Below are 115,343 nucleotides of genomic sequence, written 5' to 3' on the forward strand. Positions count from 1 at the left end.
TCACGTGGTCCGCCGCCGACGATGCGGAATGCGGCAGGGCCAGGCCCCGCACTTCTTCCAGGATGCGCATGGCCACGACTTCGGCGCCATCGGCGCCGACCGCCGGCAGCAGGATGATGAATTCCTCGCCGCCATAGCGCGCCAGCAAATCCGGCGGGCGGCCCGCGCAGTGCTTCATGGTGGACGCCACCTGTTGCAGGCAATGGTCGCCGGCTTGGTGGCCATAGGCGTCGTTGTAATTCTTGAAGTGGTCGATGTCGATCATGATCACGGCCAGCTGCTGTTCCGCACGGGCGCAGCGGCGCCATTCATTGTCCATCGCTTCATTGAAGCTGCGCCGGTTGGCCACGCCGGTCAGCACATCCGTCAGGGTCAGTTCGCGCATGGCGTCGGCCTGGCGCTTGATGGTCAGCTGGGTCCGGACCCGGGCCCGCACCACGGCGGAATTGAACGGCTTGCTGATGAAGTCCACCGCGCCCGCTTCCAGTGCGCGCGTTTCATCTTCCGGATGCGTCAGCGCCGTCACGAAAATCACCGGGATATCGCGCACGGCGGCCGATTCGCGCAGGGCGGCGCAGACTTCATAGCCATCCATGCCCGGCATCACGGCGTCGAGCAAAATCAGATCGGGTAACTGGTTGTGGGCAATCTGCAGCGCTTTTTCGCCATTCAAGGCGAATAACACATCATGTTCGTCGCGCAGCGCGTGATGCAGGATCTGGATGTTTTCCATGGCATCGTCGACGATCAGGATGCGGCCATTCATGGCCAGGTCGGACCAGCTCATTATGCGTTTTCCTTTCGCTTTAACAGGTCGCGCACCAGCGCTTCAGCGGCGGCGAAATCCAGCGTTTCGATCGCATTGGCCAGCGCCAGCACCGTGCCGTGCCCGTTCGAATCGAGCAGGGGGCGGACGGACTGGAAATGTGTCAAGGCTTTCATATTGTTAGTCTGTAACAAGGATACCAGTTCTTGCAACGCTTGCGTCAGGTCCCGTTCCATCCCTTGTTCGGTCTCGGGCGCGCCGGTCGGCAGCGGCAGCGGCAGGGTGCGGGCCGCCGTGGTCACGATGCCGATCGACTGGTCCAGCGCGGTCAACAGGAAGGCCATCTCGGCATCATTGTCCTGATGCAGCGCCACCTCGGCCTGGGCGCTGATGCGGGCAATGTCGCCCGCGCCCAGGTTGGCGGCCACGCCGCGCAAGCGGTGCAGCAGTTTCGCGGCTTCTTCCCGTTTGTTGTTTGCTAACAACATTCGGACATCGGTCACGGTCCCGCCCTGGGAGTTTTCAAAGCGTTTCAGCAAGCCGACAAACGCCGGGTAGTTGCCGGCCAAGCGTTTGAGCGCCGCCTCGAGGTCGATGCCGGGCACCTCGGCCGGGCGGTCATTTTGTTCGATCGCCCAGCCGCCGGCGCTGGCCGCGCCCGGGTCGCTGCGCACGGCGGTAAAGCGCAGCAGGGTTTCAATCATTTCTTCCACGTCGATCGGTTTCGGCACGTGCGCATCGACCCCGGCTTCGATCGCCAGCCGGCGGTCTTCTTCCATCGCGTTGGCGGTCATGGCGATGATCGGTAAATCCTTGAAGCCCATCTTGCGCAGGGTGGAGGTCGCTTCATAGCCATTCATGACCGGCATTTGCAAGTCCATCAGCACGGCGTCGCAGCGGGTCTTGTCGGCCGCCAGCATGTCGACGGCAATCTTGCCATTGGCGGCGATTTCCACCCGCGCGCCCGCGTGCAGCAGAATGTACTGGGCCATTTCCTGGTTGATTTCATTGTCTTCCACCAGCAGCACGCGCACGCCGGCCAGGCGTCCCGTCAGCGGCACCGAGGCGGGCAGGGCGGAGGGTTGCGCGGTGCCGGTGCGCACGGCGGTAATCGTCGCCATCATGCGGCTCGGGGTCGAGGGTTTGGCCAGCACGGACGCGATGTGCAAGGTGTCCGCCAGGCCCTGCATTTCCTCGGTCAGGTGGTCGGGCGCCATCATGATGGCGGGCGGCAACTGCAAGCCGTGATCGGTATGGGCCTGGGTCAGCAGGCCGATCCCGTCCATGTCCGGCAGGCGCGCGTCGAGCAGCAGCAAGTCGAGCTGGCGCGGGCCGACCGAACGGGCCAGCTTGTGCAGCATGCCCAGCGCGGCCGCGCCACTGTCGGCGGTCCATACGCTCCAGCCCAGCGCCAGGCAGTGGCGCGCCAGCATGTCGCGCACCGTGGCGTTGTCATCCACGATCAGCAGCGACAAGCCCTGCAGCGCCGCGTGCAGCGGCGCCGGCGCGGGAATGCCGGGGACGGCCCGTTCCAGCGACAGCGTGAAGCGGAACACCGACCCCCGTCCCGGCTCGCTTTGGACCGTGATGGAAGAACCCATCAGGTCGACCAGGCGGCGGCAGATGGCCAGCCCCAGTCCGGTCCCGCCATACTGCCGGCTGGTGCTGGAGTCGGCCTGCGAAAACGCGTCAAACATGTGTTCCTGCTGGCCATGGGGAATGCCGATTCCGGTGTCGCGCACGGCAAACTCCAGGTTGACGTGGGTGGCGGTGCCGCCCACCTGGCGCACGCTCAGCACCACTTCGCCCTCGCGCGTGAATTTCACGGCGTTGCTGGCCAGGTTCAGCAGCACTTGCTGCAGCCGCATGGCGTCGCCCACCAGTTCCATCGGCACGTCCGAACCGACCGCGAAGATCGGTTCCACGCCCTTGTCCCACGCGGCCTGGCTGATGACGACGCCGATACTGGTCAGGATATGGTCGAGGTTGAAGCGGCTGATATCGAGTTTCAGCTGGCCCGCCTCGATCTTGGAAAAATCCAGCACGTCGTTGACCACGGCCAGCAGCGATTGCGTGGCCAGCTGGATCTTGCCGACATAGCTGCGTTCGCGCCGTTCCAGCGGCGCTTCTTCCAGCAGCCGGGCCAACCCGAGGATGGCGTTCATCGGGGTGCGGATTTCATGGCTCATATTGGCCACGAATTCACTCTTGGCGCGGCTGGCCGCTTCAGCGCGGTCGCGCGCCTTGACCAGCTGGTCGTTCAAGTCATGCAGCCGCAATTCGCTGCGTTTCAAGTCGGTCACGTCCGACACCATGACAAAGAAGCCGCGCGCCTTGCCCTGCTCGTCGATGTCCGGGAAGTAGCTGGCCCACACGAAGCGCATTTCGCCATCGGCGCGCAGGCGGTCCTGGTAAAAACTTTGCGCCTGGCCCGCCATGACGCGGTCGATGTGGGGCCGGTTTTCCTGGTACAGCCGTTCGCCCAGCACTTCCTGGATGGTCGCGCCCAGCAACTCATCGCGCGGGCGGCCCATGAATTCCGCGAAATACCGGTTGGCGAAGCGGCAGCGCATCTGCTCGTCCCAGTACGCCACCATGCCCGGCACGTTGTCGGCAATGGCGCGGATGAAGGCGTTGCTGCGTTCCAGGCTGGCCGATGTGGCGCGCAGCGTTTCATGAGCCTGCTTGCGCTCGGTGATATCGATGGCGATGCCCAGCAAGTGGGTGGGGTTGCCGTTGTCGTCGCGCAGCGCCACCTTGCGCGTGGTCAGGTAACGCAGCTGGCCGTCCGCACTGGTCACGGGTTCCTCTGGAATTTCCGTCACGTCGCCGGACGCCAGCACCAGGCGGTCGGCCGCATTAAAGGCATCGGCTTGCTCCCCAGGGAACAGGTCATGGTCGTTCTTGCCGATGAAGACGTCGCGCGGCATGCCAAAGGTCAGTTCGCCCTGGCGGTTCAGCATTTCAAAGCGCAGGTCGCTGGCGTTTTTGACGAACAGGGTCACCGGCATGTGTTCGACCACGGATTTGAACAATTGCTTGGACTGGCGCAGTTCTTGTTCAGTGCGTTTTTGCTGCGTGATGTCGAGCAGCAAGCCGGTAATGCCAATCAGCTTGCCTTCGGCCGACCAGACCGGGAAATAGCCGGTCAGCCAGTGCCGCACTTCGTCCGGCTGGCCGGGCGCCGTGCCGGCCAGTTCGATGCCGGAAATCGCCCTGCCGGTCGCCAGCACCTGGCGGTAATCGCGTTCCACATCGAGGATCACTTGCTGGTCGCGGATCACGTCGCCAAAATGGCGGCCAATGTGTTCGCTGACCGGCTTGTCATTGATCTTGGCCAGGTATTCATTGATCATCACGATCCGCAGGTCGAGGTCGACAAACGACAGCCCGACCGGCGCGCTGGCATACACGTTTTCCAGCAGCGCCTTCGATGCCGCCAGTTCCGCCGTGCGCTCGGCCACCAGCAATTCGAGCTGGTGGCGGTGGCGCTGGATATCCCCTTCGACCTGGCGCAGCGCTTTCGCGACGTCTTCCGCTTCCTGGAAATTCGACTGGTCCAGCACCATCGGCTCACCGGTGGCCAGCGCGCGCGCCGGCTGTGTCAGCGCGCTGACTGAACGGCCGATCTGGCCTCCCATCAGCCACGACATGGCAAAACCCGCCAGCACCAGCAAGGTGACGGCGCCACTGACCAGCGGCACCGAAGGCATCATGCCGTCCAGCGCATGTTCTTCCGGCATGGCCACGGCGATGCGCCAGTTGTGCCGGGGCAGTTTGGCAAACGCCGCGTAGACCTTGATGCCTTCCATCGACAAGGTGCGGATGGTTCCCTCGTCGCCATCGCGCAATGCGTCGAGCATGTCCGGCGGCACCGGCTTGCCGACGAAGCGTTGCGGGTCTTTGGTGCGGGCCAGGATGATGCCGTCGCTATCGATCAGGCTGGCGATGACGTGGGGGGGCAGGCGCTGTTCGGCCAACAGGCCGGTCAGGCGGTCGTGGCGCAAGATCGTCGTCAAGGCGTACACAACTTTGCCGTCGATATCGACGGGCACCTCAACGGCCAGCCGGCTCTGGCCGTCCGGCGTGATGGCGGGCAGGTTGGCGGCGACGGTGGCGCCCTGTTCGAACAGGGGCCGCAGCCGCGCTGGCGGACCCGCGGCAGCGGCCGTCTGTTCCGGCGCCGGAGCGGGCGGGGCTGGCGGCGCAAGGATGGGCGCTGGCGTGTCCGCGGCGATGGACAGTATCTGGCGGCCGGCCGCATCGGTCAGGATGAATTGCGCGCCGGGGAAGCTGGGCCGCAATTGTTTGCGGGCCCGCACCGAGAACGCGGCAAAGTCGCCCTTAGCCAGGCTGACCGAGCCGGCCAGCGCATGCGCCGTGCTTTCCGCTTCGCTGACATCGTGTTCGATGGCGGCCGCCACGGCGCGGGCGGTTTCCAGCGCGTCGCGCGACACTTGCACGGTTTCGCGCTGGTAAAAGTGCTGCACCATGACACCCAGGCCCACCACGGACGGCAAGGCGCAAACCAGCACCAGCAGTGCGATTTGGGAGCGTATGGTCGGCAGCTTTCCGTTTTCCGTGGTCACTGCGGCGTCTCCAGTTGGTCCGGTGGCCATTGGATGATACCTGTGCGCGGGAATTCAGCAAAATGCTTTTGTGCTGGACAGCAACAGTAGCATCTTGCTTGCAGGCGGATAGCAAGGGTTTCCCTCACACGGCCGGCGTGGCGCCGGCCGTGTGCGCGGATGTCTCCGCGCTGCTTCAGCCGCGGGTGACGGGCAGTGCCAGGTCTTCTTTCAGCGCCACATGCTTGGCCAGTTCCAGCTTGGCGATGGCATTGCGGTGCACTTCATCGGGCCCATCGGCGAGGCGCAGGGTGCGGTTGCCGGCCCACTGGTAGGCCAGCGGGAAGTCGCCCGACACGCCGCCCGCGCCATGGGCCTGGATCGCCCAGTCCAGCACTTGCTGCGTCACATTGGGCGCCAGCACCTTGATCATGGCGATTTCCGCCTGTGCACCCTTGTTGCCGACGGTATCCATCATGTACGCCGCTTTCAGGGTCAGCAGGCGCGCGGTGTCGATCTGGATGCGGGCTTCGGCGATGCGTTCGCGCCACACGCCCTGGTCGGCGATCTTTTTGCCGAACGCGACGCGGCTGTTCAACCTTTTGCACATCAATTCCAGCGCGCGTTCGGCCACGCCGATGGCGCGCATGCAATGGTGGATGCGGCCCGGGCCCAGGCGCCCCTGGGCGATTTCAAAGCCCCGGCCCTCGCCCAACAAGATGCTGGAGGCCGGCACCCGCACGTTGTCATACACGATTTCACAGTGGCCGTGCGGCGCGTCGTCGTAGCCGAACACCGGCAACGGACGCGTGATGGTGATGCCCGGCGTATCGGACGGCACCAGGACCATCGATTGCTGCTGGTGGCGCGGTGCGTTGAAATCGGTCTTGCCCATGGTGATGAACAGCTTGCAGCGCGGGTCGCCGGCGCCGGAAATCCACCATTTGCGGCCATTGATGACGTAGTCGTCGCCGTCGCGGTCAATTTTCATCTCGACATTGGTGGCGTCCGACGACGCCACCGCTGGCTCCGTCATGGCGAAGGCCGAACGGATTTCGCCGCGCAGCAGCGGTTCCAGCCATTGTTGCTTGTGCTGCTCCGTGCCATAGCGTTCCAGGGTTTCCATGTTGCCGGTATCCGGCGCGGAACAGTTGAACACCTCCGGCGCCCAGGGCACGCGGCCCATGATTTCGCACAGTGGCGCGTAATCGAGGTTCGACAAGCCTTCCGGCGCGCGCGGCGATTTGGGCAGGAACAAATTCCACAAGCCTTGTTCACGGGCCAGCGGCTTCAATTGTTCCACGATGTCCGTGGGAATCCAGCGGTTGTTTTTTTCGCGCCCGTTGCGGTCGACTTCTTCATAAAACACGTTTTCCACCGGATACACATGGCGGTCCATGAAGTCCAGCAATTTGCCTTGCAATTCTTTGCAGCGGTCGGAGTATTCGAAGTCCATGCTGGTCCCTTATTTAAATGGATTTGCCGTTGGCGTAAGCCCACGCCAGTTCCGCCATGGGGCGCGCCATCTTGCCCGATTCCAGCGCCTGGGCGCTGGCGGCGGTGCCGTCGACATAACGCTTCATGATGCCTTGCATGATGGAGGCCAGGCGGAACATATTAAAAGCGAGGTAGAAATTAAAATCTTCCAGGCGCAGGGTGCGGCCGGTCCGCTCGGCATAGGCGGCGATGTATTCCTGTTGCGACGGGATGCCCAGCGCTTTCAGGTCCAGCCCGGCGATGCCCCGGAACTGGCCCGGATCGATATTCCAGCCCATCGCGTGGTAGGAAAAATCGGCAAACGGGTGGCCCAGGGTCGACAGTTCCCAGTCCAGCACGGCCAGCACGCGCGGCTCGGTCGGATGGAAGATCATGTTATCGAGGCGGAAGTCGCCGTGGACGATGGACGTTTCATCGCCAGGCGGGATGTTGGCGGGCAGCCACGCGATCAACTGGTCCATCGCATCGATCGGTTCGGTCTGCGAGGCCACGTATTGTTTCGACCAGCGCTCGATCTGGCGCTGGAAATAATTGCCTGGCTTGCCATAGTCTTGCAATCCGATGGCGTTGTAATCGATGGTGTGCAGCAGCGAGATGACGCGGTTCTGTTCCGCGTAAATGGCTTGCCGTTCGGCCGGGGTCATGCCGGGCAGGGCCTGGTCCCACAGGACCCGGCCTTCGACAAATTCCATCACATAGAAGGCGCGGCCGATAATGGCTTCGTCCAGGCACAGCGTGTACTGGCGCGCGGCCGGGAAGCCGGCCTTGTTCAGCGCATCCATGACGCGGTATTCGCGGTCGATCGCATGGGCCGACGGCAGCAGCTTGGCGGCTGGCGCCGGCTTGGTGCGCAGCACGTAGTGCTGGTTCCCCTTGGACAGCTTGAAGGTGGGATTCGATTGCCCGCCCTTGAACTGCACCACGGTCAAGTCACCGGCCGGGTAACCGTCGATATGCCGCGCCAGGTACGCGTCCAGCGCCGCCGTGTCGAACTGGTGGCGCTCGGACACCGCCTTGGTGCCCATGAATTCTTCAAACATCGTGCATCTCCCGGGTAGAAGTCTTGTGGTGTTTTTTATTCTAGCCCAAAAAATAGAACGTGCGTGCGTTTTTTGAGAAATCGTCAGAAAAAGATGGCGGTGCGGGTCACAATCGCGCCGGAGTTGGTATAGGCCCCGGCGGCGCCGGTGTTGGCCCGCACCGTGCCGGTGCCGGGTTTGCCGTCATCGAGCTTGGCGTCGATCTGTTCCGCGAAGGTGTCGGGCAAGTTGTCGAAGCGGATGCCGTTGCCGCCGCGCCCCCCCACCACGTCGTTATACAGGTAGACGGCGCCGCCCTGGGCGCTGCTCATGAAGTCGGTGGTGCCGTTATACGAGCCCGTGATAAACCCGCCCAGCGCCAGGTGCTGCGGCGCCAGGTGGTATTCGGCAATCTGGCCGTCGCCATTGCCGTTGCCGGTGGCGCCCGGCACGTGGGAGGTCGCCAGCGGGTCGTCGCCCGGCAGCGCGCGGAACTTGTCCTGGTATGCGTTGACGGCCGCCGTCAGCGAATTCGATTGCTGGATGATGTTTTTCACCTTGGCGCTGTCGATCAGGCCCTGGCCTTTCAGTACGCCGCCCAGCAACAGGCCGATGATGACCAGCACGATGGCGATTTCCACCAGGGTGAAGCCGTGTCTGTGCCGGGGATCTTGCAGTGGTTTGATGGGTTTCATGGAATCGTCTCCGAAGTGGATGAAATGGGTTGTTCGGTTCTGCGCAGCCGGCGCTCCAGCCAGTGCAATTGCGCGGCATCGCGCACCTGGCCCGTGGCCAGCAGGCCGCCGGCAACCATGCGGGTGGCGTCGCGTTCCGATGCCTGCGCCAGCACGGGTTCGAGTTCGCGCACCCACGGCGGCACGTGCGGGCCGGTGGCGTGCCGGCGCAGCGCCTGCGCATAGCGCAGCGCCAGGGCGGTGTCGTGCAAGCGGTGGCGCGCCAGCAGCGCCGCGTGGGCCAGCCATGGCCAGCGCCGGTCCGGGTCTTCGCTGAAGCGGTGCTCGATCCAGTCCAGCATGACGCGCACGCGGGCCGGGTCGTGGACCGCGCCATATACGTCGGCCGCCGCCAGCAGCGGCGCTTGTCCGCGCGGATCGAGGTCCAGCGCCCGGTCAAGCCATGCCGCCAGCGCTGTGTAATCGAGCTCGCGCCAGCCGCCGCCTTCGTCAAAAGTTTGCACGTGCAGCATCAGCATCCGTGACAAGACTTCCGGTTCGCCCAGGCTGGCCGCTCGTAGCCAGGCGGTGGCGGGGGCTGTGGGCACCGGTTCCGCGTGCATGACCGGAGGCGGCAGCAAGGCGCCATACAACAAATGCGCCGCGATAGCCGCTGTTACCAGCCAATGCGGCGCATGCGCGGACCACGTCCTGCGCAACGCTGGCGGCGGTTGCTGTTGACTGCCGCAGGCGGCGGAGCGCGGCGCAGCATGGCGGTCCATCACAATTCCTTGCGCCGCAAGTCGAACCAGGCCACCGCGCCCAGCAGCGCGACATAGACGGCGGTTTGCCCGGTGATGGCGGCCAGCGCGGCCCAGCCGCCATCGCTGTAAATCAGCCAGCTGGCGCGGGTGTACAGGTCGAGCCGGGGCAGCAGCGCGGCAATCGCATCAAACGTCCATGCCGTCCAGTGGCGCAGCGCATCGTCCGGTTGCAAGTGATGTTGCGCCGCCAGTTGCAGCGCCGCGGCCGAGCGGGACAGCACATAAAAGCCCAGCGCCGCCGCCAGCGCGGGCAGCGGATGCGCCAGCGCCAGTGCGCACAGCAGTCCGAGTCCGGCCGCCAGCCACAGTTCGCACAGCAGGGATAAGGTCCACAGCACAATTTGGCCGGGCGCCGCGCACAGGGCCAGCAACGCCCCGCTGGCCAATGCCATCGGCGCCGCCAGCAGCGCCAGCCCGGCGAACCGGGCTGCGAGCCAGGCGCCGCGTGGCAGGGGCATGGCCATCAATAATTGCATGCCGCGTCCCTCGGCTTCCCGCATCACCGACAGGACGGCAAAGGCGGCAATGCCGCCGGCGCAGGCCAGCCGCAGCAGGGCGCCCAGCAGCGCGGTGTGCAGCAAGCCACCTTCGGTCAGCGCCAGCTGGCCGGCGAATCCTGCGATACCAACCGCGGCGGCGGCCAGCGCCGCCATCACCCATGGCAAGCGTCCGCGCCAGGCTTCCAACACGGTGCAGCGGGCGATCGCGGTCATCGCGGTCATGGCGTTCATGGCAGCACCTGCGCCGCCACCATGCGGTTGAACAGGATATTGGGCGAGACCCACACCACAATGTCATCGAATCCGCCGCCTTGCTGCGCGCGGTTGTCGCTGTGCTGGCGGACGACAAAATTCACATCGGATTGCGCGTTGGCGCGTTCATCGTCATTGCCGCCGGCCGAACCGGCGGGGCTGGCCACGGCCACGCCCAGTTCACTGTATGCGCCGGCGCCATTGGCCCCGTGCGATACGATCACCGCCGGCACATCCTGCGCCGGCGCGGCATAGGCCAGTGCGCCGGAGGCGTCGCGGGTATGCACGGTGATGTCGCGCGGGGTGATCAGCTTGAAGCGCTGGCCACTGTCGGCAAAGGCCGGCGTGACGCTGTAGCGGTACAGGTGGTTCCACGCATCGAGTTTCGGCAAGCCCAGGGTGGCCCAGGGCAGGAAGCCGTCGCGCCGCTCGTCCGTGCAGCGGTAGCCGCTGCGGTCTTCTTCGCCATTGGCGGCGGAAATCGCGGGGCAGGGCAGATGGCCGTGACGCACCGCGTAGCCGACCAGCGCTTCCCTGGCGTCATCGAGCATGCGGCGGGTTTCGGCCACGCGGCGCTGTTCCATTTGTACCGAGAGCGGCGTCAGCAGGCCGCCGATCATCAGGCCGACAATCACCAGCACGATGGCAATTTCCACCAGGCTGAATCCGCGTTGCTGTGCATGGCGCATGGTGTCTTCTCTTAGTTTGGCAGCGTGCGCGCGGCGCGCATGCGCTGGTACAGCAAGTCCAGGGGCAGCCAGGCCACCAGGTCGTCGAATTGCCCGCCGGGCCGGCGCGGGTCCGTGGTGGCGGAGCGGGTGATGAAGTGCAGCGCTTGTTCCGCATTGGCCAGTTCATCGTCATTGCCGGTGTCGCCGCCGGCACGTCCGATCCCCGCCTCGCTGACCCCAAAGCGATCGCGCCCGTGCGACAGCACGACAAAGGGCGCGCACTGGGCCTGCACGGAACAGGCCGGGCTGCCCGCCACATAATGCAGTTCGCCCTCGCTGTCGCGGGTTTGCACGGTACGGTTGGCTATCGCGGTCGATGCGGCATAGGCGTACGTGGTCAGCGCCGGGGTCACGCTGTAGCGCAACCGCTGGCCCCAGGCATCGGTCCCTTCGATGCCCAGCGCCGCCCAGGGCAGGAAGCCGGTGCAATCGGCATCGCTGGCGCAGGGCGCCCTGCGTTCCAGTCCGTCGAACGCGGAGGCGGCAGGCAGGGGCAGGCGGCCATTGACGGCCGCAAAACCGGCCAGCGCATCCTTGGCTTGCGCCAGCAGCAGCAGGGTCTGCTGTTCCCGACGCGCCTGCGGGTGGGCGCTGCCGAATACGGACATCAGCAGCGACGAACCCGCCAGGGCCAGGATCGCCAGCAGGATCAGCAGCACGGCGCCGGATTGTTTTTTGGCGGCGCGGCGCATTTTATTGGCCCGTATCGTGGCGGACATCACGTACCTCCCCGGTGGTTTCATCGTAGCGCTGGCCCGGTTTCAAGGTGACGCGCCGGCCTGACGGCAGGATCAGCGTGACCTTGCCATTGCGCCCGACAATGCTTTGCCCGTCCGGCACGGCTTCCTGGTTCAGCCAGACCGTGGCCTTACCCTGCGCGGGACGCACCACGCCGTTCAACACCAGGGGTGGCGGGGGCGGCGCCGGTGCGGGCGGCGCGGCGTCCGCACCGGCGGCTGGCTGCGCCGTGCCATAGCGCTGCGCATCGAGCTGGGCCCGCTGCTGCGGCGTATTGAACAGGCGGCCCAGCGGCGGCGGTTCGGCGGCATGGGCGGCGAAGGCGTGGACCAGCATGGCGCCTGCCAGCAACCTTGCGGGCGCGGACAACATCTTGTTCCCGGCGAGCGGCGGGCACGCCGGGGACGTCCTGTGCATCTTGCGGATCATGGCGCGACTCCCTGCGCCAGCACGGGCGTTGCCGGCGCCGCTTGCGGCGGCGCGCCGTGTCCGGCCATGCCGCCGTCAAACGCGGGCCGCGCCACGGCCGCCGAATGGCCAGGGGCCTGCGCGGCGTTCGCGGCCAGGGTCACCCAGTTCAGCGTGCAGGCCGCCGTCACGGTGGGCGCCAGCGGGGTGTTCGGCGCCGAGGCGGGGCGTTTCAGCGTGCATTCCTGCACCGTGCTGTGGCCCTGCGCGCGCAGTCCGGACAGCAGTGCGAACAGGTCGCCTTCATGCAGCAAGTCCATTTGCACCCGCATGCGGGTGGTGTACAGGCGGTAGCGGCCAAGGTCCATGGCGGGCGACACCACGACCGGCTGGCGCGGCGCGATGTCGTACGAGATGGGGGGCAAGTGGTACTGGTCTTGCATTTGGCGCAAGGCGTCCAGCCAGTCCAGCCGGTTTTCCGTCCCGACCAGCCGGCGCGCCAGCAATTGCCGGTAAATCGGCTGGAACAGGGCAATGTCGCGCTTTTCCTGTTCGACCTGGGCGAATTGCGTGCGCGCCAGGTCGCGCGCCTGTGCCGCCGCCAACTGGCGGTCGCGCGCTTCATGCCACAGCAGCCGGGTTGCGGCCACCGCCGTGATGGCGCCGCCCGCCACGACGGCAAACACCAGCGCGGCCAGCCGGATATGGCGGAAGTCGCGCAGCCACCAGGGCGGCGCGCGATGGGCGGTGACGGTATTCATGGCGCCAGCTCCAGCCGCAAGGTGAACTGCGACGGCGGCGGCGCGTCGCCGGTCGCGCGGCCGCTCAGTTTGACGTCCGGCCGCACATCGAGCACCGGCCGTTCGATGGCCACTGCCAGGCGCGGATGGCGCGCCAGGTGCTGGGCAAACGCATGCATGCTGTCGACCGCGTTCCGCGCATCGGCCCGCTCCAGCCGCACTTCGGCTTCCACCCGCAGCGACTGGCGCGGTTTCACGGGGATGCCGAGCAGGGCGGATGGGACCGGGTCCGCGTCAGGGAGCCCACCGGTTCCACCGGGTGCCGCGAGGCTTCCAGCACCTATAGCACCGGCAGCACCTGCAGCACCCGCAGCACCGCCGCCGCCATTCGCGGCATCGCCGCGCGGCCCGCCACCGGTCCCGCCGGCCGCACCGCCAGCGCCGGCAGGCGCTTCGACTTGCCAGGCCAGCGACACCAGCTGCACTTGCGGCGTGCGGTCCAGCGCGGCGCTGACCAATGACAGCATAGCGAGCGGCGCCGGGCCCTGGTCCGCCAGCAGGCGGTCCACCATCACGGCGGCGCGCATATCGGCGGTGGGCGCGGCGGTGGGGCCGAGCGGGGCCATGGCGCCGCGGTAGCGTGCCGTGAAATGGCGGCTTTCCTCGGCCAGGGTGCCTGCCGCCACATTCGCCTCGGCATACGCCCACAGATTGAAGCCGGTCCACACCAGCGCGCACGCCGCCACCGCCAGCGCCGAGGCATACAGCGCGGCCCGCGCCTGCCACAGACGGTAGTAGCGCACATCCGCACCGGTCGGGTAATGGCTGCGCGGAGGGTTGCGGGCCAGCAGGTGCAGCAGCAGGGTGTCGGCAAGCAATGGCGCGCCGTTATCGTCGGCGGCCATGCCGCAGCGCTCAAACGCGATTGCCAGCGGCGTGAAGTGAAACGTGTTTTCCGGTCCGCTGCCGCACCGTTCCGACAGCGGTGCGATGGCGTCGTCGTGCGTGACGATCACCGTGTGCAGCATTTCTCCCCGTTCCAGCAAGTGCGCGCTGACGAGGAACTGGCGGGTGCGCGCCGTTTCGGCCGCACAGTCGGCCTGCGCCGGCGCCAGGCGCGAAAACTTCAGCTGTCCGTTCTTGAAATAACTTTGCCGCATGCCGCAGCTTTGCCACGTCACCAGCAGCACATGCGCTTGCGTGAAACCGAGCAGGGGCGGCAAGGCGGCGCCCAGCAGCGCGCAAGACCAGATGCCGGCCAGCGGCGCTTCCACCAGGGTCAGCGCTTCGGTCCATTGCTGGACGGCGACGGGATTGGTCAGCGCCGACATCAGCACCATGTCGTCGCGGCGGCCGGCGGCGCCTTCCTGTTCCGGTTCCCGTCCCTGCAGCGCCGCGCGGCGGTAGGGCGTTTCACGGTAATGCTGCTGCAGGCGGCGCGCCAGCAGGTTGCGTCCGGCGCGCCCCCGTACGTGGGGCAGCAGCAAGCGGTGAAAGTCTTCTTCGACCAGGTCGGCCAGCAGGTGCACGGGCGGGCGGCCCTGGTCCACCATGTAATCGGCAAAAGCGTCGATGCCGCCATGGTCCGGCACGAACACCGGTCCCGCCGTCAGCACGCCGCGCCGCCAGCGCCAGGTTTCCAGCCTGCCGCTGCACAGGTAGGCCAGGTGCGTTGTGGGGGCGGTCCTCATGGCGTGCTCACAGACGGATGCTTCCTATCGTGTCGTACACCGGGCCCAGCACGGACAGCATGATCCACCCCAGCAGCAGCCCCAGGGTCACCGTCATGGCCGGTTCCATCATGGCTTGCGCACGGTCGGTCATTTCCCTGACTTCGCGGTCATAGAAATAGCTGACATTGCGCAGCGCACGGTCCAGCGCCCCGGTGGCTTCGCCGACCTTCAGCATGCGCACCACCAGCGGCGGGAAGATGCCGGTGTTCTGGAACGCCGCCGCCACGCTGGCGCCTTCGGCGATCTGTTGTTGTGCGCGCCGGAACCCTTCGGCTATGGCGCGGTTGCCGGCGATGCCTTCGGACAGCCGCAGGCATTCGAGCACGGGGATGCCGGCCGCATACATCAGCGCGAAATAAGTGGCGAAGCGCGCCAGGATGATCTTGTGCAGCACGGGGCCCAGCAGCCAAAGGCGCAGCAGCAAACCGTCCCAGCGCTTGCGCGCTGTGCCGCTGCGGCGCAGGCGCCAGCGCAGCAGCAGCCACGCCAGCACCGGCGCGGCCAGGATCACGTGCCACCAGCGGATGAAGATGCCGGAAACAAAAATCAGGGCGCGGGTATGCAGCGGCAGTTCATTGCCCATGTTGTGGATGAACGCGGTCAGTTGCGGCACCAGGTAAATCATCAGGAAAAACGTCACGGCCAGCACCACCACGCTGACGACGATGGGATAGGTGAGGATCTTGCGCGTGCGCGCCGCCAGTTCATCCTGCCACTTCAAGCTGTCGGCCAGGTTCTTGAAGACCTCGGTGATGCGGCCGCTTTGCTCGCCCGCATGCACCAGGCTGGTGAAGGTGCGGTCAAACACTTCCGGGTGCGCCTGCAGCGCCTCCGACAATTGGCGGCCCGCTTCGATCGATTCAATCAGCGACGTGATGATTTCCCGGAAGCGGGGATGCTGCTCCATGCTGTCGCGCAGGTCGCCCAGCCCTTCGAGGATCGGTACCCCGGCGCCGGTCATTTGCTCCATATGGAAGCAGAAATTGATCAGGTCGGCGCGGGTGACCTTGCGCCGTCCCAGCGCCAGCTTGCGGGTGCGGGTGACGGTGTAGTCGATCAGGTCCAGTCCCATGCGGCCCAGGCGCAGTTCGAGGTCCGGCACATTGGCCGCCTCCATATTGCCGGGCACCAGATCACCGGTGGCGTCCATGGCCTTATACAGGTAGTGCGGCATCACCGCAGCCTGTCAGTCAGGTCTGCCACGCGCGCGACTTCTTCCAGCGTGGTGACGCCGGCGAGGACGCGCCGCATGCCATCATCGACCAGCGAGCGGAAGCCGGCCTGCGCGGCGGCGGCGTGCATTTCCCGCGCGGACGCGCGGCGTCCCACCAGTTCATCGAGTTCGCTGTTCATTTTCAGCACTTCCATGATGGCCAGCCGTCCCTTGTAACCCTGGTGGGCGCAGCGCGGGCAGCCCACGGCACGGTAAATCATCGCGGGCGCGTCGCCCGGCGCCAGTCCCAGCAGGCGGCGTTCGATGTCGTCGGCGGCGCCGGGAGCGCGGCAGTGCGGGCACAGCTTGCGCACCAGGCGCTGGGCAATGATGCCGATGATGTTGCCGGCCATGACGTCCGGCACGATGCCGATATCGAGCAGCCGTGGCAGCGAACCGATGGCGGAATTGGTGTGCAGTGTGGAATACACCTGGTGCCCCGTCATGGCGGCGGCAAACGCCATTTCCGCGGTTTCACGGTCGCGGATTTCACCGACCAGGATGATGTCCGGGTCTTGCCGCATCATGGAACGGATGCCGTCGGCAAAGCCGATGCGCGCCGCATCGTTGACCGAGGTTTGGCGGATCATGTTCATCGGATACTCGACCGGATCTTCCAGGGTCATGATGTTGACGCTCTCGGTATTGATGTGGTTGAGGATCGAGTACAAGGTGGTGGTCTTGCCGCTGCCGGTCGGGCCGGTAACGAGGATCACGCCATGCGGCCGCGCGATCATCAGTTTCAACAAGGTCAGTTCGGCGTCATCGAGGCCCAGGCCGTCGAGCGGCACGATGCCCTGCTGCCGGTCCAGCACGCGCAGCACGATGTTTTCGCCGTGGGTGGTGGGCTGGCTCGATGCGCGGAAGTCGATCTGGCGGCCGGAAAAGCGGATCGATATGCGGCCATCCTGCGGCGCGCGGGTTTCCGCGATGTTCATGTCGCTGACGACTTTCAGGCGCACCGCCATTGCGGGCCAGTACGATTTATGCAGGCTGCGGATCTGGCGCAGGATACCGTCGATGCGGTAGCGGATCCGCAAAAAGCCCTGTTCCGGCTCGAAGTGGATATCGGACGCGCCGTTTTGCACGGCGTCCGCCAGCAGCGCATCGATCAGCCGTACCATCGGATGGCTGTATTCATCGGTATCCGCCTTCATGCTGGCGTAATTGACTTCACCGGTTTCAATTTCATGCAGGATGCCATCGATCGACAGTTCAAAACCATAATACTGGTCGATGGCGCGGCTGATATCGGATTCATTGACCAGCATCGGCGTGATGCGGATGCCGTGCACCAGCATGGCCTGGATCTGGTCCAGCGCCACGATATTGCTGGTGTCGGCCATGGCCAGCACCAGGTTGTCCTGGTCGCGCTGATACACGATCGGGAATACCCGGTAGCGCTTGGCGACGTCTTTGGGTATCAGTTTCAGCGCCACCGCATCGACCACGAGGCTGGTCAGGTCGGCGGCCGGGGTTTGCAGTTTTTCACTGAGCGCTTCGCGCATCGTGGCTTCCGTCACGAAGCCCAGTGCAATCAGCATGCGCCCGAGCGGTTCGCCGCCGCGTTTTTGCTCGATCAACGCAATGCGCAACTGGTCTTCGCTGATGACGCCCTGGCGCACCAGTAATTTTCCCAGCGGGATGGCGGGCGCGCCGCCCGGTTGATGCAAGGCGTTCATGGCTGGCGTCCGCCGCCGTTGCCATTGGCGCTGCCGCTGTCGGGTGGCGGGGGCGGCGTGAATGCCGCGGCGGGGCTTGGCGGTATGCCGGCAGCCGGCAGCGCGGGTGAGGCCGCCGCCGGGGTGGCGGTCGATCCCGGCGCGGGCTGTGTGCCGGTGTGGGTCCCGCTTTGCGTACCGGCATGCGTACCGGTTAGCGCCGCATTTTGCGCGCCTGGCGGCGTGCCGGTCGGCGTCCCCGGCGGCGCCGCCAGCTGGTCGGCGCGGCGGCGCGCGGCGGTGCGGTCAAAGGCGGCGGGGCTGGTGCGCGACAAATCCAGCGCGCGCTGGTAATAGGTCAGCGCCAGCTTGCGCTGGCTGAGGCGGTCCAGGCCCACGGCCAGGTTGAACGCATAGTCGGCGTTGTCGGGAACGGAGGAATAAGCGCGGAAATACGCTTGTTGCGCATCGGGCCAGCGGCCCTGCTGGGCATACAGGTTGCCCAGCGCGAATTCCAGCGGACCGGCGCCCGGGTCGCGCCGCAACAAGTCTTTCAGGCGCAGTTCACTTTGACCCGGGTCGCCCGGACGCAACGCCAGCAAGCCAGCCTGTGCATCGGCGTCATTCGGGTTCAGTTCCAGCAGGCGCTGGTAGCCCGAGGTCGCCGCGGCGACATCGTTGCGGCGGGCGGCAATGGCGGAGTTGCCCAGCAGCGCGTCGCGGTTGTTCGGGTCCTGGCGCAGCGCGCTGGCGTAGTGCTGGGCCGCGGCCGTGTAATTGCCGGCCATGAATGCCTGGTAGCCGTCTTGCAGCGCGGCGTTGATGCGCTGGGGCGCGACGCCGCGCGCCACGTGGATGTCGCTGGCGGACGCGGCGCCGCCGGGCGGGGTGATGGTGTAGGCCGGGTTGGACGTATTGGTCGTATTGGTCGTATTGGACGGATTGGCCGAATTCGCAGCATGGGCCGGGTTGGACGGACTGCCCGCCGCCGATTGGCGGGAGCCGGCGGGCGGCTCACCGGACGCAGCGGCTTGCGGCGCGGTTTGGGACTGCTGTTGCAGCGCGCGCTGCAAGTCGTCGTCGGACGGCATGCGGCTGCCGCCGTGCGGACGGGCGGTGGCCGTGGCGCGCGCGGAGGGCAAGCCGGTATTGCCGGCTACCGGCTGCAACGTCTCCGGTGCGGCCGGCGGCAGCACCGATGCGCCGGACGCCATCGTCTCCGCATGGTCGGCGGCGTCCAGGGGCTGGCCGTCCGGCTGGACCGATGCCGGCGCCACCACGGCCACCGGCGCCGGACCGGCCGGTGCGCCGGGGGGCGGCATCGGCACCGGCGGCAGGCTGGCGCCGGGGCCGGGCGAGGTTAGCGCGTACCAGTACACCCCGGCCAATGTGCCGGCCACCAGCGCCAGTGCGCCGCCGAGCATCGCGAGCCGGACCCGCGCGGGATCGCGGCGCGGCTGGTCTTGCTGGGCCGCTGCCTGTGCCGCCGCGCGGGCGCGGGCGGCCGTGCCTTTGGCTCGGCTGGTGTCAGCGGGCTGTTGATTGGCGGCGCCGTGTGCCGGGTTGGCGGCGGCACCTGCACCAACGCCAGCACCGGCACCAACGCCAACACCAACACCAGTACCAGCACCAACGCCAGCACCAGCACCAGCACCTGCACCAGCGGCGCGGGCGCCAATTCCCGCGCCGCTGCCGCCGACAGCATCAGAGCTGGCGCCATCACCGGCATCCGCATCGGTCCGGCCGCCGGTGCCGGGATCAAGGCGGGAAAGGGGGGCCGCCGCGTGGCTTGCCCTGCCGTCATCCGGTATCCGGGCGCCGTGCTGCCGCGCCGCCGGACTATCCGGATGCGGTGAATACGCCACGGTGCCCGCGCTGGCATAGGCATCGAGCGCCTCCTGCGATTCCAGCGCGGGTCCGGCGCCATGCGCCGCCGCTTCCGCCGCCTCCGCTGTGGCCACGGTGGCCACGGTGGCCTCAAATTCCAGCATGGGGGCGATGGGCTCGGTGCTGAGCGCGGGCGCGATATCGTCCGCCAGCGACGCTTCGCTGACGAATGGCGGCTCCGGCAACAACGCCGGAGGCACATCCTGCAGTGTCAGTTCCTGCAACCCGGACTGCGCCCCCGGCGGCTGCGTGACGGGCGGGCGGGCGGCGACGTCGCCATGCCGGCGCGATTGCCGAGGCGTCGGATCATGCGGCGCCGGGATGGCCGGTTCCAGCGCGGGCGTCTGTTCATCGACGCTGCCAGCCGGTTCCGTGGCGCGCGCTTCCGCCGCTTCGAGCGGTTCCAGTGAAAATGCCGGTGCATCGGGTGCGGGCGGCACGCGGCCGGCAATGATGTCGTCCGGCGTCAGCGCCAGGATCCGGTCAAACGCTTCGGAAGGCAGGGCGGCTTCGTCCTCATCGGGCAGCGCATCCTGCTTGTTGCGTTCGGCCTTTTTCAGCGCCTGCATCAGCAAACTCATAGCCCCCTCCGCGCGGTATCCCCATAGGGCGCGTCGGGCCCCGCCGCGGTTTCCGGCAACAGGTAGCGGTAGTCGCGGAAGTCGCCCGTCATGCTGGCATCCTTGACCACCACCGGCCGCATGAAGATCACCAGTTCGGTTTTCACGGCATTTTCATTGCGATACGAAAACATATTGCCGACCACCGGCAGGGCACTCAGCAGTGGAACGCCATCCTTGTTGTTGTCGACGGAATCCTGCATCAGGCCGCCCATGACCGCCACCTGACCACTGTGGACCTTCATGACCGATTCCAGTTCGCGCGCCTGGATCACGGGCACCCGCGACACCACATTGCCGGCGGCCAGCGCGGGATTCGGGTCTTGCACATAGCCGACGATACGGGTGATGGTGGGGCGCACGTTGAGCGTGACTTCGTCGCTGTCGGCGATTTGCGGCGTGACGCTCATGACAAAGCCGACCGGCACCGTCTGCAGGCTGGATTCATAGGTGGCGGGCGCCGTCACCGTGCCGCTGGCATTGAGGACGGCCGGGGTCACCTTGATGGTGAAAAAAACGTTGTTATCGACGACTTTCAGCATGGCGGTCTGGTTGTTCAGGACGCTGATCTTCGGGCTCGACAGCACCTTTACCTTGCCGAACGATTCGAGCAACTGGATGGTGGTGGCGAAGTTGCCCGGATTGACGTAATTAAGGAGGAACATGCCGGGCGACGTATTGGGCAACACTCCCGTTGGCAACGGTTCGGTGCCGATCCTGCCCTGCGTGATATTCAGGCGGCTGCCCAGGCGCGACCAGTTGATGCCTTGCTGGTACTGGTCGCCCAGCCGCACTTCGATGATGGTGGCTTCGATCAGCACTTGCCGTTTCACGCTGGCCAGCACCAGGTCCAGGAATTCCTGGATTTTCTCGTGCTGGCGCGCGGTGGCGCGCACGGCAATCAGGCCGCCCTCGGCGTTGACGACGATCGACGGATCGTAGCGGTTGCGGTTGCGGCCGGTTGGCAGCGGTTGACTGGCCAGCGCCGTGTCCTGGTATGCCGGCGGCGGCGCCATCGGCAGGGCGGCGCCGCCCGGGAACGCGGTCTGTCCGGGCTGCTGCGGGGTGTTTTGAGGATACGATTGCGGATTTTGCGGCTGCGGTGGAACCGTTGCGGCCAGCGGGTCTTGTGGCGTGTCGGCCAGGGTGGAGGCGCGCAGCATGTCGCGGATGTTTTTTTCGATGCTGTACCAGAAGTTATTGTCCGAACGGTTGCTCACCGACGTGGTGGAATTGTTGTTGCCGGACCCCATGCCCTGGGACTGGCCTTGCGCGCCCGCCGGTTGCGCGGCGGCGGCCGCCACCGGGTTGCTGGTATTGGCATTGGCGCCGCCGCCGGTGGTGGAAATCTGGGTGGCGATGTTGACGCTGCTGCTGGTGCTGCGCGCGATATTGACGTAATCGATCTTGTAATTGCGCCACTCCGGCGAATCCGGCTGCACGAACAGCGTGCGGCCGGAAATTTCATAGCGCATATCCACCTGGCGCGCGATGCGGTGTAGCAGTTGGGGCAGGGTCTGGTCCAGCGCATTGAGCGTGACGCTGCCTTCGATGCCAGGGTGGATATCAATATTCAGGCCGGCGTCGCGCGCCAGCGCAAACAGCAACGATTGCACCCCGACTTTGTGCACGGTGACACTGTAGGTTTCCACCTTGGGCGTGGGACGCGGGGGCGGCAATTGCGCGCTCTGGCGAACGGGTTCCGGAATGGCGCCCGAGGCGGGCGCCTCGCCGCCGATATGCGCGGACGACAGCGGGAACTGTGGTGCGGCACACCCGGCCAGCAGCGCACATGCCACCGGGATCAAGGGTGCGGCAAATTGTTTCTTCATGGCGGCGCCCCAGCTGGCAAGCTCAAGAAATGTTGTGTTTATGAAATTATTCGCTCATCATCTATTAAAAATGGCAACAGTGGCGCACGATTACTTTTTAACATTGTTTTTGTGAAATATTCGTGCGCTGGCGCGGCACTCCGCCGGCCGGTGGCGGGGAGCTATGCCGGTCGTGGCGTTTTTTTGAGGGGATGGGTGAACAGCCGGGATGTCACCAGGCTGGCATAAAGTGCACGCAGCATGGGCGGACGATAGCGCTCGAACACGGTGCGCAAGGTGGCGACGTCGGCGTTGCACGACGCGTCGTCGCCGTCCGGCGCAATGCGGTAGCGCCCGTCGCGCTCCTGCGGTACCCAGACAATGTATGGCCGCGCATGGAATTGGAACACGATCCTGACATCCCCGGCGGGCCTGCGCTGGTAGATGTCGGAGACGCCGTCCGTGGCAGCCAGCAGGCGGGCCATGGCCTCGGCGGTGATATAAGGATGCTCGATTTCAAAGGCCCTGATTTGGGCGCTGTTCGCGGTCAGAACTGGAAATGTGTTCATCGGTGTGCCCCTTTCGTTGTAGACATGCGAAGGACATAGACTCGACAACGTATTGCGCAAACCATCGGGGTTTGCGAGTGGGGATAGCGTAGCGGATTCCGTTATTGCAGAGCGCGCGGCTGAGCTTGTCCCGCGCGCGCCACGGCGGCGCGGATGTCGCCGACTTTGCGGATTTTCGGCGCATAGGACCAGCGGCCTTTCAATGCCGCCATGGCTTTGCGGGCCTGCTGTTCAGAGGTGAAGCTGCCGTAAGCAATGCCGATGCGGTGTTCGCCTTTGTTCAGCGTGGGATAGGCGTGCACCTCGCCCAGTCCGATGGCGCCGCGTATCTCGGTGAGGAAGGCTTCGGCGCGTGCCGCTTCGCCGGCGGGGATGTCTTCGATCTTGATGCTGTAGTGGCTGTCGGCCTCGTCGCGCAGCCAGGTCTTGCTTGCCTTTAGGGTTTGTTGCAGCAGGGGCGCGGTGGCGGGCTGCTTATCGGTGACGGGCTTGATTGCTGCTGGTGCGGGTGTCGCGGCAAGTGATGCGGCGGCAGGGGCGGGATGGTTGGCGGACAGGCCGGCTGCATAGGCTGCGGTCACAGCGCTTGCAGGTGCTGCTTGTTGTGGACTTGTCGTTACCGTCGCTGCGGTACTTGCAGGTGCCGGCGCCGGTGCAACGCCAGCGGCAACAGCGGACGCATTGGCGGAGGGGCCATTTGATGGACTCGTGGTGACCGCCGCGGGCGCGGCCGATTTGATGACGCCCGTATGCATCGGTAACGATGCGGCGGTGGCGCGCGGCGGCGCCTGCTGCAACACGAAGGCCGCGCCAACGCCCAGCGCCGCCGCCACACCGATCGCGCCCAGCACCACCGGACGGACTTTGCCGCGTGGTTTCAACGCGGGCAAATGGCCCCGGATCGCGGCCTGCACGTGGCGCGTCGTCACCGAGACCGCGCCTTCGCTGGCCGCCGCCGCCAGGGCCTGGTCGGCGAGGTGGATCACGCGCCGCAAGTCGCCTTTGGCATGGGTCGCCAACTGGTGCGCCGCATCGGACGCGAATATGTCCAGGCCTTCATAGCCGGCGGCGCGCAGCCGATGCGCCAGCAGGGCCGGCACTTCGTCGCTTGCCAGGTGCGGCATGACAAAGCTCAGCGTGATGCGCTCGCGGAACTGGCGCATGGCGGCTTGCTTGAGACTGTTGTTCAGCGCGTGCTGGCCCAGCAGGACGATTTGCAGCAGCTTGCCGTTGGCGTCATCGAGGTTGGTCAGCAGGCGGATTTCTTCCAGCGCGTCGGCGGGCAGCAAGTCGGCGTGGTCGGCCATCAGCACGGCATGGCGGCCGCCGGCGCGCATGGCCGTCAAAAGGCTTTGCAACTCGCGCAAGACTTCATCGCTGCGCTTGCCGTCGGGGTTCAGTCCCAAGGCCAGCGCGGTGGCGTGGATGACGCCGAGCGGTCCGAGGCTGGCTGGCTCCATGTGGATGATGACCGCCTGGCCGGTCAACTGCCGCGCCAGTGCATGGCACAGCATGGTCATGCCGCTGCCCGCATCGCCGGTGATCTTGACGATGCCATCGCCATGTGTGACCGCGTAAGCCAGCGCCCCCAGCAATTCGGTGCGCGCGCCTTGCGTGTAAAACAGGGTGGCGTCCGGCGGGGCGTCAAACGGGGCGCTGTTCAGGCGGAAGTGGTCGAGGTAGTCGGGCGTTTCCATACTCAATGCACGCTGGCCATGAAGGCTTGTTCGAGGGTGGCGGCGCCATAGTGGCGGCGGCATTCGTCCGGCGTGCCGATGAATTGCAAGGCGCCGTCATGCAGGATGGCCAACCGGTCGCACAGCGCATCGACATCGGCCAGCGCATGCGAGGTCAGGAAAATCGTGCGGCCCTGCGCACGCAACTGTTGCAGCAGGCGCTTGAACAGCACGTGGGCCTTGGGATCGAGGCCGCTGCACGGCTCGTCCAAAATGATAAGTTGCTTATCGGAAATCAATACGGCGGCCAGCCCCAGCTTTTGCGTCATGCCTTTCGAATAATCGCGCACCCGCCGGGTCAGTGCGGCGGCATCGAGATCCAGTGCCGCCAGGGTCTCCGACGCGCGGCCGGCATGGTAGCGCTGGCCCTGCAACTGCAGCACATAGGTGAGAAATTCCGCGCCGGTCAGAAACGGCGGCGGTTCAAAGCGTTCAGGCAGGAAGGCCAGCGGGGCGCGGGCGCGGCTGTCACGGCTGTCGACGCCGAACAGGGTGATGTCGCCGTGGTCCGGTGCGCAGAAATCCAGCAGGCAGCGCAGCAGCGTGGTTTTCCCGGCGCCGTTGACACCCACCAGGCCAAACAGTTCGCCGGGCCGCACCTCCAGCGACACGCCGCGCAGCACCTCGCGCCCGCCGTTGCGCTTGGCGACGCGGGTAAAACAGAGGGCGGATGGGCGGTCGGTGGACAAGATCAATACACAAGGCGGCAACAATGGCCACCACTGTAGCAAATATCGGACTGCCTCGGCCAGTATGGGCAACTATATTCGGAGAAGTGATGCCTTCTGGCATACAATGGCCGCGTCGAAATGTGTAGTAATTGTGTGCGGTCAATACGGAGATATGGTTTATGGCTAGGCCGGAAAAAGTCCGATTAGGCGAAATCCTGGTGCAGCAAAAGCTGCTGACGGAGGAGCAGCTGGGGCTGGCGCTGGCCGAACAAAAGCGCAGCGGCCGCAAACTGGGCCGGGTCTTTATTGACAGCGGCTTCGTGACGGAAGAACAGATTTCCGGCGCGCTGGCGCGCCAGCTGAACATCCCGTACATCAACCTCAAGTTCTACAACATCAATCCGGAACTGGTGCGCCTGTTGCCGGAAACGCAGGCGCGCCGCTTCCGCGCGATCGTGCTGGAAGACCGGCGCGGCTCGCTGCTGGTCGGCATTTCGGACCCGACCGACCTGTTCGCTTACGATGAAATCGCCCGCCTGGTCAAGCAGAATATCGAGCTGGCGGTGGTCAATGAGACCGAAGTGCTGGGCGTTATCGACCGCACCTACCGCCGCACGGAAGACATTTCCGACCTGGCGCGCGAGCTGGAGCAAGACCTGGGCGACGTCTCGGTCGACTTCGGCGCGCTGGCCGCCAACCCGGGGCTGGAAGAAGCCCCGATCGTCAAGCTGCTGCAATCGGTGTTTGACGATGCGACCCAGGTGCGGGCCTCGGACATCCACATCGAGCCGCAGGAAACCCGGCTGCAAATCCGCTTCCGTATCGACGGCGTGCTGCACCTGCAAACCGAAGCCGATATCAAGATTGCGCCCGCGCTGGCGCTGCGTTTAAAACTGATGTCGGACCTCGATATTTCGGAAAAGCGCTTGCCGCAAGACGGCCGCTTCGTGGTGCGGGTGAAAAACCAGCGGATCGACGTCCGTATTTCCACCATGCCGACCCAGTATGGCGAATCGGTGGTCATGCGTTTGCTGAACCAGAGTAATACGAATTTGAAGCTGGACGCGATCGGCATGCCGCGCAGCCTGGTGGAGCGCTTCCGCGCCATCGTGCAGCGTCCGAACGGCCTGGTGCTGGTGACGGGGCCGACCGGTTCCGGCAAGACCACGACCTTATACAGCGCGCTGGCGGAGTTGAATTCCGTAGAAAAGAAACTTATTACCGTGGAAGACCCGGTCGAATACCGGCTGCCCGGCATCAACCAGGTGCAGGTCAACGACAAGATCGACCTGAATTTTGCACGCGTGCTGCGCGCCGCGCTGCGGCAAGACCCGGACATCGTGCTGGTGGGCGAGATGCGGGACCAGGAAACCGCGCAGATTGGCTTGCGCGCCGCCATGACCGGTCACTTGGTGCTGTCGACACTGCACACCAACGATGCGGCCAGCACGCCGCTGCGCTTGATGGACATGGGCGTGCCGCGCTACATGGTGGGCAGCGCGCTGCAGGCGGTGCTGGCGCAGCGCCTGGTGCGGGTGATTTGCGAGAGCTGCAACACGCCCTACACGCCGACGCCGACGGAAAGCGAATGGCTGAAGCTGGAGCTGAAAGATAAAGTCAACATGGCCCGCTACTTCCATGGCAAGGGCTGTTCGCATTGCAATGGCATGGGGTACCGGGGCCGTACCGGTGTCTATGAATTGCTGGAAGTGACGCAGGCGGTGGTCGATGCGTCGAACGATCCCGATCCGAACCATTTCCTGAAAGTCGCGAATGCCGCCATGCGCGGCGAAACCCTGCGCCGCCATGCGGTCCACCTGGTGATCCAGGGCCGCACCACGATTTCGGAAGCAATGCGCATCAGTAACCAGATCGAGGAATAAGCCGGTGCCGTTTTATGCCTACAAAGGCCGCAGCAGCGGCGGGGAATTGATGCAGGGCGTGCTGGAGGCGGCCGATGAAAACGCGGTCGCCACGCAGCTGATCGGTTCCGGGGTGACGCCGGTGTCGATCACGGCGACCAAGGCGGCCAAAGCCGCCGCCACGGGCGGCAGCGAAGACTGGGTGGCCAGGCTCACGGAAAAGAAACCCACGTCGATGGACGTGCAACTGTTCAGCCGCCAGTTGTATACGCTGCTGAAGTCCGGCGTGCCGATCATGAAGGGGCTGGCGGGCTTGCAGGAGTCGGCCATCAGCAAGTCGTTTGGCCGGGTGATCGCGGACTTGCGCGAATCGCTCGACGCGGGCCGTGAATTGTCCGCCGCGATGACCAAGCATCCAACCGTGTTCGACAATTTTTACTTGTCGATGGTGCGGGTGGGGGAAATGACGGGCCGCCTTGATGAAGTCATGCTGCGCCTGTTCGATCATTTGGAATTCGAACGGGAAATGAAGAACCGCGTGAAAAGCGCGACCCGGTATCCGACGTTTGTGATTATTGCCATGGTGCTGGCGATGGTCGTCGTCAATATGTTTGTGATTCCCCAATTCGTTAAAGTATTTGAAAGTTTTAAGGCGGAATTGCCGCTGATGACGCGCATCCTGATTGCCAGTTCGAAATTCACAACGGATTACTGGTACATGTTGCTCATGGGTTCAGTTGCCGGGTTTTTCAGTTTTAAATCGTGGACGAAAACCACGGCTGGCTTGCTGAAATGGGATCGCTACAAACTGAAATTTCCCATTGCCGGAAAGATCATTCATAAGGCTACGATGGCGCGCTTTGCCCGCAGCTTTGCGCTGTCCAGCAAGAGCGGCGTGCCGATCGTGCATGCGCTGACGGTGGTGTCGCAGACCGTCGACAACGCCCATTTGAGCAAGCAGATTGAAACCATGCGCGATAGCGTGGAGCGGGGCGACAGCATTTTGCGCACTTCCGTGGCGGCGGGCATCTTTACGCCGATCGTGCTGCAAATGATTGCCGTGGGCGAGGAGTCCGGTTCGCTCGATGACTTGATGGATGAGATCGCGGCGATGTACGAACGCGAAGTTGATTATGAATTGAAAACCCTGTCGGCGCAGATTGAACCGATCATGATCACTTTCCTGGGGGCGATGGTGCTGGTGCTGGCGCTGGGCATCTTCCTGCCGATCTGGAACCTGGGTAAAGCGGCCATGCACTGATGAAAAAATGTAAAACGCGTGTGGTTCGTACGCCACAAAGGCGGCAGGCTGGCATTACGCTGCTGGAAGTGATCATTGTGATCATTATTTTCAGTGTGCTGCTGGGAACCATACTTGAAAGCATTTATTACTATCAAGGCCAGGCGGAGCAGGCGGCGGTGCAGCGGCTGGTGGTCAATATGCGGACAGCCTTAAACGGCAAGCACTATCAGGCGATCGCGCAGGGACGCAAACTCGATACGCGCGCGCTGTTGCTGGAAAATCCCATGACTTGGTTGCAATCCCCGCCGGACAATTATCGAGGTGAAATTGCCAACTCGACAAAAGAAATACTTGCGCCCGGTTGCTGGTATTTTGACGTTTTGGAACATAAACTTGTATATATGTTCAGCAGTAAAAAAAGTTTTCTTGGGGACTCATTTGAACGCTGGAATTTCAAGGTAAAATTCAACCGCTTGCCCACGAACAACGCCAAGCAGGTTGAAACGTCCCAGGCTGAACCGGGCGTCACCTTGGTCCAAGTTGACTCAGGATAAATGTTTCACACATACTTGCATCCTGCTCGTCACACATACCCTTTCTGACACCTCGGAGATTTAACAAATGCAAATGAAACAAACGGGTTCGCTGCGTCGTACTGCTCAAGCCGGCTTTACCCTGATTGAACTGATCGTTGTGATCGTGATTTTGGGCATTCTGGCGGCGACGGCGTTGCCGAAGTTTGCGGATATGGGGGCAGATGCTCGTTTCGGCAAGCTTCAAGCCGCCAAGGGCGCGGCGATTAGCGCTTTGAATATGTATCATGGTCGTTGGCTGGCGGCAGGTTCGCCTACTGCTGGAGCAACCACTTTCGATAACGGCGTGATTGTCAACACTGCTGGATGGATCACTGCAGCGACCCTTGCAAACGCCATGGATTTGCCGGATTTTAGCGTAAGCGAGTCCAGCGGCACCACGACCATACAAGTCGATTCCACGCATACGAGTTGCAAATTCACCTATACGCCAAGCACCACATCTACGGTAATTTCGTCCAGTTTGATTGCAGGCTTCCCCGCTACCGGCGCGTCTTGCTAAGAACGATGATTAGCTGATTTGTGCGCCCGCTGGCAGTGGGTGCACTTCAGCTTGGTTAGTCCGTCTTCATTTAGGTGTCTTCAAAAATAGCGGTTTTACCATGTGCCGCTATTTCGCATCATTCTTCACCTCAGCAAGGCGTCTGCACTCCCGTTGTGCACAGTGTTACTACCCGTCGCCGTTCCACATACCCTGGTTTGACTGCAGCCGTATCGTCCGGGCAGCTAGCCGCATTGCACGCGGTGGCTGTGATTGTATAGATATTGATGATCCGGACGGTTGTGCCGTTTGACTGTAAGCCTTCGTTCAACTGCCTGACACTGCATTGAACCGTTACGGCAAAACCACCACTTGAAGTTCTCAGATCGTTGGTCGCTGTGCCTGTGCATGCGCCATTTTGCAGCGCCTGGAAAAGCCCCCATTCCGTGCCAGCCCGTGCGGCCTGCAAGGCATAGGCTTGCATGGCATCTTCTGCGGAGTTGATCTGCTGGGTATCGGACAATCGGGCGGCTGTAATGCCAATAGTGGCCAATACCACCAGCAATACCACGGCGGCAATATAGGCGAAACCGTTGGAATGTCTGCGGATGGATTTCATGGCGCGTTATCAGTATGCGTACCAACGACAATTTGCACCGATTGGTTGTCTTGCGTAAGCCTTAAGTTCAATTGCATATAGCCGGTATTCAAGCCACTGGATGAGGCATTCGGGTCATATGTGAAGGTGCACGATTGCAGCTTGGTCGCAACCACCGGTGTAGTGGCGATCGGAACTGGGCAGGCATTGGCGACACTGAAACCATAACCGCTGAACCGATACAGCGTGCCTTTTCCATCGCCGTTTGCATCGACATCACCATCCGCACCGGCGCAGACATAAAACACGGCTTGTTGTGCTGCGGGAACGATAACGAAACGTGCATTGTCATAGCCGGTCTCCACTTTTAACGCATTGACGCTCAGGCGATAAAGACCAATATTATTCGCGGCAGGCAAGGTGGCAACGCCGGTGATGGCGGTGCGCGACGGGCTATTATTCGTTTGGTACACATCTGTAGTCACTTGATTATTGATGACGACAAAATCACCTACTGCGGGGACGGCTCCGGTGGGCGATAGGGCAAGCACGTCAAATTGGTTCGTGGTGGTTAGGGTGTTGACCCATTGAGTAGGATTCCCGGCGTTGGCACTATCGAAGGCCGTATCCGGTGCTGTCCGGTAGCGGCCTCCAGCGGAAGTGGGCACCAGTTCGAAACAGGTGCTGGCCGGTGCGTTTATGGAGTTCGGGACGGCAGAGCGGATATCGCGAGTCATCGTGCGCACCGCAGTATCGGCCAAGTCTGTCAAGTTGGCTCGTCGATTAACATCCAGGTAACTCCTGATTGCAGGGACAAAGTAAATCGTCATGGTTCCCGCCAGGACGCCAATGATGACCATCACAACGATCAGCTCGACCAAGGTGAAACCCTGGGAGCGCTTCATATAGACACTCCCTTGGCGTAATTGGCGCGCCAGCCGGTTAGTTTGAACGAATTGTCGCCCCGTTTGGTCGTCACGGTGATGACGTAGGCATCGGCGGCGCCGATGCCCAGCGTGTTAGTGGTGTCGGTCGCGACGGTTACGGTAATGGTCATGCCTGCCAGGTCGGCAACCGCATCGCCGGTGACCAGGCAAATCATGCCTGGGTTGTATCCGTTGTAGTCGAGCACATCATTAAAGGTATTGCGAGCGCAACCAGCCGACGCATCGTTCGCGGACGGAGCAAACGGTTGGCGCTGGATTTCATCCATCATGCCTTCCGCCACTACCCGCAATTGTTTCTGCACAATAGGGTCGGCGCTGGCGATGGCCGTCACGTTAAATAACTGAAGTACCCCCGCCACGGCAATGCCGATGATGACCATGGCAATAATCAATTCCACCAGTGTGGTGCCAGTCTGATGTCTACTCCACATAGCCTGTCGCCCCCTGGATGGCAATCGTCGTCATTCCTGTAACGGCGATGGACGCGGACGTTGTCGTCGCGCCGGCGCCATCGCTGGTAATGGTGCCGGCCGGCTGGAAATACAGGGTGCTGGCCGTCGCAGTAACGGCGCTGTCCTTGCTGGCATAGCTGGTGCTGCCATCCGGCAATGTCAAAGCGGTATTGCACGCGCTGGAGTTGCTTGCCGATGCGATGAACAGACTGACGGAATTGGCCGTCACCGTGGCGCATACCAGCCGGCGGTGGCTGACGGAGGTCTTTTGCGCATAGCGCAGTGCACTGACCAATTCCGCCCGGAAGGCTGGCGCTGCCATTTCATTGCCTGTCAGTCGCGGCAATGCGACGGCGGAAATAACACCCAACACGATCATCACCGTGATCAGTTCCACCATCGTGAATCCACTGACGCGGCGAGTCAATTGAACACCTCCCGCACGTGAACGACACCCTTGGTTTCCTGCGACTGTGTGCCGAAGTTGGCCCGTGCAGCCGGGTCATAGGTATACACGCCTGTGCCACAACCCTGGTACGAGCGCAGGCCCAGCATGTCGGCGCCGGTGAGGCCGGTGGCAGTCGTGATGCACGAATTGTTGACCTTTTCGGTCGCGGCGGTATTGGCGTTATTCCCAAGGTGGACCGTCACATTGGCATACCCTTTTTTCTTGTTACTGCTTGCCACGGAAATGGTCCCTTTGCCCGCCACCAGCGTGACATCCGACGTGGACCCGGCGGATGCGGTGAAGTCGCCGCCACTCGGGAATCCAATCGACGCCGCCGTTATCTTCGTGGTCGAATCATCGCCATTCACCACCCAAACCGAGCCTGTCCAGTACTCCGCCTGCACCGGCATTTGCAGCGACGTCAGCGAGCTGCCGTAGACATTGAACAGCCGCAGGCGTCCATAGCGCGCCGTTATGTTGGCTTCGTACGGTGAACCGATGCCGATGGACGAGGCCGGGGATGTGCCGCTGTTTTCCACGGCGCGCAGGTAAAACGATTGCGGCCCCCGCTTGGTGCCATTGACGCCTCCCGTTACGGCCGGGAAGGTGTAGGTGGGCGTGGCGATCGCGTAGCCGCCGGCGCTGGTGCCGAAGCTGGCGGCTGGAACGATGGCGGAAGCAGGCACTGTGCTCCCGACCGTCAGGGTGCCAACCGAGTTCGCAATCGGAATGGCGGACAGCGCGATGTCGGTTGCGTATTCGGACGTGTAATTCTGTGTGACGTTGTTGCTGGAGTTTTTTGCCGTGACCCGGATTTGGAACGGCACGCCGGAATAGATGAACTTGGTTGTGGTGGGTTCCAGCGTGGTCACCAGGCGGGCAGGGCGGAAGGTGCCGAAACTGCCCGAACAGCCGGTGCCGGCAACCGTGTCGGTGGTGCCCGTGACGCCAAAGCCGGAGCCCAGGTCCATATAGGTGCTGGGCGTGGTGTAGTCGCTGCCGACCATGATGGCGGTGGCGTCCACTTTGCCCACTTCACTGTACTTCAAGCCGCTCACCGTACCGACACCGTTCGTGAATGGCTGCACGTAAATCAGGCCGTTGCTGTTGAGGTTGCCGCTGAAGGCGCCGGCAGCGGGGCCACCGCATTGCGTGAAGGTCAGGGACGCGATATGTGTGCTGGCAAAGTTCGGGGTCACGGCGCCCGACGCGTTGACGGCGGATACGGTCGCGCTGAAGGAGGTATCGGCTTTCAAGGTCGACGGGCTGGGGGTGGCGATGGCGAACCGGGTTGGGGCCGCGACAAAGAAATCATTGCCCAGGATGGTGCCGGTATTGGCGCCGGTATAGCTGGCATTGAGCTTGACCTTGCCGGCGTCCGGATAGTTGACATAGAGCGTGGACACGCCGCTGGTGAAGTGCAGGTTCAGTTTGCCGGTGCTGCCATCGCATTTGAATGTCTGGCTCAGCGGGGTGAGGGCCTTGCCGATGCTGGCGGCCAGGGTGCCCGTCGAAGGGGAGGAGTAATTGCATGTGAAGTCCACATCCACGTCGGAGTCCGGCAACGTGGCCTGGCACGCGGCGGTGCTGTTGGTGGCGTCTTTTTTAACGGCTTTAATGGAGACGGTTTGCGTATTGCCGGCCAGGTGGTCCGGGACGTCGAAAACAAAGCCGGAATCGGCAAACGCGTAATTGCAATTGCTCGCGGTGCCATTCCAGCAGGTATCGCCGTTCTGCGGCGCGCTCGGCCAGTCGGCGGTGCTGAAGGTGACCGTTTGAGCTGTGGTGATGGACACTTTCTTGGTGATGGAACTGGTGCCGGCCGGGATGGAGAACGGTACCGTCGCCACGACGGTACTACCGGCTTTCGCCAGCAGGTTGCCGCTGATGCCGTTGGTATTGGCCGTGCAGGTGCCGCTGGTGTCGGTGGTGCTGCAGGCGTTGATGGTGACGTCCGCGGGGACGCAGGTGACGCCGGTTCCGCCATGGTCCAGCCGTAAGTGGTGCACGCCGCAACTGGTCACGCTCATTGCGCACGTATTGCCGCCGCCACTGCTGTCCCAGCACGTGCCCTGGTTCGAGGTCACCCTGCTCAGGCCATTGAAGCTCAGATAGGCGGTTTGCGCGGACGTGATCGTGGGCAGCACTTCGGTAACGGTATGGTTGCCGGCGCTGATGGCGAACGTTTTGCTGGCCAGTGTGATGTCCGTCTCGGAATCGGCATCCAGTGTGCCGGAGATGCCGCCGGTATAGGGCGTACAGCTGCCATTGCTGTCGGCGCCGGCGCATGCCGTGATGGTGACGGACTTGCCGGCGCACGTGCTGGCGCTGCCGTTGTACGTGACCCGCACGTGGTGCAGCGACGCCGTACCGCCGGTGCAGGTAATGCTGGATTTGGTGCCGCCGACGATGCAGGAACCATTGATGACGACGTTCTTTGCGCCGGTTAGGTTGCCACTGACGATCAGGTTGCCGTTGACGGTCGTGTCCTTGGCGAAGGTGACGCTGCTGCTGGACGTGATGTTGCCATCGATGCGGGCATTCTTGGCAAACGAGACGGCGCCGCTGGCCGTGATGTTCATGTCGATGTCCGTGTCTTTTTGCATCGACACCGCATTATCCACCGACAAGGCAAACGTCTTGCCATTGTTGATGGTGGTGAGGTTTTTCTGGGACGTGAAACTGCCCCCTTTGACCCACATGGTGACATCGGCCGTCAGGTTGAGGTCGGTATCTTTATCGAGATTGATCGTGCCACATTCGTAGGTGCCGCTTTTCAGCGTGCAATTGAATGGTGCGGACGTCAGGGCGGACGGGATGTTGTAGAGGGTGCCGGCATAGCTGCCGGGCGTGGTCAGCAAGCCGCTCAGCGCGGTTAGCGACAACAGCAGCGCCCGCATGGTCGTCAACAGGCGGCCAGGGCCGGACTCGACCTGCAAGGATTGATTCATGGGCTGGACAAAACGGGCGAACGGTGGATGCATGCATCAGATCATGCTGGGGAGGAATATGTCAAGTTGGCATACTGAATCGTGCCTGCCCCGTGTGAAAAACCGTCGTTACCACAGGGGTTTGTATCGTCGTGGACAAAAAACGATGGCTTTTTCCTGTCTATTCGCGAATTTGCTCCTGAAAAACACTGATTCTTGAATATAATCAAGCGACTGCGCGTCTTTGCGCATCTTTTGTATGACGTGCAGTTATCAACGAGACATGGTGCATGGGTTTTTGGACAAAAACTAAAAAGAAAGATGGCTGGCTGGCTGTTGCGCTGTATGCGGACGGTGTGCTGGCTGCCGTGGTCCAGCGCCGCCGCGATGCGAAACCCGCCGTTCTGGCGGCCCTGTTTTATCCCGGTGAAAAACAGCTCGCGGGCCCGATCCTGGCGCGGGTGCACAAGGATATGCAGACCGACCAGTACCACTGTTCCAGCCTGCTCGGCTTGGGCGAATACCAGTTGCTGATGATCGAAGCGCCGAACGTGCCGGCGGACGAATTGAAGACCGCGGTGACGTGGCGCTTGAAGGATATGATCGATTTCCCGGTCGCGGAAGCCACCGTCGATGTGGTGCACATTCCGCCCGCGAAAAATGCGCCGGCCCACAACAAGCAAGTGTTTGCGGTGGCGGCGCGCAATTCCACCATCGAGCCTCACCAGAACTTGTTCTCCGCGGGGAAAGTACGCCTGTCCGCGATCGATATCCCGGAAATGGCCCAGCGCAATATCTCGGCCATGCTGGAGCCGGAAGGGCGGGGCGTCGCCGTGCTGTCGTTCGATCTCGACGGCGGTCTGCTGACGGTCTCGTTTGGCGGCGAACTGTATCTGGCGCGCCGGATGGACGTCACGCTGACCCAGTTGCTGGGTGATGACGACGATAAGAAGCAGCAGCACTATGACCGCATCACACTGGAATTGCAGCGGTCGCTGGACCACTTCGAGCGCCAGTTCCATTTTGTCGCGGTGTCCAAGCTGGTGCTGGCGCCGACCGGCGGCAGCAACCTGTTCAGCTATTTGAAGAGCAACCTGTACCTGCCGGTCGAGATGCTGGACCTCGACGCCGTGCTCGACCTCGAGAAAGTGCCGGAACTGAAAGATCCGGCGCAGCAAGCGCGCTATTTCATGACACTGGGCGCGGCATTGCGTGAGGAGGGCGCCGCGTGAGCCAGCAAATCAACCTGTTTAACCCGCGCTTCCGCAAGAAGGTCAACTATGTGACCCTGAATGCGCTGGCCGCGCTGGCCATCGTCACCCTGATGGGCGCGCTGGCGTTTGCCATGATGGTCAAACAGCGGGTGGCGTTTTTGCAGGCCGAGGCGGCCAAAGTGCAGCGCCAGATGGACCAGGTGGAGCGGCAGCAGAAAGAGTCGGGCAACAAGGCGCCGGCGCAAAAGAATCCGCAAGTGGCGGAATTGCTGGCGCAGGCGGAATACGATCAGCGCGCCCTGCAGGAAGTATCGGCCATCCTGGAAAAAGGCGAGCTGGGCAATACGCGCGGCTATTCCGCCTACTTCAGCGCTTTTGCCCGCTCGCGCGTCCAGGGACTGTGGCTGACCGGGGTGCAAATCGTTGGCGCGGGCAATGAAATCGGCTTGCAGGGCCGTACCTTGCAGGCGGGGCTGTTGCCCGGCTACCTGAACGGGCTGGCGCGCGAACCTGTCTTGAAAGGTAAAGCGTTCGGCCAGCTGGAAATGAACCAGGGCGGCCAGCCGGCGCCGGCAGTCGGCGCGGCGCCTGTCGCACCGGCCGCATCTGGCGGCGCACCGGCCGCGCCGGTCTTTGTGGAGTTCAGTTTGCAGGCGCATCAGACCCGTGGCGCACCCGGCACGGCGGAGGCGAAATGAAACAGCGCTGGAAACAATGGTCGGCGAAATTCGACGCGATCAGCATGCGCGAGCGCTTGATGGTGGGCGGCGCGGTGCTGGCCGGGATCGTGTTCGTCATTAATACGCTGATGATCGAGCCGGCGCTGGCGCGTGAAAAAGCATTGCAGCGCCAGATCATGGAGCAGCGCACCGCCATCGGCACGCTGAGCCTGGAAGTGGTGCAGCGCGAATTGGCGGCGGCGACCGACCCGGACAAGGATGCCAAGCAGCGCCTGGCGCAGCTGACGCAGGACAACCAGCGCATGCGCGAAACGCTGCGGACCATGCAAAAAGGCTTGGTGGCGCCGGAACGGATGGGCGCCTTGCTGCAGCAATTGCTGGGCAACAGCCGCTTGCGGCTGGTATCGCTGAAAACATTGCCGGCGCGTGGCATGAGCGATGGCAAATTTGCCGAACCGGAACCGGTGGCGGCCGCCGCGCCGGCGGCGCAAGGCATGTCGCTGGTGCAGCAAATGACGCCGCAGCCCGCCAATCCCGCGCCGCAGGCGGGCCAGCCTGCCGGACAGGCAACGGCCGCGGCCAAGCCGGTCGTCAAGGAAGAACTGTTGTACCGCCACGGCGTGCAAATCGTGGTGGAAGGCAGCTACCTGGATATGGTGGCGTACATGCAGGCGCTGGAAGCCATGCCGGAACAGCTGTTCTGGGGCAAGGCCACCTTGAACGCCCAGCAATACCCGAAAGCCACGTTGTCGCTGACTTTATATACGCTGAGCCTGGATCAGAAATGGATAGCTTTGTGATGCGAGTGCCACACTTGATGAGCCTTGTCCTGGCCGCCTCGCTGGCTGCCGGTGGCGCGTGGGCGCAATCGCTGGGCGATCCGACGCAACCGCCCGCCGTCTTGTCGGCCCCGGCCGGCGTTGTGGTCGCGGATCCGTCAGAGCCCGCGCCGCTGCAATTGCAATCGATCCTGGTCTCGCGCGAAGCGGGCGGGCGCCGGGTTGCCGTCATCAATGGCGAAGTGGTGCGCACCGGCGCTAAAATCGGCGATGCGGTGGTGGACAGTGTCGGCGAAAACACCGTGGTGCTGCGCCGTGGTAAACATAAAGAAACCCTGCGCCTGTTCCCCGCCAACGCCGGCAAGGCGGCGGGAAAATAAACAATGCGAAACGATACGAACATGCAAAAACTGACGATGGCCGCCTGCGCGCTGGGCACCCTGCTGGCGCTGGCCGGTTGCCAGGCGCCTTCCACGCGCGACACGTATGACGCGATCGGCAAGGAAATGCGCAACGCCACCGCCAAGGCGCCCGCCACCGCTGCGCCGGACGCGGTGGAAGCGGCGCTGCTGCCGCCGTTGCCCACGCTGGCGTCACAATTGCCGAAAGCGCGTCCGGTGCTCGACGAGCGCTTCAATGTCTCGTTCAACAATGTGCCGGTCCAGCAATTCTTCAATTCCATCGTGGCGGGCACCCGCTACAACATGCTGATCCACCCGGAAGTCACCGGCAACATCACGGCGCACCTGAAGGATGTGACGTTGCTGGAAGCGCTCGACGCGATCCGCGAATTGTATGGTTATGACTACAAGGTCGAAGGGACGCGCATTTACATCCGTCCGCTGACGATGCAGACCCGCATGTTCAAGGTCAATTACCTAACCGCGACCCGCAAGGGCTCGTCGAACGTGCGCGTGTCGTCCACGTCAGTGGGCTCGGTTGGCGCGCAAACGTCCGGTGGCGGCAGCACTGGTGGCGGCGGGGGGCAGAACCAGCCGCAGCAACAGAATAATCAACCCGGCCAGCAGGGTCAGCAAGGCCAGCAGGGAATGGACGCCAGCAATGTCACGACGTCGATGGAGTCGGACTTCTGGAAAGATTTGAAAGCCGCGCTGGAAGCGCTGGTGGGCGGGCAGGGCGAGGGGCGCAGTGTGGTGATCTCGCCGCAATCGGGCGTGATCGTGGTGCGCGCCATGCCGGACCAGTTGCGCTCGGTGGACCAGTACCTGAAAGCCACCCGCCTGGCGGTGGAGCGGCAAGTGATCCTGGAAGCGAAAATCCTCGAAGTGCAATTGAACACGGGCTTCCAGACCGGCATCAACTGGGCCTCGTTCGCGTCGTTCAAGACCGGTCATGACAACCGCGCGTCCGCCGGCTTCCTGGCGCCGGGCACGTCGCTGGCGCCACTGCCGTTCGCCGGCGGCCAGCCGCCCACCATGACCAGCGGCGGCGGGGCGGGTATTGCCGCCAGCACCGGCTTTAATATTGCCAATGCGGCGGCCAATGCCGGTTCGCTGTTTGGCCTGGCGTTCCAGACCAGTAATTTCGCCGCCATGATTTCGTTCCTGGAGTCGCAAGGCTCGGTGCACGTGCTGTCCAGCCCGCGCATTACCGCCATCAACAACCAGAAAGCCGTGCTGAAGATCGGCACCGACGAATTCTATGTGACGGGGGTGTCCACCACCACCAACAACTCGGCGTCCGGCAACACCACCAGCCCGAACGTGACCCTGCAACCATTCTTTTCCGGCGTGGTGCTGGACGTGACACCGCAAATCGATGATGAAGGCGGCATCATGCTGCACGTGCACCCGTCGGTCAGCCAGGTCACCACCGTCAACAAGACCGTCAACCTGGGCAGCGCCGGCTCGCTGAACCTGCCGCTGGCGGCGTCCAGCACGTCGGAAATGGACAGCATGGTGCGTGGCCAGGATGGCCAGATCGTGGCCATTGGCGGCCTGATGCGCCAATCCACCACGAATGACGCGTCGCAGGTGCCGGGAGCGGACCGGGTACCGGTGCTGGGCAACCTGTTCCGCAACACCGACCAGCAAACCCAAAAGCGCGAACTGGTGGTGCTGATCAAGCCGACCATCGTCGATGGCCCGGGCGCCTGGAGCCAGGATGCGGAAGATGCGGCGCGCCGCATCGAGCAGCTGGCGCCGGGGCGCACGCGCAATGGCGCCGGCAATGGCAACGGCGCCCGCAACTAACAGGCAATAGGCTGCACTCATGTACGAATCCCATTTTGGCTTGCGTGAAGTCCCGTTTTCCATTACGCCGGACACCAGCTATTTCTTCACCAGCCCGCACTCGCAGGAAGCGTTGAATACCCTGCTGGTGGCGGCGCGCACCGGCGAAGGCTTTATCAAGATTACCGGCGAAGTCGGCACCGGCAAGACCCTGCTGTGCCGTAAGTTCCTGTCCACCCTGGGCGAGGAATTCGTCACCGCGTATATCCCGAATCCTTACCTCGAACCGCGCACCCTGATGCTGGCGCTGGCCGATGAACTGGAACTGACCCTGGCGCGCGACGTCGACCAGCACCAGATGCTGAAGTCGATCACCTTCCGCCTGCTGGAGCTGGCGGCGCAGGGCAAGCAGGTGCTGCTGTGCCTGGATGAAGCGCAGGCGATCCCGATTGAAAGCCTGGAAGCGCTGCGCCTGCTGACCAACCTGGAAACGGAAAAGCGCAAGCTGCTGCAAATCGTCTTGTTTGGCCAGCCGGAATTGAACGCGCACCTGGAAAGCCCGGTGATCCGGCAACTGGCGCAACGCATCACGTTCCACTACCACCTGGGCGCCTTGTCGCGCGACGACCTTGATTACTACCTGGCGCACCGCCTGCGGGTGGCGGGTTATGGGGGCGGCCGCCTGTTTTCAGTGGCGGCGGTGCGCAAGCTGTTCGCGGCGACCGGCGGTATTCCGCGCTTGGTCAACATCATTGCGCACAAGTCGCTGATGCTGGCCTATGGCGAAGGACGCCAGCAAGTGGACAAGCAGCATGTGCAGGCCGCGGCGTCAGATACCGTGGGCGGACGGCGCGGCGCGCGCTGGCCGTGGATTGCGGCGCTTGCCGCTGGATTGCTGGCGGCGGGCGGCGGCCTGGCGTGGGCGCTTGTGAAGTGAACGGCGGTCTATGAGTCTGATTAACAAGATGCTGCAAGACCTCGATGCGCGGGGGGGCGCCGGGACCAAAGCCGGCGGCGAATCGGTGCGTTCGGTGACGGCGCCGGGTGCGCGCACGCCGGCCATGCTGGCGGTGCGTACCGGTGTGGCGCTGGTCGCGCTGGCGCTGGCTGGATGGTATGGCTGGACCGAGATGCGCAAGCCGGCCTTCAAGCCGCCCAAGGTGCTTGAACCCGCCAGCGTGGTGGCGACGCCGGCGGCGCTTGGCAATGGCGCTTCCGCTGCGGCTGCGGCACAGCGGGCTGGGTCGTCGCCGGCACCGGCGCTGGCAAACACGCCGGCCTCGGTATCGGCGGGAGCATCGGCGCCAGTGGACGCCGCGGCGGATTCCGTGAGCGCGGCGCAGCAGGCAAGCCGCGCTGCCCGGGCCGAACGGATCGAAGCGCGCCGCAGGCAGGAAACGGCGCCGGAACAGAAGCCGGGGCAGGCATTGACAGCTGGCCAGCAGGCCGACCTGGCCAAACAACTGGCTGAAGCCAAACGCAAGGCCAGCGAAGCGCGGGCCGATGCGAAGGCGCTGGCGGCAGCCCATGCGGGTACGGACAAGAGTGGCGGGAAAGGCGCAGGGAAGGCCGCTGACAGGGCCGTTGATAAGGGCGCCGATAACGGTGCGGAAAGCGGCGCTGCAACGTTGGCGGCGCCATCGGCTGCAACGGCGAAAGCCTCGACTACCGCGCGCAGCCAGCCGCGCGTGGCCGCCAAAGCCGCGCCGGCGCGAGAAGCCGAAGTTTCCGGCGTCACCGTGACATCGCAGCAGCAGGGCGAAAATGCCTACAAGCGCGCGCTGGCGGCCTTGCAGGAAGGGCGGGTGCAGGAAGCGTTGTCCAACCTGGAACAGGCGGTGTTCGCTTATCCGCGCCATGACGCGGCGCGCCAGGCGCTGGTGGGTTTGCTGCTCGAGGCGCGCCGCCATGATGAAGCGATGCGCCACCTGCAACTGGGGCTGGGACTTGATCCGAAGCAGCAGCAGATGGCCATGCTGCTGGCGCGCCTGCAAATCGAGCGGGGCGGACCGGCGGTGGAAACCCTGACGCGCACGCTGCCCTACGCGGGCAACAACCCGGATTACCTGGCGTTCCTGGCTGGCGCCTTGCAAAAAGGCCAGCGCCACAAGGAAGCCGTGGAACAGTACCAGGCTGCGCTGCGCCTGATGCCGCAAAACGGCGTGTGGTGGATGGGGATGGGGATTTCGCTGCAGGCCGACAAGCGCCATGCCGAAGCGGTGGACGCCTACCACCGCGCCAAGGCCAGTGGCAGCTTGTCGCCGGAGCTGGCGTCGTTTGTGGAGCGCAAGCTGGCGCAAATGCCGCGATAGCGGGCAAGGTGGTTTACCCCGGGATGCATTTGATGATGCGGCCCGGTCGTTACAAGCTTGCCTGCTCGCCCCAGATCTGTTTCATTGAAAAGCGCACGTCGGCCTGGTCTTCGCTCAGCGCTTCGCTGATCGCGCATTCCGGTTCATCGGACTTGCGCAACACCTGGATGATGCCCGACGCGTCGCGCAGCGGCTTGCCGGCCGCGTCGCGCAGGCATTGCACCTGCACTTCGCCATTGCCGTTGCGCAGCGTGACCACGCCGATTTCCGCATTTTGCAGCCGCACCAGCGTCCCGGGCGGGAACTTGCCCAGGCGGTTGGAAAATTGCGTGCACAGCGCCTTGTCGCCAAACTTGGTTTCATCATCGATCATGCTGGCCAGGGCTTTGTCCGGCAACACGGAGCAGCGGTAATTGCGGGCCGAGACCTGGGCGCAATAGCGGTCCGCCAGGCTGATCAGGCGGGCATTTTGCTGGATTTCCACACCGGAGCAACCCACCGGATAACCGCTGCCGTCATCGTTTTCGTGGTGCTGCAGCACGCATGCGATCCAGTCTTCATCACTGACGCCCGCGTCGCGCAGCAGATCCACGCTTTCCAGCGGGTGGCGGCGCACGATCGACATTTCTTCGCTGGTCAGCGCCGACGATTTATGGAAGGTGTTCTGGTAGCGCAGCATGCCGACATTCATCGTCAGCGACGCGGCGGTGATGGTCAGCATCTCGCCTTCGGTCTTGCGCAAGCCTTGCGCCACCACGATGGCGACAATCGCGGTCTCGATGCAGTGACGCACCGCGTACGTGCCGTTGATCTGGTTCAGGAAGATGCAGGCCAGTGCGATATCGGGATTGAGTTCGACGGCGCGGATCACGTCGCGCGCGATGGCGCGTAATTCGCTTTCCGCGTTGCGCTCACTGCGCAAATCCGCCAGCAGTTTTTCCAGCCGGCGGTTCGCCGCATTCAATTCATGCAGCACGGAAGGCGCCGCAGTGTGCGGCGCGGGGGCATCGCCCATGACAAGGTCTTTCAGGCTACTGACATACTGATTCATGATCATCCCCAACCACCGGGCGCCTCGTGGATCACGGGCGCTTTTTATATGCGCGCCAGCCGTTCGAGTGCGAGGGCCAGCGTGTCATCTTTTTTAGCAAAACAGAACCGGACGATGCCCGATTCCGTGCCTTGCCGGTAAAACGCGGACACGGGGATAGCGGCCACTTTGACTTCCGTAGTCAGCCATTCGGCGAATGTTGCTTCGCGCATGTCCGATATCCCATCATAACGCACGCACTGGAAATAAGTCCCGTCCGCCGGCAATAAGGTGAAGCGGCTGCCCTGTAAACCGTTGCGGAAAAGGTCACGCTTGCGCTGGTAAAACGCCGGCAGCTCCAGGTATGGCGCCGGATCGGCCATATAGGAGGCGATCCCGTGCTGCATCGGCGTATTCACGGAGAACACGTTGTACTGGTGCACCTTGCGGAACTCCACCATCAGCGCGGCGGGCGCGGCCACATAGCCGATTTTCCAGCCCGTCACGTGATACGTTTTGCCGAAGCTGGAGACCACGAAGGCGCGCGCGGCCAGTTCCGGGTGGCGGCTCACGGATTCATGGCGGGCGCCGTCGTACACCATGTGTTCATACACTTCATCCGACAAAATCAGCACGTTCGTGCCACGCACGATATCGGCCAGCGCCCGCATGTCCGGCTCGCGCAGCACGGCGCCGGTGGGATTGTGCGGCGTGTTAATCAGGATCATGCGGGTGTTTGCCGTCACGGCGGCCTGCACCTGGTCCCATGGCACGGCATACCCCTGTTCGCCCAGCGTCATCGAAACCCTGACCGGCACGCCGCCGGCCAGTTCGATGGCGGGCTGGTACGAATCGTACGCGGGTTCGATCACGATGACTTCGTCGCCCGGGTGGACCGCGCACAGGATGGCGGTGGTCAGGGCCTGGGTGGCGCCGCAGGTGACGGTGATTTCCGTGTCGGGGTGGTACTGGCAGCCATAGATGGCCGCGACCTTGCTGGCGATGGCGTGGCGCAGCACCGGCGCGCCGCTCATCATGGGGTATTGGTTGAAGCCGGCGCGCATGGCGTCCGACACCATGTCGGTCAGTTGCGGGGCGCACGCGAAGTCCGGGAAGCCCTGGCCCAGGTTGACCGCGCCATGTTCCTGCGCCAGCGCCGACATGCGGGTAAACACCGTGGTGCCGACGGCCGGCAGGCGGCTCGTCAGGGCAGGGGCGCCGGCGGCAATTTGCGCGGCGGCTTGGGCGGAAACCGGGGGAGTTTGGCGGCTGTTCATTGATCTGTGGTGAAAGATGCGTGAAGCTTATTTTAACGCACCAGACCCGCCGCCCCGCAAGGAAGTGTTGCTCTTATGCCTATTTTTCCAGAGCCTCGGCGTCAAGGCGCCAGGCGTCGGGCTGGATCACCTGGAACATGCCGGCTTTGACCAGTTTGCGCCCGAGTTTCAACAGGGCCTTGTCTTTGGTGATCAAGGTGTGGGCGCCGGCATCGCGCGCCAGTTCCAGGAATTTCTGGTCGTCGCGGTCGCTGCACACCGGCAGTCGGATGCCGGACACCGGCGGCGCCACGACTTTGATCAGGGCGTCGAAACGGGCCGCGCAAGCGGGGCGGGTGTCGTCGGTCAGCGGCAAATGGGGGTAATGCAGCACCACCAGGTATTCTTCGCGGCAATCGGCGCGGGTGATGGCTTCCACCGCGCCGGACTCCAGCGCGGCCAGCAATTCCGCCCGGCGCGGATCCTTGAACACGAATAAATCGAGGCAGACATTGGTATCGAGTACCAGGCGTTTGGGGGGCAGCGGTGTATCGGTTATCATGTCGCTTGTTTTTAAGTAAGTTTTTTGGATTGTATGCTGATAGTACTGTCGCCCGCAAAGAGCCTGGACCTGGACACCCCTCCGACCACCCGCCTGCGCACCGAACCCCAGTTCCTCGACCACTCTTCGCAATTGATTAGCCGCCTGCGCGAATTCGCGCCGGCCGAAATCGGCGAACTGATGGACATTTCCGACGCCTTGTCGGCCCTGAACGTGGCGCGCTATGCGTCATGGAGCACCGACACGTCGGAAGCCCGTCCCGCCGTCATGACCTTTAATGGCGACGTGTATGACGGCCTGGCCGCCCGCACCCTGACGCCGAAGCAGCTCGATTACACGCAGTCGCGCGTGCGCATCCTGTCCGGCCTGTACGGCATGCTGCGCCCGCTCGATGTGATCCACCCGCACCGCCTGGAAATGGGCACCCGCCTGTCCAATCCTCGCGGCAAGGATCTCTATGCGTTCTGGGGCGACACCATCACCGACGCGCTGAACCGCAGTGCGGATGAGCAGGGCGCCAGGGTGCTGGTCAACCTGGCGTCCGAGGAATACTTTAAATCGGTGCGCAAGGCGAAATTGAACGTGCCGGTGATCACGCCCGTGTTTGAAGACTGGAAAAACGGCAAATACAAGATCATTTCGTTTTATGCGAAACGTGCGCGCGGCTTGCTGGCCCGCTACGCCGCCGTCAACCACATCAACGATCCGCAGAAACTCAAGGCCTTCGATACCGATGGCTACGCCTTCGTGCCGGAAGCGTCCGATGACCGCAAATGGCTGTTCCGCCGTAAGCTGGCCGATGCCTGAACGACAAACGGACCGGTGAAAACCGGTCCGTTGCATGCATCAGGCAAGGCTGCAGGCGGCGATCAGCTCCAGAACTTCCACCAGGCTTTGTCCTTGGCCGCGTCGCCCTTGAGGAACTTGCTTTCAGGATAATTCTGCTTGAAGACCCGCATGGCGTCGTCGTGCAATTGCTTGTTGCCCATCTTGTCGTAGCCGCGGATCATGATGAACAGCGCTTCTTCGATCGAGGGCGAATCGCGGTAATCAGCCACCACGCCTTGGGCGCGGTTGATGGCGGCCAGGTAGGCGCCGCGGCGGTAGTAATAACGCGCCACGTGCACTTCGTACGACGCCATCGCATTGATCAGGTATTTCATGCGGTCCAGCGCGTCCGGCGTGTACTGGCTGTTCGGGTACTTTTCCACCAGCGCCTTGAACGCGGCAAACGCTTCGCGCGTGGCTTTCGGGTCGCGCTCGGTCGGATCCTGCTCGTAAATAAAGTTCAGGAAGCTGATCTGATCGTTGAAATTGATCAGGCCCCGCAGGTAATACATGTAGTCGACGTTGGCGTGGTTCGGGTGCAGCTTGATGAAACGTTCGACAGCGGCCAGTGCCTGAGCCTGGTCTTGTGCTTTATACTGCGCGTAGGCGATATTCATTTGCGCCTGCTGGGCGTAGGTACCGAACGGGTAGCTCGATTCCAGCCTTTCGAACAATTGGACAGCGCGCTCATAATGACCGCCGTTCAATTCCTCCATGGCCTCCGAGTATAATTTCGTCGCGGACCAGCCTTTGGTCTCATCTGCCTTTTCCGGCAGCAAACTACACGCGGATAAGCCAAGCAGTACTACCGTTGCTGCAATTACCGATAATTTTTTTTGCATGTTGTTTCGCAAGAACGTTTAACCAAATTTGATACAACTGGCTGATTATAGCCGATGGGAATGCTGTGACTTTAAACAATAACGAATTTGACGCCGACACCGATGACTTCCTGCCTGATGAAGAGGCCGGTGATCCGCTGGCGCCCATCGAGCTGCAGCTGGCGCCGGATGTCTGCGGCGAACGCCTGGACAAGGTGATCTCGAAACTGGTGCCGCAGTTTTCGCGCGGCCGCCTGCAAATGTGGATCGAGGAAGGCTTTGTCACGGTGGACGGCAAGAAAACCAAGACCCGCGCCACCGTGTACGGCGATGAAAAAGTCGTGATCCTGCCGCAACCCGACCAGGAATCGGAAGCCTTCAAGGCGGAAGCCATGGAGCTCAATATCGTGTTCGAAGACGACCATTTGATCGTCGTGAACAAGCCGGCCGGCCTGGTCGTGCACCCCGGTTCCGGCAACTGGTCCGGGACCTTGCTCAATGGCTTGCTGGAACATTGCCCGCAACTGCGCGGCGTGCCGCGCGCCGGCATCGTGCACCGCCTGGACAAGGATACCTCCGGCCTGATGGTGGTCGGCAAGACCCTGGCGGCGCAAACCGAGTTGGTGCGCCAGTTGCAGGCGCGCACCGTCAAGCGGGAATACTGGTGCCTGGTGTGGGGCACGCCGCAAACCACGTGCACCATCAACCTGTCGATGGGCCGCCATCCGCGCGACCGCGTGAAAATGGCGGTGTCGAACGCGATGGGCTCGAAACCGGCCATCACGCGCTACGAGCGGATCGAATCGGGCAAGCTGGAAGACCGTCCGGTCAGCCTGGTGCAGTGCCGTCTTGAAACCGGTCGCACCCACCAGATCCGCGTGCACATGGCGCACGTGGGCTTCCCGCTGATTGGCGACCAGGTCTATGGCAAGGCGCATTTGACGCACTTCTTCCCACGCCAGGCGCTGCAGGCGCGCCGCCTGGGCCTGATCCACCCGGCCACCGGCGAAGCCGTCGAATGGCGCGTGCCGCTGTCGGACGACTTCGCTGAATTGCTGGAAACCTGCGGCATTGAAAACCCGGGCCTGTCCGATGTGGGCGCGGAAGATGAGGAAGTTGCGTACGACTACGACTTCGGCGTGGACGATGACGACGATGAAGACGACGAACACGATGTTGAAATCATCCGCATGTGACGGCATGACCGGCCCTGGCTGGGCGCCGGCCGACTGGCCGGACCTGCCGGCCAGCGTCTGCGCGTTGATGACGATGCGCCGCGGCGGCGCCAGTCCCGCGCCGTATGACGACGGGCAGGGCGGTGGTGGCCTCAACCTGGGCACCCATGTCGGCGATGCACCACACCACGTGGCGGCCAACCGCAGCGCGCTGACGGCGGTGTTGCCGGAAGAGCCAGTCTGGATGAACCAGGTGCATGGCGTCGCGGTGGCCAAGGTCGACCGGGTCCGTCCCGGCGAAGTGCCGGAAGCCGATGCCGCCGTGGCGCGCCGCCCCGGCGCCGTGTGCACGGTCATGACCGCCGATTGCCTGCCGGTGCTGTTCTGCAATACGGCCGGCACCATGGTCGGCGCGGCGCACGCGGGCTGGCGCGGGCTGGCGAGCGGGGTGCTGGAGCAGACCGTGCAAACCATGCGCGATGATGGCGCCGGCGAAGTGATGGCGTGGCTGGGCGTGGCGATCGGGCCCGCGAAATTCGAAGTGGGGGAGGAGGTACTGCAAGCGTTTGTGGCGCGCGCAGCCGATGCCGACATGGAAAAAACCCTGCGCGGCGCGTTCCGTCCCATCGCCGCCAAACCGGGCAAATACTTGGCCAACATCTATCAACTGGCGCGTTGCCTGCTGAATGCGGCCGGCGTGACGAAAATTTCTGGCGGGGAATATTGCACCGTGTCAAATTCCGGGCGCTTTTACTCCTACCGCCGCGATGGCGTCACTGGGCGGCAGGCCAGTTTGATCTGGATCAAAGCTGCGCGTTAATCCTTGTCAGTCGCCGGCTCAGTCCGGCGATTTTCCCTGTTCTGTTGTATGTTGCGACGCAACATTTTCCTGTATCATGGCAGCCTTGCGGCGCCGTCTTCTTCCTCCGCCCGTTATATAAATAAGTATTCCTAATGGCAAGACACAGTACATTAAAAACGTCATAATGCCCGCAACGACAGTAGGTTCGGTCAGCGCCATCAGCGCGACCACGTAGATCCAAGCAACAGCAATCAGCAGCATAAGCAGTCCCGGTTAAAACTTATCAGATTGGACTTAAACATGAAATTGCCTGATCCTCAAGCCTTTGCCAACGCCTGGATGTCGCAGTTCAGCGACCCCAATCAGTGGCAATCCTGGTTCAACATGGTGCCCGAAGTGCAGTCGCACCCAGTGACGGCGGTCCTGCGCGACGCGGGCGCCGCCATCAAGCCTGAAGTGATCGAGCAACTGAAAAACGACTACATTGCCCAGTTTTCCACGCTGTGGCAGGACTTTATCGGAGGCAAATCTCCGGAAGTATCCGACCGCCGTTTTTCGTCGGCAGCCTGGCAAAGCAATCCGGTGACGGCATTCAATGCGGCATCATACCTGCTGAATGCGAAATTCCTCACCGCGATGGCGGAATCCATCGATGCCGCGCCGCAACAACAACAGCGGATCCGATTTGCGGTCCAGCAAGTTGTCGATGCCATGTCGCCGGCCAATTTCCTTGCCACGAATCCGGAAGCCCAGCAAAAGCTGGTGGAAACCAAGGGCGAAAGCCTGACCAAGGGCCTGGCCAATATGCTGGCCGACATGAACAAGGGCCACATTTCGCTGTCCGATGAATCGGCCTTTGAAGTGGGTAAAAACCTGGCCAATACGCCGGGCCAAGTGGTGTATGAAAATGACTTGTTCCAGCTGATCCAGTACACGCCGACCACGGAAACCGTGCGCGAGCGTCCGCTGCTGCTGGTGCCGCCCTGCATCAACAAGTTTTACATCCTCGACTTGCAGCCGGAAAATTCGGTGGTGCGCTATGCGGTCGAGCAGGGCAATACCGTGTTTCTGGTGTCCTGGCGTAATCCGGACCAGTCGATGGCGAAAACCACGTGGGACGATTATGTCGAGCGCGGCGTCATTAACGCCACGCAACTGGTGCGGGAAATCTCCGGCCAGGACAAGTTGAACATGCTGGGCTTCTGCGTCGGCGGCACCCTGCTGAGCACGTCGCTGGCCGTGATGGCGGCGCGCGGCGAGCATCCGGCTTCCAGCGTCACGTTGCTGACCACGTTCCTGGATTTCAGCGATACCGGCGTGCTGAGCGTGTTTGTCGACGAAACCCAGGTGGCGTTGCGTGAGCAGGCCCTGAAGGCCGGCGGACTGATGCCGGGCCGCGACCTGGCGACCACGTTCTCGAGCCTGCGTCCGAATGACCTGGTCTGGAATTACGTGCAGTCGAATTACTTGAAGGGCAATGAACCGCCACCGTTCGACTTGCTGTACTGGAATGCGGACGCCACGAATTTGCCGGGCCCGATGTTTTGCTGGTACCTGCGCAACACGTACCTGGAAAACAATTTGAAGCATCCCGGTAAATTGACGGTGGCGGGCGAGAAAGTCGACCTGTCGGCCATCGATGCGCCGGCCTTCATTTATGCGTCGCGTGAAGACCATATCGTGCCGTGGGCGGCCGCATATGGTTCGAATGACATCCTGAATCCGAACAAGCCGAAAAACAACCGCTTCATCCTGGGCGCGTCGGGCCATATCGCTGGGGTCATCAATCCGGCCTCGAAAAACAAGCGCAGCTACTGGACCAACGATGCCGCGCCAAAGAAAGGCGCCCAGCGCCCGGACGCGCAAGCGTGGTTTGACGGCGCCACCGAGCACAAAGGCAGCTGGTGGCCGCAGTGGGCCGCGTTCCTGGCGGAACACGGCGGCAAGGATGTGCCGGCGCCGAAAATGCATGGTAGTAAGAAATACTTGCCGATTGAAGCAGCGCCGGGCCGTTATGTGAAAGCCCGCGCCGACTGATCTTTCGATCTCAGCTGTTGCAATGCGATCCCTCTCGTATTGCTTCGCGAAAACCTATGCCCACTGTGTTTTTTTCACTCTATAATAGGCGCAAGAGGCAAACGTAAAAAAGCGGACCTTGGTCCGCTTTTTTTTTGAAAATAACCGTGCGCGCGCTGCGGCGCAAAAAATGGAACTTGTGATGAGTAGTGCTAAAAAAAACGCGGAACGCTTGATCAAGAAATACCCGAATCGCCGTTTATACGACACGCAAACCAGTTCCTACATCACGCTGACCGATGTGAAACAGCTTGTGCTCGACAATGAAGAATTCACGGTGGTCGACGCCAAATCCAACGAAGACCTGACCCGCAGCATCTTGCTGCAAATCATCCTCGAAGAAGAAGCCAGTGGCGTGCCGATGTTTTCCACCAGTGTGCTGGCGCAAATCATCCGTTATTATGGCCACGCCATGCAGGGGATGATGGGCTCCTACCTGGAAAAGAATGTCGAAGCGTTCACCGATATCCAGCGCAAATTCACCAGCGCCACGCTCGATGGCAAACCCTTCAGCCCGGAAATGTGGTCCCAGTTTATGAATGTGCAGGGGCCGATCATGCAAGGCATGATGAACAATTACATCGACCAGAGCAAATCCTTGTTCGTGCAAATGCAGGAGCAAATGCAAAACCAGAGCAAATCGCTGTTCGGCGCCTTCCCGTTCATGGCGCCGGTGGTGCCGCCAACCGACAAGAAATAAGCTGAAGCAGGATGTAAAAAAACCGGGTCGCCACCCGGTTTTTTTTATTGGAGCAGTGAAATCACCAGCGCCGGTGTCACATTACTCCTGCGCATCATCGCGGTACTCGATTGCAGCAGCATCAATTGCACGGTGGCATTCGCGGTTTCATCGGCGAAATCCGCATCCATATAGCGGCTTTCCGACACCATGCCATTTTCCACGGCGGTTTGCAGGTTATTGAAGGTGTGGTCGAGGCGGTTGATCAGCGCGCCGACTTCCGAGCGGGATTTCGCCACCAGGTTGATCGCCGTGTTAATGCGGCCCATCACGGCGTTCGCTCCACCCGAGCTGAGCAATTCAGCGCCGGTATCGGTCACGCGGGTTTCAATGATATTGCCCGGCAAAACCACCTGGTAGGGCACATTGATGCCGGACGTGTTGCGGGTCGCATCCAGCGCATTGTTGTACAGCGTTTCAAACTCGTATTCCGTGCTTTCCTCGGCCGTGGCGCCAAACTGGAAGCGGGTGATGAAGTCGTTGGCGGCTTTGCCGGCCAGCAGTCCATTATCACCGTACAGCAAGTCTTCCTTCACCAGGCGTTCGTTTTGCAGGCCCAGTTCATCGTATTCGAGTTGCATGGCGGCGCGGTCGGCGTCGGTATAGCTGCCATCGGCCGCCTGGGTGGCCAATTCCTGCATGCGGAACATGGAACGGTTTAAGCTTTCCAGCATGGAATCCATGGTCTGGAGCTTGGAAATACTGTTCTGGGTGTTGCGCATCGCAATTTTCATGCCGGTATTCTGGGCATGCAGGCGCGTGGCGATTTGCAGGCCGGCGGCATCGTCCTGGCCTGAATTGATCCGGTAACCGGTCGCGAGTCGCTCATTCGACACGCTCAGCGAACGCTGCGAGCGGCCGGCCGCGTTGATTGCGGCAAGCGAGGCGTGGTTTGTGTGCATGCTGAGCAAGGTACTTTTTCCCTTAGGAAAATCTTGACTTGGGATAATTGTACTACAGGCCACGCTTGCGCCCTGACGCATTTTCGCATCAGTCGCGGATTTTCAGGCGTTCCAAGCTATAGTCGAGCAAAAAGATGTGGCCGCTCTTTTCCTGCCATGACCTGTCTTACAACTGCATCGAACGCGGAATTCCGCATGTGTGACTTGTAGGAACATGCGCCAATGCTTCCGGTGGCTGCCGCACCGACAACCGACAATGGGATGACCAACACACGCCCTCCCTTCGTTACCGTCATCATGGCCCAAATTTCCCAAGTGCCCCGGCCAATCCAGGAGGAATTGCCTCGCCCTGAGGAATGAAGTGGGTCGTGGCACCCGGCATTTCGAAGCCTCCTTTTAAGGCAAATTTCGAAAAATAATACCCAGTGCCTGCTTGATACCGGTGTAGATGCTCCCACCCCTAACAATCCATCTCACAAGTCGGAATAGCGCGACGGCTAAGACTAAGATAGCCCCAATGACAAGCGTGAGGTCCCAAGTCACATTGATGAAATGCGTAGCTTTTACCATCGAAGGCTCCTAAAAAATTGTACCGACCTCCTTCAATATTTCCCACGAATGCTCAACCTTCTCGGCAGGTAGGTTTCATCGGATTGAACAGTCCCATCGGATCAATGGCATTGACTGGATTCCCCTCAACATAGGTGTAGGTGTTAATGCCACCCGCCAACCCAATCGGATCATTCTGCACATACCGCCCGTCTGCGGATCATAATCCCGGAAGTAGTTGTAATGAATATGGTAAGGCTCTTCATTGCAACTATCGGCTACTCAATCGGTACGAACAAACACCTCATCAACGACTAAAACTTTGTCGTCCTGCTTAAAACGTACATCTAAGATGTATAGGTTGCCAGAGCTAACTTTGAGGACATAAGTTACATAAAGTGCTTGACTATCGGTGAAAGATGGTGATCCCAAGGCATCAATGACTTCAGATTTGCTCATGCCATGGAGACGCTTCTGCTCAATCAAATCGCGAGCGAAAACGAATCTTTTTTCATCTGCTGTCGTAGTCCACTTCGCCTTGTCGAAAGGTACGCTCGGCCATGCCGCTGGATTTTCTCCACATCCCACCAACATCAAAAAAAGCAAGGATACGAAGGCAAAGTTGATCTTCATATAGTCCCTTTCATTTCCTGGGAGAGGGCGGAATCATTTGTGCGTCTCCTAGTCCCAATAAGCCGCCTGCACCATACCTTTCCATACAGCGCTGCGCGCTACTTTGGTTGTCATTCTGCTGCCCACATTCCCGCCTGACTGAGGTTCCTGTGCCGTAATCGTAGCGCTGGTCCAGTACTGCAGCGTTGGCGCCGCCTGTATGGGTTGCCGAAGTGATGCGGCTGACCTCGTCGTAATGTAAGGTGCGCACCACGCCGCCCTGTTGCGGATGTCCCAGAGGGAAGGTGGCCAGCCGTCCTTGTACGTCATAGCCGCGCTCATAAACATTCTGATTCGCGTCGGTACTGTTGCCCCATGTCCACCGATAAGCGGCACCAAACGGTTGATAGGCAATCTCCTTGAGCAGCGGTAAGGGGCCAGTCGTGCCCGGATAGGTCAACGTGACATCACCTGGCTGACCAGCGCTGTCGTAAGTTATGTCGATACGGGTTCCGCTCGGATACGTCATTGCCGTCATGTGGCCGGTGGCGGCACCGGAGTCGCCGTAGACGTAGGCATAGGTCAGATGGAAGCGCTTCTCCTGTGGTGCGCCGAGCCTTGTCATTCCGGTCTCCGATCAAAAAAATCGAAGTATCGGATAATCCACGGCGGAATCACAGATGGTGTGGCTGTACGCTTACGATGGGATCGTGGCCCGCTGCACCCAATTGGATCACTCTGCAATACGGTCTATGACTTTCCAAATTTTTCGGCGACAAACTTAAGAATCACAAGATAAATAATTGTAATCAGCAAAAAAAGCATCTCATCAGAGACTGCATTCTTTGCAGGGGCATACATCAAGCCTAGCAAGGTGATACCAATAATATAAATATGGATTCTCTGCATGTTATCGCTTGCATCCACATGAATCCGCTTCACCATTTGCAGCTTTACCGACCGCCTTGGCCGCTTGGAAAGCACCTTGTGCTGCCACAACACCTTTAATGCTGCTCTGGTGAGTAGCTATACGATTCGCAATCTTGGCGGCCAGATTAGCGGTATTTGTCGCCTGAGATGAAAGTTCTTTAATCGCATTGCCTGACTTCCAGGCTGTTTTTCCCACAGCCAACATTCCTGGTGCTAACGCACCCACCGCCGCAGATACACCTACATCCGCCCAATCATAGTTATGAATATCTAATACATCGCAATCATTACTATAGTTATTTAATGCCTGCATACCGATCTCGAACCCTGCACTGACCGGGCCGGATTTTCAGCACTGGCGCAATAACGAACTCGATTACGCGCGTGGTCGGAAGGAAGGCGATGAGAAGTGGTGATGGATGAAAAACCAGGATGGCGCTGGCTGCCCGGCCCGAATGCACGTGGCCGGGCAGCCATTGACCGTTACTCCTGATCGAGCAGCGTGTTGTAAATCACCGCGCCCAGCACCGCACCGACAATTGGCGCGACCCAGAACAGCCACAATTCACCCAGCGCGCCGGTCTGCGCGAACAGCGCGGGGCCGGTGCTGCGGGCCGGGTTGACGGAGGTGTTCGAGACCGGGATCGACACCAGGTGGATCAGGGTCAGGCACAAGCCGATCGCCATGCCGCCAAAGCCGCCGGCGGCACGCTTGGCGGTGGCGCCGAGGATCACGATCAGGAAGATGGCCGTCATGACGACTTCGCACACCAGTACCGACACCATGCTGAAGCCGCCGGGCGAATTGGCGCCATAGCCGTTCGAGGCGAAACCGCCGACGCCGGTGAAGCCGGCTTTGCCGGAGACGATCAGGAACAGCACGGCGGCCGCCGCGATTGCGCCCAGGACCTGGGAAATGATATAGCCAGGCAGTTCAGCGGCGGAAAAACGTTTACCGACCACCAGGCCGATCGAGACGGCGGGATTGAAGTGGCCGCCGGAAATCGGACCCAGCGCATAGGCGCCGGTCAGCACCGTCAGGCCGAACGCCAGCGACACCCCCAGCAGGCCGATGCCGACGTTGGGAAAACCCGCCGCCAGTACGGCACTGCCGCAGCCACCCAGCGTCAGCCAGAACGTGCCGAGGAATTCGGCTGACCATTTTTTGACATTGCTCATCATTGACTCTTTCGAAATAGTTACTTAACCAAAAATATACTGCTTTGGTTATATAACACATAAGTTTTACGAAATGCAATGATTGTCAGTTACATGGCTTAGTGTTCGAGTATCTCTGTACGCAGTAACTGCCCCTGCGCATCGAAGTAGATGTGTAGCATGTCGTAGTCAATGACGCTGTTGCACATGCCCAGCGTGTAACGATATTCGATTGCGCGCTCGCGAGTGTCCGGTTTGCCGAGGAGACGCTCCACCTCGGGAATGGACATGCCCCGGCGCAGCCAGCGCTTTTGAAGGTCTTCCGCCATGCCGCCTCGAAAACAGGTGTCAAAGCGGTCCCTGGAGACAGGTCGTGCCCATGCGGCTGCATCGAAGTCGTCGTTGAAGGGATTAATGAAAGTCAGGAAACCGTAAATCGCCAGTGCAAACGCGATGCATCGCAATGGTTTGATCGGGCCAAGACAAGCGAGGCGGTATTGAAGTCTCCGAGACCGGTCGCTCACGATTCGAAGCATTTCAACCGCGCCACGGATTCGCGCTCCATCGCTTCGACGGAAAACTCCCGGCAAATCGCAAGAATCGTCCCATGGCGCTGGTTCAACAGCCGGCGCGCCGCGCGTTGCGCCATTTCCTTGATCGGGGTATGGATGGTGGTCAGCGTCGGTGCCGTGAACGCGGTGGAATAGTCATCGTCGTAACCGGCGATCGATACCTGTTCCGGCACCCGCACGCCGGCCCGGTGCAGGCGCGGCAATCCTGCGCCTGCCAATTGCGTGACATCGTTCAGTGTTGCCACACGCACTCCTTTTCTTGACGAAACGTCATGGTAACACGGGGTAACCATGAAGCACGGAGGGGAATGCGCCTGAATACGCTATAATGGCCGATTCGCTCCAAATTTTCGATAGTGATTCCCCATGCACGAAATTTCCCGCATTACCAAGGACAAACAGGCTGCCGTCACCCCAACCGGCGCGGCGCCGAAAGTCGGATTCGTTTCGCTCGGTTGCCCGAAAGCGCTGGTCGATTCCGAACAGATCCTGACCCAGCTGCGCGCCGAGGGTTACGAGACCGCCAAATCCTATGACGGCGCCGACCTGGTGATCGTCAATACCTGCGGCTTCATCGACGCGGCCGTGCAGGAATCGCTGGACGCCATTGGCGAAGCCCTGGCGGAAAACGGTAAAGTCATTGTGACCGGTTGCCTGGGCGCGAAGAAAGATGGCGACGGCAATGACCTGATCAAATCGATCCACCCGAAAGTGCTGGCCGTGACCGGTCCACACGCGCTGGGCGAAGTGATGCAGGAAGTCCACCACCACTTGCCGAAACCGCACGAGCCGTTCATTGACTTGCTGCCGCCGCAGGGCGTCAAGCTGACGCCGAAACACTATGCGTACCTGAAGATTTCCGAAGGCTGCAACCATCGCTGCAGTTTCTGCATCATCCCGTCGATGCGCGGCGACCTGGTGTCGCGTCCGATCGCGGAACTGATGCTGGAAGCGGAAAACCTGTTCAAGTCGGGCGTCAAGGAATTGCTGGTGATTTCGCAGGATACGTCGGCTTACGGCGTGGACGTGAAATTCCGCTCCGGTTTCTGGAACGGCCGCCCGATCAAGACCCATATGACGCAACTGGCCGAAGCGCTGTCGCAACTGGCCAAGCAGTATGGCGCCTGGGTGCGCATGCACTATGTTTATCCTTACCCGCACGTGGACCAGGTGATCCCGTTCATGGGTGAAAACCTGTTGCCGTACCTGGATATCCCGCTGCAGCACGCGCACCCGGATGTCTTGAAACGCATGAAGCGTCCGGCCAGCGGCGAGAAAAACCTGGACCGCATCCAGGCCTGGCGCGCGATGAACCCGGACTTGACGATCCGTTCGACCTTCATCGCCGGCTTCCCGGGCGAGACCGAAGCGGAATTCGAATACCTGCTGGACTTCCTCAAGGAAGCGCAAATCGACCGCCTCGGCTGCTTCGCCTATTCGCCGGTGGAAGGCGCCACCGCCAATGAGCTGGCCAATCCGGTGCCGGAAGAAGTGCGCGAAGAGCGCCGTGGCCGCGTGATGCTGCTGCAGGAAGAGATTTCCCGCAAGCGCCTGCAGGCCAAGGTCGGCAAGACCGTGCGCGTGCTGATCGATGAATTGACGCCGAGCGGCGCCAAGGGCCGTTCCGCCGCGGACGCGCCGGAAATCGACGGCATTGTCTACGTGAAGAAACCGTTCGAGCCGCACAAGAAACTGGTGGTCGGCCAGTTCGTGGATGTGGAAATTACCCGCGCGGACGCACATGATCTGTGGGGCGAAGCATAAGCTTGCTTAAATCGCAGTAAAATCAAGGCGGAACCGCATCAGCGTTTCCGCCTTTTTTGATTCTGAGCCATGACCGACAAAAAATCCCTGCAAACGTCCCTGATCCACACCGACTATGAAGCCCCGTCGGGCTTCGATGCCTTCCCGACACCGATCCATCATGCGTCGACCGTGCTGTTCAAGAATGTGGCGGCGCTGCGTTCGGGCGAGTGGAAGGAAAAGAACGCGTACACCTACGGTTTGCACGGCACGCCGACCACGTTCACGCTGGAAGCGCGGCTGGCGGACCTGGAAGGGGGCTTGTATTGCCTGCTGGCGCCGAGTGGCCTGGCGGCGATCGCCATGGTTGATTTCGCGCTGCTGAAAAGCGGCGACGACGTGCTGTTGCCCGAGAACGTCTATAACCCGAACCGCGAACTCGGGCGGTGGCTGGCGGACTTCGGGGTCACGGCGCGCTATTACGATCCGCTGGTGGGGGCGGGTATTGCCGAACTGATCCAGCCGAACACCAAACTCATCTGGACTGAGGCGCCCGGTTCCGTGTCGATGGAAGTACCGGATTTGCCGGCGATTTGCGCGGCGGCCCATGCCAAAGGCGCGCTGGTGGCGCTCGATAACACCTGGTCGGCCGGGCTGGCGCTGCGCGCGTTCGACATGGGTGTCGACATCGTCATGCAGGCGCTGACCAAATACCAGTCGGGTGGTTCCGATGTGCTGATGGGGGCGGTGATTACCCGCGACCGGGCCATCCAGGACCGCATCGCCATGGCGCACATGCGGCTGGGGATGGGGGTGGGCGCTGACGATACTTACCTGGTGTTGCGCGGCTTGCCCACGATGAAGCTGCGCTTCGAAGCGCATGACCGGGGCGCGCGCAAAGTGGCTGCCTGGCTGAAAACACGGCCGGAAATCAACCGCGTACTGCATCCGGCATTCGAGGATTGCCCGGGCCACGCTACGTGGAAACGCGATTTCACCGGCGCCGGCGGCTTGTTTTCCGTGCTGTTCGATCCCCGCTATACGGAACAGCAGACCGACCGCTTTGTCGATGAGCTGAAACTGTTCGGCATCGGTTACAGCTGGGGCGGCGCCAACAGCCTGGCGGTGCCATACCGTATCCAGGCCATGCGCCGCCAGTGGCAGCATGGCGGCGTGCTGGTGCGGTTTAATATCGGGCTGGAAGAGCCTGACGACTTGATTGCCGATATCGCGCAGGCGCTCGGGAAGATGTGATTAATTGCAGGTGATGGTGGGCTGCAATTCCATCGGGTTGCTGTCCGTGCCTTTGCCTTGGCGTTCCACGGTTTCCCGTTTCACCACACATTGCGTCAGGCGTGGATCGAGCTTGCGCGCCAGCACCACGGTGGTGTTGCTGTAGGTGCATCCCACCCACGCTTCGCCGTTTTTACTGTCAGGCAGGCGCCAGCGCGGGTCGTCGCCGGCATGCTCTTCCGGTTGCAGGCGGCGGTCATCGGCCGGATTGCCCATGTAGAGTTGGGTTTGCGCCAGCCGGAATTCAGCGGCGCCGCCGACCGGTTCCCATCCCTCGGCCGTGGTGACGGCGGTCGAGGCCAGAATGGTGGCGGGGCAAATGATCTCATCCGCCCCGGCGGCGCTGGCAGGCTGGCTGAGCGCCAGGGTGGTCAATGCGGTCAATAAGGTGATGTTGAATGAGGTACCCATGGTGCCCTCCGTCCTTCAATAGAGTGCTGTTCCCGCCCGCCTGGCATCGCGGAATGCCTGCCAGTCCAGCTCCACTTGCACAGAGTAGCCGTAAGCAAAGGATACTAGTTCCTGCTGGAAACTGCTACTGCTTCCAAGTAATTCCGTAATGTGCTTGTCGATGCTGTACCGGCACACGTCATTGTCGAAATCCTGATCGGCCAGCGCATGGGCCGAAGCCAGTCCCATGCCAAGATAGCGCGCCGCGGTTTCCAGCTTGCCGGCCGTGGATAAATCCTGCGGATCGAAGTCGCGTTCGCTGCCGTGCTTTTCGTGCACGTAGCAATGCATGCCTTCGACCATGGTCCAGCCATTCATCGGGTCCGGATGCACCTGGTGCGCGCGCTGGGTACGGGCCTGGCGGCAGCCCTCGTGGCCGCCATAGGTTTCCGGCGGCATCATCGGTCCGCCCGCGCCACGGACAGCGCTGGGCATCGCCTGCTTGACTTCCAGCAGCACCTGGTCGTCATTGCCTTGCAACAGCAGGTACCAGCGCATTTTGCCAAGGCTGCCCATGCCGGCGCCCAGCCGCTGGCGCACATCGAGCACGTTGTAGAACGCGGGACCCTGGCGGACCGCGGGCGGGATCGATGCCGCGTAATTGTCCATTGCCGCCAGCAGGGCGCCGCGCGTGCCGCTGGCCACCGGCGCCAGGTCTTCGTGGGCGGCCACAAAGTGCCGCAAGCCCCCTTCGCTGCGTTCGGTATATTTATCCAGCAGGCGCGTACTGTCCGCCTGTGCGGCGCGGCGGATCGTGTCCTGGACGACGCCACTGGTGTTGTCCTCGGTCAGGCGGAAGCGCAGTTCACTGGAATTGCCCCGGAACGCCGCCATGCGGTCTTCATAAGCGCCGGCCAGCGCCTGGATCGCGCTGGTGATGCCGCCATCGGTCAGATGGTTTTGGCGGCCCAGCAACACCATGCTGGCGGCCAGGCGGCGCAAGTCCCACAGGTATTGGCCGAGATAGCCTTCATCGAAATCCGCGATGCCGAATACGGCGGTGCCGGTGCTGTCGCGGCGGGCGCCAAAGTTGCCGATGTGGGCGTCGCCGGTCAGCCAGGTATAGCCGGTTTGTTCCGTCGTGAATGCCGACGGGTGGGTTGCCATGTCCAGGTAAAACAAATGGGCCGTGGCGCGGAAAAATGGAAACGCCGACGAGGCGTTGGCCATTTTTTCCATGCGGACTTTCAGGTCGGCACGGTTATGCGCGGCAAATTGATGATGATGCGCATACAGTTGGCCAGCTACCCAGCTGGGACGCGACCTGGCCACAAAACTCGGGACGGGATTGACCATGTTCACTTCTCCTCCGGTGATGCACTGGTGCCAGCGTATGCAATTTCCAACTGGAAATATTATCTTCGATCAAGCTTCATGGCATCGGGCGGTTTTCATTCAAGTCCACCAGGCCTTTGATCAAGCGGTACGCCTTCCACAGCCAAGCGCCGCCCCAGACCAGGAAGGCCAGTGGAATGCCGATGATGGTCAGCCACAGCGCGCCGCCAATAAACATCCAGATCAGATACCACCAGAACGAGCGGATTTGCCAGCTGTGATGGCTGTGCACAAAGGTGCCCGCGGTTTCAGGGCGTTTCACATAATTGACGATCAACGGAATGAAGGAAAACAAGCCCAGTGAAAGCACAAAGCTCACCGCGTGGACGATATACAGCCACCATGCGGTGTTTTTCTCGGACGCCACCTGGCTGTCCAGGACTAGATTCGAAGCCATTTCCATCTCCCATAGTGCGAAGCAATTCGATATGTCAATTTTAGCAATATTTCCTTTAGTTTGCTTGTGTTTCCAATGAAGTTGTCCTGGGCATTGCAGTTGAGTCAGCCATAAAAACAACAAGCCAAGACCGTCCTATCGTGCGGGCCGGGATGTTGAAATGGCAATGTTATATTTGTCCAGAGCATGTCCGGCGTGGGGCCGGGCGGTACTTACGGGAGACCCTGAATGAAAAAGTTCGTGCTGAAGCTGTGCGCATTGCTGGCCCTGTCGTGGTTCTCCGTCACCGGTCATGCGGCCGGGTACACGCAAACCCAATATCCGATCGTGCTGGTGCACGGCTTGTTTGGCTATGACAGCATCGGTCCCTACGATTATTTCTACGGCGTGGCCAACGCGCTGCGCAGCGGCGGCGCCAGCGTTTACCTGGTGCAAGTGTCGGCCACGAATTCCACGGAAGTGCGGGGCGAGCAATTGCTGGCGCAGGTCCAGCAAATCCTGGCGGTGACGGGCGCCGCCAAGGTCAACCTGATTGGCCACAGCCATGGCAGTCCGACTTCGCGCTATGTCGCTTCGGTGCGGCCGGACCTGGTGGCGTCGGTGACGAGCGTTGGCGGGGTCAACAAAGGGTCCAAGGTGGCGGACGTGCTGATCGGCAATGCCCCTGAGCCCGTATACCCGGTGCTGGAAGGCTTTTCAGCATTGATGAGCGCATTGGGCGGCGACCCAACCCTGCCGCAGGATGCGCATGGCGCGGCGCGGTCGCTGAGCACGGCGGGTTCGCTGGCCTTCAATGCGCAGCATCCGCAAGGCATACCCGCCACCGCGTGCGGTGAAGGGGCATACCAGGTCAACGGTATTCATTATTTTTCGTGGAGTGGCGCCAAGATCATCACCAATCCGCTCGATGTGGTCGATCTGCATTTCCTGCTGACGACGCAAGCGTTCAATGGTGAACCGAATGACGGACTGGTGGCAACCTGTTCCACCCACCTCGGCAAGGTCATCCGCGACAATTACAAGTTGAACCACCTCGATGAAGTCAACCAGATGTTCGGCCTGACCAACCTGTTTGAAACCAATCCCTTGACCCTGTACCGCCAGCATGCGAACCGCTTGCAAGGGCTGGGGCTGTAAGGCATGGACGGCAAACTGATGGCTGGCGCCGCGCTGGCGCTGGCGGCCGCCGTGTGGCTGACGCAGCGTCCGGAGCCGGCGCCAGCACCGGCCGCCGCCGCGCCGGCCCCAGCCGCGCCGTTCGTGCGCTCGATGGAGGGCACCCGTCCCGATGGCAACGTACGCCAGGATGCGGCGCGGCAGCTGGTGGTCGATGCGGAACTGGGTTACCTGTTTGATTACTACCTGGCCGGCCTGGGCGAACGCGAACTCGATGCGATCCGCGCGGAAATTGAACGCGAGCTGGAGCGGCGGCTGGCGCCGGGCCCGGCGCGGCAGGCCAAGGTATTGCTGGGGAAATACCTTGACTACAAGCGGGCGCTGGCCACGCTGGAAGAGACGCTCAAGCCCGGCGGGGACATGCTGGCCGGGGCCCGCGCGCGGCGCGATGCGATGCTGAAACTGCGCAAGGCTTATTTTACGGAGCGGGAAATCGCCGGCATGTTTGGCGATGCCGACGCCTATGACGCCGATGCGCTGGCACGGTTCGAAGTCTCGCAAGACAAACAGTTATCCGCGGCGCAGCGGCAGGCGAAACTGGCCGGGCTCGATGCGGCCCTTAGCCCGCAACAGCGGGCGCAACGCGCGGCGCCGCTGGCGATCGTCAACGTGGAACAGTCGGTGGCGGCAATGCGGGCGCAGGGCGCGGGGGATAATGAAGTGTACCGTGCCCGCGCGGCGGCGTTTACGCCGGAAGCGGCGGCCCGCCTGGCGGAGCTGGACAAGGAGCAGGCGCAATGGCAGGCGCGTATCGCCGCTTACCAGCAGCAGCGCCGCCAACTGGCGCCGGACGATATGCCGGCGCTGCAGCGCTTGCGCGACGCCGGTTTCAGCGCGCAGGAACAGAAGCGGCTGGCGGCGTACGAATAACGGTCAACCCAGCAAATTCAGGATGCCGTCGAGGCCGACGAAATTCAGCGCCACGCTGGCCTGCTCGCGCACCACCGGCTTGGCGCGGAACGCCACCGACATGCCGGCCACGCTCATCATTTTGAGGTCGTTGGCGCCGTCGCCCATGACGATGGCTTGCTGGGGATCGATGCCCAGCGACGCGCACACGTGTTCGACGGTGCGCTTCTTGACGTCGGCATCGACGATTTCACCGAGCACTTCGCCGGTCAGCTTGCCATCGATGATTTCCAGTTCATTGGCCAGCGTAAAGTCCAGGCCCAGGCGTTCCTTGAGGCGTGCGGTAAAGAAGGTGAACCCACCCGAGACCAGCAGGGTTTTCAGGCCGGCGGCCTTGACGGCGGCCAGCATGTTTTCCGCGCCCAGTGACAGTTGCAGGCGCTCGTCATACACGCGTTCCAGCGCCGAGGCGTCCAGGCCCTTCAGCAGCGCGACACGCTTGCGCAGGCTGGCCGAGAAATCCAGTTCGCCGCGCATGGCCGCTTCAGTGATTTCCGACACTTGCGGCTTCAAGCCCTGCATGTCGGCGATTTCATCGATGCATTCGATAGTGATGAGCGTGGAATCCATGTCCATCGCCACCAGGCGGAATTCATTGAGCTTGTGCACGCCCATCATGTAGGTGGCGTCGAGCTGGGCGGCGTGGGCCGCCACTTCGATGGTGTGGCGCAGCGCGACGGAATACGTGATGCCTTCGCAGCGGATCGCGTTGTCGGCGATGCGCACGATGCGTTGTGGCGCGGTCAGGGCGGCAATCCGTTCCAGGGCTGGCATGCAGGAACCCAGGCCTTGCAGCACCAGGTTCATGGTGTAGTCGTTCGTGTTCATTTAGCTTGTGAGTTGTTTGATGGCGTTCTTGATTTGCGCGACGCGGGCCGGCAAGTCCGGCATGCTGGCGGCAATCTTGAGTTTGTCCTGCCCATTGAGTTTGATTTGCTTGTTCTTTTGGATCAGCGTAATGATGCGCATCGGGTCGATAGGCGGCTTGGGCATGAATTGCAAGCTGGCCGCTTCGCTATGGGCGTCGATCTTGACGATGCCGACCGTGGCGGCCAGGATGCGCAGGCGGTGCGTTTCAATCAGCGCCTTGGCGGGGTCGGGCAGCTTGCCGAAACGGTCGATCAATTCTTCCTGCAAGTCGTCGATCCGGTCCTGGCGCTCGCAGTTGGCCAAGCGTTTATAAATCGACAGGCGCTCGTGCACGTCGCCGCAAAAATCGTTGGGCAACAGGGCCGGCTCGTGCAGGTTGATTTCCGTGGTGGACGACAGCGGCGCGGCCAGGTCCGGCTCCTTGCCGGCTTTCAGTGCGCGCACGGCTTCGTTCAGCATGTCGGTATACAGCTGGAACCCGACTTCCAGCATTTCGCCGGACTGGTTTTCGCCCAGCACTTCGCCGGCGCCACGGATTTCCAGGTCATGCATGGCCAGGTAAAAGCCGCTGCCCAGTTCTTCCATGGCCTGGATCGCGTCGAGGCGGCGCTGGGCCTGCTTCGACAAGCCCTGCATGTCGTTCACCAGCAGGTAGGCATAAGCCTGGTGGTGCGAACGGCCGACGCGGCCGCGCAACTGGTGCAGCTGCGCCAGGCCGAACTTGTCGGCGCGGTGCATGATGATGGTGTTCGCGGTGGGCACGTCGATACCGGTTTCGATAATCGTCGTGCACAGCAGGATGTTGTAGCGCTGCGCCACGAAATCGCGCATGACTTTTTCCAGGTCGCGCTCGTGCATCTGGCCATGGGCCACGGCGATGCGCGCTTCCGGCAGCAATTCTTCCAGCTTGGCCAGGCGGTTCTGGATGGTTTCCACTTCATTGTGCAGGAAGTACACCTGGCCGCCGCGTTTCAACTCGCGCAGGCAGGCCTCGCGGATGATGGACTCGGCCTCGCCGCGCACGAAGGTTTTGATCGCCAGGCGCTTTTGCGGCGCCGTGGCAATCACGGAAAAGTCGCGCAAGCCTTCCAGCGCCATGCCCAGGGTGCGCGGGATCGGTGTCGCCGTCAGGGTCAGCACGTCCACTTCGGCCCGCAGCGATTTCAGCGCTTCTTTCTGGCGCACGCCGAAGCGGTGTTCCTCGTCGATGATGACCAGGCCCAGGCGGGTGAACTTGACGTCGTCCGACAGCAATTTATGGGTGCCGATGACGATATCGAGCGTGCCATCCTGCATGCCCTTGATGGCGTTGGCGATTTCCTTGCCGGTGCGGAAGCGCGACATTTCCGCAATCCGGACCGGCCAGTCGGCAAAGCGGTCGGCAAAGGTTTGCGCATGCTGTTCGGCCAGCAGCGTGGTGGGCGCCAGGATCGCGACTTGCTTGCCGCCCATGACGGCAATAAAGGCGGCGCGCAGCGCGACTTCGGTCTTGCCGAAGCCGACGTCGCCGCACACCAGCCGGTCCATCGGCTTGCCCGACGTCATATCCTTGATGACGTTCATGATGGCGGCGGCCTGGTCCGGCGTTTCATCGAAGCCGAAGCTCTCGGCGAAACGTTCGTAATCGTGCGATGAATACTCGAACGCGTGGCCCTGGCGCGCCGCGCGGCGCGCATACAGGTTCAATAGTTCGGCGGCGGTGTCGCGCACTTGCTCGGCGGCCTTGCGCTTGGCTTTTTCCCACTGGCCGGAACCGAGCGTGTGCAGCGGCGCATCGTCCGGCGACGCGCCGGAATAACGGGAAATCACGTGCAGCTGGGACACCGGCACGTACAGCTTGGATTCCTTCGCATATTCCAGGTGCAGGAATTCAGTCTCTCCCTCGCCCAGGTCCATGCTGACCAGGCCGAGGTAGCGGCCGATGCCGTGATTGATGTGCACCACCGGGTCGCCGATCTTCAATTCCGACAGGTCGCGCACCATCGATTCGACCTGGCTGACGGCCTCCTGTTTTTTCTTGCCGGCGCGGCGGCCGCTGCCGGCATACAGTTCGGTCTCGGTGATGAACAGCAGGTCGAGCTTGTCGGCCGTCAGCGCAAAGCCGGCCTGCAGCGGCGCCACGCCCAAGGTGACTTTCGCATCGGACGCGAGGAAGCCGTCAAAGCCTTCGGTCAGCGCCGGATGCAAGTCGAACTCGCTGAAATACTGCTGCAGCGTTTCGCGGCGGCCGTTCGACTCGGCGCAAATCATCACGCGGCGCTGCGTGTTCAGCAACAGGGCGCGCAAGTTGGCCAGCGGATCGTCGAGGTGGCGGTTGACCGCCACGTCCGGCACCGGCGCGGACAGTTCGGACGGCGCGCCGGCCTTGTCGGCCACGGTGCCGATCGCCAGGCGCGGATGCGGTTTGGCCAGGGTGAAGAATTGCTCGTCGCCGAGGAACAGCGCTTCCGGCGGCAGCAGCGGGCGTTCGCGGTCGGATTTCAGGAAGCGGTAGCGCGATTCCGTGTCGAGCCAGAAGCGCTTGATGGCGGCATCGATGTCGCCCACCAGCGCCAGGGTGCTGCCTTCGGGCAGGTAATCGAACAGGGTTGCGGTGTCTTCGAAGAACAGTGGCAGGTAATATTCGATACCGGCCGAGGCGATACCGCTGCCGACATCTTTATAGACCACGGCGCGCGACGGATCGCCTTCGAACTGTTCGCGCCAGCGCGAGCGGAACGTGGTGCGGGCCGCTTCATCCATCGGGAATTCGCGGCCCGGCAGCAGCCGCACTTCATGTACCGGATACAGCGAGCGCTGGGTGTCGGCATCGAAGGTGCGGATGGTTTCAATCGTGTCGCCAAACAGGTCCAGCCGGTAGGGCAGGGCGGACCCCATGGGGAACAGGTCGATCAGGCCGCCGCGCACCGAATATTCGCCGGGCGACATCACCTGGCTGACATGGGTATAGCCGGCCAGGGTCAGCTGTGCTTTCAGCTTCGCTTCATCGAGCGATTCGCCTTTTTTGAAGAAGAACGTGTACCCGGCCAGGAACGACGGCGGCGCCATGCGCACCAGCGCCGTGGTGGCCGGCACGATCATGACGTCGCACTGGCCGGTCTGGATTTCATGCAGGGTGGCCAGGCGCTCCGACACCAGGTCCTGGTGCGGCGAAAACGCGTCATACGGCAGGGTTTCCCAGTCCGGCAGCAAGTGGCAGCGCAGCTGGCCATTGGCAAACCAGGGAATTTCATCGAGCAGGCGCTGGCCATCGGACGCTTGCGCCACGATCACGGCCAGCATCTTGCCCTGCGCCTTGAGTTGCAACGCGGCCCGCGCCAGCGCATACGCATCGGCCGAGCCATACAAAGCAGGCAACACGAAGCGGTTGCCGGGTTTCGGTAAAACTTTATTTAATTCAAAGGACATCGATGACATCAGTGAACGGTTGAGCGCGGCAGCAGGGGCCGTGTGCATCGAGCATTATAGACGATGCGACACTATTCTGTTTCGCCGCGCCCCATGCACCGTGTCACCAATTCGAGTATGGCCTTGGAGCGAAACTCCCTGGTCAGTTCGGATAACTTGCTGGCGAATGGCCGGTAACGCGGGTCGAGTCCGGACAGGTGGTCGGCCCACCGCGCGATATCGCGCATGTTGCCCCGCAGGGCCAACTGGTGCAGGATGGCCATTTCCTCCGGCGGCGGCGCGACCAGCGGCAGGTCGGCCGGTTCCGCCGTGGGCGGTGTTTCCGGTGTGGCAATGATCCATTCGAGTTTCAACTGCGCACCGATCTCGTCCAGCAGGCGATCGAGATTGACCGGTTTCGGCAGGAAGGCATTGGCCCCCGCCGCGATGCTGCCGGCCGCGTGGTTGTCGCCCGCGCTGGCCGACACCGCGATGACTGTGACGGCGGCGAGATCCGGCGACTGGCGCAGCCGGCGCATGGCTTCCAGGCCATCCATGCCGGGCATCGCCAGGTCCATCAGGATCAGGTCCGGCCGTAAGGCCTGGGCTTGCGCCAGCCCTTCGGCGCCGTCGGCCGCCTCGGCAACCGTGAAGCCCAGGGGGCCGAGCATATCGTTCAGCACCATGCGGTTCTCGCGCACGTCATCGACCACCAGGATGGTCCGGCGTGCGCCACGATAGCCGCACGCGGCTCCTTTGGCGCGGGACGGGGCGGCGGGCGCCACCGGTTCCACCTCCAGTTCGAACCAGAAGGTACTGCCTTCGCCGGGGCGGCTATCGAGCAGGATGTCGCTGCCCATCAGGCGCAGGAACTGGCGGCTGATCGCCAGTCCCAGCCCGGTGCCGCCATGCCGGCGCTGGCGCTCGCCGACTTGTTCGAAGGGTTCGAAGATCAGCTCCCGTTCCAGCTCGCCGATGCCGACCCCGGTGTCGCGCACTTCGAAGCGCAAGCGCGCGGGAGCGGGACTGCGCACGCGCAGTGTCACGTGCCCGTGGTCGGTGAATTTGATGGCGTTCGACAGCAGGTTGAGCAGCACCTGGCGCAATCGCTTCTCGTCGGCCTGTATCGCCTCCGGCAAATCGGGCGCAATATCGCTGTGGTAGGCCAGGCCTTTCTGGGTTGCCTTGACGGCCACGATTTCGCTGACGATGTCGAGGAATTCAGCCAGCCGGATTGGTGTGCCGTGCAGTTCCAGCTTGCTGGCCTCGATTTTTGCGAAGTCCAGGATATCGTTGATCAGGTTCAGCAAATGCTCGCCGCTATGGTGGATGACATTGAGCGCCGTGCGCTGGTTGTCGGCGAGCCCGGGCACGCGCTGCAGGATTTGCGCATAGCCCAGGATGCCGTTCAGCGGCGTGCGCAATTCATGGCTCATGTTGGCCAGGAAAGCGCTCTTGGCGCGGTTCGCCGCGTCGGCCGCCAGGCGCGCGCTGCGTTCGGCCTCGGCTTGCTTGCGCTCGGAGAGGTCGAGTACGAAGCCGACCGCGTGGTCTTGCGACCCTTCCAGCAGGGCGCTGCCAATCAGGACCGGCACGCGCCGGCCATCCTTGCGGATGAATTCCTTCTCGTAAGAAAGCAATTTACCGGTGCGTAAGACTTCTTCCCTGGCTTGCGCGTCAGCCGCGGCGTACTCGGGTGGATTGAAATCCTTCCAGCGCACTTTGCCGGACGCCAGCTCGTCCCGGCGATAGGCAATCAAGTCCAGGAAGGCGTCGTTGGCGTCGCTGATATCGCCTTGCAAGTCCCAGAAGACGATGCCGATGATGTTCGATTCCATCAGCCGGCGGATGCGCGCTTCCCGTTCGCGCAAGGCGGCTTCGACCCGCTTGCGCTCGGCATTTTCCTGCTGGAGGTCGGCGTACAGCAGGGCATTCTCCAGCGAGATCGCCGCCTGCGAAGCCAGCAGTTCGAGCACCGTCACCCGTTCCGGCGTGAACGCGTGGGTGGTCAGGGTGTTTTCCAGATAGAGCACGCCGACCAGCCTGGCTTGCCGGATGATGGGAAGGCACAAGACCGATTTCGGCCGATGGCTGGCCAGGTCGGGGTCGGCTGCAAATGGATTCGGCTTGCTGGAGTCGGGCAGCAGCACCGCCGTGTGGCTGCGCCGGACATAGTTGAGGATGGTTTCGGGCGCGCGGCACGCGGGCTGCGCCTGGCCAGGGAGCGGGCCCGCTTGCGCGGCGGGCACCAGTTCATCGTTGCGCAGCAGCAGCAGGGCGCCCGTCTGCGCACCGGCGTTTTCCAGCACGATGCGCATCAGCGTGTCGGTCAGCTCGGCGAGCACGATCGTGCCCAGGATCGCTTGCGACGCCTTGGCCACCGACAGCGTGTCCAGCCGCGCCGCGCCGGTGTCGGGCGCGGCGGCGGCCGCCGGAATCGGCTGCGCGCACAGTTGCGGGTAGCGGGTGTCCAGTTGCCGGACTTTGCCGCCGGCGCCCCAGCGTGCAAAGCAGGCGCGCGCCTCGCCCAGGTGAACGCGGGCGGCGGTGGCGGCGCCGCGCGCCAGGTAAAAGCGGGCCGCCGCTTCGTGCGCGACGCCCTGGTAGTGGGCGAAGCCGTTATCGTGCGCCAATTCGATGGCGTGCTCATACAGGCGCATCGCGTCGCCGTCGCAGCCGTCGAGGCGCGCGGCCTCGGCCGCAACCAGCGCGTGCTTGTCGGCAAAGGTCGGCGCGCAATGTTCGGCCCATTCGCGCAACTGGTCCGCGTGCGTGGCCAATTGCGCGCGCCAGCCTGCGCGCTCGTCGGCCGGGCCGGCGGCGCCGGCGACTACGGTATCGTGCGCGGCGGCCAGCGTCAGCGCGGCGTAATAGTGGTACTCGAGCAACAGCAGTGGCAGGTTGCTCAACGCCCAGGCCTGGGCGTGCAGCGCGCTCATCGCCGTCATGGCTTCGGCGTAGTCGCCCGACAGGTAGCGCGCCTGCATTTTGAACAGCAAGTGGCGGCAGATGGGTTGAGCGGTCTGGTCTGTTTGCAGTTGCGCTTCGAAGGCGGTCTCGTCGAAGGCCTCGGCGCCACTGCCGCTGAAGGTGGAAAAGTGGGCGGTCCGTCCCTGCATGTTGGCGATGAAGCGCTGCTGGCTGGTGATGACGTTGATGTCGTCCTGGTATTTTGCCTTGCGCACATAGTCGAGGCCTTTTTCAGCCTCGCGCCACACGGTATCGAGCGGTGCGCCCTGCAACAGTTGCGCGCCGACCAGCAAGACCCAGTTGTTGCAGGCGCTGAAAACGTCTCCCGTTTCGCGGCCGACGTGGAAGTTCGCACGCAGGAAGTCGATGGCGGTCCCGACCGGTTGCGTCCACAGTGTGTTGACGCTCGCCAGCAGGTACATCTCCGCCTTGTTGGTGGTTTGATCATTCCGGTTGGCAAGCTCGCTGGCCAGCCTGGTGAAACGGTAACCATCGGCGTAGCGCTTGAACGTCGGACCGAGCAAAAAGCCGAACAAGGCGTAGGCATAGGGAGAGGCGTTGCTGGCGCCGTGCAGCAGGCTCAGGTTCACCATGCGGCAGACCGTCAGGCAAAACAAGGGAAAGTCGGTGAAGGCCGCCGGGGCGGTCAGCACCACCAATATCTCCATGCCGGCCAGGCGGTCCGGATCGGGCATGGGCGCGAGGCTGGCGATGTCGTCGAGGGTCCTTGCGCCGAGGTTGCGCCAGACCAGTTCGTACTCGTCTTCGACCTGTTTCCAGCCGGGATGCGCGGGCAGGCCGACGCCGTACAGGCCCAGGGCGGCTAGCGCGCTGTCGACCGCTTGTGCACATTCCGACCGCATCACGTGCAGCCGGGTTTTCTGGTGGTACACCGCAACATGCTCAGCCTTCGAGCGCGCATGGGACATCAGTTCGGCAATGAGTTGTCCGGCTACCGCCAGGCCGCCGCTGAGAAACTCGCAATCGGCGCGCTCAAGCATCAGGCTGAACATCAGTTCATGCCGGCTGTCCCAATCCGGTTCGCCGAACAGGCCCATGCCCGCCGCCAGGTAGACGCAGGCCGATGCATACGCCACCGAGGCCTTGGCCTTGCGGGCGGCGCGCAGGTTGAGCGTGGCCACCCGCTCTTTCTCGGCCGGCTCGGTCAGCAGCGCGGCGCCGTGGTTGAACAGGTTCGCCAGGTCGAACAGCTCGGTGTCGATCTGGCCGGCGCTCAGATGCGCGGCCAGCAGGCGGCCGATGCGCAAGTGTACCGCCGCATGCTGCTGCGCAGGAATCAGCGCATAGGCGGCCTGCTGGATCCGGTCGTGCAGGAATTTGCCGCTGCCGCCCGTGAGCACGATCAAGTCTTCGCCGGCCGCGGCCGCCAGGCGCCGCCGGGTTTCATCGATGGGCAGTCCGGCGGCCAGCGCGAGCTGGCCCAGGTCGAACTTGTTGCCCAGGCACGCGGCCAGCCGCAGCGCATCCCGCACGGGTTCGGGCAGGCGCCGCAACTTGCCGGACATCAGGCCGGCCACGTTGTCGGCGAAATCGCGGCTGCGGATCCGGGCCACATCCCAGCACCAGGCCCGGCGCGCCGGATCATGCCGTAGCACGCCATCCTTGTGCAAGGCGCCGAGGAATTGGGTAAAAAAGAAGGGGTTGCCTTCGGTGCGTTCAAAAATCAACCGCGTAAGCGGCAGGCAGGTGTCGGCCGCCGCATGCAAGGTATCGGCCACCAACTGGTTCAGGTGCGCGACCGACAGCGGCGTCAGCTCGATGCCGGTCACCGGCGTGCCGTTGGCGCGCACCGCTTCGCGCGCCGCCATCAGCGGATGCGTGGCGCTGACTTCGTTGTCGCGGTAGGCGGCGATCAGCAGCAGCCGGCCGGCGTCCGGGTGCGGCAGCAGATGCTCGAGAAATTGCAGGCTGGCCGCATCGGCCCACTGCATATCGTCGAGAAACAGCACCAGCGGCGTGCGGTGGCTGGTAAATACCGCCATGAAACGCTGGAACACCTGGTGGAAGCGATGCTGCGCCTGGGCCGCCGGCAGTGCCGGCACCGGCGCCTGCGCGCCGATGATCAGCCCGACTTGCGGCAACACATCGACGATCAACTGGCCGTGCGCGCCGACGGCGGCCTGGATCCGCTGGCGCCAGTCGGCGATGCGCTCTTCGCTCTCGGTCAGCAGTTGCTGGACCAGGTCGCGAAACGCCTGGGTCAGTGTGGCGTAGGGCACGTCGCGCATGAACTGGTCGAACTTGCCGGAGATGAAGTAGCCGCGTTCGCGCACGATGGGCTCTTGCAGCTCGTGCACCAGCGCGGATTTGCCGATGCCGGAATAGCCCGATACCGTCACCAGCGCCGCGTCGCCGCTGGCCGCCATGTCGGCAAAGGCGTCCAGCAGGGCGGCGCGCTCGCGCTCGCGTCCATACAACCGGTGCGGAATCTGGAAGCGCCCGGAGACATCGTCGGCGCCCGGCGGGAAGGGCGCGATGCGGCCCCCGGCCTGCCATTGCGCCAGGCAGCGCGCGAGATCGGTTTCCAGCCCGCGCGCGCTTTGATAGCGGTCTTCGGGCCGCTTGGCAAGCAGTTTCATCACGATGTCCGAAACCGCTTCGGGGATGTCCTTCACGCTATTGGGTGGCGGCGCGCTGCGGGCGATGTGGCAATGGGTCCACTCCAGCGGATCGCCGCCCTGGAATGGCAATTGCCCCGTCAGCATGCGGTACAGCGTGACGCCCAGCGAATAGAAGTCGCTGCGGTAGTCGACCGGGCGGTTCATGCGCCCGGTCTGCTCGGGCGAGACATAGGCCCAGTCGCCAGGCGCGGCGTTTTCCGCGGCCAGGGCCGGGCCCAGGTCCGCCAGTTGCATTGCGCCATGCTTGCGGGTGACGACGATCCTGGCGGGCCGGATATCACGGTGGATGAGCTGGGCGGCGTGGAGGCCGGCCAGGGCTTGGGCCACCTGGCTGGCGATGCGTAGGCAATCGGCCAGGTCCAAGCAAGCGCCATCCGGTTGGACCGCGTCCAGAGTCAGCATGCGGTGATCGGGAATGACCATGGCGTCTCCTTGCCCTGGTACAGAATATTACATAACTAGTGACACGCCAGGGTAAATTGCACGCCCTTGTCCGGCATAAAATTTTGCCGGATTGTCCAGTAGTTCAAAATTCCACCGTGGCGCCGATGCCGGCCTGGCGTGGCGGCGTATACGTCACTTGCCGGGCTGAACCGAGGTTGGTGCCGGTGATCAGCATGCTGGTGATGGCGGTGGTATTGGTGGCGTTGCGGACATAGCCGTAAAGTTTCCAGCCACCGGAGGCCGGCGCGATGGACGCGGCGAGATTCAGCAGGCTGTAGCTTTTCTGCATCGCGTCGGCGGTGTTGAATTCCGTGAAGTAGAGTTTGCCGCGCCGCATGGTGTCGCCGCGCAACGACAGCCTGAGGCCGTCCAGTTGGCGCGTGTACTCGGCACCCATGCCCAGCTGGCTCCTGGACACTTGCGCCAGCTGGTTGCCGCTGACATTGACGGCGCGGCCTGGAGCGTTGCGTGTATCGGTATTGGTGAAATCGCGGTAGGCCGGATCCATCAGCCCGAGCGTCGCGCTGAGCAGCCAGGCTGGCGCCGGGCGCAGCATCAGCTCGAATTCCGCGCCATGGATCCTGGCCCGGGAGGCATTGGCCAGGATGACGTTGGCGCTGCTGGTCTGGGCCACTTGCATGTCCTTGTAGGTGCTGCTGAACACCGCGGCATTGAAGGCGGCGCGCCGGTCCAGGAAGCGGGTCTTTAGGCCGAGTTCGAGCGCGCTGACCTTTTCCGGCCGGACCAGGCTGCCCTGCAGCGCCCCCAGGTTGACGGCGCCGGATTTAAAACCGTTCGACAGACGCGCATAGCCGAGCGCGCCCGCCGCCAGCGTGTATTCGGCCCCGGCGCTGCCGGTCAGGCTGGTCCAGCCATCGCGTGGCGTGCCGGTCTGCGTTCCGGCCAGGCCGAATGCCGGTATCGTGAGCGCCTGGTATTCGTCGGCGCGCTTGGTGTCGCGGTTCAGCCGTACCCCGCCCAGCAAGGCCAGCGACGGCGTCAGCGCATAGCGCAGGTCGGCGTAGGCCGCGGCCGAACGGGTGCGGACGGGGCCGCCCAGCTCGACCCGGAAGCCACCCGGCAGCGCCGCGGTCAGGGACTGGCCGGGCGCCACGAAGCCAAACGGTACCTGGGCCTGCAATGAAACGTCTTGCCGCTGGCTGAAATCAAGCACCGCCAGCCCCGCCAGCCATTGCAGCCTGGCCTGGTCCGGGGAAATGAAATGCAGGCCGATGCTGCGGTCGATACTGGCGGTGATGAAGCGCACCATGGCGCTGGGCGCCGCGGTCTCGTCGCCATCCCACGCACGGTGCACGGCGCTTTTGCGCCACGCCGCGGTCAGGCTCAGGGCGCCGCCGCCGAGCGGCTGTTCGTAGACGGCCTGCAGCGAGCGCACATCGATCCGGTTGGTGGCCCCCTGGCTCGCCTGGCGCCGTGGATCGGCCTCGGGATACAAGCCATACAGCAAGGATGAATTCATCAGTGGGTCCAGCAACAGCGGCAGGCTACGCCCATTGTCATTCTGGTGGTAATAGCCGGCGATCAGGCGCAAGCCGGCCTGGCCGGCAAAGCGTGTCGCGGTCTGCAGCCGCAACGCGGTGGAGTGCAGGTCGTCGAGCCCGCCGGGCGGCGCGAAGACCGGGCCGCCGGATACCATCGGGGCGGGCGGCAGGCCCGCCAGCGGGTTCCGGGTATAGCCGTCGGCGTCCTTGCGCTGGAACGACAGGCGGGCCGTGGTGGCGCTGGCGCCGAGTGGACCGGAAATGAAGCCCTCGGCCTGCCGGTTGCCGTAGGCGCCGGCCTCGATGCCGAGTCGGGACTGGAAGGTTGTTGTCGGCCGCGCCGAAATCAGGTTGATCGCGCCGCCGGTGGCGTTGCGTCCGTACAGCGCGCCCTGCGGGCCGCGCAGGATTTCCACGCGCTGCGTGTCGAACAGGGCAAGATTGGTGCTGGTCTGGTCGGACAGATAGACGCCGTCGGCATGCAGCGCCACACCGGGATCGCCGCCGGCCAGCAGGAACACGTCGCCGATGCCGCGAATGAAGATCTGGGTCGAGCCCTGGGAGGAAAATGCGGTGTTCGGCGCTAGGTTGAGCACGTCCGCAAGGCTGGTGGCGCCTTGCTCGGCGAGCCGCTCGCCGTTCAGGGCCGTGATAGCGGCCGGCGTGGTGTCGAGTGTGGTGGTGCGGCGTTCCGCGGTGACGACGACGCGGTCGATCTGGCCGCCGGCGCCGGACGGCTGGTCCGGCCCTGCCTGCGCCAGGGATTGCGCACTGAGCACCAGCGCGCCGGTGAACCAAACTGTGGGCCATGTGCTCAAAGTGGGCATCCTTGCAATCCTGCGGACAGTGGCGCCAATGAGCCGGCGGTACCCTTCGCCCCCGGCAAGGCGTCTGGCAACGGAGCCGGCATCCAAGCGCGGAAATTCCCGTTGCCAGACAGCCGATTAATTGTCGATCAATCGACGATCACGCGTCCATTCAGCGGCTGCACCGGACGGTTATTTGCATGATGCAGGATGCCTTCAAACGCTGCAACCTGTTCTTTCGAGACCGTGACCGGGTTTTTCATGACCAGCCAGCGCACGCCTTCCGAGCACGGCGGCGTGGTCAGCGAGCCGGAGAAACGGAAGTACGCATGCTTGGCCGGCAGCAGGCTGGCGGCCGACAGCGGGGCGGCCAGCGCATTCTTGCTGTTGGCTTCTTTCGGCAATTGCGGCCACAACGCCTTCAATGCCTTGTTTTCCGCGCCTTCCTTGAACATCACGCCGATCACGGCCAGGTTGCCATCCTTGTCCGCGTGCACCAGGTGCACTTCCAGCGGGTACGACTGGCCATTGACGAGGTTTTCGCTCGGGGCGTGGAAGTGGTATTGCTTCAGCTCGAACTGGGTGCCATCCAGCTGCAAAGTGCTGCCGGGGGCGAAGTTCACTTGCAGGGTGTGGCCATTGTTCAGTACTTCATTGCCGGCCGCCTTGTATTCCATTTTCAGCGGCTTCAGGCCCGCATGGACAGTGCCCTTGATGTCGATCGGCGACTGGTTCTTGCCGGTGCAGGCAAAGTTATCGGGCGTCAGCTTGGCCCACTGCTGCGGACCGGTCTCACCTTCATACGTCCATTTTGCGCCATCGGCGGCCATAACAGTGCCGGCGCAGGCCATCAATGCCGCGAATACGATTTTCTTCATTCCTGCTTGCTCCTATCTGATGATGCCCAAGACGGGCGGGGAGAGATTACACGGTAGTGCGCTTCCAGAGAGAAAAATTCACCAATTGTAACTATTACGCATAACGCAACAGTGCAGTGTGTCTATCTGTATCGGCATGTTGCATAGCGCCGGCCGGGCGCTTCACCAGTGGGCCGACGTCGCGGTCAGTGTTCCCGCCAGTATGGAATACCTGGACCAGCCGGGTTAGCGCCGCAGCCTGCCGTTGCATCGCGTCGGCGGCCGATGCCGCCTCCTCGACCAGCGCGGCATTTTGCTGGGTGGCGGTATCCATTTGCGTCAGCGCCTCATTGATTTGGCCGATGCCCGCGTTTTGCTCGCGGCTGGCGGTGCTGATCTCGCACACGGCCTGGCTGACTTCGCGCACCCGCTCGACCACCTGTGCGATCGCCGTGCCGGCCAGGTTCACCTGGCGTGAACCCTCGTCGACCTGTGCGCCGGAATCGGCAATCAGTGCCTTGATTTCGCGCGCCGCAGTGGCACAGCGTTGCGCCAGGGTGCGCACTTCCGATGCCACCACCGCAAAGCCGCGTCCCTGTTCGCCGGCCCGTGCCGCTTCCACTGCGGCGTTCAGGGCCAGGATGTTGGTCTGGAACGCTATGCCATCGATCACACTGGTAATGTCGGCGATCTTGCGCGACGCCGTGTCGATCGCGCCCATGGTGGCGATGACCTGCGTCACGACGTGGCCGCCATGCCGCGCATCGTCGGCCGCCCGCTCGGCCAGTTGTTGTGCCGATTGCGCATGATCCATGCTTTGCCGCACCGTGCTGGTGATCTGTTCCATCGATGCCGCGGTCTCCTCCAGCGCGCCGGCCTGCTGCTCGGTGCGCTCCGATAAGTCGAGATTGCCGGTGGCGATCTGCGCAGAGGCGGCCGCCACTGATTCGGCGCCGTTGCGCACCTGCTCAACGAGGGCGCGCAACTTGTCGCTCATGTCCGCCAGCGTACGCAGCAAATCGGCAGTTTCGTCGCGGCCGCTGCACGCGATAGCAGTGCTGAGGTCGCCTGCCGCCACCTGCCGTGCGATGGAAACGGCATCGCGCAATGGATGAACGATAGAGCGGCTGAGCAGCCACGCGAGCGCGGCGCCACCGCCCACCGCCAGTCCGAACGCCGCCAGCATCCATCGGCGCGCTTGCTGGTAAGCCTGTTCGGCGCTGACTTCGTCCTGCTCATTCCTGGTTCGTTGCAGCTTTTCGTACGTGTGCAATTCCTCTTGCCAGTGCGCCATCGCCGCAGCCGCGTCGGTGCGCAACAGCTGGATTGCGGCAGGGCGGTCGCTGCGCACCAGTTCCAGGAAGCGGTTATTGAGCGGGCGCGCACTGTCGCCGGCGTGCTTGATGCTGGACACGGCGGCAAGCCCCGCGCCGTCGAGTGGCATGGCTTGCAGTTTGGCCAGCGCCGCGTCGTAGTGGCTGCGCGCGGCCGTGATTTTGGAGAATTCCGCCTGCGCGTCAGCCGGGTTGTCGATCAGGGCCATGGTGCGGATCACGCGTGCAACGATGTGCACGGACTCCGACATTTCTTCGAGCAGCGCCAGCTTGGCGACGTTGACGCGGGTGATGTGGTGCAGCGCATCATTACTGCGCGACATGCCATTCATCCCTGTCAACGCGACCAGTGTCAACAGGGCGAGCATGACGGCGTTGCCGGCCGCCAGGCGGGCGCCGATTTTCCAGCGATTGACGTTCATAACGACGGGTCCTTCCGTGAATGGTCCTGATGTGCCTCAATGTAGGACACAATCCATCAACTCGTCATTATCCAACTTATCAACATTCATCAATTTCGATAAAAAAATCGGTGAATTTGGTTAATTTGTTGTGTTTTGTTGCGTTTTTGTGAGCGCTCCGGTTACGGTAAAGCGTATCTCGCCATGTTCGCCCAGCGACGTCGTGATGTGCAGTTCGGTGATGCCGTGCAGGCTTGCGGTCTGCACGATCTGGCCAACCGCATTGGCTACCAGTGCTTGCGCGACGTCGGGTTGCGCGGGAGGGGTGGCCGGGTGGCGCGGTGGCCATGGCGGTGCCGCGCTGGCGGCGGGGCCGACCTGGGTGGCGTCGAGGTCGGGGCCGGCGGCGGGGGGCGTCGTGGTTTCCTGCGGGACTTCCGGCGGTGCCGCGCCAAAGAACTGGTTGACCATCCAGCTGAATTCGCGCCGCGTGGTCACACAGTAAATCGGCGCCGCGTGCGGGAACACGCGCTGCACGGCGCCGGATGCTTTCAACTGGTCCGGGTCGACCGCCAGCACATACAGGCCGTTGCGGCTTTCCTCGATCGGCATCCACTGGTGCTGCACCACGTATTCGCGGTTGAAATTATCCAGCAAGCCCTGCGGGCGGCGGCGGTCCACCTGGAACATGAAATAGGGGGTGCCGAAGAAATCGGCCAGTGCGCGGCCCACCGTGGCGGGCGGGATGGCCAGTTCGTCGAGCAGCACATCTTCAATGTCGAGCCTGCGCGCCGCCGCGCTGCGCATGGCCTGGTCCAGTTGCGCGCGCGGCAGCACGGTTTCCGGCAGCATGGCGGCAAAGCGGCCGCGCTCGCGCGTGGGCGCTTTCTGGCTATTCAGCATGGCAATCGCCAGCGAATCGCAAATGTGCTGGATGCCTTCCTCCACCACACCATCGAACGGGCCGCCCTTGCGGTTGTTGATCAGCTGGAGGACCCCTTGCACTGCGCCGCGCTCGTCGACGATGGGCGCGACCAGCATTTGCTGCGTGCGGTAACCGGTGCGGCGGTCGACGCCTTGCTGGAAGCTCAGTTCCGGGTCGACGCGGTGCAATTCATGTTCATCATAGACGTCCAGCAAGTTCAGCATCCGGCCCGACAGCGCCGCGTAACCGGCAATGCTTTGCTTGGAAATCGGTAGTTTCAGTTGTTTGAACGATGCCAGTCCGGTCTTCACCTTGGATACCATGCTGGCTTTGTCGTCGGATAGCTGGTAGATCGTCAGCCGGTCGCCGCCAAACAAGTCGCACAGCTCGGCCGACATGTCCAGCATGATGTCGTCGATATCATGCGTGGCATGGATTTTATTGGTCAGTTGCTGCAGCCGCTTGAAAAAATACAGGCTGTCTTCAGCGGACGTCATTGGCGCGCCCCGCCGGGCGGCGTGGTGGCGCCGACGACTGTGGAATCGGCGTCAGCGGCGGTGGCCGATGCGGGGGACGCAGGCGCCGCCGGCATTGGCAGCGGCGTCACCGGCAGGCCGGTGCCTGACACGTGGGTGGCGTCCGGGTCGACATCGTCTGGCAGTGGCGCCGGCACGGGCCGCGCATTCGAGGGCATGATGAGGATCGATTGCATGTCGTCCGGGGCGCCGTGCGGCGCCGGCCAGCCGGGTGGCTGCTGCGCATGCCGCGGCGCCGGCGGCGCGGGAGGCTGCCACGCCGGCATGCCAGGCGACGTCGCATAGGACATGCCCGGTTGTGGCCCTGCCATAAACGGCGCCCGCACGGGCGGCGGCAACGTCTCCGCCGGATTGGCGCCATCGCCCGCCAGTGCGCGCTGCAATTCGTCGCGGAAGGCGCGGGCGCTCGGGTAGCGGTCGTCAGGGCGTTTGGCCAGCGCGCGCAATACCACGCGGTCGAAGGCTGAACTGATCAGCGGGCTCAGCGTGCTGGGTGGCGCCACTTGGCCATAGACGATCTGCTGCTGCAGCGCGAACAGGCCCTGGCCCTTGAAGGGGCGTTCGCCGGTCAGGAACTGGTACAGGATGATGCCGGCCGCGAAAATGTCGGCGCGCGGGCCGACCGGCTGGCCCATGATCTGCTCCGGCGACATGTAGCTTGGCGTGCCGACCATGGTGCCGGCCTGGGTATGGTTGGCTTCCACGTCTTGCATGCGGGCCACGCCAAAGTCCGTCAACTTGACCCGCAACTGGCCGGTCAGCATGACATTGGCGGGTTTGATGTCGCGGTGGATGATGCCTTGCTGGTGCGCGTAATCAAGCGCGTCCAGCAATTCGCACGTCATGCGTACCGAATCTTCCAGGGTGAAATCCAGTGAAAACACCTGGCTATCGTCGAAGTAGCTGCCCAGTTCTTCCCCGGCGATCAATTCCATCACCAGGTAGGCGACGCCGCTTTCTTCACCGAAGTCATACACCGTCACGATGTTGGGATGGTTCAGCCGCGCCACCGCCTGCGCTTCAATGATGAAGCGCGCGGCATATTCAGCGCGCAGCGCCGGATCGTCGATCCGGCTCATTTGAATCACCTTGATGGCGACCCGGCGGTTCAGCTTGGGGTCCACGCCTTCATAGACCAGGCCCATCGCGCCGCGTCCCAGCACGCGCAACAATTGGTATCGGCCCAGCTGCTTCAATTCATTCATGTGACGGTTATGTGGCGGTTAATAACTGGCTAGATCCGGCAAAGAGGGAAGTGTATAGCAGAAACATCTGAGCGTATGATAAGGCACTTCCGGCTTTTCGAGGTGCGGAACTCTGCACGTCATGGTCGTGATTCCTTAAATATGCAAACTTGTGGCGTTTATAAAGTGCAGTCGGCGCTCGATGCCGGCGCGTGGCTGGCGGTCGATGGCGCGGGACTGCCCGTGGTGCTTAAATGCGCGCCAGCTGGCGCCGGTGCGCCGTGGCTGGCCGGTGCGCAACTGGCCGCCGGCTTGCCGCCGCATCCCCATATCGTTCCCGTATCGGCCCACGGCCTGTGCGGCGAGGTCGCCTATGTCGCGACACCTTATATAGAAGGGACGACCCTGGCGGCCCGGCTGGGGACGGGCAGCGTGATGCCGGCGCAGGCGCTGGCGTGGATCCTGGAGTTGCTCGATGCGCTGGCCCATGTGCACGCGAACGGTATCGTGCATCGCGACGTCAAACCATCGAACCTGATGGTCGATCACCATGGGCGACTACTACTGGTTGACTTCGGCCTTGCATGCCGCCCCGGGGCGGCGCCAGCGCACGGTACCCCGGGTTACATGGCGCCGGAACAAATGCGTGGCAGTGTCACGGTGCGCAGTGATATTTATGCGGCGGGCGTGGTGTTGTACCGCATGCTGGCGGGGCGTCTGCCGTTCAGCGGCACCCCGTTTGAAACCATGCAGCAGGCGTTGCGCGGACAGGTGCCGCCGCTGCCGGGAACCTTGCCGTGGCTGGCGCCACCGATGCGCGCGGCATTCGACGCGGTGCTGGCGCGCGCGCTGTCGGCGGACTGCGGACAACGCTTTGCCAGCGCGGCGGCGATGCGGGCGGATCTCCATAATTCCTCCCTATTTTGATGCCATCATCCGCGCCGCCTTAACAAGCAAATAAACAAGCGGTTACATGCGCCTATACTGGTTCCAAAACACAGGCAACAGCCTATGGCAGAAATAGAATTATTTTCTGGAATTTAATGGAATTTCCCTTTATAGTCGTGATCGGCATTAACAAGCAGAAAAACAGCCCATGAGTATGGTGGACATCGACGCTTTGCTTCAGGAAGTCTCGCCGGACGAGCCGTGTGGCCCGAACCTCGAGTACGATCCTGAATTCCTGGAACTTGAACAAGCCTTGCAAGGCAAGCCGGAAGTCCAGTACGGCGACACGATCACTCCCGCAGTCCCTCCTGAATGGAAAGTAGTCAAGCGCCTGGCAACCGGCTTGCTCGAGCGTAGCCGCGACCTGCGTATCGTCATGGCATTGGCCCGTGCCGGCCTGGCGCTGCACGGCATGGACGGCCTGGCTGAAAGCATGACCCTGGCGCGCCGCCTGCTCGACGAGCGCTGGGACAGCGTGCATCCGCAACTCGATCCCGACGATGGCATGGATCCGATGTTGCGCATCAATTCGCTGGCCATGCTGACCGACGGCAGCTTCCTGCGCGAGGTCAAGGATGCGACCTTGCTGATGCTGCCGGGACTGGGTCCATTGTCGGTGCGCCTGCTGGAACTGGCCAGCGGTGAAATTCCCACGCCGGAAGGCGAAGCCAAGATTGAATTGCATTCGATCGAGGCGGCCGCGCTGGATGCCGATCCTGAAAAAATGGCGGCCGCGCTCGACGCCGCGACGCGCGCCTTCGATGCCGCCTCGGAAGCCGAACTCACGCTGGTGCGCCAGGTCGGCAGTTCGCAGGCGCTCAATATTGACGGCCTGACGCGCACCTTGCGCCGTGGCCGCGACTTCCTGTCGGAACAGCAAGCCAACGCCGCCGGCGAGGGCGGTAGCGCGGCCGGGCAGGGTGCCGATGAGGGCGACGCCGGCGGCGATGAGGCCGGCTATGAAGAGGACAGTGGCGATGGCCAGGCCGCGCCGGCGGGCCGCCGCGCCGCCCGCGCACCGGCCGCCATCAGTGGCGAAATCGCCAGCCGTGCGGACGTGATCCGCATGCTCGACAAGATCAACAAGTATTACCAGCAGTACGAGCCATCGAGCCCGGTGCCGTTGCTGCTGGACAGGGCCAAGCGCCTGGTGCCGAAGAACTTCTTTGAAATCATGGAAGACCTCGCGCCCGATGGCATGACGCAATTGCTGGCCGTTAGCGGCCCGCGCCCGGAAGATCAACAGCAGCAGGAATACTGACCCTGGCAGCATTTTTCATGGAGGAGTAAATCGTGGGCAAAGAAAGTAGCCAGAAATTCATCGCACGCAACCGTGCGCCGCGCGTACAGATCGAGTACGACGTCGAGGTCTATGGCGCCGAAAAGAGCGTCCAGCTGCCCTTCGTGATGGGAGTGCTGGCCGACCTGTCGGGCCAGCCCGCCGATCCGCTGGCGCCAGTGGCGGACCGCAAGTTCCTCGAAATCGACGTCGACAACTTCGACGAACGCCTGAAATCCATGAAGCCGCGCGTCGCCGTCCAGGTGCCGAACACGCTGACTGGCGAAGGCAACCTGTCGGTGGACATGACGTTTGAAAGCATGGACGACTTCACCCCGGCCGCCATCGCGCGCAAGGTCGAATCGCTGAACAAGCTGCTGGAAGCGCGCAGCCAGTTGTCGAACCTGCTGACCTATATGGATGGCAAGACCGGCGCGGAAGAATTGATCGGCAAGGTCTTGAACGATCCGGCGCTGATGCAAGCGCTGACGTCGGCGCCGAAACCACAAGAATAAACGGAGGAACAGATGGCTCAGACCCAAGAAGCGCAGCAAGGGGCAACCGGTACGCTCGAATTGAGCGACTTCGGCAGCCTGCTGCAAAAAGAATTCAAACCGCAGTCGGACAAGGCCAAGGAAGCGGTTGAAAACGCGGTGAAAACCCTGGCCGAGCAAGCGCTGGCCGGCACCAACCTGGTTTCCGGCGATGTGCTGGCGACGATCGAAGGCCTGATCGCCGGCCTCGATAAAAAACTGACGGAACAGATCAACCTGATCATGCACACCGAGGAATTCCAGAAAGTGGAATCGGCGTGGCGTGGCCTGCATTACCTGGTCAACAATACCGAGACCGATGAAACGCTGAAGATCCGCGTGATGAACATCTCGAAGAACGACTTGGCCAAGACCCTGAAGAAATACAAGGGCACCGCATGGGACCAGAGCCCGATCTTCAAGAAGATGTACGAGGAAGAATTCGGCCAGTTCGGCGGCGAACCTTTCGGTTCCATCGTGGCCGACTACTACTTCGACAACAGCGCCCCGGACGTGGAACTGCTGTCCGGCATGGCGAAAATCGCGTCCGCCGCGCACGCGCCGCTGATTTCCGCCGCCGCGCCATCGGTGATGCTGATGGAATCGTGGAGCGAACTGTCGAACCCGCGCGACCTGACCAAGATCTTCCAGACCCCGGAACACGCCGCATGGCGTTCGTTCCGCGAATCGGAAGATGCGCGCTATGTCGGCCTGGCCATGCCGCGCTTCCTGGCGCGCCAGCCGTATGGCGCCAAGACCGATCCGGTCGAAGCCTTCGACTTTGAAGAAGATACCTCGGCTCCGGGTTCGAAAAACTACACCTGGGCCAACGCGGCGTATGCCATGGCCGTCAACATCAACCGTTCGTTCAAGGAATACGGCTGGTGCTCGCGCATCCGCGGCATCGAATCCGGCGGCGCGGTGGAAGGCTTGCCGGTGCATAGCTTCCCGACCGACGACGGCGGCGTGGCGATGCAGTGCCCGACCGAAATCGCGATCAGCGACCGCCGCGAAGCGGAACTGGCCGCCAATGGCTTCATGCCGCTGATCCACAAGAAAAACACCGACTTCGCCGCCTTCATCGGCGCGCAGTCGCTGCACAAGCCGGCCGAGTACGACGATCCGGACGCGACCGCCAACGCCAACCTGGGCGCGCGCCTGCCATACCTGTTCGCCACCTGCCGTTTCGCGCATTACCTGAAGTGCATCGTGCGCGACAAGATTGGTTCGTTCAAGGGCCGCGATGAAATGGAACGCTGGCTCAGTAACTGGATCAACCGTTATGTTGACGGCGATCCCGCCAACTCGAGCGAAGGCACCAAGGCCCAGAAACCACTGGCCGCGGCTGAAGTTTTGCTGGAAGAAGTTGAAGGTAATCCAGGCTACTACACGTCCAAGTTCTTCCTGCGTCCGCATTACCAGCTGGAAGGCCTGACCGTGTCGCTGCGCCTGGTTTCGAAACTGCCGTCCGCCAAAGGCGGCTGATCCGACGTCACCCAACGTTAAATTTACTAGGAGATTAAAATGGCAGTAGACATGTTCCTGAATCTGGGCGCCACCATCAAAGGCGAAACCCAGGACAAAGCACAAAAAGCAGCAGGCGATATCGACATCCTGGCGTGGAGCTGGGGCGCCAGCAACTCCGGTTCGTTCCACGCCGGCGGCGGCGGTGGCGCCGGCAAGGCCAACTTCCAGGATATCTCGTTCACCAAATACCTGGACAAGGCTTCGCCAGCGATCCTGATCGCGCTGGCCAAAGGCTCGCACATCCCGACCGCCAAGCTGCTGGTGCGCAAAGCCGGCGAAGGCCAGCAAAAGTACCTGGAAATCACCATGACCAAGGTCCTGGTGACGTCGTGCTCGACCGGTGGTTCCGGCGGCGAAGACCGCCTGACGGAAAACGTCACCTTGAACTTCGCTGAAGTGAAGTTCGAGTACTTCCTGCAAAACGAGAAGGGCGTGACCGCGTCCGGTGGCGTGTTCAACTGGGACATCGCCGCCAACGCCAGCAAGTAATAGCACGCAAGCTTTACCCGGAGGCGGCAACGCCTCCCTCCCGCCGCCGCCGCCCTTATGTGGGCGCTGGCGGCGGTTCCCTCACAAGACTGAAAGAACCTCTCAGCCATGGACGCGCTACAGCTCATCAGCGAGGGACAACTGGCTCCCGCGCTCGCCGCATTGCAAGACCAGGTCCGCAAGGATCCCGCCAATTCCCGCCTCCGTACTTTCCTGTTCCAGCTGCTGTGCGTGCAAGGGCAATGGAACCGCGCGCTGAACCAGCTGAATGTGACGGCTGAAATGGATGCCGCCGCGCTGCCGATGGCGCAGGCTTACCGTGAAACGATCCAGTGCGAAGCGCTGCGCGAAGAAGTCATCGCGGGCAAGCGCGTGCCGGTGGTCTTCGGCGAACCGCAACCATGGGTTGCGCTGTTGTTCGAAGCATTGAAACTGGAAGCCGAAGGCGAACCGGACGCCGGCGCCGCCGCGCGCGAACGCGCCTTTGCCGATGCCCCCGCCATTGGCGGCGCCATCAACGGCACGCCGTTCGAATGGCTGGCCGACAGCGACACGCGTCTCGGACCCGTGCTGGAAACCATCCTCAATGGGCGCTACCTGTGGGTGCCGATGATGCATATTTCCAGGATCGAGATCGCGGCGCCGGTGGATTTGCGCGACAACGTGTGGATGCCGGCCACGTTCACCTGGACCAATGGCGCCACCACGGTCGGTTTCATCCCGACCCGCTACAGCGGCACCGTGCACGCCGGCGCCGGCGCCGACGATGCGCTGCTGCTGGCGCGCCGCACCGAATGGAATGACGAAGGCCACGCCCTTGGCCAGCGCATGTTTGCCACCGATGCGGGTGAATTCGCCCTGATGGACGTGCGCACGATTGAATTCGGCGAAGCCGGCGACTCCGGTGATGCAGGCGGCGAAGGCGGTAATGGCTGAACTGGCGCCACGTGAGCGGCTGCAACCGTCGCTGCTGGACCGCCTGACCGATGACGAGCCGGACAAGTCGGTCGAGTCGCGCGAACGAAGGGTGCTGTCGCTGCGCACCCTGCGCGAAAGCGTGCTGCGCGACCTGGGCTGGCTGCTGAATACTACGAATTTGCTGTCTGTCACGAATTTGCCGAAACTGCCCCATGTGTCAGGGTCGGTGGTCAATTACGGCATGCCGGACATTTCCGGCCTGTCGGTCGCCGGCATGAATTTAATGGACCTGGAACGCGGCATCCGCCAGGCGATCTGGGACTTCGAGCCGCGCCTGATCCGGGCGTCGGTGGCGGTGCGCGCCATCGCGGAAGAATCCTCAGGCAATACCATCATGTTTGAAATTGAAGGTGATATGTGGGCGCAGCCTTACCCTGAACGGCTGTACCTGAAAACCGAACTCGATATCGACCGCGCCTCGATCCGCCTGCAGGAAACCGGCGGCGCCGTGCCGACGCAGGCGCCCACCTTCGTTCCCACCATGGCGCCGTTCAGGATCGTCTCGTCATGAACCCGCGCCTGCTAAGTTATATCATCCAGGCATCTGGCAAGGTTGCGCACCCGCGGCGGTGTTTCGGTCGGGAGTCGTCATGAATCCGCGCCTGCTTCGCTACTACAGTCAGGAATTGCAGCACCTGCGTGAAGTCGGTGGGGAATTCGCGCGCGAATATCCCAAGATTGCCGGCCGGCTGGGCCTGGAAGGCTTTGAATGCGCGGACCCGTACGTCGAGCGCCTGCTGGAAGGCTTCAGCTTCCTGGCCGCCCGCGTGCAAATGAAACTGGATGCGGAATTCCCCCGTTTCACCCAGCATTTGTCGGAACTGGTGTACCCCCACTTCCTGGCGCCGACGCCGTCGATGGCGGTGGTGCAGTTGCAGCCGGACTTGTCGAATCCCGCGTTGAAGCAGGGCTTCCTGGTGCCACGCGGCACCGCCATGCGCAGCGTGCTGGGCAAGGGCGACAGCACGCCCTGCGAATACCGCACCGCGCACAACGTCACCATGTGGCCGGTCGAGCTGCAGGAAGCCCGCTTCTTCACGCAAGCGGGACTGGACCTGCAATTGCCGCCGGCCGTCAAGGCGGGGATCCGGCTCAAGCTGCGCACCACCGGCGGTGTGAATTTCAGCGCGCTGGCGCTGGACCAGCTGGACTTGCACGTGCGCGGCAGCGATGAATTGCCGGTGAAAATCGTTGAAAAAATCCTCGGCAATATCGAGGGGGTGCTGGTGACCAGTCCGGACGGCGCGCAAACCCTGTTGCCGAAGTCGGCCGTGTCGCAGCGCGGCTATGCGGAAGACGAAGCGCTGCTGCCGGGCGGGCGCCGCACGTTCCAAGGCTATCGCCTGCTGCAGGAATATTTTGCCTTCCCCGCGCGCTTCCTGTTCGTGCGCGTCGCCGGACTGCAGCAGGCGCTGGCCCGCTGTGCCGGTGGCGAAGCCGACATCGTGCTGTTGCTGAACAAGGGGGACAGCCAGCTGGAGCAGGTACTCGATGCGTCCAACTTCGCGTTGAATTGCACGCCCGCCATCAATTTGTTCCAGCGCCGCGCGGACCGCATCAATATCAGTGGCGACCAGTTTGAATACCACGTGCTGGTGGACCGCACGCGGCCCATGGATTTCGAAGTGTTCCAGGTCGAGGAAGTGACGGGCTATGGCTCCGGCGCCAGCGCGGAACAGGTGTTCAGGCCGTTCTATACCGCGCGCGACATCGGCAGCCTGCACCAGGAAAAAGCGTTTTACCACTTGCGCCGTGAACCGCGCGTGGTGTCGCAGCGGCAGCGCCGCGTGGGCCCGCGCTCCAGCTATATCGGCAGCGAAGCCTTCATTTCCATCGTCGACGCCAACGAGGCGCCATACAGCGAAGACTTGCGCCAGCTGGGATTGACGGTGTGGTGCACCAACCGCGATTTGCCGCTGTCGATGCCGCTTGGCGTCGGCAAGACCGATTTCATCCTCGATTCCGGCGCGCCGGTGACGTCGGTGCGCTGCGTGGCGGGACCGAGCCAGCCGCATGCGTCGTTCGCGGAAGGCTCGGTGGCCTGGCGCCTGCTGAACCATCTGTCCCTGAATTACCTGTCGCTGACCGACAGCGACGCCCGCCAGGGCGCCGTCGCGTTGCGTGAAATGCTGTCGCTGTATTGCCACCCGGCCGACATGAACGGCCAGCGCCAGGTTGAAGGGGTGCAATCGATCGCGACGTCGCCGGTCACGCGGCGTATGCCGTCGCCGGGACCGATCGCCTTTGCGCGCGGCCTGCAACTGACCCTGACGCTCGATGACGCGGCCTTTGAAGGCACCGGCGCCTTCCTGCTGGGCGGCGTGCTGGCGCACTTCTTTGCGCAATACGTGTCGATCAATTCATTCACGGAAACCGTGGTGCGCACCGTCAGCCGCGGCGACATCATGCGCTGGCCGGCCAGGGGAGGCGTATGCGCGATCCTGTAAGCGTCGAAACCACGCTGGAGCGCGACGCGGCGCGCATGGATTTCACGCAAGTGCTGCGCATGATCGAAAACGCGCACCCGCATTTGCCGCGTATTGGCGCCTCGCTGCGGCCGCGCGACGACGCGGTGCGCTTTGGCCAGGAAGCGTCGCTGACCTTCCACCCGACCATGCTGCACGGCTTCAAGCGCGCCAGCGGCGACGCGAAAGCGCGCCTGGCCGTGAATTTCTTTGGCCTGTTGGGCGCCAACGGCCCGATGCCGACCCACATCACGGAATACGTGCGCGACCGCTTGCGCAATGGCGGCGACGGCACCATGCTGGCCTTCCTCGACGTCTTCCACCACCGGCTGCTGTCGCTGTTTTACCGCGCGCGCGCGCAAAATGAACCGGCCATCAGCCTGGACCGCGCCGACGCGGACCGCTTTGGCGAATTTGTCGGTTCGCTGTTCGGCATCGGCTCGCCGGCGATGCGCCAGCGCGACGCCATCGGCGACTTCGCCAAACTGCATTTCGCCGGACTGCTGGCCAACAATGCGCGCCCCGCCAGCGGACTGGAAGTCATCCTGTCCGCCTATTTCCACTTGCCGGTGCGGGTCGAGCAATTCGTCGGCCACTGGATGCGCCTGCCCACGGAAATCCAGTCGCGGCTGGGCCGCCATGAAGAAGGCGCCAGGCTTGGCATGACCACGGTGCTGGGCAAGAGCGTCTGGGATTGCCAGAACAAATTCCGCCTCGTGATCGGCCCGATGGGCTTTGCGGACTATGAACGGCTGCTGCCCGGCGGCGACAGCATGCAGCGCCTGGTGGCTTGGGTGAAGAGCTATGCCGGGCTGGCGCTGGACTGGGACGTGAAACTGGTTTTGAAGAAGGAAGAAACACCGGCGTTGCGGCTGGGCGGCAGGGGCCGGCATGGCCCCCGTCTTGGCTGGACCACGTGGCCGGCCGGCAGGCCGCCGGAGCGCAATCCGGATCAATTGATTGTAAACCCCAACATCAACCCAAGCGCCCTCGCGGGCTAAGGAAAACATCATGGCAGAAATCAGCCGCGTCGCCCTGTTTGGCAAACTGAATTCCCTTTGCTACCGCGCCATTGAAAGCAGTACCGTGTTTTGCAAACTGCGCGGCAATCCCTACGTGGAACTGTCGCACTGGATGCACCAGATCCTGCAATTGCAGGATTCCGACCTGCTGCGCCTGATCAAGCATTATGAAATCGATGCGGCCGCGCTGGCGCGCGACCTGACGGCCGCGCTGGACCGCCTGCCGCGCGGCTCCACCGCGTCGATCGACCTGTCGTCGCAACTGGAAGAAACCGTGGAGCGCGCGTGGGTGTATGGCACCTTGATGTTCGGCGAATCGCAGGTGCGTTCCGGCCACCTGCTGGTCGGCATGCTGAAAACCTCCGGCTTGCGCAATGCGCTGTATGGCCTTTCGCAGCAATTCCAGAAGATCAAGGCCGATGACCTGAGCGAGAAATTCGCGGCGTTGCTGAAGGATTCGCCGGAGTCCAGCATGGCGGCCACCGATGGCTTCCAGGCCAGCGGCGGTGGCGCCGCGCCGGGCGAAGCATCCGGCGCCATTGCGCCGGCCGCGATGGGCAAGCAGGAAGCGCTGAAAAAATTCACGGTGGACCTGACCGAACAGGCCCGCAGCGGCAAGATGGACCCGATCGTGGGACGCGACGATGAAATCCGCCAGGTGGTCGACATCCTGATGCGACGCCGCCAGAACAACCCGATCCTGGTCGGTGAAGCCGGCGTCGGCAAGACCGCCGTTGTGGAGGGTTTCGCGCAGCGCATTGCGCGCGGCGACGTGCCGCCGACCCTGAAGGATGTGCAATTGCTGGTGCTGGACGTGGGCCTGCTGCAGGCCGGCGCCAGCATGAAAGGCGAATTCGAACAGCGCCTGCGCTCGGTCATCGATGAAGTGCAGGGCAGCGCCAAGCCGATCATCCTGTTCATCGATGAAACCCATACCCTCGTGGGCGCGGGCGGCGCGGCCGGCACCGGCGACGCGGCCAACTTGCTGAAACCTGCGCTGGCGCGCGGCCAGTTGCGCACCATCGGCGCCACCACGTTCGCGGAATACAAGAAGCACATTGAAAAAGATCCCGCGCTGACGCGCCGGTTCCAGACCGTGCAGGTGGATGAGCCGAGCGAAGAGCGCGCGATCCTGATGATGCGCGGCGTCGCCTCCACCATGGAAAAGCACCACAAGGTGCAAATTCTCGACGAGGCGCTGGAAGCGGCAGTGAAACTGTCGCACCGCTATATCCCGGCGCGCCAGTTGCCGGACAAATCCGTCAGCCTGCTCGATACCGCCTGCGCCCGCGTGGCGGTCAGCCTGCACGCGACGCCGGCCGAAGTGGACGACAGCCGCAAGCGCATCGAAGCGCTGAAAACCGAACTGGCGATTATCGCCCGTGAAAATGCGATCGGCGTCGATACCCTGAAACGGGAAGCCGATGCGTCAAGCCTGCTGGCGGCGGAGGAAGAACGCCTGGCGGGACTGGAATCGCGCTGGAATGCGGAGCGTGAACTGGTGGATCAATTGCTGGGCTTGCGCGCGACTTTGCGCGATGGCGCGCAGCCGGTCGAAGGCACCGGCAGCAGCCTGGAAGCGGCGGCGCAGCAGGAAGGCGCCGCGGCAGGGGCCGCCAACGCGGTGCAGGACCCGGCCCAGCGCGAAGCGCTGATGGCGCAATTGAAGGACGTGCAAACCCGGCTGGCGGAATTGCAGGGCGAATCGCCGCTGATCCTGCCGACCGTCGATTACCAGGCGGTGGCGTCGGTGGTGGGCGACTGGACCGGCATCCCGGTGGGCCGCATGGCGCGCAACGAGATGGAAACCATCATGAAGGTGGCGTCCATCCTGAGCCAGCGCGTGATTGGCCAGGACCATGCGATGGAAATGATCGCCAAGCGGATCCAGACCTCGCGCGCGGGCCTGGATAACCCGAGCAAGCCGATTGGCGTGTTCATGCTGGCCGGTACGTCCGGCGTCGGCAAGACGGAAACCGCGCTGGCGCTGGCCGAGGCCCTGTATGGCGGGGAACAGAACCTCATCACCATCAACATGAGCGAGTACCAGGAAGCGCATACGGTGTCGACCCTGAAAGGCGCGCCGCCCGGCTATGTCGGTTACGGCGAAGGCGGTGTGCTGACCGAAGCCGTGCGGCGCCGTCCCTATTCCGTGGTGCTGCTCGATGAAGTGGAAAAAGCCCACCCGGACGTGCACGAAATGTTCTTCCAGGTGTTCGACAAGGGCTTTATGGAAGATGGCGAAGGCCGCTTCATCGATTTTAAGAACACGCTGATCATCCTGACCACCAATGCGGGGACCGACCTGATTGCGGGCCTGTGCAAGGATCCGGACTTGATGCCGGATCCGGAGGGCATGGCCAAGGCGCTGCGCGCGCCGATGCTGAAAGTGTTCCCGCCGGCGCTGCTGGGCCGTATCGTGACGATCCCGTACTACCCGCTGTCGGACCAGATGCTGGGCCAGATCGTGCGCCTGCAACTGAACCGCATCAAGAAGCGCGTGGAAGCGCGCTACAAGATTCCATTCGACTACAGCGACGAGGTGGTCAAGCTGGTAGTGTCGCGCTGCACCGAAGGCGAGTCGGGTGGCCGCATGATCGACGCGATCCTCACCAATACCATGCTGCCCGATATCAGCCGCGAATTCCTGAACCGCATGATCGAGGGCCGGGAAATCAAGGGCGTCAATGTGACGGTGGAGGGCGGCGAGTTCGCGTACGGATTCGCCTGATTCCGGAGTCCGGGGCGGTATTCCGTAGGGCGGTTTCCGCGAAGCGGAAGCCGCCATGCGTGCGCCGCAGATGGCGCGGGCAATACAGGTCCGCGTGCATGGCGGCTTCCGCCAAGGCGGAAACCGCCCTACGGATTGTGCGTCGCCATTATTGTTTGCGCGCGCCCACCAGCAAGCCCGCCACCGGCTTGTTCGCCTCTTGCCGCAGCGTGATGTGTTGCAGGTCCCGCACTTCAAACCCCGCCTGTTGCAGCGCATTGCGCACGTAGTGTTCCGCGTGGCTGTAGCGTCCGTGCGGATGCAGCAGCGAGGTGGCGCCGGGCGCCGCGTCGGGCGTCTGTTCCACCGTGAACACCAGGTGCCCTCCGGCCCGCAATGCGCCCGATGCCGCGGCAAACACCGCTTCCAGCGCGCCAAAGTAGCACAGCGTATCGGCCGACACGATGGCGTCCCATGCGGCAGTTTGCTGTTGCAGCCAGGCCGTCAGTTCGCCTTCCTGTAAATCGTCGTAGCCGCCGCGCTCCCTGGCCTTGGCCAACATCCCGCCGGACAGGTCGACGCCGGCCAGCTTGCGGGCGAAGGGCCGCAGCAGCGGGCCGCACAGGCCGGTGCCGCAACCCGCGTCGAGGATATCAAGCGCGCCTTGCGGCGCCCCCAGCAAGGTTGCCGCCATCTCGCCGCACTGCGCGGGGGCGCGGTAGCCGAGCTTTTCCAGCACCCCGTCAAACGACCCGGCAAAGCGGTCAAACACGGTTTGCACATAGGCGTCGGACGCGCGTTCCGGCATAGCCGCACCCGATCCGGCGCCTTCACAGGCGATGATATGGTGGCGCACCACGGGATTGTCCGGTTCGAGTTTTTCCCACTGGCGGTAGATTTCCAGCGCTTCTTCGCGGCGCTGCTGGGACACCAGTGCGCGGGCCAGGTTGCGGTACGCTTCCGGGTTTTCCGGCGAGTGCAAAATCGCGTTGCGGTAAGCCGTCAATGCTTCCTTTTCGTCGCCGTTTTTCTTCAGGACGTGGCCGAGGTTGATCCAGCCTTGCGCAAACGTCGGCGCGATGGCCAGGGCGGCGCGGTAGCATTCGGCCGCTTCCGGCAAGCGGTCCTGGGCGCGCAGCACCACGCCGAGGTTGTTGTGGGCCAGCGCGAAATCGGGACGGGCCGCCAGTACCTGGCGGTACGAGTGTTCGGCATCCGCAAACAGGCCCATTTCCTTTTGCACGTTGCCCAGGTTGTTGCGGGCATCAACGTAATCCGGGGCGATTTCCAGCGCATTGCCGATCAGGCGCAGCGCCGCGTCGTGCTGGCCCAGCTGGTGCTGCGCCACGCCCATGTAGTGCAGCGCGTCCGGGTGGCGCGGCGCCACTTCCAGGATCGCCGCATAGTGCTGCGAAGCGAGACGCGGCTGGCCTTGCCGGTGGGTGTCGATGGCCAGTTGCAGCGCATCGTCCAGCGAAATTTTTTGGCGCTCCGCTTTGCGCGCCATCTTGGTGTTGGATTTTCTCATTCGGTGCTCTCAAATATCACGCATTCCACGGGCCGGCCAGTTCCTCGGCGGGGCTGGCGATCGACTGGCTGCGGGCCAGGCGCACGGCGGCGCGGTTTTTATGGCTGAGCAGTGGCATCAGGCCCAGCGCCAGCAGGGCGTCGCGGGCGGGCTCGGCCAGCAGCCTTTCGCCGCACGGTTGCAGATGCGCTTCGCCCTCCTTGCGGACCACATGGGCCGGCAAATCGTCCAGGTCCAGCACGTCGCTGGCCGTCATGTCCCAGCCGTTTTGCTGGAAGGCGCGGCCCAGCATGGCGGCGCAGGCCAGCGAACCGGCGCCCCACAGGTAATGCTCGTGTTCAAACGCCCCATCGGTTTCTTCGAAGGCAAACGCGGTGACCGGGTCCGTCCCTTTGCCATACGGCAGGCGCAGCAAGATGCGGGGCAGGGCGACGCCGATCCAGCGCGCCTGGGGGCTGGCCCGCAATTGCTGCCAGTGCGCCGCGGCATGCTGGTCTGCCGTGCCATCGCCAGCCGGCGGGGCCGGTTCGTCGCCAGCGGCCAGCGCCGGGTCTGCGCCGGCGAGCAGCGGCGCCTGGGCCTGCGCCGCGAGCGCGCCCAGCACCGACAGGGTACGGACGTCATCCTCTCCGGCGCCGAACGCGTGCAGGCAGCACAGCAGCGACCACGGTTCACTGTCCGCGCCGGATCGTTCGGCCAGCACCCGGTGCAATGCCTGCGGCTCCGCGCGCAGCTCGGCCGCGCTGACATCGAGTACGTGCAGTTGTAATTCGTCGCCCAGTTCCAGGCTGGTGGTGAGCAAATGCGCGCCGCGCCATGCCGCTTCCGCCTGCTGGAAGGCCGGATCGTGCAGCAGGGCGCGCATGCGCGATGCAATCACCGCATCGGCCGCCGCCACGTAATCGGCCTGGCGCGGATCGGGGCTGGACGGCAGTTGGCCCACCAGTTGCCGCACCAGCCGTTCCAGCGCGGATTGCGCGGCGGCCGGTTGCGCCGATGCCGCCGGGGCGTGGGACAGGCCGGTCAGTTCCTGGGCCGCCTGGGCAAACGTGGCGGGATTGCGCAGCCGGTCACGCTGGGCGCGCAGGCCGGTGAAGGCGTGGGATTTTAGATACAGCTGGTCGGGATGGAAATCGTCCAGTTCCCGGGGCGGCACCGTGATGGCCTCGCCATCGATGGCGGCGTGGATGGCAGGCGCAAGCCGTGCCATTTCCGCATCGAAGTTGTCGATATCGATGCGCCGCGCCGGGCGCTGCGCAAGCGGCTGCGGGTTGCTTCCTCCGCTGAAGCCGCCCAGCAGCAGGATGCGGAACGGCTGTCCCGGAGCGGCCGGCTCGGCGTCCGGTAAAGCAAAGCCCAATTCGAAAATCAGCGAAGTCGCCATGACAGTCTCCGTTGGATGGTTATGCTGCGGTGGATAGTGCTGTAGCGCGTGCGCGCAGCTTACTCTAAAACCTTACCTTTAAGACAGCTTTATCAGTCATAATAGGCTATTGGGCAAGCATGCCGTTGTAGTAATTTGGGGGAACTATGCCTAACCAGGTATCGATGGGCGCCATGATGACGTGCACGTTTGGCGCCGCACCGTCATCGCTGGTGGTGCTGCCAAAGAATAAGGTGCTGGCGGAAGGCCCGCCGGCGGCGAACATCATGGACAATGTACCGATGATGAACATCATGCCGTTTGGCATGTGCAATTCGCCGGCCAACCCGACCGTGGCCGCCGCCACCGCCGCCGCCCTGGGGGTGCTGACGCCGATGCCGTGCATCCCCATGACGTCCGCTCCGTGGGTGCCGGGCGCCCCGACGGTATTGATCGCCAATATGCCTGCGCTGGACAATGTGTCCAAGTGCATGTGCAATTGGGGCGGCGTGATCGGCTTCACCAATGCCGGCACCGTCAAGACCATGATTCCCTAAGCGCCAGCCTTACGCCATTTCATTCCATGCCAGTCACGCAAACCAACCGTCAAATTTCCGTCACCACCGGGGCCGGCGCCAATGTGCTGCTGTTCGACCGCCTGAGCGGCGGCGAAGAGCTGGGCCGCCTGTTTGAATTCCGCGTGCAATTGCTGTCCACCCGCCATGACGTCAAGATCGCCGACGTGCTGGGCAAGCCGCTGGGCGTGCACGTGGGCCTGGCGGACGGCGGCAAGCGCCACCTGCATGGCGTGGTCACGCGCTTTACCTGCCAGGGCTGGAGCGGCGGCTTTTCGCGCTATGAAGCCACGGTGCGTCCGTGGCTTTGGCTGCTGACCCGCGCATCGAATTGCCGCATCTTCCAGGAAAAGTCGGTGGTCGATATCGTCAAGGCGGTATGCCAGGACAGTTCGTATGGCGGTGTGGTGAACCTCGATGTCAACGCGCTCTCCGGCACCTATGCGGCGCTGCCGTATTGCGTGCAATACCGCGAAACCGACTTTAATTTCGTCTGCCGCCTGCTGGAAGAGGCGGGCATCTATTTCTACTTCAAGCACGACGAAGACAAGCACACCATGGTGCTGGCCGATTCGTATGGCGCCCATGCCACGATTCCCGGTTATGCCAAGGTCGAATTTTCAGGAGAAGAAGGGCGCCGCATTGTCGACCTGGAAGCCGTCTACCAGTGGGAAGCGAACGGTGAAATCCAGGCCAGCAGCTATGTGCTCAACGATTTCGACTTCGAGAAGGCCGCCTCCAGCACCAGCGGTGGCTTGCTTGTGAAGTCCGCGATCCCCGCGGCATTCAGCCAGTCGGCCTACGAACAATATGATTACCCCGGCAACTACACCGTGGCGGGCACCGGCACCAGCCTGGCGCGCGGCCGCATGGAAAGCTTGCACGGCCAGTGTGAAGAAATTGACGCCAGCGGCAATTTGCGCGGCCTGACGCCGGGCGGCCTGTTCAAGCTCGCCAACCATCCGCGCGATGACCAGAACCGCGAATTCCTCGTCACGGCGGCGCAATACGTGTTCCAGGGCGATGACTATGCGAGCGGCGGTGGCGCGCCGGAAGATTTCCAGTGCGCCTTCCGCGCGGTCGGCAAGGAACACAATTACCGGCCCCCGCGCATCCACGCCAAGCCGGTGGTGCAGGGGCCGCAGACCGCGATGGTGGTGGGCAAGTCCGGCGAGGAAATCTGGACCGACAAATATGGCCGCATCAAGGTGCAGTTCCACTGGGACCGCGACGGCAAGGATGATGAAAACAGTTCGTGCTGGGTGCGCGTGCAGCAGACCTGGGCCGGCAAGGGCTGGGGCAGCATGTTTATTCCCCGCATCGGCATGGAAGTGGTGGTCAGCTTCCTCGAGGGCGACCCGGACCGGCCGCTGGTGACGGGCTGTGTCTACAATGGCGACGCCATGCCGCCTTATGCGCTGCCGGGCGAGCAGACCAAGTCCACCATCAAGACCAACGTGTCCAAGGGCGGCGGCGGTTTCAATGAATTGCGCTTCGAGGACAAGAAGGACAGCGAGGAAATCTTCATCCAGGCGGAAAAAGACTTCAACCGCGTGGTGAAAAACAACGACACCTTGAAAGTGGGTTTCGAAAAGAAGGACAAGGGCGACCAGACCATCGCGATCAAGAATGACCGCAGCCTGGATGTCGGCAATGACCACAAGGAGCATGTGGTCAATGACCATACGGTGGCGGTGGACCATGACCAGAAAACCACCGTGAAAAACGACCAGACGGTCACGGTCAACAACAACCAGACGGTGGGAGTCGACAAGGACCGCAAGCTGACGGTGGGCGGCGACCAGACCACCACCATCACCGGGGCGCATACCGTCAAGGTCGATGGCGATGAAAAGATTACCGTGGCCGGCGCCCAGAAAACCGCCGTCACGGGCGATATCAAGACCACCGGCAGCAAGACCATCGTGATTGAAGCCACCACGTCGATCGAGCTGAAAGTCGGTGGCAGCAGCATCAAGATCGAACCGGCCAAGATCACGGTCAAGGCGCCGGAACTGATGCTGCAGGCGGACGCCAATGCCACCGTGAAGTCGGGCGCGATGATGAGCGTGAAGTCCGGCGCCATCATGACAATAGAAGGCGCACTGGTGAAGATTAACTGACGCGGATTGTGACGGTGGCGGCGGCCCCTTATAATTGCCCGGCGCTGTCGCAACTACCTACAGAATAGAACCAATGTCTTTAACCCTGCGAGTGCAGACGTACCGAAAACAGGCGCCCGCGCTGCCGGTTGAGCGCCGTTTCGACCAGTTGGGCGGCACCATCGGCCGCGCGGCCGGCAATGACCTGGAGTTGCCCGATCCGGGCAAATACATTTCCCGCAACCACAGCAAGATCGATTTCGCCGATGGCCGCTATACCCTGATGGACCTGGGGGCCAATCCCAGCTGGATCAACGACCGGCCGGTCGGCGCCGGCAAGGTGGCCGGACTGGAACACGGCGACCGCCTGATGATCGGCGATTACGTGCTGGAAGTGCTGTTGGAACAGCCGGCCGGCGCGGTGGTGCCGGTGTTCAGCACGGAAACGTCGGATGCGCTGCCGTTCCAGGCGCAGCCGATGACGGCGGCGGACGCGGCGCCGCCACAGTTTGAACCGGTGGCCGATACCCTGGCCGGCATGAAAGTGCTGGACGTGGCCGGCCACTTCGACGGCCTGGCCGCGCCATCGGCCAACGATCCGCTGGGATTGGGCCTGCAGGGTGAACCGCAAGTCCCGACCCAGCAGCAGATCGCCGCTTACCGTGGCTCCGAATCCGATCACGCCGCGCCGCAATTCATGCCGATGCATGGCGGCCTGTTGCCGGGCCAGCAGCCCGGCATCGCCACGCCGGAGGGCGCGCAGCAGCAACCGGCCATGCACCAGCCGCAGGCCGGAGCGCAACAGCCATGGCCTGCGCATTCCCATGCGGCCGGCGGTGCGCCCGCAGCGCCGGCGGCCTTCGCTTCACAAGGATGGCCCGAACAGCCGGCCGCGGGCACGCCCGCGGCGCAGGTGGCGCAAACCTGGCCAGCGCCATTCCCCACGGCAGGGACGCCAGGTGCCGGCGCATCCCAGGCGTGGCCGGCGCCCGGCGCCCAGGCGATGTCCTATCCGGCATCGGGTTCGCCGCTGCAGTCGCCGCTGGCGCCGTCGCCGTACGCGGCCGAACCGACCGTGCTGGTGATGCGCACGCCGACGGCCGCGCCGACCGCGCCGCCGCCACCGGCGGTATTTATTCCCGATGATTACGATCCGCTGGCGGACTTGATTCCATCCCGCGTGCAAGCCGCCGCGCCGGGCTGGCCCCAGCCAGCCACCGCCGTGGCGCCGCCGCTGGGTGGCTGGCCCGCGCCGCAAGGCATGGCGCCGCAAGCGCTGATGCAAACCATGTCGGGCATTCCGCCTGCAGCGGGATTGCCCGGCGCGATGTATCCGGGGCAGCCGCAACCCGGGCCGCAGGCGGGATCGCCGCCAGGCATGGGCTGGCCCGCGGCGCCGGGTGCGGCGCAGCACGGCGCCTGGGGCGAACCCGTTCCACAGCCGCCGCTGGCGCAACCCGGCTGGCCGCAGCCCGCGCAGGGCGTGGCGCCCGGCTATCCATACCCGCCGCCACCGGTGGCGCAAGCGGTGGCGCCAGGTATGGCCGCAGGGCAGGGCGACGCCGTGCTGCAGGCGCTGTTGCGCGGCATGGGCCTGTCGGCCTTGCAGCTCAACCGTGGTTCCGTGGAGACGGCGGAACTGGCCGGCGCCATGCTGCGCGAAGCAGTGTCCGGCACCATGGCGGTGCTGATGGCGCGCGCCATGACCAAGCGTGAAAGCCGCCTCGATATGACGGTATTGGGCGCGCAGGCCAACAACCCGCTGAAATTCTTCCCGGACGCTGAAAGCGCGCTGGCGCAGATGCTGACCAATGCCATGAGCGGTTACATGCCGCCGGTGAAAGCCATCGGCAGCGCGTATGACGATTTGAAGGCGCACGAAATGGCGGTGATCGCCGGCATGCGCGCCGCGCTGAAAGGCGTGATGGTGCGGTTCGACCCGGCCCAGATCGAAGCGCAGGAGCCGGAAGGCGTGATGGACAAGATGATGACGGCCGCGCGCAAGGCGCGCATGTGGGACAACATGAAGGCGCTGTATGACGACATCGTGCGCGAAGCCGATGACGATTTCCAGCACCTGTTCGGCGAAAAATTCTCGGCGGCCTATGAAGACCAGATCGGCCGCCTGCACCGAAACCAGTGACGGTGATGCCTGACACCGCTTGTATCAGGCGCCATCCTATAAAAATTGACGAGTGACTATGTCGTGGAACCGTAAAGTAATCTGGTCTGAAGGCATGCTGCTGCAGCCGCAGCACTTGCAGCAGCACGACCGCTACCTGCAAACCCAGCTGGAAAGCCGCGTCGGCCGGCTGCGCCCTTATGCCTGGGGCTTTTCGTCGCTGAAGATCGATGAACAGCAACTGGCGCTGGGGCGCCTGGCGATCCTGTCGTGCAGCGGTGTGCTGCCGGACGGTACGCCGTTCTCGCTGCCGCAGGACGATGATTTGCCGCTGCCCTTCGACATTCCCGACGATGCGCGCAATGCGCAAGTGGTGCTGGCGCTGCCGCTGCGCCGCCCCGGCGTGCCGGAGACCAATGACAGCCCGGCCCAGGACAATTACGCGCGCCACGGCGCGGTGGACCATGAAGCGTGGGACAGCAATGGCCTCGACAACAGTGCGCTGATGCAGGTCGGCCGCCTGCGCGTCAGGCTGGCGCTGGAAACCGATGTCGCCAATGCCTACGCCTGTATCGGCGTGGCCCGCGTCATTGAACGCCGCCCGGACAACCGCGTGGTGCTGGATGCGGAATACTGCCCGCCATGCCTGGATTACCGGGTGGCGCACCGCCTCGGCGGCTTTGCCGACGAAGTGGTGGGCTTGCTGCATCAGCGCGGCGATGCGCTGGGCAACCGGCTGTCGCAGCCCGGTTCCGCCGGCGCCGCGGAAATCGCCGATTTCCTGCTGCTGCAAGTGATCAACCGCGCCGAACCGCTGTTCGGCCACCTCGCCACCATGACCGGCCTGCATCCGGAAGAGTACTACCGGGCCGCCGTGCAACTGGCGGGTGAACTGGCGACCTTCTCGCCGGGCGCCAAGCGCGCGGTCCAGTATCCGGTGTACCGGCATGAACAGCTGCGTGAAACTTTCCTGCCCGTGATGGAAGACTTGCGCCAGGCTTTGTCGATGGTGATGGATACGCACGCCGTGCCGATCCCGCTGGAAGAGCGCCAGTTCGGCATCCGCGTGGCGGTCATGCGCGACCCGGAACTGGTGAAATCCGCCAGCTTTATTCTGATGGTCAATGCCCACATGCCGCCCGAGGCGGTGCGCACCAGTTTCCCGCGCCAGGTCAAGATCGGTTCCGTGGAAAAAATCCGCGACCTCGTCAACCTGCAATTGCCGGGTATCGCTCTGCGTCCGCTGCCGGTGGCGCCGCGCCAGTTGCCGTTCCACGCGGGCTTCGTGTACTTTGAACTGGACCGCAACAGCGAATACTGGCAGCAGCTGGTGAGTTCCGCCGGTTTCGCCATGCACGTGGCGGGGGAATTCCCCGGCCTGCAAATGGAGTTCTGGGCAATCCGGAAGTAAGCGATGAGCCAGGAAGACTTGCCGGCCCCCGCACCGCAGCCCGATGCGGACCGCACCATCCTCGTGCCCCGTCCGGGCGGCGGACGGCGTGCCGCGCCCGCCGCCGTTGCCGGCGCCGCCGGCGGTGCGCCTGCGCCGGCCTGGGGCGCCGCGCCGCAGCCGGCGCCGGAGGGCATGCCGCCGCCACATATTCCCGCCGCATGGAATGGCGGCGCCGATGCCGCGCCTGGCAACGGCGCGGCAGCGGTGCCACCGCCCGTCGCCCCCGCCAATTACGACGCCGTGCTGGCGCCGCTGGCGGCGGGCCCGCGCGCCCACATGAATGGCGTCAACCCGCTGGTCGGCGCGGCCAATCCGCTGCTCGACCTGGTGGTGCCGCTGCGCGTGATGGCGACGCATCCGAACATCGAAGGCTTGCGCAGCCAGCTGGTGGCCGCCATCAAGAAATTCGAAATCGACGCCAAGGCGGCCGGCTGCGCGCAGGAAGCGATTGCCGTGGCCCGCTATTCGCTGTGCACTTTCCTGGACGAGACTATTTCCAGTACGCCGTGGGGCGGCAGCGGCGCCTGGGCCAGCCGCTCGCTGCTGGTGGCGTTCCACAATGAAGCGTTCGGCGGCGAAAAATTCTTCGTCATCCTGCAGCGCCTGTGTCAGCAGCCATCGGTGAACCTGCATGTGCTGGAACTGATGTATATCTGCCTGGCGCTGGGACTGGAAGGACGCTACCGGGTGCTGGACGGCGGCCGTGGCCAGCTGGACCTGCTGCGCGAACGGCTGCAGCAACTGATCCAGAAAGAGCGCGGACCGACGGAACCGGCGCTGTCCCTGCGCTGGCGCGGCACCAATGAAAAACGCCCCGGCTTGCTGCGCCTGATTCCGCTGTGGGTGATCGCCGTGGTGGCGTGCATCGTGCTGCTGGCGATCCACCTGGGCTTTTCCTTCCTGCTGAACCGCCAGTCCGATCCAGTCTATGCGGCCTTGCAGCGCATCCGCCTGGTGGCGCCCGCGCCGCCTGCGCCGGTCATCAATCCACCGGTGCGCGTGGCGAAATTCCTGGCGCCGGAAATCGAGCGTGGCTTGGTCAGTGTCACGGAAACGCCGGACCGCTCCACCATCGTGCTGCACGGCGACGGTGTGTTCCGTTCCGGCAGCGCCGAAGTGGAAACCGCCTATGAACCGCTGTTGAAACGCATCGGCGAAGCCTTGCGCCCGGTGCCGGGCAAGGTGATCGTGATTGGCCACACCGACGACGTGCCGAGCACGTCGGCACGCTACCCGTCCAACTGGGCGCTATCGAAAGGCCGCGCCGCGCAAGTGGTGCGCATGCTGGAACCGCAGGCGGGGCCGCCGTCGCGCTACAGCGTGGAAGGGCGCGGCGAGACCGAACCGCTGGTGCCGAATGACAGCGCGGCCAACCGCGCGCGCAACCGGCGCGTCGTCATTATTGTATTGACCCCGGTGTCAACGTCCGCAATCACGCCGTCCCCGGCGCCGTCAATGGCGCCGGCAACAAGTCCGGTTTCAAAATGATCAAACGCTTTTTTAACTGGCTGGTCAAACCACCCGTGCTGGCCTTTATCGGCGTGCTGCTGCTGTCGCTGATCGTCTGGTTCGAAGCGCCGCTGGTGGCGTTCGACGGCGCCGAACCGTTCGCTTCCAGCGCGGTGCGCTGGTGGATGATCGGCTTGCTGTTTGCCGCCTGGGCCATCTGGTTTGGCTGGAAAATCGTCGCGCTGCGCCTGAAGGAGCGCCGCCTGGCCAAGAGCGTGGCGGGCCCGGACCAGCCGGCGCACGTGCCCGGCCAGCGGGAGTCGGCGGCCGAAGTCGCGCTGCTGGCCAAGCGCCTGCATGAAGCGCTGGCGGTGCTGCGCAAAGCCAACAAAGGCAGTCCGTGGGGCTCGGGCAACCTGTACCAGCTGCCGTGGTATATGTTCGTCGGCGCGCCCGGCAGCGGCAAGACCACGGCGCTGGTGCATTCCGGCCTCAAGTTCCCGTTGGCCGATACGCATGGCAAGGGCGCCATCGGCGGCGTCGGCGGCACCCGCAATTGCGACTGGTGGTTCACCGACGAAGCGGTACTGATCGACACGGCGGGCCGCTACACCACGCAAGACAGTTATTCCGAAGTGGACAAGGCCGCGTGGAGCGGCTTCCTGCAATTGCTGCGCAAGCACCGCTCGCGCCGGCCGGTCAACGGCATCATTGTCGCGCTGTCGGTGGCGGATTTGCTGCAGCAGGGCGAAGCCGCGCGCCGCGCCCAGGCGCTGGCGATCCGTGGCCGCATCCAGGAATTGCATGAACAGCTGGGTATCCGCTTCCCGGTCTACGTGATCGTCACCAAGTGCGACTTGCTGGCGGGCTTCGTGGAATTCTTCGACAACCTGGGCCGCGACGAACGCACGCAAGTGTGGGGCGTGACCTTCCCGCTGGGCGCGATGGAACAGCCGGACGCCGTCATCAAGGCCTTCCCGGCCGAATTCGACGCGCTGCACGCGCAGCTGGAGGCGCGCCTGTTCGACCGCATGCAGCAGGAACGCGACATCCAGCGCCGCGCGCTGATGTACAACTTCCCGCAGCAATTTGCCGCCATCGGCGACTTGCTGGAATCGTTCATCACCGACGTGTTCGAATCGACATCGTATGAACAGCCGGCGCTGGTGCGGGGCGTGTACTTCACCAGCGGAACCCAGGAAGGCAGCCCGATCGACCGCGTGATGGCCAGCCTGGCGGCCAGCTTTGGCCTGGACCGCCGTGTATTGCCGGCCAATGCGTTTGGCGGCCGCAGCTACTTCATTACGCGCCTGTTGCGCGACGTGATTTTCCAGGAAAAGGACCTGGCCGGCGCCAACCTGAAACTGGAACGCAACCGCCGCCTGCTGCAGTGGGGCGCCATGGCCGCCACCGCCGCGCTGGTGGTGGTCGTGACGGGCGGCCTGGTGGGCAGCTATGCCGGCAACCGGCTGTATGTGGACGACGTGGCGGCGCGCACCAGGGAAGCCGACAAACTGGCGCGCACCTTGCCGAAAGACCCGTCGCCACTGGCCGCGCTGCCTTTGCTCAATGCCTTGCGCGATGTGCCGGCAGGCTGGCGCGACCGTGCCGCCGAGGTGCCGTTCACGATGGGACTGGGCTTGTACCAGGGCGGCAAGCTGGGCGAGGGGGCGATCGGCGCCTACCAGCGGGTGCTGCGCGAAGCGCTGATGCCGCGCATCCTGGAACAGATGGAAACCCAGCTGCGGCGCGGCACCGCCAACAATGCCGAATACCTGTACGAATTGCTGCGCGTGTACCTGATGCTGGGCGACCGCAGCCACCTGGACCCGGAAGCGGTGCGGGCCTGGCTTGATTACGACTGGGCGCGCAACCTGCACGACGCCGATGAAACGCAGCGGCGCGATTTATCGGGCCACGTGGCGGCCATGCTCGATCCATCCTACGACGGCGGCCCGCCGCCGCAGCTCGATGCGGCGCTGGTGGCGAAAGTGCGGCTGGCGCTGGCGGCCATGCCGATGGGCGAGCGGGTCTACACGCGCCTGCGGCGCGACTTGATGCGCTCGGGCCTGGCCGACTTCGACATCGCCGCCACCGCCGGCCGCGACGCCGCCGTGGTGCTGGCGCGCCAGAGCGGCCAGCCATTGACGCGCGGTATCCCGGGCGCCTTCACGCTGGCGGGCTTCCAGGCCTTTAATGACCGCATCGACGCGGCCATCGCCGACATCGTCAAGGATAACTGGGTGCTCGACAAGCGCGAAGCTGTGACCGGGCCCGCGGACGCGGCGCAAGTGAAGGCCTCGGTGCAGCAAATGTATTACGACGAATACATCCGCCAGTGGGATGCGCTGCTGGCCGACGTGACCCTGGTGCCGTTCACCACCCTGGACCAGGCGGCGCGCATCTTGAACAGCGTGGCGAGCCAGGAATCGCCGTTGCGCAAATTCCTGCAGGCGGCCGTGCGCCAGACCCGCCTCGACAAGGCGAAAACCGGCATTTCCGCAGTCGATGCGGCGGCGGGCAAGGTCAAGCAACTGGGCGACGCGGCAAAAAAACGGCTGGAATCGGCGCTGGGCGGCGGCACCGAAGAAGTGCTGGCGGCCGAAGCGCCGCCATCGAATCCGGTGGACCTGCACTTCGCGCCGCTGCACCGCATGGTGGAAGCGGGCGGCGGCAGCCCCGGCGCGCCGGCCACCGGGCCGTCGGGACTCGACGCTCTGCTGCTGAAATTGAAGGACGTGGCGGTCTACATGGATGCCGCCAATGCCGCGCGGGCGGCGGGCCAGCCTGCGCCGCCGGCCGATGCGCTGGTGCGCCTGAAGCGCGAAGGGGACGGCTTGCCGGGCCCGTTGGCCAACCTGGTGCGCACGGTCGATACCGCCGGCGCGGGACTGACCCTGGGGACGGAACGCGACCGCCTCGATGCGCTGTGGAAGACCGGCCCGGCGCTGTTCTGCAAGGCCGCCATCGCGGGGCGCTACCCGCTGGTGCGCAAGGCCGCGCTGGAATCGACGCCGGATGATTTCGGCCGGTTCTTTGGCCCGGGCGGACTGGCCGATGAATTCTTCCAGAAGCACCTGGCCAATTACGTCGATACCAGCGGTGCGCAGTGGCGCTGGCGCGCGGTCAACAATGTATCGCTCGGCATGAGCCAGGAAACCCTGAATGAATTCCAGCGCGCCGCGCAGGTGCGCGATAAATTCTTTGGCAGCGGCGGCAAGCAAGCGTCGGTGCGCTTCGATTTGAAACCGGTGGCGGCCGACCCGGCCTTCACAAAAGTGGTGTTGGAAATCGAAGGCCAGCCGGTGGCCTACGCGCCCAAGGCGCAATTGCTGGCGGCGCCGGTGCAAGTCCCGGGCGGCAAGGGCGCCAGCGTGGTGCGCTTTGACGTCGCGCCCGCGGTCCCGGTGGAGTGGCGCACGGAAGGCCCGTGGGCCTGGTTCCGCATGCTCGACAAGGGCATGCTGGAAGGGACGGCGCAGGGGGAGCGCTACCGCCTGACGTTTGACCTCGATAGCCGCCGCATCGTCTATGAATTGACGGCGTCCAGCGTCAACAACCCGTTCCGCCGCGAAGGGCTGGACCAGTTCCGTTGCCTGGAAGCGCTGTAAGGGGGGATGATGCAGGAACCGGATCTCGCGCCAGGCTTCTTTGGCAAAGTCTCCAGCCACGGCGATTTCGTGTCGCGCCGCCTGCCGCAGGGCATGCTGGCGGTGTGGGACGGCTGGCTGCAGGCATCGCTGCAGGCCAGCCGTGGCGTGCTGGGGCCGCGCTGGCTCGATACCTATCTCACCAGCCCGATCTGGCGCTTTGCGCTGGCGCCCGGTGTGTGCGACAACCATGCGTGGGCGGGGGTGCTGATGCCCAGCGTGGACCGGGTCGGCCGCCACTTCCCGCTGACCCTGGCGGCGGGCGCGCCGGGCGGCGGCGCCGTGCTGGACTGGGTGGCCAATGGCGGCGCATGGTTTGGCCAGCTGGAGGCGCTGGCGCTGTCGTCGCTGGAACATCATTTTTCGCTGGAGCGGTTTGACGAGCAATTGCAGGGCATGGAACCGCTCACCGATGCGCCGCTGGCGGGGGTGTCCGGTCCGGCGGGAAGCCGGCTGGCGCTCGGCAATGTGGACGGCGCCGCCGCCATGGCGCCGCACATTGCCGCTTGCGCGCTGCGCGGCCAGAGCTTGTGGTGGACCGACGGCTCGGCGCAGGTGGCGCCGGGCATGCTGATGTGCCGGGGCTTGCCGGCGCCAGCCGCGTTTGCGGCCATGCTGGCGGGGAACTGGAAAGAGGCGGGGTGGGGCGGGGAGCCGGGCTGACCCGGCTTATTTGGCTTATTTAACCTGGCCGGAGCTGGCGCGCAGTTGCAGCGAGGCCGGCACCAGCAACGCGCCGGGTTTGACGGCGCCGGCCAGCAGCCGCTTGCTGGCAAGGTAGCCCAACTGTTCCCAGTCCGCCGACGCCGTGCTCAGGGCCGGACTGGCGGACTGGCTCGCGGCGATGTTGCCGTACCCGGTGACCGCGATGTCGCCCGGCACCGCGACACCATGCCGCCGGCATGCTTCCATCAGCCGGAGCGCCATGGCGTCGCTGTCGGCCACCACGGCGTCCGGGCGCGGCGCCAGCGCCAGCAGCGTGCGCAGGCACGCGGCGCCGCCCGGATCGTCGTCGGCCATGCGGATCTCGAGCGCCGCATCGTGCGCGACACCGGCCAGCGCCAGCGCGCGCCGGTAGCCGCGGATTCCGCTGCCGCCGGTTGCGGCATCCGTGTCCCCATCATCCGCACCCGCATCGCCGGTATCGCCGCCGGGCGCCGCCGCGCGGACATGTGCAATCCTGCGCCGTCCCTGCGCCAATAAATGCCGCGTGAGATCGTCCAGGCTCTGGTCGCGGCAGCCGGCCACGCACGCTTCGCCGGCCAGCGACCGGTCGATATACACCGTCGGCAGGCACAGCGCCCGCAAATGTTCCCGCAGTCCGGGCCAGGTGGCGCCCAGCACCAGCAGCATGTCGGGCGCGTGCCGGCGCAGCATGGCGGCGATATCGTCGCCGGGGCGGGGCAGGAGCAGCGACATCGCGGCGTGCTCTTCCCGGCAACCGTTTTCCGCACCCAGCAGCACCTGGCTGTAGTATGCGCCCGGCATGCAGGGCCGCTGGCCGCGGCCGATCACGAACAACACCCGGCGGATGCTGTTGCTGCGCAAGCGGCGCCGGTCGTAGCCCAGTTCCTGCGCCGCCAGCATGATGGCGCGCCGCAGCACGTCGGAGATGCCGCCCCGGTAGGTCAGCGCGCGCGAGACCGTGGCGGTCGAGACGCCGACCCGGGCGGCAATGCTGCGCAAGGTGGCGCGCGCCTGTTGCGGTAATCCTCGCTTGCTCATGCCGGCCGCAGCTCCGCAATGCGCGCGCGGGCGTCGCGCAGCAGGGCCAGCGCCTGCACCATGTCATAGGCGGCGATGGCGCGTTGCAGCGCCGGATAGGCCGGCCCCAGTGTGCCCGCCAGCACACCCGCCGACTGCTCGAACACGGTCAGTGCTTCGGCATCATCGTCGGCCAGCAATGCGTCGAGTTGCGCGGCCAGCGTGCGGGCCCGCGCCCAGTCGGCCGTCCCGGCCGTGGCGCCGGCAACCGGCGGCAGCGCCGCGCGCAGGTGCGCCAGCAGCGCATCGCAATCGTGCTCCAGCACGGGCGCCATGGCCAGCACTTCGTGCGTGGCCCGCTGTTCCTGCAACGCCAGTTCGATGGCGGCGGCCAGCGCGGCCAGTCCGTTGGCGCCAATGGTGCCGGCCGCGCCCTTCAAGGTATGCGCCAGGCGTTGCGCGTCGCTGAATTGCCCTTCCTGCAGCAAGGTGCGCAATTGCGGTACGGCCTGCCCCTGGCCGGCGATGAATTTGCGCAGCAATTGTTCATATTGCGCCTGCTTGCCCAGCACCCGCCGTAACCCCTGCGCCGCGTCCAGTCCGGGGATGGCTGCCAGGGCGGCCATCGTTGCATCGGACGCCGGTGTCGCCGGTGAGGGCGGGGACAGGGCGGCTGCCGGCGTGGCCGATGCGGTTGATGACGATGAGGCCTCCCGTGGCGCGTCCGATGCCGCAGGCACGTCCGCCAGCGACGCCATGGCCTCGTCCGCACCCACTGCCCGCGCATCGTGCGTGCCGGCATCCGGGGCGCGTGGCGGCACCCAGCGCAGCAGCATGGCAAACAATGCGCCGGGATCGACCGGCTTGGATAAATGGTCGTTCATGCCGGCCTGCAGGCAGCGCTCGCGGTCGCTGCTCATGGCGTTGGCGGTCATGGCCACCACCGGCAAGCTTGCCAGCGCCGGCTGGGCGCGCAGCAGGCGGGTGGCGGTCAATCCATCCATGGTTGGCATTTGCATGTCCATCAGCACGATGTCGTAAGCGCGTTCGGCCAGCATGTCGAGCGCCATCTGGCCATGGTCCGCGATGTCGACCACCAGTCCGGCGTCACCCAGCAGGTCGGCGCCAACTTGCTGATTGAGGTCGTTATCGTCGACCAGCAGTACGCGCGCCCCGCGCAGGGCGGCAAGGCTGCCCCCCCGGGGCATGCCGCCCGGGACGCCATGCGCGGCGGATGCGCCGGAACCGCCCGATATGCCAGGCAGGTCCGATACCGTATCGACCGCCAGCGCGGCCGTGAACCAGAATGTGCTGCCCTGTCCGGGGACGCTCTCGACACCGACCGCGCCGCCCATCAATTCGGCCAGGCGGCGCGAGATCGCCAGCCCCAGGCCGGTGCCGCCGTACTTGCGGGTGGTTGACGCGTCGGCTTGCTGGAACGACTGGAACAGCCGGCTTTGCTGGTCCGGCGTCAGGCCGATCCCGGTGTCTTCCACTTCGAAGCGCACCGTCAGCGTGGCGCCCTGCGCCGCCACCTTGCGCGCCCGCACCACCACCTGGCCGGCCTCGGTGAACTTGACGGCGTTGTTGGCGTAGTTGATCAGGATCTGGCCCAGCCGCAGCGGGTCGCCCACCAGGTGCGCGGGGATGGCGGGATCGGCATCGAACACCAGCGCCAGGTTTTTATGGGCGCATTTCCCGCCGATCAGGTTGGCGACGTTGTCGAGCACCCCGTGCAAATCGAACGGAATGGTTTCGATATCGAGCTTGCCCGCTTCGATCTTGGAAAAATCGAGGATGTCGTTGATCAGGCCCAGCAAATGCTGGCCGGAGCGCTGGATTTTCTGGACATAGTCGCGCTGCTTGGGGGCGAGGTCGCTGCCCAGCACCAGGTGCGACATGCCGATCACCGCGTTCATCGGGGTGCGGATTTCATGGCTCATGTTGGCCAGGAATTCGGATTTCATGCGCGATGCCTGTTCTGCTTGGCGCTGCGCTTCGTGCAGCGCCTGCTGTTGCTGCTGCATGCGCGCCTGGTCCAGCTTGCGCTGGGTGGCGTCGCGCACGAACGCGGTGGCGTGCAACTGCTTGTTCCAGTAATAGCCGGTGGTGGCCACCTCGATGGCGATCGTGCTGCCGTCGGCACGGCGCGCTTCGACGTCAACGAGTTGGCCATTCAATCCTTCGCCGGTGCGGAAGTAGTGCCGCAAGCCGACTTGCGCCCGGTCCATCATCGGCGATGGCGGCAGCGCGTCGAACACGCTGCGGCCCACCACCTGGCTGGCGGGCAGGCCGAAAATTTCCTCGGCCTTGGGGTTCCAGTACGTGATGCGGGTCTGGCCGTCGAGGCTGACGATGGCGTCGGGCGCGGTGGCCAGCAATACCTTGGTGCGGGCCTGTTCGTCGGCCAGCGCGTCGGCCGCCTGCTTGATGTCGGTGATATCGCGCAGGAATACCACGGTGTAGTGTGCGCCGCCCTGTTCGTAGGCGCCGGCGGTCAGGTCGAGCGGCACCACGCGATCGCCATGGCGGCCTTCGGTTTGCAGGGTGCGCGGACCGGCGGCGGCCAGCAGCTCGACCTGACGCGGCGAGACGCCGGGCAGGAATGCTTGCAAGGTGCGGCCCATCGCCTGCTGCGCGGCGCAGCCGAAGATGGTTTCAGCCATGCTGTTCCAGAACACGATGCGCCCGCCCTGGTCCAGGGTGACGATCCCTTCCGGCATGGCTTCCAGGATGCCTCGGATGCGGCGTTCATTGGCGACGCGCATTTGCTTGGCCACCAGCTTGGCGTTGCGCCGCAGCCCGAGGATCAGGCCGATGGTCAGCACCACGGCCACGGCGCCGCCTTGCACCAGCAGTTCACGCCACAGCGGGCGCCAATCCGCAGTATCTTGCAGGATCACCAGTTTCCACGCGCCGCCGTTGTCGATCCAGTCGATGGTGCGCTCGGCCCGCGCGTAATGGCGCGCGCCGATGTCGAGTTCCCGCCCGTGCAGGCGGTACGGCAATTGCGGCGCCGCTCCGGTGCGGAAGGTGTCGCCGAACTGGCCGCCGGCGTTCAACGCCGCCAGGCGCGCGGTGGTCGGCGGCTCGGCCAGGCGCAGGATGGCGTCGGCGCGGTTGGCGGAAAACACCACGCCGTCGGGCGAGATCAGGTAGGCGGGATCGCTGCGTAAGCCCAGGAATTGATCGATGCGTTCGGCATTGATCTTGATGACGAAGACGCCGGTCACCGCCGTCGTGGTGAGCGCGCCACGGTGCACCGGCGCCGCGTAATACAGGCCGCGTTTGCCGGACGTGCTGCCCAGCGCGGGATAGACGCTGGGCTGGCCATCCATCGCGCGTTGCCAGTAAGGCCTGCGCCGGATGTCCTTGCCGATGCCGGGTGATTTGCCTTGCTGGTTCAGGTAGGCGGCGATCACGCCGTCGGCCCCAGCCACGAAGCTTTCATCGGCCTTGTATTGTCCCAGCATGCCGGAAAAACTCTCCAGCAATTCCGGATGCGCCGGACCGATGCGGCCCTGCAGCAATTGCTTGACGCTCCCTTCGACCAGTCCCATCAGCGCGGCGCCGCCCATGATGGCGCCGGCGCTGGTTTCCTGTTGCAACAGCACGGCCATGCTTTCGACATCGGCTTGCAGGCGGTCGAATTGTTCTTCGCGCGTGAAATGCGCGTGCACGGCGCTGGCCAGTGCGGCGGCGGCCGCGGCAGCCAGCAGCCAGACCAGGATAAAGCGGCCATGGCGCGGCAAGGGCGAGTGGGACAGGGAAGGGCGCATGCGCAAGTCCGCTTCAGCGCAAGGCAAGGCGCGGCGCGTGGGCGGCCGGCGGCGCATCGTGCAGCGCGCCACCGAGCTTGAAGATGCTGACCACTTCCGCCAACTGGTCGGCCTGCTCCTGCAGCGAACCGGCCGCCGCCGCCGCCCGCTCCACCAGCGCGGCATTTTGCAACGTCACGTCTTCCATGTCCGTGATGGCCTGGTTGATCTGGCGGATGCCCGCGGTCTGTTCCTGGCTCGCGGCTGAAATCTCTCCCATGATGGCCGTCACGTGGTTGACGCTTTCGACGATGTCATCCATGGTGTGGCCGGCCTGGTCGACCAGCTGCGCGCCGGTATCGATGCGCTCCACCGAATCGACGATCAGCGCCTTGATTTCCCGGGCCGCGCCGGCCGAGCGTTGCGCCAGGTTGCGCACTTCGCTGGCCACCACGGCGAAGCCCCGGCCCTGTTCGCCGGCGCGCGCCGCCTCCACCGCCGCGTTCAGCGCCAGGATATTGGTCTGGAAAGCGATGCCGTCGATGACGCCGATGATATCGACGATCTTGCGCGAACTCTCCCGGATCGATCCCATGGTGGCAATCACTTCGGACACCACCTGGCCGCCCTTGACGGCCACCGACGAGGCGGAGATCACCAGCTGGTTGGCCTGGCTGGCGCTGTCCGCGTTTTGCTGCACGGTGGACGTCAGCTGTTCGACGGAGCGGGTGGTTTTTTCCAGCGAATCGCCCTGTGATTCGGTGCGCGCCGACAAATCGGAATTGCCGGCGGAAATGGCTTGCGACGCTTCGGCGATGGTGGCGCCGGAGCGCTGGATGCGGGCGATGGTGTGGGCCAGCGTGTCCTGCATGTCGCGCAAGGTGACCAGCAGGCTGCCCTGGTCGCCGGGAATGGTGTGGATGGCCGAGGAAAAATCGCCGGCCGCGATGGTGCGGGCGATGTCGATGGCGCGCGCCGGTTCGCCACCGAGCTGGCGCCAGACGATGCGGATAATCAGCCAGGACGCCAGCGCCAGCGCCGCCACCACGGCCAGCGCCACCAGGATCGTCAGGGTCATCAGGAATTTCACGTTGCGCGAACTGGTGTCCAGGGTTTGCGTCAGTGCCTGGCTTTCGGCGTCATAATCGCGCGCCAGCTCCTGATTCAATTCTTTCAGCCTGGCTTGCATGCGCAGGATTTCCGCCGGGGCGTCGCCCTGTTCCAGCCCCAGCATGAGGCGGCCCGCGCCTTGCGTGGCGCGGAAATAAGCGTCGAACGCTTGCGCGATGCGCGCCGCCGTGGCGTCTTGCCCGGCAATCCGGCCGTATCCTTCGAGCGTGGCGGCAAAGCGCTTGCGGCGTTCGGCCAGCGCCTGCAAGCCATCCTTGTCCCCCTCGGTGATGGCGTGCTGCATGTCTTCCGCGATGCCGCGCACTTCGCTTTGCAGGGCCTTGTTGGCTTCCAGCGCCGGGTAGTTGACGGCGCCGGCCAGGTTGATGTTGTCCAGCGCGGTGGCCGTGTGGCTCATCATGACGGCAATGCCGGCAATGAACAGCAGGGTGGCGATACCGGGAATGGCCCAGATGGATTGTTTGAAGGTCGGCTTCATGGCGATGGCGGTGGCGGGTATGTGGTTCGGAACGCGGCTCAGAACGTGGCGTCCAGCGACATGCTGAACAGTTTGGTGCTGCCGGTGAAATCAATGCGGCTGCGGTCGATCACATGGTCGTATTGCAGTTTCAAGTCCATGTTCTTGCGGAAGTCCCAGCGCAGCGCCACGAAGCGCGTGGTGTCGATCTGCAGCGCCTTATACAGGTCGGTTTCTTTTTCCTTGTACGAGGAATAGCCGGCCAGCGGCGTGAAGTCGCCGAATTTATAACCGGCGCTGGCGGTCCAGCTCTTCGAGCGGTACTGCTTGCGCGGGCGGCTGAACGTGTTGGCCTCGAAGCGCAGCAGCACGTTGTTGTAGTCGACGCTGCCCGACAGCCCGACGATCCACTGGCGGATGCCGCGTTCGGTGAGATTGGCCGAACCGGGCTGGAACACCAGGTCCATGGAGTTTTGCATGTACATGATGCGCGCGCCGACGTGCTCGCCCGAGACGTCCAGGTAACCGCCCAGGATGTGTTTCCAGGCGTCGTCGACCCGCTCGTTATAGAAAATCTTGCGCATTTCCAGGTTGTCGCGCGTGTTTTCCTCGCCGGCAAAGAGATTGCCTGTGACGGCCCAGTCGCCCAGCGCCATGCGGTGGGTCAGGTTGACGCCGTTGTAGGCGCCGATTTCCCAGCCATAGATATCTTGCGGCACACGCACCCACGGCAGCGTATAGCCGATGTAGACGCTGTCGGAATAGGCATAGATCGGCAGCCGGCGGCGGCCGGCCTGGATGGCGGTGTCGGGCGTGATGTCGTAGGTTAAATAGGCCCAGTCCACTTCAGGCTTGAAGTGTTCGGAGGCGCGCGCCACCACTTGCACGGTGCCGGTCAGGCGCTCGCTGAAGGCATACCGGGCTTGCAGGCCAAGCAGCGATTCGCGCGTGACGCTGAAGCTGCCGCGCTGGTACGTGCTGCCATGTTCGTAGTTGCCGATAAAGCAGGGGCAATCGAAGGCGTTGTACTGGTACGCCTCGCCGCTGGCGCCGAACGCCTTGCCCGCGGTGACGGTGGCAAAGCCGGACAGGTCGATGTCGCCGGCATGGGCCAGCGCGGTGCTGCCGAGCAGCAGGGTGGTGATGAGTTTTTTCATGGGATGCCCGGTGTTCAATTGATGGTGGCGACGATCTTGACGCTGCTGTCGACGTCCTTGCGGTCGATATAGCCGACGCTGTTCGGGTCGGAAGCGACGATTTTTTTCATTTCACTGTCGCTGGCCGCTTCGCGCGGCGGTGTGCCGGTGCCGGTGAAAATCAGCTTGGCCCAGGCCGAGCGCACCTGCGCCGAATCCTTGTTGCACGCCTTGCTGTAAAACTCTTCGCGGATGGCGTTGCGCTCCGGCAGGTTGACCGGGACCGGGGTCTTGATCTTGCCGAGGAAGGTCTGGCACACCAGTGCGACGCCGGGCGCCATGGTGGATTTGCTGGAAACGATGACGACGGGTTCGGCCATGGCGGGCGCAATCAGCGCGCCGGCCAGCGGCGCCAGGAGGAGGCGGGCAATGTGGAGGTTCA

General features: G+C 63.6%; 92 protein-coding genes (2 of these 92 only partly in view). 37 read left to right on the forward strand and 55 right to left on the reverse strand.

Going from position 1 to position 115,343, the window contains the following annotated elements:
- The 19 genes from AC1RRC_RS01215 to AC1RRC_RS01305 form a co-directional block, all read right to left on the reverse strand.
- Nucleotides 1-787: the 5' portion of a diguanylate cyclase domain-containing protein gene (locus tag AC1RRC_RS01215; protein WP_493053418.1), read on the reverse strand. Its footprint begins 137 nt before the window's first position; only the first 787 of its 924 coding nucleotides appear in the window; the start codon lies at nucleotides 785-787; its stop codon lies off the left edge, out of view.
- Nucleotides 787-5,355 carry a PAS domain-containing protein gene (locus AC1RRC_RS01220; protein ID WP_493053419.1) on the reverse strand — a complete coding sequence of 1,523 codons (4,569 nt, stop codon included), beginning with the start codon at nucleotides 5,353-5,355 and terminating at the stop codon, nucleotides 787-789. Before AC1RRC_RS01220 ends, AC1RRC_RS01215 begins: the two co-directional genes overlap by 1 nt.
- Nucleotides 5,356-5,530: 175 nt before the next feature.
- A complete protein-coding gene (locus AC1RRC_RS01225) occupies nucleotides 5,531-6,790 on the reverse strand; it encodes an acyl-CoA dehydrogenase family protein (protein WP_493053420.1) in 1,260 nt (419 codons plus the stop codon).
- A 13-nt stretch (nucleotides 6,791-6,803) separates the two neighbouring features.
- On the reverse strand, nucleotides 6,804-7,871 hold the full coding sequence (locus AC1RRC_RS01230; RefSeq protein WP_493053421.1) for a phosphotransferase: 1,068 nt from the start codon (nucleotides 7,869-7,871) through the stop codon (nucleotides 6,804-6,806).
- Nucleotides 7,872-7,954: 83 nt separating this feature from the next.
- A complete protein-coding gene (locus AC1RRC_RS01235; protein WP_493053422.1) occupies nucleotides 7,955-8,545 on the reverse strand; it encodes a prepilin-type N-terminal cleavage/methylation domain-containing protein in 591 nt (196 codons plus the stop codon).
- Nucleotides 8,542-9,306: a hypothetical protein gene (locus AC1RRC_RS01240; RefSeq protein ID WP_493053423.1), complete on the reverse strand. Its 765-nt coding sequence runs from the start codon at nucleotides 9,304-9,306 to the stop codon at nucleotides 8,542-8,544. The genes AC1RRC_RS01235 and AC1RRC_RS01240 overlap by 4 nt, the downstream gene beginning before the upstream one ends.
- Nucleotides 9,306-10,079, reverse strand: coding sequence for an ABC transporter permease (locus AC1RRC_RS01245; RefSeq protein WP_493053424.1), 774 nt, complete (start codon nucleotides 10,077-10,079; stop codon nucleotides 9,306-9,308). Before AC1RRC_RS01245 ends, AC1RRC_RS01240 begins: the two co-directional genes overlap by 1 nt.
- Nucleotides 10,076-10,789 carry a type II secretion system protein gene (locus tag AC1RRC_RS01250; protein ID WP_493053425.1) on the reverse strand — a complete coding sequence of 238 codons (714 nt, stop codon included), beginning with the start codon at nucleotides 10,787-10,789 and terminating at the stop codon, nucleotides 10,076-10,078. Before AC1RRC_RS01250 ends, AC1RRC_RS01245 begins: the two co-directional genes overlap by 4 nt.
- Nucleotides 10,790-10,800: 11 nt before the next feature.
- Entirely contained in the window at nucleotides 10,801-11,550 is a 750-nt protein-coding gene (locus tag AC1RRC_RS01255) for a hypothetical protein (RefSeq protein WP_493053426.1), read from the reverse strand.
- A complete protein-coding gene (locus AC1RRC_RS01260) occupies nucleotides 11,525-11,998 on the reverse strand; it encodes a hypothetical protein (RefSeq protein WP_493053427.1) in 474 nt (157 codons plus the stop codon). The genes AC1RRC_RS01255 and AC1RRC_RS01260 overlap by 26 nt, the downstream gene beginning before the upstream one ends.
- Nucleotides 11,995-12,738: a hypothetical protein gene (locus AC1RRC_RS01265; RefSeq protein ID WP_493053428.1), complete on the reverse strand. Its 744-nt coding sequence runs from the start codon at nucleotides 12,736-12,738 to the stop codon at nucleotides 11,995-11,997. Before AC1RRC_RS01265 ends, AC1RRC_RS01260 begins: the two co-directional genes overlap by 4 nt.
- Complete coding sequence (locus AC1RRC_RS01270; RefSeq protein WP_493053429.1) at nucleotides 12,735-14,408, reverse strand: hypothetical protein; 1,674 nt, start codon at nucleotides 14,406-14,408, stop codon at nucleotides 12,735-12,737. Before AC1RRC_RS01270 ends, AC1RRC_RS01265 begins: the two co-directional genes overlap by 4 nt.
- A gap of 7 nt (nucleotides 14,409-14,415) precedes the next feature.
- Nucleotides 14,416-15,624, reverse strand: coding sequence for a type II secretion system F family protein (locus AC1RRC_RS01275; RefSeq protein WP_493053430.1), 1,209 nt, complete (start codon nucleotides 15,622-15,624; stop codon nucleotides 14,416-14,418).
- On the reverse strand, nucleotides 15,624-17,345 hold the full coding sequence (locus AC1RRC_RS01280; protein WP_493053431.1) for a GspE/PulE family protein: 1,722 nt from the start codon (nucleotides 17,343-17,345) through the stop codon (nucleotides 15,624-15,626). The genes AC1RRC_RS01275 and AC1RRC_RS01280 overlap by 1 nt, the downstream gene beginning before the upstream one ends.
- Nucleotides 17,342-19,792, reverse strand: a complete 2,451-nt coding sequence (locus AC1RRC_RS01285) for a tetratricopeptide repeat protein (RefSeq protein WP_493053432.1) — start codon at nucleotides 19,790-19,792, stop codon at nucleotides 17,342-17,344. The genes AC1RRC_RS01280 and AC1RRC_RS01285 overlap by 4 nt, the downstream gene beginning before the upstream one ends.
- Complete coding sequence (locus AC1RRC_RS01290) at nucleotides 19,789-21,663, reverse strand: secretin GspD/PilQ domain-containing protein (RefSeq protein ID WP_493053433.1); 1,875 nt, start codon at nucleotides 21,661-21,663, stop codon at nucleotides 19,789-19,791. The genes AC1RRC_RS01285 and AC1RRC_RS01290 overlap by 4 nt, the downstream gene beginning before the upstream one ends.
- 161 nt (nucleotides 21,664-21,824) lie before the next feature.
- Nucleotides 21,825-22,211 carry a hypothetical protein gene (locus AC1RRC_RS01295; RefSeq protein ID WP_493053434.1) on the reverse strand — a complete coding sequence of 129 codons (387 nt, stop codon included), beginning with the start codon at nucleotides 22,209-22,211 and terminating at the stop codon, nucleotides 21,825-21,827.
- Between the two features lie 101 nt (nucleotides 22,212-22,312).
- Nucleotides 22,313-23,908 carry an AAA family ATPase gene (locus AC1RRC_RS01300; RefSeq protein WP_493053435.1) on the reverse strand — a complete coding sequence of 532 codons (1,596 nt, stop codon included), beginning with the start codon at nucleotides 23,906-23,908 and terminating at the stop codon, nucleotides 22,313-22,315.
- Nucleotides 23,909-23,910: 2 nt separating this feature from the next.
- Entirely contained in the window at nucleotides 23,911-24,636 is a 726-nt protein-coding gene (locus AC1RRC_RS01305; RefSeq protein ID WP_493053436.1) for an ABC transporter ATP-binding protein, read from the reverse strand.
- 161 nt (nucleotides 24,637-24,797) lie between these two features.
- On the opposite strand from AC1RRC_RS01305, the gene AC1RRC_RS01310 reads away from it, so the two are divergent.
- The 4 genes from AC1RRC_RS01310 to AC1RRC_RS01325 all read left to right on the forward strand — a co-directional run bounded on the left by AC1RRC_RS01310 (nucleotide 24,798) and on the right by AC1RRC_RS01325 (nucleotide 28,818).
- The gene (locus AC1RRC_RS01310) at nucleotides 24,798-26,501 is read left to right on the forward strand and encodes a GspE/PulE family protein (protein WP_493053437.1); all 1,704 of its coding nucleotides are present in this window, start codon (nucleotides 24,798-24,800) and stop codon (nucleotides 26,499-26,501) included.
- A 4-nt stretch (nucleotides 26,502-26,505) separates the two neighbouring features.
- On the forward strand, nucleotides 26,506-27,741 hold the full coding sequence (locus AC1RRC_RS01315) for a type II secretion system F family protein (RefSeq protein WP_493053438.1): 1,236 nt from the start codon (nucleotides 26,506-26,508) through the stop codon (nucleotides 27,739-27,741).
- A complete protein-coding gene (locus AC1RRC_RS01320; protein ID WP_493053439.1) occupies nucleotides 27,741-28,277 on the forward strand; it encodes a prepilin-type N-terminal cleavage/methylation domain-containing protein in 537 nt (178 codons plus the stop codon). The genes AC1RRC_RS01315 and AC1RRC_RS01320 overlap by 1 nt, the downstream gene beginning before the upstream one ends.
- Nucleotides 28,278-28,344: 67 nt before the next feature.
- On the forward strand, nucleotides 28,345-28,818 hold the full coding sequence (locus AC1RRC_RS01325) for a type II secretion system protein (RefSeq protein WP_493053440.1): 474 nt from the start codon (nucleotides 28,345-28,347) through the stop codon (nucleotides 28,816-28,818).
- A gap of 130 nt (nucleotides 28,819-28,948) precedes the next feature.
- On the opposite strand, the gene AC1RRC_RS01330 is transcribed toward AC1RRC_RS01325, so the two are convergent.
- From AC1RRC_RS01330 to AC1RRC_RS01350, 5 genes are read right to left on the reverse strand one after another with little or no spacing between them, the layout of a single operon-like run.
- On the reverse strand, nucleotides 28,949-29,416 hold the full coding sequence (locus tag AC1RRC_RS01330; RefSeq protein WP_493053441.1) for an MSHA biogenesis protein MshP: 468 nt from the start codon (nucleotides 29,414-29,416) through the stop codon (nucleotides 28,949-28,951).
- Nucleotides 29,413-30,300, reverse strand: coding sequence for a type II secretion system protein (locus tag AC1RRC_RS01335; protein ID WP_493053442.1), 888 nt, complete (start codon nucleotides 30,298-30,300; stop codon nucleotides 29,413-29,415). The genes AC1RRC_RS01330 and AC1RRC_RS01335 overlap by 4 nt, the downstream gene beginning before the upstream one ends.
- Nucleotides 30,297-30,773 carry a prepilin-type N-terminal cleavage/methylation domain-containing protein gene (locus AC1RRC_RS01340; RefSeq protein ID WP_493053443.1) on the reverse strand — a complete coding sequence of 159 codons (477 nt, stop codon included), beginning with the start codon at nucleotides 30,771-30,773 and terminating at the stop codon, nucleotides 30,297-30,299. Before AC1RRC_RS01340 ends, AC1RRC_RS01335 begins: the two co-directional genes overlap by 4 nt.
- Nucleotides 30,763-31,221 (reverse strand): prepilin-type N-terminal cleavage/methylation domain-containing protein, encoded by a 459-nt coding sequence (locus tag AC1RRC_RS01345; RefSeq protein WP_493053444.1) that lies wholly within the window; start codon nucleotides 31,219-31,221, stop codon nucleotides 30,763-30,765. The genes AC1RRC_RS01340 and AC1RRC_RS01345 overlap by 11 nt, the downstream gene beginning before the upstream one ends.
- Nucleotides 31,218-34,193: a DUF6701 domain-containing protein gene (locus tag AC1RRC_RS01350; RefSeq protein ID WP_493053445.1), complete on the reverse strand. Its 2,976-nt coding sequence runs from the start codon at nucleotides 34,191-34,193 to the stop codon at nucleotides 31,218-31,220. Before AC1RRC_RS01350 ends, AC1RRC_RS01345 begins: the two co-directional genes overlap by 4 nt.
- Before the next feature lie 269 nt (nucleotides 34,194-34,462).
- Here AC1RRC_RS01350 and pilM point away from each other — a divergent pair, with 269 nt between their 5' ends.
- The 7 genes from pilM to AC1RRC_RS01385 are packed head-to-tail and all read left to right on the forward strand — an operon-like array spanning nucleotide 34,463 to nucleotide 41,349.
- Nucleotides 34,463-35,404, forward strand: coding sequence for a pilus assembly protein PilM (gene pilM, locus AC1RRC_RS01355; RefSeq protein WP_493053446.1), 942 nt, complete (start codon nucleotides 34,463-34,465; stop codon nucleotides 35,402-35,404).
- The gene (locus AC1RRC_RS01360) at nucleotides 35,401-36,084 is read left to right on the forward strand and encodes an MSHA biogenesis protein MshA (RefSeq protein ID WP_493053447.1); all 684 of its coding nucleotides are present in this window, start codon (nucleotides 35,401-35,403) and stop codon (nucleotides 36,082-36,084) included. Before pilM ends, AC1RRC_RS01360 begins: the two co-directional genes overlap by 4 nt.
- A complete protein-coding gene (locus AC1RRC_RS01365) occupies nucleotides 36,081-36,866 on the forward strand; it encodes a type II secretion system protein M (RefSeq protein ID WP_493053448.1) in 786 nt (261 codons plus the stop codon). The genes AC1RRC_RS01360 and AC1RRC_RS01365 overlap by 4 nt, the downstream gene beginning before the upstream one ends.
- A 17-nt stretch (nucleotides 36,867-36,883) precedes the next feature.
- Nucleotides 36,884-37,225, forward strand: a complete 342-nt coding sequence (locus AC1RRC_RS01370; protein ID WP_493053449.1) for an MSHA biogenesis protein MshK — start codon at nucleotides 36,884-36,886, stop codon at nucleotides 37,223-37,225.
- 21 nt (nucleotides 37,226-37,246) lie between these two features.
- Nucleotides 37,247-39,058, forward strand: coding sequence for a pilus (MSHA type) biogenesis protein MshL (mshL, locus tag AC1RRC_RS01375; protein ID WP_493053450.1), 1,812 nt, complete (start codon nucleotides 37,247-37,249; stop codon nucleotides 39,056-39,058).
- A 19-nt stretch (nucleotides 39,059-39,077) separates the two neighbouring features.
- Nucleotides 39,078-39,974, forward strand: coding sequence for an ExeA family protein (locus AC1RRC_RS01380; RefSeq protein ID WP_493053451.1), 897 nt, complete (start codon nucleotides 39,078-39,080; stop codon nucleotides 39,972-39,974).
- A 10-nt stretch (nucleotides 39,975-39,984) separates the two neighbouring features.
- Nucleotides 39,985-41,349: a tetratricopeptide repeat protein gene (locus tag AC1RRC_RS01385; protein WP_493053452.1), complete on the forward strand. Its 1,365-nt coding sequence runs from the start codon at nucleotides 39,985-39,987 to the stop codon at nucleotides 41,347-41,349.
- Between the two features lie 49 nt (nucleotides 41,350-41,398).
- On the opposite strand, the gene AC1RRC_RS01390 is transcribed toward AC1RRC_RS01385, so the two are convergent.
- From AC1RRC_RS01390 to AC1RRC_RS01400, 3 genes are all read right to left on the reverse strand, one after another.
- Nucleotides 41,399-42,400: an HD-GYP domain-containing protein gene (locus AC1RRC_RS01390; protein ID WP_493053453.1), complete on the reverse strand. Its 1,002-nt coding sequence runs from the start codon at nucleotides 42,398-42,400 to the stop codon at nucleotides 41,399-41,401.
- A gap of 44 nt (nucleotides 42,401-42,444) precedes the next feature.
- A complete protein-coding gene (locus AC1RRC_RS01395; protein WP_493053454.1) occupies nucleotides 42,445-43,656 on the reverse strand; it encodes a pyridoxal phosphate-dependent aminotransferase in 1,212 nt (403 codons plus the stop codon).
- A gap of 79 nt (nucleotides 43,657-43,735) precedes the next feature.
- Nucleotides 43,736-44,197 carry a putative toxin-antitoxin system toxin component, PIN family gene (locus AC1RRC_RS01400; protein WP_493053455.1) on the reverse strand — a complete coding sequence of 154 codons (462 nt, stop codon included), beginning with the start codon at nucleotides 44,195-44,197 and terminating at the stop codon, nucleotides 43,736-43,738.
- Nucleotides 44,198-44,230: 33 nt separating this feature from the next.
- On the opposite strand from AC1RRC_RS01400, the gene yaaA reads away from it, so the two are divergent.
- A complete protein-coding gene (gene yaaA / locus AC1RRC_RS01405) occupies nucleotides 44,231-45,004 on the forward strand; it encodes a peroxide stress protein YaaA (RefSeq protein WP_493053456.1) in 774 nt (257 codons plus the stop codon).
- A gap of 62 nt (nucleotides 45,005-45,066) precedes the next feature.
- Here the strand turns inward: yaaA and AC1RRC_RS01410 are convergent, their stop codons facing one another.
- A complete protein-coding gene (locus AC1RRC_RS01410) occupies nucleotides 45,067-45,867 on the reverse strand; it encodes an outer membrane protein assembly factor BamD (RefSeq protein WP_493053457.1) in 801 nt (266 codons plus the stop codon).
- Nucleotides 45,868-45,932: 65 nt separating this feature from the next.
- Between AC1RRC_RS01410 and AC1RRC_RS01415 the strand changes: the two genes are divergently transcribed.
- Together AC1RRC_RS01415 and pgeF are read left to right on the forward strand one after the other, a co-directional pair.
- A complete protein-coding gene (locus AC1RRC_RS01415) occupies nucleotides 45,933-47,042 on the forward strand; it encodes an RluA family pseudouridine synthase (protein WP_493053458.1) in 1,110 nt (369 codons plus the stop codon).
- Complete coding sequence (gene pgeF, locus AC1RRC_RS01420; protein WP_493053459.1) at nucleotides 47,020-47,841, forward strand: peptidoglycan editing factor PgeF; 822 nt, start codon at nucleotides 47,020-47,022, stop codon at nucleotides 47,839-47,841. Before AC1RRC_RS01415 ends, pgeF begins: the two co-directional genes overlap by 23 nt.
- 18 nt (nucleotides 47,842-47,859) lie before the next feature.
- On the opposite strand, the gene AC1RRC_RS01425 is transcribed toward pgeF, so the two are convergent.
- Nucleotides 47,860-48,084, reverse strand: a complete 225-nt coding sequence (locus AC1RRC_RS01425) for a hypothetical protein (RefSeq protein ID WP_493053460.1) — start codon at nucleotides 48,082-48,084, stop codon at nucleotides 47,860-47,862.
- Between the two features lie 39 nt (nucleotides 48,085-48,123).
- Between AC1RRC_RS01425 and phaC the strand changes: the two genes are divergently transcribed.
- A complete protein-coding gene (gene phaC, locus AC1RRC_RS01430) occupies nucleotides 48,124-49,860 on the forward strand; it encodes a class I poly(R)-hydroxyalkanoic acid synthase (RefSeq protein ID WP_493053461.1) in 1,737 nt (578 codons plus the stop codon).
- Between the two features lie 181 nt (nucleotides 49,861-50,041).
- Complete coding sequence (gene phaR, locus AC1RRC_RS01435; protein ID WP_493053462.1) at nucleotides 50,042-50,599, forward strand: polyhydroxyalkanoate synthesis repressor PhaR; 558 nt, start codon at nucleotides 50,042-50,044, stop codon at nucleotides 50,597-50,599.
- Between the two features lie 44 nt (nucleotides 50,600-50,643).
- Here the strand turns inward: phaR and AC1RRC_RS01440 are convergent, their stop codons facing one another.
- The 8 genes from AC1RRC_RS01440 to AC1RRC_RS01475 all read right to left on the reverse strand — a co-directional run bounded on the left by AC1RRC_RS01440 (nucleotide 50,644) and on the right by AC1RRC_RS01475 (nucleotide 55,606).
- Nucleotides 50,644-51,540 carry a flagellin N-terminal helical domain-containing protein gene (locus AC1RRC_RS01440; RefSeq protein WP_493053463.1) on the reverse strand — a complete coding sequence of 299 codons (897 nt, stop codon included), beginning with the start codon at nucleotides 51,538-51,540 and terminating at the stop codon, nucleotides 50,644-50,646.
- A 622-nt stretch (nucleotides 51,541-52,162) separates the two neighbouring features.
- On the reverse strand, nucleotides 52,163-52,291 hold the full coding sequence (locus tag AC1RRC_RS01445; protein WP_493053464.1) for an RHS repeat-associated core domain-containing protein: 129 nt from the start codon (nucleotides 52,289-52,291) through the stop codon (nucleotides 52,163-52,165).
- Nucleotides 52,292-52,371: 80 nt separating this feature from the next.
- Nucleotides 52,372-52,722: a hypothetical protein gene (locus AC1RRC_RS01450; protein WP_493053465.1), complete on the reverse strand. Its 351-nt coding sequence runs from the start codon at nucleotides 52,720-52,722 to the stop codon at nucleotides 52,372-52,374.
- A 10-nt stretch (nucleotides 52,723-52,732) separates the two neighbouring features.
- Entirely contained in the window at nucleotides 52,733-53,326 is a 594-nt protein-coding gene (locus tag AC1RRC_RS01455; protein WP_493053466.1) for a hypothetical protein, read from the reverse strand.
- Nucleotides 53,327-53,611: 285 nt separating this feature from the next.
- On the reverse strand, nucleotides 53,612-53,944 hold the full coding sequence (locus tag AC1RRC_RS01460) for a hypothetical protein (protein WP_493053467.1): 333 nt from the start codon (nucleotides 53,942-53,944) through the stop codon (nucleotides 53,612-53,614).
- 170 nt (nucleotides 53,945-54,114) lie between these two features.
- Entirely contained in the window at nucleotides 54,115-54,813 is a 699-nt protein-coding gene (gene aqpZ / locus AC1RRC_RS01465) for an aquaporin Z (RefSeq protein WP_493053468.1), read from the reverse strand.
- Nucleotides 54,814-54,908: 95 nt separating this feature from the next.
- Nucleotides 54,909-55,325, reverse strand: a complete 417-nt coding sequence (locus AC1RRC_RS01470; protein ID WP_493053469.1) for a hypothetical protein — start codon at nucleotides 55,323-55,325, stop codon at nucleotides 54,909-54,911.
- Complete coding sequence (locus tag AC1RRC_RS01475; protein ID WP_493053470.1) at nucleotides 55,310-55,606, reverse strand: substrate-binding domain-containing protein; 297 nt, start codon at nucleotides 55,604-55,606, stop codon at nucleotides 55,310-55,312. The genes AC1RRC_RS01470 and AC1RRC_RS01475 overlap by 16 nt, the downstream gene beginning before the upstream one ends.
- Nucleotides 55,607-55,727: 121 nt before the next feature.
- On the opposite strand from AC1RRC_RS01475, the gene rimO reads away from it, so the two are divergent.
- Both rimO and AC1RRC_RS01485 read left to right on the forward strand, forming a co-directional pair.
- Nucleotides 55,728-57,125: a 30S ribosomal protein S12 methylthiotransferase RimO gene (rimO, locus tag AC1RRC_RS01480; protein ID WP_493053471.1), complete on the forward strand. Its 1,398-nt coding sequence runs from the start codon at nucleotides 55,728-55,730 to the stop codon at nucleotides 57,123-57,125.
- Nucleotides 57,126-57,194: 69 nt separating this feature from the next.
- The gene (locus AC1RRC_RS01485; protein WP_493053472.1) at nucleotides 57,195-58,358 is read left to right on the forward strand and encodes a cystathionine beta-lyase; all 1,164 of its coding nucleotides are present in this window, start codon (nucleotides 57,195-57,197) and stop codon (nucleotides 58,356-58,358) included.
- Here AC1RRC_RS01485 and AC1RRC_RS01490 read toward each other — a convergent pair whose 3' ends face one another.
- The 3 genes from AC1RRC_RS01490 to AC1RRC_RS01500 all read right to left on the reverse strand — a co-directional run bounded on the left by AC1RRC_RS01490 (nucleotide 58,359) and on the right by AC1RRC_RS01500 (nucleotide 60,579).
- Nucleotides 58,359-58,808 (reverse strand): STY0301 family protein, encoded by a 450-nt coding sequence (locus AC1RRC_RS01490; protein WP_493053473.1) that lies wholly within the window; start codon nucleotides 58,806-58,808, stop codon nucleotides 58,359-58,361.
- 15 nt (nucleotides 58,809-58,823) lie between these two features.
- On the reverse strand, nucleotides 58,824-60,143 hold the full coding sequence (locus tag AC1RRC_RS01495; RefSeq protein ID WP_493053474.1) for a DUF2252 domain-containing protein: 1,320 nt from the start codon (nucleotides 60,141-60,143) through the stop codon (nucleotides 58,824-58,826).
- A 76-nt stretch (nucleotides 60,144-60,219) separates the two neighbouring features.
- Nucleotides 60,220-60,579, reverse strand: a complete 360-nt coding sequence (locus AC1RRC_RS01500) for a DUF4870 family protein (RefSeq protein WP_493053475.1) — start codon at nucleotides 60,577-60,579, stop codon at nucleotides 60,220-60,222.
- 228 nt (nucleotides 60,580-60,807) lie between these two features.
- Between AC1RRC_RS01500 and AC1RRC_RS01505 the strand changes: the two genes are divergently transcribed.
- Complete coding sequence (locus tag AC1RRC_RS01505; RefSeq protein WP_493053476.1) at nucleotides 60,808-61,716, forward strand: esterase/lipase family protein; 909 nt, start codon at nucleotides 60,808-60,810, stop codon at nucleotides 61,714-61,716.
- A 3-nt stretch (nucleotides 61,717-61,719) separates the two neighbouring features.
- A complete protein-coding gene (locus tag AC1RRC_RS01510; RefSeq protein ID WP_493053477.1) occupies nucleotides 61,720-62,625 on the forward strand; it encodes a lipase secretion chaperone in 906 nt (301 codons plus the stop codon).
- A 3-nt stretch (nucleotides 62,626-62,628) separates the two neighbouring features.
- Here the strand turns inward: AC1RRC_RS01510 and serB are convergent, their stop codons facing one another.
- From serB to AC1RRC_RS01550, 8 genes are all read right to left on the reverse strand, one after another.
- Nucleotides 62,629-63,471: a phosphoserine phosphatase SerB gene (serB, locus tag AC1RRC_RS01515; protein WP_493053937.1), complete on the reverse strand. Its 843-nt coding sequence runs from the start codon at nucleotides 63,469-63,471 to the stop codon at nucleotides 62,629-62,631.
- A 21-nt stretch (nucleotides 63,472-63,492) separates the two neighbouring features.
- On the reverse strand, nucleotides 63,493-66,942 hold the full coding sequence (mfd, locus tag AC1RRC_RS01520) for a transcription-repair coupling factor (RefSeq protein WP_493053938.1): 3,450 nt from the start codon (nucleotides 66,940-66,942) through the stop codon (nucleotides 63,493-63,495).
- A 71-nt stretch (nucleotides 66,943-67,013) separates the two neighbouring features.
- Nucleotides 67,014-72,956: an AAA family ATPase gene (locus AC1RRC_RS01525; protein WP_493053478.1), complete on the reverse strand. Its 5,943-nt coding sequence runs from the start codon at nucleotides 72,954-72,956 to the stop codon at nucleotides 67,014-67,016.
- Between the two features lie 103 nt (nucleotides 72,957-73,059).
- Nucleotides 73,060-75,297, reverse strand: coding sequence for a TonB-dependent receptor (locus tag AC1RRC_RS01530; RefSeq protein WP_493053479.1), 2,238 nt, complete (start codon nucleotides 75,295-75,297; stop codon nucleotides 73,060-73,062).
- Between the two features lie 137 nt (nucleotides 75,298-75,434).
- Nucleotides 75,435-76,163: a carbonic anhydrase gene (locus tag AC1RRC_RS01535; RefSeq protein WP_493053480.1), complete on the reverse strand. Its 729-nt coding sequence runs from the start codon at nucleotides 76,161-76,163 to the stop codon at nucleotides 75,435-75,437.
- A 94-nt stretch (nucleotides 76,164-76,257) separates the two neighbouring features.
- Entirely contained in the window at nucleotides 76,258-77,898 is a 1,641-nt protein-coding gene (locus tag AC1RRC_RS01540) for a methyl-accepting chemotaxis protein (protein ID WP_493053481.1), read from the reverse strand.
- A 120-nt stretch (nucleotides 77,899-78,018) separates the two neighbouring features.
- Nucleotides 78,019-79,299 (reverse strand): GAF domain-containing protein, encoded by a 1,281-nt coding sequence (locus AC1RRC_RS01545; protein WP_493053482.1) that lies wholly within the window; start codon nucleotides 79,297-79,299, stop codon nucleotides 78,019-78,021.
- Nucleotides 79,296-80,543: a serine/threonine-protein kinase gene (locus AC1RRC_RS01550; protein WP_493053483.1), complete on the reverse strand. Its 1,248-nt coding sequence runs from the start codon at nucleotides 80,541-80,543 to the stop codon at nucleotides 79,296-79,298. Before AC1RRC_RS01550 ends, AC1RRC_RS01545 begins: the two co-directional genes overlap by 4 nt.
- A gap of 141 nt (nucleotides 80,544-80,684) precedes the next feature.
- Between AC1RRC_RS01550 and AC1RRC_RS01555 the strand changes: the two genes are divergently transcribed.
- The 10 genes from AC1RRC_RS01555 (at nucleotide 80,685) to tssH (ending at nucleotide 92,494) form a co-directional block, all read left to right on the forward strand.
- The gene (locus AC1RRC_RS01555) at nucleotides 80,685-81,449 is read left to right on the forward strand and encodes a serine/threonine-protein kinase (protein WP_493053484.1); all 765 of its coding nucleotides are present in this window, start codon (nucleotides 80,685-80,687) and stop codon (nucleotides 81,447-81,449) included.
- Nucleotides 81,450-81,618: 169 nt separating this feature from the next.
- Nucleotides 81,619-82,731: a type VI secretion system protein TssA gene (tssA, locus tag AC1RRC_RS01560; RefSeq protein WP_493053485.1), complete on the forward strand. Its 1,113-nt coding sequence runs from the start codon at nucleotides 81,619-81,621 to the stop codon at nucleotides 82,729-82,731.
- Between the two features lie 32 nt (nucleotides 82,732-82,763).
- A complete protein-coding gene (gene tssB, locus AC1RRC_RS01565) occupies nucleotides 82,764-83,264 on the forward strand; it encodes a type VI secretion system contractile sheath small subunit (RefSeq protein WP_371867866.1) in 501 nt (166 codons plus the stop codon).
- Between the two features lie 12 nt (nucleotides 83,265-83,276).
- Nucleotides 83,277-84,767, forward strand: a complete 1,491-nt coding sequence (tssC, locus tag AC1RRC_RS01570; RefSeq protein ID WP_493053486.1) for a type VI secretion system contractile sheath large subunit — start codon at nucleotides 83,277-83,279, stop codon at nucleotides 84,765-84,767.
- Nucleotides 84,768-84,806: 39 nt separating this feature from the next.
- The gene (locus tag AC1RRC_RS01575; RefSeq protein ID WP_493053487.1) at nucleotides 84,807-85,298 is read left to right on the forward strand and encodes an Hcp family type VI secretion system effector; all 492 of its coding nucleotides are present in this window, start codon (nucleotides 84,807-84,809) and stop codon (nucleotides 85,296-85,298) included.
- Between the two features lie 108 nt (nucleotides 85,299-85,406).
- Nucleotides 85,407-86,234: a type VI secretion system accessory protein TagJ gene (locus AC1RRC_RS01580; RefSeq protein WP_493053488.1), complete on the forward strand. Its 828-nt coding sequence runs from the start codon at nucleotides 85,407-85,409 to the stop codon at nucleotides 86,232-86,234.
- On the forward strand, nucleotides 86,227-86,787 hold the full coding sequence (tssE, locus tag AC1RRC_RS01585) for a type VI secretion system baseplate subunit TssE (RefSeq protein WP_493053489.1): 561 nt from the start codon (nucleotides 86,227-86,229) through the stop codon (nucleotides 86,785-86,787). Before AC1RRC_RS01580 ends, tssE begins: the two co-directional genes overlap by 8 nt.
- 79 nt (nucleotides 86,788-86,866) lie before the next feature.
- Nucleotides 86,867-88,723 carry a type VI secretion system baseplate subunit TssF gene (tssF, locus tag AC1RRC_RS01590; protein ID WP_493053490.1) on the forward strand — a complete coding sequence of 619 codons (1,857 nt, stop codon included), beginning with the start codon at nucleotides 86,867-86,869 and terminating at the stop codon, nucleotides 88,721-88,723.
- The gene (tssG, locus tag AC1RRC_RS01595; RefSeq protein ID WP_493053491.1) at nucleotides 88,708-89,742 is read left to right on the forward strand and encodes a type VI secretion system baseplate subunit TssG; all 1,035 of its coding nucleotides are present in this window, start codon (nucleotides 88,708-88,710) and stop codon (nucleotides 89,740-89,742) included. The genes tssF and tssG overlap by 16 nt, the downstream gene beginning before the upstream one ends.
- Nucleotides 89,743-89,752: 10 nt before the next feature.
- On the forward strand, nucleotides 89,753-92,494 hold the full coding sequence (gene tssH / locus AC1RRC_RS01600) for a type VI secretion system ATPase TssH (RefSeq protein ID WP_493053492.1): 2,742 nt from the start codon (nucleotides 89,753-89,755) through the stop codon (nucleotides 92,492-92,494).
- A 148-nt stretch (nucleotides 92,495-92,642) separates the two neighbouring features.
- Here tssH and AC1RRC_RS01605 read toward each other — a convergent pair whose 3' ends face one another.
- Nucleotides 92,643-94,001, reverse strand: a complete 1,359-nt coding sequence (locus tag AC1RRC_RS01605) for a class I SAM-dependent DNA methyltransferase (RefSeq protein WP_493053493.1) — start codon at nucleotides 93,999-94,001, stop codon at nucleotides 92,643-92,645.
- A gap of 16 nt (nucleotides 94,002-94,017) precedes the next feature.
- Nucleotides 94,018-95,385 (reverse strand): type VI secretion system contractile sheath domain-containing protein, encoded by a 1,368-nt coding sequence (locus AC1RRC_RS01610; protein WP_493053494.1) that lies wholly within the window; start codon nucleotides 95,383-95,385, stop codon nucleotides 94,018-94,020.
- A gap of 146 nt (nucleotides 95,386-95,531) precedes the next feature.
- On the opposite strand from AC1RRC_RS01610, the gene AC1RRC_RS01615 reads away from it, so the two are divergent.
- The 7 genes from AC1RRC_RS01615 (at nucleotide 95,532) to tagF (ending at nucleotide 107,378) form a co-directional block, all read left to right on the forward strand.
- Nucleotides 95,532-95,921 (forward strand): DUF4280 domain-containing protein, encoded by a 390-nt coding sequence (locus tag AC1RRC_RS01615; protein WP_493053495.1) that lies wholly within the window; start codon nucleotides 95,532-95,534, stop codon nucleotides 95,919-95,921.
- Between the two features lie 26 nt (nucleotides 95,922-95,947).
- A complete protein-coding gene (locus AC1RRC_RS01620) occupies nucleotides 95,948-98,062 on the forward strand; it encodes a type VI secretion system Vgr family protein (protein ID WP_493053496.1) in 2,115 nt (704 codons plus the stop codon).
- 73 nt (nucleotides 98,063-98,135) lie between these two features.
- Nucleotides 98,136-100,184: a type VI secretion system-associated FHA domain protein TagH gene (gene tagH, locus AC1RRC_RS01625; protein ID WP_493053497.1), complete on the forward strand. Its 2,049-nt coding sequence runs from the start codon at nucleotides 98,136-98,138 to the stop codon at nucleotides 100,182-100,184.
- A 58-nt stretch (nucleotides 100,185-100,242) separates the two neighbouring features.
- The gene (gene tssK / locus AC1RRC_RS01630; protein ID WP_493053498.1) at nucleotides 100,243-101,574 is read left to right on the forward strand and encodes a type VI secretion system baseplate subunit TssK; all 1,332 of its coding nucleotides are present in this window, start codon (nucleotides 100,243-100,245) and stop codon (nucleotides 101,572-101,574) included.
- Between the two features lie 3 nt (nucleotides 101,575-101,577).
- Complete coding sequence (gene icmH, locus AC1RRC_RS01635; protein ID WP_493053499.1) at nucleotides 101,578-103,104, forward strand: type IVB secretion system protein IcmH/DotU; 1,527 nt, start codon at nucleotides 101,578-101,580, stop codon at nucleotides 103,102-103,104.
- Entirely contained in the window at nucleotides 103,101-106,676 is a 3,576-nt protein-coding gene (gene tssM, locus AC1RRC_RS01640) for a type VI secretion system membrane subunit TssM (RefSeq protein ID WP_493053500.1), read from the forward strand. Before icmH ends, tssM begins: the two co-directional genes overlap by 4 nt.
- 6 nt (nucleotides 106,677-106,682) lie before the next feature.
- On the forward strand, nucleotides 106,683-107,378 hold the full coding sequence (gene tagF, locus AC1RRC_RS01645; protein WP_493053501.1) for a type VI secretion system-associated protein TagF: 696 nt from the start codon (nucleotides 106,683-106,685) through the stop codon (nucleotides 107,376-107,378).
- A 15-nt stretch (nucleotides 107,379-107,393) separates the two neighbouring features.
- Here tagF and AC1RRC_RS01650 read toward each other — a convergent pair whose 3' ends face one another.
- The 5 genes in view from AC1RRC_RS01650 to AC1RRC_RS01670 are tightly spaced (at most 38 nt apart) and all read right to left on the reverse strand, a layout consistent with a single transcriptional unit that may run on beyond the window.
- Entirely contained in the window at nucleotides 107,394-108,440 is a 1,047-nt protein-coding gene (locus AC1RRC_RS01650; protein ID WP_493053502.1) for a LacI family DNA-binding transcriptional regulator, read from the reverse strand.
- A complete protein-coding gene (locus AC1RRC_RS01655) occupies nucleotides 108,437-112,198 on the reverse strand; it encodes a PAS domain S-box protein (protein ID WP_493053503.1) in 3,762 nt (1,253 codons plus the stop codon). Before AC1RRC_RS01655 ends, AC1RRC_RS01650 begins: the two co-directional genes overlap by 4 nt.
- A 13-nt stretch (nucleotides 112,199-112,211) precedes the next feature.
- Nucleotides 112,212-113,786 (reverse strand): methyl-accepting chemotaxis protein, encoded by a 1,575-nt coding sequence (locus AC1RRC_RS01660; RefSeq protein WP_493053504.1) that lies wholly within the window; start codon nucleotides 113,784-113,786, stop codon nucleotides 112,212-112,214.
- A gap of 38 nt (nucleotides 113,787-113,824) precedes the next feature.
- On the reverse strand, nucleotides 113,825-114,922 hold the full coding sequence (locus tag AC1RRC_RS01665; RefSeq protein ID WP_493053505.1) for a hypothetical protein: 1,098 nt from the start codon (nucleotides 114,920-114,922) through the stop codon (nucleotides 113,825-113,827).
- Nucleotides 114,923-114,936: 14 nt separating this feature from the next.
- Nucleotides 114,937-115,343 carry the 3' portion of a hypothetical protein gene (locus tag AC1RRC_RS01670; RefSeq protein ID WP_493053506.1) on the reverse strand. Its footprint extends 1 nt past the window's final position, so only the last 407 of its 408 coding nucleotides appear in the window; the start codon is cut by the window's right edge — 2 of its three bases fall inside, at nucleotides 115,342-115,343; its stop codon occupies nucleotides 114,937-114,939.

It is taken from the genome of Pseudoduganella sp. GW821-FHT12E03 (genome assembly GCF_058807115.1).

Bases quoted from the DNA above. Each gene is read 5' to 3' on its own strand.
- serB (WP_493053937.1), bottom strand. From the start codon at position 63,471: ATGAACCTGGTGCTGCAAGGCCTGGGTTCCTGCATGCCAGCCCTGGAA.
- AC1RRC_RS01550 (WP_493053483.1), bottom strand. From the start codon at position 80,543: ATGAATGAATTGAAGCAGCTGGGCCGATACCAATTGTTGCGCGTGCTG.
- AC1RRC_RS01380 (WP_493053451.1), top strand. From the start codon at position 39,078: ATGTACGAATCCCATTTTGGCTTGCGTGAAGTCCCGTTTTCCATTACG.
- AC1RRC_RS01265 (WP_493053428.1), bottom strand. From the start codon at position 12,738: ATGAATACCGTCACCGCCCATCGCGCGCCGCCCTGGTGGCTGCGCGAC.
- tssH (WP_493053492.1), top strand. From the start codon at position 89,753: ATGGCAGAAATCAGCCGCGTCGCCCTGTTTGGCAAACTGAATTCCCTT.
- yaaA (WP_493053456.1), top strand. From the start codon at position 44,231: ATGCTGATAGTACTGTCGCCCGCAAAGAGCCTGGACCTGGACACCCCT.
- AC1RRC_RS01665 (WP_493053505.1), bottom strand. From the start codon at position 114,922: ATGAAAAAACTCATCACCACCCTGCTGCTCGGCAGCACCGCGCTGGCC.
- AC1RRC_RS01390 (WP_493053453.1), bottom strand. From the start codon at position 42,400: ATGAATCAGTATGTCAGTAGCCTGAAAGACCTTGTCATGGGCGATGCC.
- AC1RRC_RS01250 (WP_493053425.1), bottom strand. From the start codon at position 10,789: ATGCGCCATGCACAGCAACGCGGATTCAGCCTGGTGGAAATTGCCATC.
- tssM (WP_493053500.1), top strand. From the start codon at position 103,101: ATGATCAAACGCTTTTTTAACTGGCTGGTCAAACCACCCGTGCTGGCC.
- AC1RRC_RS01350 (WP_493053445.1), bottom strand. From the start codon at position 34,193: ATGAATCAATCCTTGCAGGTCGAGTCCGGCCCTGGCCGCCTGTTGACG.
- AC1RRC_RS01495 (WP_493053474.1), bottom strand. From the start codon at position 60,143: ATGGTCAATCCCGTCCCGAGTTTTGTGGCCAGGTCGCGTCCCAGCTGG.
- AC1RRC_RS01535 (WP_493053480.1), bottom strand. From the start codon at position 76,163: ATGAAGAAAATCGTATTCGCGGCATTGATGGCCTGCGCCGGCACTGTT.
- tssA (WP_493053485.1), top strand. From the start codon at position 81,619: ATGAGTATGGTGGACATCGACGCTTTGCTTCAGGAAGTCTCGCCGGAC.
- AC1RRC_RS01580 (WP_493053488.1), top strand. From the start codon at position 85,407: ATGGACGCGCTACAGCTCATCAGCGAGGGACAACTGGCTCCCGCGCTC.
- AC1RRC_RS01270 (WP_493053429.1), bottom strand. From the start codon at position 14,408: ATGAGGACCGCCCCCACAACGCACCTGGCCTACCTGTGCAGCGGCAGG.
- AC1RRC_RS01485 (WP_493053472.1), top strand. From the start codon at position 57,195: ATGACCGACAAAAAATCCCTGCAAACGTCCCTGATCCACACCGACTAT.
- AC1RRC_RS01385 (WP_493053452.1), top strand. From the start codon at position 39,985: ATGAGTCTGATTAACAAGATGCTGCAAGACCTCGATGCGCGGGGGGGC.
- AC1RRC_RS01620 (WP_493053496.1), top strand. From the start codon at position 95,948: ATGCCAGTCACGCAAACCAACCGTCAAATTTCCGTCACCACCGGGGCC.
- AC1RRC_RS01230 (WP_493053421.1), bottom strand. From the start codon at position 7,871: ATGTTTGAAGAATTCATGGGCACCAAGGCGGTGTCCGAGCGCCACCAG.
- AC1RRC_RS01330 (WP_493053441.1), bottom strand. From the start codon at position 29,416: ATGAAATCCATCCGCAGACATTCCAACGGTTTCGCCTATATTGCCGCC.
- tagH (WP_493053497.1), top strand. From the start codon at position 98,136: ATGTCTTTAACCCTGCGAGTGCAGACGTACCGAAAACAGGCGCCCGCG.
- AC1RRC_RS01340 (WP_493053443.1), bottom strand. From the start codon at position 30,773: ATGTGGAGTAGACATCAGACTGGCACCACACTGGTGGAATTGATTATT.
- AC1RRC_RS01610 (WP_493053494.1), bottom strand. From the start codon at position 95,385: ATGGCGACTTCGCTGATTTTCGAATTGGGCTTTGCTTTACCGGACGCC.
- AC1RRC_RS01240 (WP_493053423.1), bottom strand. From the start codon at position 9,306: ATGGACCGCCATGCTGCGCCGCGCTCCGCCGCCTGCGGCAGTCAACAG.
- AC1RRC_RS01410 (WP_493053457.1), bottom strand. From the start codon at position 45,867: ATGCAAAAAAAATTATCGGTAATTGCAGCAACGGTAGTACTGCTTGGC.
- AC1RRC_RS01505 (WP_493053476.1), top strand. From the start codon at position 60,808: ATGAAAAAGTTCGTGCTGAAGCTGTGCGCATTGCTGGCCCTGTCGTGG.
- pilM (WP_493053446.1), top strand. From the start codon at position 34,463: ATGGGTTTTTGGACAAAAACTAAAAAGAAAGATGGCTGGCTGGCTGTT.
- pgeF (WP_493053459.1), top strand. From the start codon at position 47,020: ATGTTGAAATCATCCGCATGTGACGGCATGACCGGCCCTGGCTGGGCG.
- AC1RRC_RS01660 (WP_493053504.1), bottom strand. From the start codon at position 113,786: ATGAAGCCGACCTTCAAACAATCCATCTGGGCCATTCCCGGTATCGCC.
- AC1RRC_RS01510 (WP_493053477.1), top strand. From the start codon at position 61,720: ATGGACGGCAAACTGATGGCTGGCGCCGCGCTGGCGCTGGCGGCCGCC.
- tssC (WP_493053486.1), top strand. From the start codon at position 83,277: ATGGCTCAGACCCAAGAAGCGCAGCAAGGGGCAACCGGTACGCTCGAA.
- AC1RRC_RS01545 (WP_493053482.1), bottom strand. From the start codon at position 79,299: ATGACGTCCGCTGAAGACAGCCTGTATTTTTTCAAGCGGCTGCAGCAA.
- AC1RRC_RS01540 (WP_493053481.1), bottom strand. From the start codon at position 77,898: ATGAACGTCAATCGCTGGAAAATCGGCGCCCGCCTGGCGGCCGGCAAC.
- AC1RRC_RS01285 (WP_493053432.1), bottom strand. From the start codon at position 19,792: ATGAGTTTGCTGATGCAGGCGCTGAAAAAGGCCGAACGCAACAAGCAG.
- AC1RRC_RS01300 (WP_493053435.1), bottom strand. From the start codon at position 23,908: ATGGAAACGCCCGACTACCTCGACCACTTCCGCCTGAACAGCGCCCCG.
- AC1RRC_RS01575 (WP_493053487.1), top strand. From the start codon at position 84,807: ATGGCAGTAGACATGTTCCTGAATCTGGGCGCCACCATCAAAGGCGAA.
- mshL (WP_493053450.1), top strand. From the start codon at position 37,247: ATGCAAAAACTGACGATGGCCGCCTGCGCGCTGGGCACCCTGCTGGCG.
- aqpZ (WP_493053468.1), bottom strand. From the start codon at position 54,813: ATGATGAGCAATGTCAAAAAATGGTCAGCCGAATTCCTCGGCACGTTC.
- AC1RRC_RS01605 (WP_493053493.1), bottom strand. From the start codon at position 94,001: ATGAGAAAATCCAACACCAAGATGGCGCGCAAAGCGGAGCGCCAAAAA.
- AC1RRC_RS01440 (WP_493053463.1), bottom strand. From the start codon at position 51,540: ATGCACACAAACCACGCCTCGCTTGCCGCAATCAACGCGGCCGGCCGC.
- AC1RRC_RS01525 (WP_493053478.1), bottom strand. From the start codon at position 72,956: ATGGTCATTCCCGATCACCGCATGCTGACTCTGGACGCGGTCCAACCG.
- AC1RRC_RS01500 (WP_493053475.1), bottom strand. From the start codon at position 60,579: ATGGCTTCGAATCTAGTCCTGGACAGCCAGGTGGCGTCCGAGAAAAAC.
- AC1RRC_RS01470 (WP_493053469.1), bottom strand. From the start codon at position 55,325: ATGCTTCGAATCGTGAGCGACCGGTCTCGGAGACTTCAATACCGCCTC.
- AC1RRC_RS01655 (WP_493053503.1), bottom strand. From the start codon at position 112,198: ATGCGCCCTTCCCTGTCCCACTCGCCCTTGCCGCGCCATGGCCGCTTT.
- tssF (WP_493053490.1), top strand. From the start codon at position 86,867: ATGAATCCGCGCCTGCTTCGCTACTACAGTCAGGAATTGCAGCACCTG.
- AC1RRC_RS01555 (WP_493053484.1), top strand. From the start codon at position 80,685: ATGCAAACTTGTGGCGTTTATAAAGTGCAGTCGGCGCTCGATGCCGGC.
- tagF (WP_493053501.1), top strand. From the start codon at position 106,683: ATGATGCAGGAACCGGATCTCGCGCCAGGCTTCTTTGGCAAAGTCTCC.
- AC1RRC_RS01650 (WP_493053502.1), bottom strand. From the start codon at position 108,440: ATGAGCAAGCGAGGATTACCGCAACAGGCGCGCGCCACCTTGCGCAGC.
- AC1RRC_RS01320 (WP_493053439.1), top strand. From the start codon at position 27,741: ATGAAAAAATGTAAAACGCGTGTGGTTCGTACGCCACAAAGGCGGCAG.
- AC1RRC_RS01325 (WP_493053440.1), top strand. From the start codon at position 28,345: ATGCAAATGAAACAAACGGGTTCGCTGCGTCGTACTGCTCAAGCCGGC.
- AC1RRC_RS01255 (WP_493053426.1), bottom strand. From the start codon at position 11,550: ATGTCCGCCACGATACGGGCCAATAAAATGCGCCGCGCCGCCAAAAAA.
- rimO (WP_493053471.1), top strand. From the start codon at position 55,728: ATGCACGAAATTTCCCGCATTACCAAGGACAAACAGGCTGCCGTCACC.
- tssG (WP_493053491.1), top strand. From the start codon at position 88,708: ATGCGCGATCCTGTAAGCGTCGAAACCACGCTGGAGCGCGACGCGGCG.
- AC1RRC_RS01370 (WP_493053449.1), top strand. From the start codon at position 36,884: ATGAGCCTTGTCCTGGCCGCCTCGCTGGCTGCCGGTGGCGCGTGGGCG.
- AC1RRC_RS01450 (WP_493053465.1), bottom strand. From the start codon at position 52,722: ATGAAGATCAACTTTGCCTTCGTATCCTTGCTTTTTTTGATGTTGGTG.
- AC1RRC_RS01395 (WP_493053454.1), bottom strand. From the start codon at position 43,656: ATGAACAGCCGCCAAACTCCCCCGGTTTCCGCCCAAGCCGCCGCGCAA.
- tssE (WP_493053489.1), top strand. From the start codon at position 86,227: ATGGCTGAACTGGCGCCACGTGAGCGGCTGCAACCGTCGCTGCTGGAC.
- AC1RRC_RS01280 (WP_493053431.1), bottom strand. From the start codon at position 17,345: ATGAACGCCTTGCATCAACCGGGCGGCGCGCCCGCCATCCCGCTGGGA.
- AC1RRC_RS01275 (WP_493053430.1), bottom strand. From the start codon at position 15,624: ATGCCGCACTACCTGTATAAGGCCATGGACGCCACCGGTGATCTGGTG.
- AC1RRC_RS01235 (WP_493053422.1), bottom strand. From the start codon at position 8,545: ATGAAACCCATCAAACCACTGCAAGATCCCCGGCACAGACACGGCTTC.
- tssK (WP_493053498.1), top strand. From the start codon at position 100,243: ATGTCGTGGAACCGTAAAGTAATCTGGTCTGAAGGCATGCTGCTGCAG.
- AC1RRC_RS01455 (WP_493053466.1), bottom strand. From the start codon at position 53,326: ATGACAAGGCTCGGCGCACCACAGGAGAAGCGCTTCCATCTGACCTAT.
- AC1RRC_RS01615 (WP_493053495.1), top strand. From the start codon at position 95,532: ATGCCTAACCAGGTATCGATGGGCGCCATGATGACGTGCACGTTTGGC.
- phaC (WP_493053461.1), top strand. From the start codon at position 48,124: ATGAAATTGCCTGATCCTCAAGCCTTTGCCAACGCCTGGATGTCGCAG.
- AC1RRC_RS01225 (WP_493053420.1), bottom strand. From the start codon at position 6,790: ATGGACTTCGAATACTCCGACCGCTGCAAAGAATTGCAAGGCAAATTG.
- AC1RRC_RS01260 (WP_493053427.1), bottom strand. From the start codon at position 11,998: ATGATCCGCAAGATGCACAGGACGTCCCCGGCGTGCCCGCCGCTCGCC.
- AC1RRC_RS01490 (WP_493053473.1), bottom strand. From the start codon at position 58,808: ATGGGTACCTCATTCAACATCACCTTATTGACCGCATTGACCACCCTG.
- AC1RRC_RS01295 (WP_493053434.1), bottom strand. From the start codon at position 22,211: ATGAACACATTTCCAGTTCTGACCGCGAACAGCGCCCAAATCAGGGCC.
- icmH (WP_493053499.1), top strand. From the start codon at position 101,578: ATGAGCCAGGAAGACTTGCCGGCCCCCGCACCGCAGCCCGATGCGGAC.
- AC1RRC_RS01425 (WP_493053460.1), bottom strand. From the start codon at position 48,084: ATGCTGCTGATTGCTGTTGCTTGGATCTACGTGGTCGCGCTGATGGCG.
- AC1RRC_RS01310 (WP_493053437.1), top strand. From the start codon at position 24,798: ATGGCTAGGCCGGAAAAAGTCCGATTAGGCGAAATCCTGGTGCAGCAA.
- AC1RRC_RS01245 (WP_493053424.1), bottom strand. From the start codon at position 10,079: ATGAACGCCATGACCGCGATGACCGCGATCGCCCGCTGCACCGTGTTG.
- AC1RRC_RS01365 (WP_493053448.1), top strand. From the start codon at position 36,081: ATGAAACAGCGCTGGAAACAATGGTCGGCGAAATTCGACGCGATCAGC.
- mfd (WP_493053938.1), bottom strand. From the start codon at position 66,942: ATGTCCTTTGAATTAAATAAAGTTTTACCGAAACCCGGCAACCGCTTC.
- AC1RRC_RS01460 (WP_493053467.1), bottom strand. From the start codon at position 53,944: ATGCAGGCATTAAATAACTATAGTAATGATTGCGATGTATTAGATATT.
- AC1RRC_RS01400 (WP_493053455.1), bottom strand. From the start codon at position 44,197: ATGATAACCGATACACCGCTGCCCCCCAAACGCCTGGTACTCGATACC.
- AC1RRC_RS01290 (WP_493053433.1), bottom strand. From the start codon at position 21,663: ATGAAGAAACAATTTGCCGCACCCTTGATCCCGGTGGCATGTGCGCTG.
- phaR (WP_493053462.1), top strand. From the start codon at position 50,042: ATGAGTAGTGCTAAAAAAAACGCGGAACGCTTGATCAAGAAATACCCG.
- AC1RRC_RS01335 (WP_493053442.1), bottom strand. From the start codon at position 30,300: ATGAAGCGCTCCCAGGGTTTCACCTTGGTCGAGCTGATCGTTGTGATG.